Origin of the sequence: Mesorhizobium sp. M4B.F.Ca.ET.143.01.1.1 (assembly GCF_004792275.1) — a bacterium.
Classification (GTDB): Bacteria; Pseudomonadota; Alphaproteobacteria; order Rhizobiales; family Rhizobiaceae; genus Mesorhizobium; species Mesorhizobium abyssinicae.
In genome coordinates this window covers 56,198-166,728 of sequence record NZ_SRSR01000011.1, presented here as the reverse complement: position 1 = coordinate 166,728, position 110,531 = coordinate 56,198, and the positions used below count along the sequence as shown (strand labels likewise).

111 protein-coding genes, 1 tRNA gene and 1 riboswitch (2 of these 113 running past the window's edge) are annotated in these 110,531 nt (G+C 64.4%); of the genes, 56 read left to right on the top strand and 56 right to left on the bottom strand.

The features are described 5' to 3' along the window. Window positions 1–19: the 5' end (the start) of a GNAT family N-acetyltransferase gene (locus tag EN786_RS24860; RefSeq protein WP_127311637.1), read on the bottom strand. 470 nt of this gene lie to the left of the window's left edge; the window shows 19 of its 489 coding nt (coding positions 1–19); its start codon is at window positions 17–19; its stop codon lies beyond the left edge, outside the window. 4 nt (window positions 20–23) lie between these two features. Then, window positions 24–1,523 (bottom strand): Asp-tRNA(Asn)/Glu-tRNA(Gln) amidotransferase subunit GatB, encoded by a 1,500-nt coding sequence (gene gatB, locus EN786_RS24855; RefSeq protein WP_127311636.1) that lies wholly within the window; start codon window positions 1,521–1,523, stop codon window positions 24–26. Between the two features lie 282 nt (window positions 1,524–1,805). Here gatB and EN786_RS24845 point away from each other — a divergent pair, with 282 nt between their 5' ends. Continuing rightward, window positions 1,806–2,063 (top strand): YjhX family toxin, encoded by a 258-nt coding sequence (locus EN786_RS24845; protein WP_127311635.1) that lies wholly within the window; start codon window positions 1,806–1,808, stop codon window positions 2,061–2,063. Window positions 2,064–2,123: 60 nt separating this feature from the next. Here the strand turns inward: EN786_RS24845 and EN786_RS24840 are convergent, their stop codons facing one another. The 3 genes from EN786_RS24840 to EN786_RS24830 all read right to left on the bottom strand — a co-directional run bounded on the left by EN786_RS24840 (window position 2,124) and on the right by EN786_RS24830 (window position 4,457). After that, window positions 2,124–2,555, bottom strand: a complete 432-nt coding sequence (locus tag EN786_RS24840) for a CBS domain-containing protein (RefSeq protein ID WP_126054363.1) — start codon at window positions 2,553–2,555, stop codon at window positions 2,124–2,126. Window positions 2,556–2,702: 147 nt separating this feature from the next. Further along, entirely contained in the window at window positions 2,703–3,527 is an 825-nt protein-coding gene (locus tag EN786_RS24835; protein ID WP_135908951.1) for an SDR family NAD(P)-dependent oxidoreductase, read from the bottom strand. Between the two features lie 198 nt (window positions 3,528–3,725). Further along, the gene (locus tag EN786_RS24830; protein ID WP_135908949.1) at window positions 3,726–4,457 is read right to left on the bottom strand and encodes a rhomboid family intramembrane serine protease; all 732 of its coding nucleotides are present in this window, start codon (window positions 4,455–4,457) and stop codon (window positions 3,726–3,728) included. Window positions 4,458–4,696: 239 nt separating this feature from the next. On the opposite strand from EN786_RS24830, the gene EN786_RS24825 reads away from it, so the two are divergent. The 5 genes from EN786_RS24825 to EN786_RS24805 all read left to right on the top strand — a co-directional run bounded on the left by EN786_RS24825 (window position 4,697) and on the right by EN786_RS24805 (window position 9,041). Beyond that, entirely contained in the window at window positions 4,697–4,888 is a 192-nt protein-coding gene (locus tag EN786_RS24825) for a hypothetical protein (RefSeq protein ID WP_246688753.1), read from the top strand. A 62-nt stretch (window positions 4,889–4,950) separates the two neighbouring features. Continuing rightward, on the top strand, window positions 4,951–6,483 hold the full coding sequence (locus EN786_RS24820; protein WP_189524302.1) for a sugar ABC transporter ATP-binding protein: 1,533 nt from the start codon (window positions 4,951–4,953) through the stop codon (window positions 6,481–6,483). Next, complete coding sequence (locus EN786_RS24815; protein WP_127286329.1) at window positions 6,480–7,493, top strand: ABC transporter permease; 1,014 nt, start codon at window positions 6,480–6,482, stop codon at window positions 7,491–7,493. Before EN786_RS24820 ends, EN786_RS24815 begins: the two co-directional genes overlap by 4 nt. A gap of 166 nt (window positions 7,494–7,659) precedes the next feature. Then, a complete protein-coding gene (locus EN786_RS24810; protein WP_127286330.1) occupies window positions 7,660–8,742 on the top strand; it encodes a sialidase family protein in 1,083 nt (360 codons plus the stop codon). Between the two features lie 5 nt (window positions 8,743–8,747). Next, the gene (locus tag EN786_RS24805; RefSeq protein WP_127286331.1) at window positions 8,748–9,041 is read left to right on the top strand and encodes a MoaD/ThiS family protein; all 294 of its coding nucleotides are present in this window, start codon (window positions 8,748–8,750) and stop codon (window positions 9,039–9,041) included. Window positions 9,042–9,116: 75 nt separating this feature from the next. On the opposite strand, the gene EN786_RS24800 is transcribed toward EN786_RS24805, so the two are convergent. Beyond that, on the bottom strand, window positions 9,117–10,160 hold the full coding sequence (locus EN786_RS24800; RefSeq protein WP_127286332.1) for a substrate-binding domain-containing protein: 1,044 nt from the start codon (window positions 10,158–10,160) through the stop codon (window positions 9,117–9,119). 577 nt (window positions 10,161–10,737) lie between these two features. On the opposite strand from EN786_RS24800, the gene EN786_RS24795 reads away from it, so the two are divergent. The 4 genes from EN786_RS24795 to EN786_RS24780 all read left to right on the top strand — a co-directional run bounded on the left by EN786_RS24795 (window position 10,738) and on the right by EN786_RS24780 (window position 13,808). Continuing rightward, entirely contained in the window at window positions 10,738–11,376 is a 639-nt protein-coding gene (locus EN786_RS24795) for a PAS domain-containing protein (RefSeq protein ID WP_127286333.1), read from the top strand. Window positions 11,377–11,502: 126 nt separating this feature from the next. After that, entirely contained in the window at window positions 11,503–12,120 is a 618-nt protein-coding gene (locus EN786_RS24790; protein WP_127286334.1) for a PilZ domain-containing protein, read from the top strand. A 261-nt stretch (window positions 12,121–12,381) separates the two neighbouring features. Beyond that, the gene (locus EN786_RS24785) at window positions 12,382–12,987 is read left to right on the top strand and encodes a transglutaminase-like cysteine peptidase (protein WP_127286335.1); all 606 of its coding nucleotides are present in this window, start codon (window positions 12,382–12,384) and stop codon (window positions 12,985–12,987) included. 251 nt (window positions 12,988–13,238) lie between these two features. Continuing rightward, the gene (locus tag EN786_RS24780; RefSeq protein WP_189340690.1) at window positions 13,239–13,808 is read left to right on the top strand and encodes an ankyrin repeat domain-containing protein; all 570 of its coding nucleotides are present in this window, start codon (window positions 13,239–13,241) and stop codon (window positions 13,806–13,808) included. A 31-nt stretch (window positions 13,809–13,839) separates the two neighbouring features. Here EN786_RS24780 and EN786_RS24775 read toward each other — a convergent pair whose 3' ends face one another. After that, window positions 13,840–14,367, bottom strand: a complete 528-nt coding sequence (locus EN786_RS24775; RefSeq protein WP_127285828.1) for a gamma carbonic anhydrase family protein — start codon at window positions 14,365–14,367, stop codon at window positions 13,840–13,842. Between the two features lie 19 nt (window positions 14,368–14,386). Then, window positions 14,387–14,731 (bottom strand): hypothetical protein, encoded by a 345-nt coding sequence (locus tag EN786_RS24770; RefSeq protein ID WP_127285829.1) that lies wholly within the window; start codon window positions 14,729–14,731, stop codon window positions 14,387–14,389. 124 nt (window positions 14,732–14,855) lie between these two features. Between EN786_RS24770 and EN786_RS24765 the strand changes: the two genes are divergently transcribed. After that, window positions 14,856–15,587: a hypothetical protein gene (locus tag EN786_RS24765; RefSeq protein WP_127285830.1), complete on the top strand. Its 732-nt coding sequence runs from the start codon at window positions 14,856–14,858 to the stop codon at window positions 15,585–15,587. A gap of 70 nt (window positions 15,588–15,657) precedes the next feature. Here EN786_RS24765 and EN786_RS24760 read toward each other — a convergent pair whose 3' ends face one another. From EN786_RS24760 to EN786_RS24750, 3 genes are all read right to left on the bottom strand, one after another. Further along, window positions 15,658–15,861, bottom strand: a complete 204-nt coding sequence (locus EN786_RS24760; RefSeq protein ID WP_042644432.1) for a DUF3126 family protein — start codon at window positions 15,859–15,861, stop codon at window positions 15,658–15,660. Between the two features lie 144 nt (window positions 15,862–16,005). Then, entirely contained in the window at window positions 16,006–16,854 is an 849-nt protein-coding gene (gene cysE, locus EN786_RS24755; RefSeq protein ID WP_127285831.1) for a serine O-acetyltransferase, read from the bottom strand. A 195-nt stretch (window positions 16,855–17,049) separates the two neighbouring features. Continuing rightward, on the bottom strand, window positions 17,050–17,661 hold the full coding sequence (locus EN786_RS24750; RefSeq protein ID WP_127285832.1) for a VOC family protein: 612 nt from the start codon (window positions 17,659–17,661) through the stop codon (window positions 17,050–17,052). 165 nt (window positions 17,662–17,826) lie between these two features. On the opposite strand from EN786_RS24750, the gene EN786_RS24745 reads away from it, so the two are divergent. Then, window positions 17,827–18,432, top strand: a complete 606-nt coding sequence (locus EN786_RS24745; protein WP_127285833.1) for a hypothetical protein — start codon at window positions 17,827–17,829, stop codon at window positions 18,430–18,432. Here EN786_RS24745 and EN786_RS24740 read toward each other — a convergent pair. The 4 genes from EN786_RS24740 to EN786_RS24725 form a co-directional block, all read right to left on the bottom strand. Continuing rightward, complete coding sequence (locus EN786_RS24740) at window positions 18,429–18,929, bottom strand: GNAT family N-acetyltransferase (protein ID WP_127285834.1); 501 nt, start codon at window positions 18,927–18,929, stop codon at window positions 18,429–18,431. The two genes, EN786_RS24745 and EN786_RS24740, sit on opposite strands and share 4 nt — an antisense overlap. 19 nt (window positions 18,930–18,948) lie before the next feature. After that, window positions 18,949–19,716: an alpha/beta hydrolase gene (locus EN786_RS24735; RefSeq protein WP_127285835.1), complete on the bottom strand. Its 768-nt coding sequence runs from the start codon at window positions 19,714–19,716 to the stop codon at window positions 18,949–18,951. Window positions 19,717–19,735: 19 nt separating this feature from the next. Beyond that, window positions 19,736–20,299 (bottom strand): DUF192 domain-containing protein, encoded by a 564-nt coding sequence (locus tag EN786_RS24730; RefSeq protein WP_127285836.1) that lies wholly within the window; start codon window positions 20,297–20,299, stop codon window positions 19,736–19,738. A gap of 171 nt (window positions 20,300–20,470) precedes the next feature. After that, the gene (locus EN786_RS24725; RefSeq protein ID WP_127285837.1) at window positions 20,471–21,067 is read right to left on the bottom strand and encodes a cold-shock protein; all 597 of its coding nucleotides are present in this window, start codon (window positions 21,065–21,067) and stop codon (window positions 20,471–20,473) included. Window positions 21,068–21,366: 299 nt separating this feature from the next. On the opposite strand from EN786_RS24725, the gene gloA reads away from it, so the two are divergent. Beyond that, complete coding sequence (gene gloA / locus EN786_RS24720; protein WP_127285838.1) at window positions 21,367–21,807, top strand: lactoylglutathione lyase; 441 nt, start codon at window positions 21,367–21,369, stop codon at window positions 21,805–21,807. A gap of 119 nt (window positions 21,808–21,926) precedes the next feature. Next, window positions 21,927–22,217, top strand: coding sequence for a DUF2218 domain-containing protein (locus tag EN786_RS24715; protein ID WP_126054341.1), 291 nt, complete (start codon window positions 21,927–21,929; stop codon window positions 22,215–22,217). A gap of 9 nt (window positions 22,218–22,226) precedes the next feature. On the opposite strand, the gene EN786_RS24710 is transcribed toward EN786_RS24715, so the two are convergent. Further along, window positions 22,227–22,784 carry a DUF1697 domain-containing protein gene (locus EN786_RS24710; RefSeq protein ID WP_127285839.1) on the bottom strand — a complete coding sequence of 186 codons (558 nt, stop codon included), beginning with the start codon at window positions 22,782–22,784 and terminating at the stop codon, window positions 22,227–22,229. Beyond that, window positions 22,781–24,037, bottom strand: coding sequence for a threonine ammonia-lyase IlvA (gene ilvA / locus EN786_RS24705; RefSeq protein ID WP_127311193.1), 1,257 nt, complete (start codon window positions 24,035–24,037; stop codon window positions 22,781–22,783). The genes EN786_RS24710 and ilvA overlap by 4 nt, the downstream gene beginning before the upstream one ends. Before the next feature lie 139 nt (window positions 24,038–24,176). Between ilvA and EN786_RS24700 the strand changes: the two genes are divergently transcribed. From EN786_RS24700 to EN786_RS24690, 3 genes are all read left to right on the top strand, one after another. Then, window positions 24,177–25,580 (top strand): aminopeptidase P family N-terminal domain-containing protein, encoded by a 1,404-nt coding sequence (locus EN786_RS24700; RefSeq protein ID WP_127287245.1) that lies wholly within the window; start codon window positions 24,177–24,179, stop codon window positions 25,578–25,580. A 102-nt stretch (window positions 25,581–25,682) separates the two neighbouring features. Then, a complete protein-coding gene (locus tag EN786_RS24695; protein ID WP_127391525.1) occupies window positions 25,683–26,756 on the top strand; it encodes an alpha/beta hydrolase in 1,074 nt (357 codons plus the stop codon). A gap of 124 nt (window positions 26,757–26,880) precedes the next feature. Then, on the top strand, window positions 26,881–28,044 hold the full coding sequence (locus tag EN786_RS24690; protein ID WP_127286747.1) for an alpha/beta hydrolase: 1,164 nt from the start codon (window positions 26,881–26,883) through the stop codon (window positions 28,042–28,044). Window positions 28,045–28,066: 22 nt separating this feature from the next. Here the strand turns inward: EN786_RS24690 and ade are convergent, their stop codons facing one another. Next, entirely contained in the window at window positions 28,067–29,884 is a 1,818-nt protein-coding gene (ade, locus tag EN786_RS24685; protein ID WP_127286748.1) for an adenine deaminase, read from the bottom strand. 146 nt (window positions 29,885–30,030) lie between these two features. On the opposite strand from ade, the gene EN786_RS24680 reads away from it, so the two are divergent. The 3 genes from EN786_RS24680 (at window position 30,031) to EN786_RS24670 (ending at window position 31,887) form a co-directional block, all read left to right on the top strand. Further along, entirely contained in the window at window positions 30,031–30,882 is an 852-nt protein-coding gene (locus EN786_RS24680) for an alpha/beta hydrolase (RefSeq protein WP_127310123.1), read from the top strand. A gap of 53 nt (window positions 30,883–30,935) precedes the next feature. Beyond that, complete coding sequence (locus EN786_RS24675; RefSeq protein WP_127286749.1) at window positions 30,936–31,148, top strand: hypothetical protein; 213 nt, start codon at window positions 30,936–30,938, stop codon at window positions 31,146–31,148. Between the two features lie 91 nt (window positions 31,149–31,239). Further along, window positions 31,240–31,887 carry an outer membrane protein gene (locus EN786_RS24670; RefSeq protein ID WP_127286750.1) on the top strand — a complete coding sequence of 216 codons (648 nt, stop codon included), beginning with the start codon at window positions 31,240–31,242 and terminating at the stop codon, window positions 31,885–31,887. 275 nt (window positions 31,888–32,162) lie between these two features. On the opposite strand, the gene EN786_RS24665 is transcribed toward EN786_RS24670, so the two are convergent. The 4 genes from EN786_RS24665 to EN786_RS24650 all read right to left on the bottom strand — a co-directional run bounded on the left by EN786_RS24665 (window position 32,163) and on the right by EN786_RS24650 (window position 34,768). Continuing rightward, window positions 32,163–33,059 (bottom strand): ankyrin repeat domain-containing protein, encoded by an 897-nt coding sequence (locus EN786_RS24665; RefSeq protein WP_127310124.1) that lies wholly within the window; start codon window positions 33,057–33,059, stop codon window positions 32,163–32,165. A gap of 371 nt (window positions 33,060–33,430) precedes the next feature. Beyond that, window positions 33,431–33,516 (bottom strand) — tRNA-Leu (locus EN786_RS24660). 266 nt (window positions 33,517–33,782) lie between these two features. Then, window positions 33,783–33,983: a DUF1127 domain-containing protein gene (locus tag EN786_RS24655; RefSeq protein ID WP_127283885.1), complete on the bottom strand. Its 201-nt coding sequence runs from the start codon at window positions 33,981–33,983 to the stop codon at window positions 33,783–33,785. 206 nt (window positions 33,984–34,189) lie between these two features. Further along, window positions 34,190–34,768 (bottom strand): NUDIX domain-containing protein, encoded by a 579-nt coding sequence (locus EN786_RS24650; protein ID WP_127283884.1) that lies wholly within the window; start codon window positions 34,766–34,768, stop codon window positions 34,190–34,192. Between the two features lie 153 nt (window positions 34,769–34,921). On the opposite strand from EN786_RS24650, the gene EN786_RS24645 reads away from it, so the two are divergent. From EN786_RS24645 to EN786_RS24635, 3 genes are all read left to right on the top strand, one after another. Continuing rightward, complete coding sequence (locus EN786_RS24645) at window positions 34,922–36,025, top strand: NADH:flavin oxidoreductase/NADH oxidase (RefSeq protein WP_127310125.1); 1,104 nt, start codon at window positions 34,922–34,924, stop codon at window positions 36,023–36,025. Window positions 36,026–36,100: 75 nt separating this feature from the next. Then, window positions 36,101–36,379, top strand: a complete 279-nt coding sequence (locus EN786_RS24640; protein WP_127310126.1) for a DUF982 domain-containing protein — start codon at window positions 36,101–36,103, stop codon at window positions 36,377–36,379. Window positions 36,380–36,411: 32 nt separating this feature from the next. Further along, window positions 36,412–36,651, top strand: a complete 240-nt coding sequence (locus EN786_RS24635; RefSeq protein ID WP_127283881.1) for a DUF2188 domain-containing protein — start codon at window positions 36,412–36,414, stop codon at window positions 36,649–36,651. 161 nt (window positions 36,652–36,812) lie between these two features. Here the strand turns inward: EN786_RS24635 and EN786_RS24630 are convergent, their stop codons facing one another. Next, window positions 36,813–37,802: an alpha/beta hydrolase gene (locus tag EN786_RS24630; protein WP_127310127.1), complete on the bottom strand. Its 990-nt coding sequence runs from the start codon at window positions 37,800–37,802 to the stop codon at window positions 36,813–36,815. Window positions 37,803–37,939: 137 nt separating this feature from the next. Between EN786_RS24630 and EN786_RS24625 the strand changes: the two genes are divergently transcribed. The 5 genes from EN786_RS24625 to EN786_RS24605 all read left to right on the top strand — a co-directional run bounded on the left by EN786_RS24625 (window position 37,940) and on the right by EN786_RS24605 (window position 41,371). After that, window positions 37,940–38,683 carry a competence/damage-inducible protein A gene (locus EN786_RS24625; protein ID WP_135908944.1) on the top strand — a complete coding sequence of 248 codons (744 nt, stop codon included), beginning with the start codon at window positions 37,940–37,942 and terminating at the stop codon, window positions 38,681–38,683. Window positions 38,684–38,784: 101 nt separating this feature from the next. Then, window positions 38,785–39,618, top strand: coding sequence for a universal stress protein (locus EN786_RS24620; RefSeq protein ID WP_127310129.1), 834 nt, complete (start codon window positions 38,785–38,787; stop codon window positions 39,616–39,618). Window positions 39,619–39,762: 144 nt separating this feature from the next. Continuing rightward, complete coding sequence (gene gpt, locus EN786_RS24615) at window positions 39,763–40,263, top strand: xanthine phosphoribosyltransferase (protein ID WP_027145490.1); 501 nt, start codon at window positions 39,763–39,765, stop codon at window positions 40,261–40,263. A 203-nt stretch (window positions 40,264–40,466) separates the two neighbouring features. Further along, window positions 40,467–40,955, top strand: coding sequence for an NUDIX hydrolase (locus EN786_RS24610; protein WP_127310130.1), 489 nt, complete (start codon window positions 40,467–40,469; stop codon window positions 40,953–40,955). Between the two features lie 104 nt (window positions 40,956–41,059). Then, entirely contained in the window at window positions 41,060–41,371 is a 312-nt protein-coding gene (locus tag EN786_RS24605) for a PilZ domain-containing protein (RefSeq protein ID WP_127283876.1), read from the top strand. Between the two features lie 99 nt (window positions 41,372–41,470). Here EN786_RS24605 and EN786_RS24600 read toward each other — a convergent pair whose 3' ends face one another. From EN786_RS24600 to EN786_RS24590, 3 genes are all read right to left on the bottom strand, one after another. Beyond that, a complete protein-coding gene (locus tag EN786_RS24600; protein ID WP_135908942.1) occupies window positions 41,471–43,276 on the bottom strand; it encodes an ABC transporter ATP-binding protein in 1,806 nt (601 codons plus the stop codon). A 410-nt stretch (window positions 43,277–43,686) separates the two neighbouring features. Beyond that, window positions 43,687–45,363 carry an NAD+ synthase gene (locus EN786_RS24595; protein WP_127311503.1) on the bottom strand — a complete coding sequence of 559 codons (1,677 nt, stop codon included), beginning with the start codon at window positions 45,361–45,363 and terminating at the stop codon, window positions 43,687–43,689. Window positions 45,364–45,447: 84 nt separating this feature from the next. Beyond that, the gene (locus tag EN786_RS24590) at window positions 45,448–46,161 is read right to left on the bottom strand and encodes a DNA-3-methyladenine glycosylase I (RefSeq protein ID WP_127311504.1); all 714 of its coding nucleotides are present in this window, start codon (window positions 46,159–46,161) and stop codon (window positions 45,448–45,450) included. A 90-nt stretch (window positions 46,162–46,251) separates the two neighbouring features. Here EN786_RS24590 and EN786_RS24585 point away from each other — a divergent pair, with 90 nt between their 5' ends. Both EN786_RS24585 and EN786_RS24580 read left to right on the top strand, forming a co-directional pair. Next, a complete protein-coding gene (locus tag EN786_RS24585; protein ID WP_127283872.1) occupies window positions 46,252–46,812 on the top strand; it encodes a DUF1003 domain-containing protein in 561 nt (186 codons plus the stop codon). After that, window positions 46,812–47,423: a DedA family protein gene (locus tag EN786_RS24580; RefSeq protein ID WP_127311505.1), complete on the top strand. Its 612-nt coding sequence runs from the start codon at window positions 46,812–46,814 to the stop codon at window positions 47,421–47,423. Before EN786_RS24585 ends, EN786_RS24580 begins: the two co-directional genes overlap by 1 nt. 2 nt (window positions 47,424–47,425) lie before the next feature. On the opposite strand, the gene EN786_RS24575 is transcribed toward EN786_RS24580, so the two are convergent. The 3 genes from EN786_RS24575 to EN786_RS24565 form a co-directional block, all read right to left on the bottom strand. Further along, a complete protein-coding gene (locus tag EN786_RS24575; RefSeq protein ID WP_127283870.1) occupies window positions 47,426–48,025 on the bottom strand; it encodes a hemerythrin domain-containing protein in 600 nt (199 codons plus the stop codon). 40 nt (window positions 48,026–48,065) lie between these two features. Next, a complete protein-coding gene (locus tag EN786_RS24570) occupies window positions 48,066–48,425 on the bottom strand; it encodes a diacylglycerol kinase (protein WP_126054317.1) in 360 nt (119 codons plus the stop codon). A 111-nt stretch (window positions 48,426–48,536) separates the two neighbouring features. Next, window positions 48,537–48,965, bottom strand: coding sequence for a GFA family protein (locus EN786_RS24565; protein ID WP_127283869.1), 429 nt, complete (start codon window positions 48,963–48,965; stop codon window positions 48,537–48,539). 319 nt (window positions 48,966–49,284) lie between these two features. Between EN786_RS24565 and EN786_RS24560 the strand changes: the two genes are divergently transcribed. From EN786_RS24560 to EN786_RS24550, 3 genes are all read left to right on the top strand, one after another. Beyond that, on the top strand, window positions 49,285–50,355 hold the full coding sequence (locus tag EN786_RS24560) for a diguanylate cyclase (protein WP_127283868.1): 1,071 nt from the start codon (window positions 49,285–49,287) through the stop codon (window positions 50,353–50,355). A 102-nt stretch (window positions 50,356–50,457) separates the two neighbouring features. Then, a complete protein-coding gene (locus EN786_RS24555) occupies window positions 50,458–50,841 on the top strand; it encodes an MbcA/ParS/Xre antitoxin family protein (protein WP_189340687.1) in 384 nt (127 codons plus the stop codon). Next, window positions 50,801–51,568, top strand: a complete 768-nt coding sequence (locus EN786_RS24550) for an RES family NAD+ phosphorylase (RefSeq protein ID WP_127311865.1) — start codon at window positions 50,801–50,803, stop codon at window positions 51,566–51,568. Before EN786_RS24555 ends, EN786_RS24550 begins: the two co-directional genes overlap by 41 nt. Before the next feature lie 88 nt (window positions 51,569–51,656). Here the strand turns inward: EN786_RS24550 and EN786_RS24545 are convergent, their stop codons facing one another. The 4 genes from EN786_RS24545 to EN786_RS24530 form a co-directional block, all read right to left on the bottom strand. Beyond that, window positions 51,657–52,361: a hypothetical protein gene (locus tag EN786_RS24545; protein WP_135908940.1), complete on the bottom strand. Its 705-nt coding sequence runs from the start codon at window positions 52,359–52,361 to the stop codon at window positions 51,657–51,659. Window positions 52,362–52,533: 172 nt separating this feature from the next. Further along, a complete protein-coding gene (locus EN786_RS24540; RefSeq protein WP_127310392.1) occupies window positions 52,534–53,907 on the bottom strand; it encodes a 3-deoxy-7-phosphoheptulonate synthase class II in 1,374 nt (457 codons plus the stop codon). Between the two features lie 192 nt (window positions 53,908–54,099). Continuing rightward, window positions 54,100–57,597, bottom strand: a complete 3,498-nt coding sequence (gene mfd / locus EN786_RS24535; RefSeq protein WP_135908938.1) for a transcription-repair coupling factor — start codon at window positions 57,595–57,597, stop codon at window positions 54,100–54,102. Window positions 57,598–57,610: 13 nt separating this feature from the next. Then, on the bottom strand, window positions 57,611–57,898 hold the full coding sequence (locus EN786_RS24530; protein WP_127310397.1) for a succinate dehydrogenase assembly factor 2: 288 nt from the start codon (window positions 57,896–57,898) through the stop codon (window positions 57,611–57,613). A 92-nt stretch (window positions 57,899–57,990) separates the two neighbouring features. Between EN786_RS24530 and recG the strand changes: the two genes are divergently transcribed. Then, window positions 57,991–60,099, top strand: coding sequence for an ATP-dependent DNA helicase RecG (recG, locus tag EN786_RS24525; RefSeq protein WP_127310394.1), 2,109 nt, complete (start codon window positions 57,991–57,993; stop codon window positions 60,097–60,099). Here the strand turns inward: recG and EN786_RS24520 are convergent. From EN786_RS24520 to EN786_RS24500, 5 genes are all read right to left on the bottom strand, one after another. Then, window positions 60,051–60,806, bottom strand: a complete 756-nt coding sequence (locus EN786_RS24520) for a DUF502 domain-containing protein (RefSeq protein WP_127310395.1) — start codon at window positions 60,804–60,806, stop codon at window positions 60,051–60,053. The two genes, recG and EN786_RS24520, sit on opposite strands and share 49 nt — an antisense overlap. A gap of 93 nt (window positions 60,807–60,899) precedes the next feature. After that, window positions 60,900–62,723, bottom strand: coding sequence for a glutamine--fructose-6-phosphate transaminase (isomerizing) (gene glmS, locus EN786_RS24515; RefSeq protein ID WP_135908936.1), 1,824 nt, complete (start codon window positions 62,721–62,723; stop codon window positions 60,900–60,902). A gap of 188 nt (window positions 62,724–62,911) precedes the next feature. Next, the gene (gene glmU / locus EN786_RS24510; RefSeq protein WP_127283344.1) at window positions 62,912–64,270 is read right to left on the bottom strand and encodes a bifunctional UDP-N-acetylglucosamine diphosphorylase/glucosamine-1-phosphate N-acetyltransferase GlmU; all 1,359 of its coding nucleotides are present in this window, start codon (window positions 64,268–64,270) and stop codon (window positions 62,912–62,914) included. 152 nt (window positions 64,271–64,422) lie between these two features. Further along, window positions 64,423–64,914, bottom strand: coding sequence for a nuclear transport factor 2 family protein (locus tag EN786_RS24505; protein ID WP_245478293.1), 492 nt, complete (start codon window positions 64,912–64,914; stop codon window positions 64,423–64,425). Window positions 64,915–64,938: 24 nt separating this feature from the next. Next, window positions 64,939–65,685 carry a cytochrome c biogenesis CcdA family protein gene (locus EN786_RS24500; RefSeq protein ID WP_127283343.1) on the bottom strand — a complete coding sequence of 249 codons (747 nt, stop codon included), beginning with the start codon at window positions 65,683–65,685 and terminating at the stop codon, window positions 64,939–64,941. A gap of 175 nt (window positions 65,686–65,860) precedes the next feature. On the opposite strand from EN786_RS24500, the gene EN786_RS24495 reads away from it, so the two are divergent. From EN786_RS24495 to rpmG, 8 genes are all read left to right on the top strand, one after another. Continuing rightward, complete coding sequence (locus EN786_RS24495) at window positions 65,861–66,238, top strand: hypothetical protein (RefSeq protein WP_127283342.1); 378 nt, start codon at window positions 65,861–65,863, stop codon at window positions 66,236–66,238. Window positions 66,239–66,547: 309 nt separating this feature from the next. Then, window positions 66,548–69,154 (top strand): type I DNA topoisomerase, encoded by a 2,607-nt coding sequence (gene topA / locus EN786_RS24490; RefSeq protein ID WP_127283341.1) that lies wholly within the window; start codon window positions 66,548–66,550, stop codon window positions 69,152–69,154. A 3-nt stretch (window positions 69,155–69,157) separates the two neighbouring features. After that, window positions 69,158–71,458 (top strand): ribonuclease R, encoded by a 2,301-nt coding sequence (gene rnr / locus EN786_RS24485; protein ID WP_127283340.1) that lies wholly within the window; start codon window positions 69,158–69,160, stop codon window positions 71,456–71,458. After that, a complete protein-coding gene (locus EN786_RS24480) occupies window positions 71,458–71,910 on the top strand; it encodes a DUF983 domain-containing protein (RefSeq protein WP_128347116.1) in 453 nt (150 codons plus the stop codon). Before rnr ends, EN786_RS24480 begins: the two co-directional genes overlap by 1 nt. A 180-nt stretch (window positions 71,911–72,090) precedes the next feature. Next, window positions 72,091–72,822, top strand: a complete 732-nt coding sequence (locus tag EN786_RS24475) for an NUDIX hydrolase (protein WP_245511281.1) — start codon at window positions 72,091–72,093, stop codon at window positions 72,820–72,822. A 16-nt stretch (window positions 72,823–72,838) separates the two neighbouring features. Next, window positions 72,839–74,014, top strand: a complete 1,176-nt coding sequence (locus EN786_RS24470; protein ID WP_127311431.1) for an MFS transporter — start codon at window positions 72,839–72,841, stop codon at window positions 74,012–74,014. Between the two features lie 96 nt (window positions 74,015–74,110). Continuing rightward, a complete protein-coding gene (locus tag EN786_RS24465; RefSeq protein ID WP_127283336.1) occupies window positions 74,111–74,569 on the top strand; it encodes a hypothetical protein in 459 nt (152 codons plus the stop codon). A 187-nt stretch (window positions 74,570–74,756) separates the two neighbouring features. Then, window positions 74,757–74,924, top strand: a complete 168-nt coding sequence (gene rpmG / locus EN786_RS24460; protein ID WP_006201775.1) for a 50S ribosomal protein L33 — start codon at window positions 74,757–74,759, stop codon at window positions 74,922–74,924. 416 nt (window positions 74,925–75,340) lie between these two features. Here the strand turns inward: rpmG and EN786_RS24450 are convergent, their stop codons facing one another. Continuing rightward, window positions 75,341–76,714 (bottom strand): PleD family two-component system response regulator, encoded by a 1,374-nt coding sequence (locus EN786_RS24450; RefSeq protein ID WP_127283335.1) that lies wholly within the window; start codon window positions 76,712–76,714, stop codon window positions 75,341–75,343. A gap of 27 nt (window positions 76,715–76,741) precedes the next feature. Then, entirely contained in the window at window positions 76,742–77,113 is a 372-nt protein-coding gene (locus tag EN786_RS24445) for a response regulator (RefSeq protein WP_127283351.1), read from the bottom strand. A gap of 223 nt (window positions 77,114–77,336) precedes the next feature. On the opposite strand from EN786_RS24445, the gene EN786_RS24440 reads away from it, so the two are divergent. After that, window positions 77,337–77,636, top strand: coding sequence for a DUF3572 domain-containing protein (locus tag EN786_RS24440; RefSeq protein ID WP_127311430.1), 300 nt, complete (start codon window positions 77,337–77,339; stop codon window positions 77,634–77,636). Beyond that, entirely contained in the window at window positions 77,633–78,286 is a 654-nt protein-coding gene (locus EN786_RS24435; protein ID WP_127311429.1) for a hypothetical protein, read from the top strand. The genes EN786_RS24440 and EN786_RS24435 overlap by 4 nt, the downstream gene beginning before the upstream one ends. A gap of 146 nt (window positions 78,287–78,432) precedes the next feature. Here the strand turns inward: EN786_RS24435 and EN786_RS24430 are convergent, their stop codons facing one another. Both EN786_RS24430 and EN786_RS24425 read right to left on the bottom strand, forming a co-directional pair. Beyond that, complete coding sequence (locus EN786_RS24430) at window positions 78,433–79,974, bottom strand: hypothetical protein (RefSeq protein ID WP_135908934.1); 1,542 nt, start codon at window positions 79,972–79,974, stop codon at window positions 78,433–78,435. A gap of 94 nt (window positions 79,975–80,068) precedes the next feature. Next, window positions 80,069–80,644 (bottom strand): GNAT family N-acetyltransferase, encoded by a 576-nt coding sequence (locus EN786_RS24425; RefSeq protein ID WP_127311397.1) that lies wholly within the window; start codon window positions 80,642–80,644, stop codon window positions 80,069–80,071. 65 nt (window positions 80,645–80,709) lie between these two features. Here EN786_RS24425 and EN786_RS24420 point away from each other — a divergent pair, with 65 nt between their 5' ends. Beyond that, complete coding sequence (locus EN786_RS24420; protein WP_127311398.1) at window positions 80,710–82,038, top strand: DNA polymerase IV; 1,329 nt, start codon at window positions 80,710–80,712, stop codon at window positions 82,036–82,038. Between the two features lie 20 nt (window positions 82,039–82,058). Here the strand turns inward: EN786_RS24420 and EN786_RS24415 are convergent, their stop codons facing one another. Beyond that, window positions 82,059–82,562, bottom strand: coding sequence for a hypothetical protein (locus EN786_RS24415; RefSeq protein ID WP_127311399.1), 504 nt, complete (start codon window positions 82,560–82,562; stop codon window positions 82,059–82,061). Window positions 82,563–82,740: 178 nt separating this feature from the next. On the opposite strand from EN786_RS24415, the gene EN786_RS24410 reads away from it, so the two are divergent. Then, a complete protein-coding gene (locus EN786_RS24410) occupies window positions 82,741–83,622 on the top strand; it encodes a DMT family transporter (RefSeq protein WP_127311400.1) in 882 nt (293 codons plus the stop codon). Between the two features lie 26 nt (window positions 83,623–83,648). Here the strand turns inward: EN786_RS24410 and EN786_RS24405 are convergent, their stop codons facing one another. The 3 genes from EN786_RS24405 to EN786_RS24395 all read right to left on the bottom strand — a co-directional run bounded on the left by EN786_RS24405 (window position 83,649) and on the right by EN786_RS24395 (window position 90,330). Continuing rightward, on the bottom strand, window positions 83,649–84,659 hold the full coding sequence (locus tag EN786_RS24405) for a methyltransferase (protein ID WP_127311401.1): 1,011 nt from the start codon (window positions 84,657–84,659) through the stop codon (window positions 83,649–83,651). A 41-nt stretch (window positions 84,660–84,700) separates the two neighbouring features. Beyond that, window positions 84,701–88,225: a DNA polymerase III subunit alpha gene (dnaE, locus tag EN786_RS24400; RefSeq protein ID WP_135908931.1), complete on the bottom strand. Its 3,525-nt coding sequence runs from the start codon at window positions 88,223–88,225 to the stop codon at window positions 84,701–84,703. A gap of 92 nt (window positions 88,226–88,317) precedes the next feature. After that, the gene (locus tag EN786_RS24395; RefSeq protein ID WP_135908929.1) at window positions 88,318–90,330 is read right to left on the bottom strand and encodes an acetyl/propionyl/methylcrotonyl-CoA carboxylase subunit alpha; all 2,013 of its coding nucleotides are present in this window, start codon (window positions 90,328–90,330) and stop codon (window positions 88,318–88,320) included. A 261-nt stretch (window positions 90,331–90,591) separates the two neighbouring features. Between EN786_RS24395 and EN786_RS24390 the strand changes: the two genes are divergently transcribed. The 7 genes from EN786_RS24390 to EN786_RS24360 all read left to right on the top strand — a co-directional run bounded on the left by EN786_RS24390 (window position 90,592) and on the right by EN786_RS24360 (window position 95,778). Continuing rightward, window positions 90,592–91,719 (top strand): S-(hydroxymethyl)glutathione dehydrogenase/class III alcohol dehydrogenase, encoded by a 1,128-nt coding sequence (locus EN786_RS24390; protein ID WP_127391868.1) that lies wholly within the window; start codon window positions 90,592–90,594, stop codon window positions 91,717–91,719. Between the two features lie 63 nt (window positions 91,720–91,782). Beyond that, window positions 91,783–92,352, top strand: a complete 570-nt coding sequence (gene gfa / locus EN786_RS24385; RefSeq protein ID WP_127286468.1) for an S-(hydroxymethyl)glutathione synthase — start codon at window positions 91,783–91,785, stop codon at window positions 92,350–92,352. A gap of 64 nt (window positions 92,353–92,416) precedes the next feature. Further along, entirely contained in the window at window positions 92,417–92,884 is a 468-nt protein-coding gene (locus EN786_RS24380; RefSeq protein ID WP_127311422.1) for a YaiI/YqxD family protein, read from the top strand. 15 nt (window positions 92,885–92,899) lie between these two features. Further along, complete coding sequence (locus EN786_RS24375) at window positions 92,900–93,580, top strand: DUF1345 domain-containing protein (RefSeq protein ID WP_127311423.1); 681 nt, start codon at window positions 92,900–92,902, stop codon at window positions 93,578–93,580. A gap of 102 nt (window positions 93,581–93,682) precedes the next feature. After that, window positions 93,683–94,561 (top strand): cytochrome b/b6 domain-containing protein, encoded by an 879-nt coding sequence (locus tag EN786_RS24370; RefSeq protein ID WP_127311424.1) that lies wholly within the window; start codon window positions 93,683–93,685, stop codon window positions 94,559–94,561. Window position 94,562: 1 nt separating this feature from the next. Further along, window positions 94,563–95,354 (top strand): molybdopterin-binding protein, encoded by a 792-nt coding sequence (locus EN786_RS24365; protein ID WP_127311425.1) that lies wholly within the window; start codon window positions 94,563–94,565, stop codon window positions 95,352–95,354. Beyond that, on the top strand, window positions 95,341–95,778 hold the full coding sequence (locus tag EN786_RS24360; RefSeq protein ID WP_127311426.1) for a GNAT family N-acetyltransferase: 438 nt from the start codon (window positions 95,341–95,343) through the stop codon (window positions 95,776–95,778). The genes EN786_RS24365 and EN786_RS24360 overlap by 14 nt, the downstream gene beginning before the upstream one ends. Here EN786_RS24360 and EN786_RS24355 read toward each other — a convergent pair. After that, window positions 95,775–96,776 carry a hypothetical protein gene (locus EN786_RS24355; RefSeq protein WP_127311427.1) on the bottom strand — a complete coding sequence of 334 codons (1,002 nt, stop codon included), beginning with the start codon at window positions 96,774–96,776 and terminating at the stop codon, window positions 95,775–95,777. The two genes, EN786_RS24360 and EN786_RS24355, sit on opposite strands and share 4 nt — an antisense overlap. A gap of 186 nt (window positions 96,777–96,962) precedes the next feature. Then, a riboswitch (glycine riboswitch) is annotated at window positions 96,963–97,049 on the top strand. A gap of 149 nt (window positions 97,050–97,198) precedes the next feature. On the opposite strand from EN786_RS24355, the gene gcvT reads away from it, so the two are divergent. Genes gcvT through gcvP form a run of 3 tightly spaced genes read left to right on the top strand, consistent with a single transcriptional unit; the run spans window position 97,199 to window position 101,501 of the window. After that, the gene (gene gcvT / locus EN786_RS24350; RefSeq protein WP_127312120.1) at window positions 97,199–98,299 is read left to right on the top strand and encodes a glycine cleavage system aminomethyltransferase GcvT; all 1,101 of its coding nucleotides are present in this window, start codon (window positions 97,199–97,201) and stop codon (window positions 98,297–98,299) included. Window positions 98,300–98,305: 6 nt separating this feature from the next. After that, complete coding sequence (gene gcvH, locus EN786_RS24345; RefSeq protein WP_127287394.1) at window positions 98,306–98,674, top strand: glycine cleavage system protein GcvH; 369 nt, start codon at window positions 98,306–98,308, stop codon at window positions 98,672–98,674. Between the two features lie 16 nt (window positions 98,675–98,690). Further along, window positions 98,691–101,501, top strand: a complete 2,811-nt coding sequence (gene gcvP, locus EN786_RS24340) for an aminomethyl-transferring glycine dehydrogenase (RefSeq protein ID WP_135908927.1) — start codon at window positions 98,691–98,693, stop codon at window positions 101,499–101,501. Window positions 101,502–101,513: 12 nt separating this feature from the next. Here gcvP and EN786_RS24335 read toward each other — a convergent pair whose 3' ends face one another. From EN786_RS24335 to cpaB, 9 genes are all read right to left on the bottom strand, one after another. After that, the gene (locus tag EN786_RS24335) at window positions 101,514–102,683 is read right to left on the bottom strand and encodes a GGDEF domain-containing protein (RefSeq protein WP_127310891.1); all 1,170 of its coding nucleotides are present in this window, start codon (window positions 102,681–102,683) and stop codon (window positions 101,514–101,516) included. 337 nt (window positions 102,684–103,020) lie between these two features. Continuing rightward, window positions 103,021–103,494 (bottom strand): tetratricopeptide repeat protein, encoded by a 474-nt coding sequence (locus tag EN786_RS24330; RefSeq protein WP_127285766.1) that lies wholly within the window; start codon window positions 103,492–103,494, stop codon window positions 103,021–103,023. Between the two features lie 221 nt (window positions 103,495–103,715). After that, window positions 103,716–104,681: a type II secretion system F family protein gene (locus tag EN786_RS24325; protein WP_127310890.1), complete on the bottom strand. Its 966-nt coding sequence runs from the start codon at window positions 104,679–104,681 to the stop codon at window positions 103,716–103,718. A 1-nt stretch (window position 104,682) separates the two neighbouring features. Then, window positions 104,683–105,648: a type II secretion system F family protein gene (locus EN786_RS24320; protein ID WP_127285764.1), complete on the bottom strand. Its 966-nt coding sequence runs from the start codon at window positions 105,646–105,648 to the stop codon at window positions 104,683–104,685. A 3-nt stretch (window positions 105,649–105,651) separates the two neighbouring features. After that, a complete protein-coding gene (locus EN786_RS24315; protein WP_127285763.1) occupies window positions 105,652–107,073 on the bottom strand; it encodes a CpaF family protein in 1,422 nt (473 codons plus the stop codon). Then, the gene (locus EN786_RS24310; protein ID WP_127310889.1) at window positions 107,070–108,284 is read right to left on the bottom strand and encodes a response regulator; all 1,215 of its coding nucleotides are present in this window, start codon (window positions 108,282–108,284) and stop codon (window positions 107,070–107,072) included. Before EN786_RS24310 ends, EN786_RS24315 begins: the two co-directional genes overlap by 4 nt. A 26-nt stretch (window positions 108,285–108,310) precedes the next feature. Next, window positions 108,311–108,583, bottom strand: a complete 273-nt coding sequence (locus EN786_RS24305; protein ID WP_127285761.1) for a hypothetical protein — start codon at window positions 108,581–108,583, stop codon at window positions 108,311–108,313. A gap of 4 nt (window positions 108,584–108,587) precedes the next feature. Then, window positions 108,588–110,030 carry a type II and III secretion system protein family protein gene (locus tag EN786_RS24300; protein ID WP_127285760.1) on the bottom strand — a complete coding sequence of 481 codons (1,443 nt, stop codon included), beginning with the start codon at window positions 110,028–110,030 and terminating at the stop codon, window positions 108,588–108,590. 28 nt (window positions 110,031–110,058) lie between these two features. Beyond that, window positions 110,059–110,531, bottom strand: the 3' portion of a protein-coding gene (gene cpaB, locus EN786_RS24295) for a Flp pilus assembly protein CpaB (RefSeq protein WP_245478519.1). It continues 463 nt past the right edge of the window; only the last 473 of its 936 coding nucleotides appear in the window; the start codon falls outside the window, past its right edge; the stop codon is at window positions 110,059–110,061.

The window sequence follows — 110,531 nt, the reverse complement described above, 5'->3', positions numbered from 1 at the left end:
TGGCGGTACGGACGAACATCGCTTTATTCGATGCCGAGCTTGGCCTTGACCAGGTCGTTGACGGCCTGCGGATTGGCCTTGCCGCCGGTCGCCTTCATCACCTGGCCGACGAACCAGCCGGCCATGGTCGGCTTGGCGCGCGCCTGCTCGACCTTGTCCGGATTGGCGGCGATCACCTCATCCACCGCCTTCTCGATGGCGCCGGTGTCGGTGACCTGCTTCATGCCGCGGCTTTCGACGAGCGCGCGCGGATCGCCGCCCTCGTTCCAGACGATCTCGAACAGGTCCTTGGCGATCTTGCCGGAGATCGTGCCTTCCTTGATCAGGTCGAGGACGGCGCCGAGCTGCTCGGGCGAAACCGGAGCGTTTTCAATGTCTTTGCCGGCCTTGTTGAGGGCGCCGAGCAGATCGTTGATGACCCAGTTGGCGGCGAGTTTGCCGTCGCGCCCGGCAGCCACCTTCTCGAAATAGTCGGCGATCGGCTTTTCCGACACCAGGATCGAGGCGTCGTAGGTCGACAGGCCGAGCGCCGCGATCAGCCGCGCCTTCTTGTCGTCCGGCAGTTCCGGCAGGTCCTTGGCCAGCGCGTCGACATAGGCCTGGTCGAATTCAAGCGGCAGAAGATCCGGGTCGGGGAAATAGCGGTAGTCATGCGCCTCTTCCTTGGAGCGCATCGAACGCGTCTCGCCCTTGTTGGGGTCGAACAGCCGCGTTTCCTGGTCGATCTTGCCGCCATCCTCGAGGACGGCGATCTGCCGGCGCGCCTCGTATTCGATGGCCTGGCCGATGAAGCGGATCGAGTTGACGTTCTTGATCTCGCAGCGCGTGCCGAAGTCGCCGCCCGGTTTGCGCACCGAGACGTTGACGTCGGCGCGCAGCGAGCCTTCGTCCATGTTGCCGTCGCAGGTGCCGAGATAACGCACGATGGTGCGGAGCTTGGTCACATAGGCCTTGGCCTCGTCGGCCGAGCGCATGTCGGGCTTGGAGACGATCTCCATCAGCGCCACGCCGGAACGGTTGAGATCGACATAGGACATGGTCGGATGCTGGTCGTGCATCGACTTGCCGGCATCCTGCTCCAGGTGCAGCCGCTCAATGCCGACCTCGATGTCCTCGAACTCGCCCTGCCGGTCCGGGCCGACCGAGACGATGACCTTGCCCTCACCGACGATCGGCTGCTTGAACTGCGAAATCTGGTAGCCCTGCGGCAGGTCCGGATAGAAATAGTTCTTCCGGTCGAAGACCGACTTGTGATTGATCTCGGCCTTCAGGCCGAGGCCGGTGCGGATTGCCTGCTTGACGCATTCCTCATTGATGACGGGCAGCATGCCGGGCATCGCCGCGTCGACCAAGCTGACATTGGCATTGGGCGCCGCGCCGAAAGAGGTCGCCGCCCCGGAGAACAGCTTGGCCTCCGAGGTGACCTGCGCATGCACTTCGAGGCCGATGATGACTTCCCAGTCGCCGGTGGCGCCGGGGATCAGGCGTTTTGCGTCGGGCGTGCGGGTATCGATGATGCTCATGGTGGCCTGCGCTTCTGGCTCGCGAGAATTGCGATTTACGCGAATTTGGATGTTGGCCTTCGCTAGTGCAATCCGCTCCATGAGACAAGCGCAAAGCCCGCATGCTGGCCTTTTCGGCCGCCTTCGCTTATTGGACGTCCATCCAATGGAGAGTGGATGTCCACTTACGCTCAGTCCCGGTAAGGCCCTGACCTCGTAGCGAGGCAGGGCGACAAAACCTGAAACCCCGTGCCGCGAAATCCCGCGGCGGCGGCTTTCGTTGTTTTCCCGGGAATTCTCCAGATGGACATTTCGCGCATTGAACAGCGCGTCCTGCACCTGCTCGCGCAGGGTGGGCGCATCGAAATCGAAAAGAATGCCAGTAAGAAGATCGCTTCGGTCCAATGCCTGACCCGCGACGGCTGGCGCTACCCAGGCGTCGATCTCGAGCTGTTTCGAAAACTGAGACGGAAGAAGGCGGTGTCCTCGTCGGGTGGCGGCCCCTACCGCATCACCCGGCGCGGGCTCGAACTCGTCCGCGCCGAACTCGACAACAGATAGAGGCGTTCGCGCCTCAACTTCCGCCGACCGGCAGCGGCCGGCGGATCGTCTGTGCGATCGCTAGGCGGTGGCGATATAGGCCCTGATCTCCTCGGCCTCGCGCTCGACATCCTCGATGCGACGCTTGACGACGTCGCCGATCGACACGATGCCATAGAGCAGGCCGTCCTTTTCCACCGGCAGATGGCGGAAGCGGCCCTTGGTCATGATCTCCATCACCTCGTTGACGGTGTGGTTCTCGTTGCAGATCTTCACCTTCGGCGTCATCGCCGAACGCACCGCGATATCGAGCGCCGCAGCACCTTCCTTGGCCAGCACGCGCACGATATCGCGCTCGGAGAGGATGCCGACGATCTTGTGGTCGCCATTGGTGATGACCAGCGCGCCGATCCTGTGTTCGGTCAGGATGCGAATGGCCTCGCTCAGCTTTTCGTTCGGCCCGAGCGTCAACACGTCATGGCCCTTCTTCTCGAGAATTGCCTTAACAGTCATGGCGTCCTCCTCAGCTTTTGCTTGCCGGTTCCTGCCCTGACCGGCATTCACGTTCCGGTGAACATGGTGCGCCGTGATTGTTTGCATTTCAAGTGCGGCGCGGCCTGTCTGGCCTGCCGCGTCGCGGCGGTCCGACGGATCGCTATCTCAGTAGGATTTCTTCATCGGCCGAATGCTGATCTCCGTTACCTCGGCGGTCCACGGGAGCGTAAGTGAATCAATCACGATTGCGGCGACATCCTCCGGTTGGAGTAGCAGATCTGGCTCGAAAGCTCGTCCCTCGGTCACACATAAATCTTCGGTTCTGGTCGTCGCCGTGCGGCCCGGAAATACGCTGAGAACGCGCACATCGTCCCCATTGACCTCCTGCCTGAGGGTGTCGGCAATGGATTTGAGCGCATGTTGGGTAGCCGCGAAATGGCCTCGTCCTGCTGCGCAAGTCAGCCCCGCGCTTGAGTTGATGAAGACAATTTGACCTCTGGGTCGCCTAAGGAGAGGCAGCGCTTTCTGTGTAAGGACCAGAGGCCCACGCACATTGGCGGCATATTGCAAGTCGATCTGCTTCGCAGCGGCCTCTTCCAATTTTCCGTGACTTATGATTCCAGCGCAGTGAACCAGTATGTCAAGGCGGCCGAATGCCCGATCAATACAACGACACAATTGTTTGATCGCTGTTTCATCAGTTAGATCGCATATCCTGATATTGACTTGTTGCCCAAACGGCCTGCAGAGATCGGCTGTGCAATTTAGTCGACTTTCGTCTCGACCCACTAGACATAAACGCGCCCCAGCCATTGCCAGGGCCAAGGAAATGCATCTGCCAATCCCGCCGCTTGCTCCGGCGACCAGGGCGCACTGCTGATAGAGTTTCTTGCTGAACAAAGGGCTCGCAGGATCCTTGGCCTGCGTATCGGGGCCAACATCGCCTGCGATGGCGGCCTCGGCTTTCCCGAGATTGTTGGATTTGGACATCGTCCTAGCTTCCTTTCCACAATGTATGCGTGTGGCGGAGCGCGATGCAAGATGACGAAAAGGTGTAAAGTGGTGGTAAGCCAACGTTCCAAAGCATTAGAATGATGGAGAGATTCCAATAAATAGGCTTCGAAGGGATGCAATCGGAGCAAGAATGGCGCTCGGAAACCTCACGTCTTGGCCCGCAGCAGGGATCGCTCAGGGCGTCCGGTCGCGGCGGTCGAAAACGCGCACCCCGAAAAAGCCGGCGACGAAGCCGCCAATATGGGCCTCCCAGGCGATCTGGCCGTCGATGCCGGGAGCAAAGCCGACAAGTCCGGTGACGAGGTTGATGACCATCCAGACGCCAAGAAAAGTCATGACGCCGCGCGAGCGCAGCACCGCGCCGATCGGCAGCGGCGCTCCGGCGAAGGCCGCATGGCCGGACGAGCGATCGACACGGAAGCCGTAGCGCGCGGCCGCTCCCATCATGCCCGAGATCGCCCCCGACGCGCCGACCAGCGGCGTCTGCTCGAGCGGATGCAAGGCAAAGAACAACGCAACCGCCGCAAGCCCGGTCGCCCCGAAGAACAGCGCGAAGCGAAGCGCGCCGTAGCGGTTCGCCAACGGCGAGCCGAAAGCGGCCAGCCACACCATGTTGATCACGAGATGCGCGAGCCCGCCATGCAGGAAGGCATAGGTGAAGGGGCTGGTGAAAGCATAGACATCGAGATCGTAGCGGCCGGAATAGCGCACCGGGATGAACGCTGCCCGCACCAGCAGGGCGAAATCCTGATCGTCGGTGAGCGTGTAAACGCGGATCAGGTGGACGACGACGCAGATGCCGATCACCGCCAGCACCACCGGCGGCAGATTGAATATCGGTTCGCGGCGCGGCTCGGGCGCGTCATCCGTCTGTTCGATTTCCGAAGGGCTAACCGGTTCGCTCATTCACAACGGTCCAGGGATTCGATTGGCGAGCTTTAGAGCAAGGTCGCCAAGGTTGAAACACTTCTGTTCCCCCCACGGCACCCGGCGCAGCCTCGCTTTCAATTGCTACGAAACCGAAAGGAAACGAAGCGGAAATGCTCTGGCGTTCGCGAAACTCGCAACGCGTGTTCTCGGAAGCAACAAGACCCCTTCCTAGAATGCGGCCGATTTTCAAAGGGGCCACCTATCAGAATGCCGGCATGCGCGTGTTCGACATATCCGACCCCTACAGGCCGATGGAAACCGGCGCGCTGGTCCCGGCGGCGCCTGCCGGCATGGTCGACAAGCGCCCGAACCAGCCGCAGGTGATCCAGTCGACCGACGTTCGTCGACGCCAACGGCATCGTCTATTCGCCAGACCACAATGCCGGACCAGCGATCTTGGAATATGAGGGGTGACAAGCGTCACCCGCCGCCCCACCCAACGCAGCCCACCAGCCGAAGCCAACGCACCTTGCCACAAGCCGCCTCCGCCATCGCCGTCTCCGTTGCCGGCATCGAGAAATCCTTCGGCCCGACGCGTGCGCTCGCCGGCGCCGACCTTGCCGTCGCCTCCGGCGAGATCGTGGCGCTGATGGGCGCCAACGGCGCCGGCAAATCGACCTTGGTGAAGATCCTGTCGGGTTCGCACACGCCGGATGCGGGCACGATCACGCTAGGCGGCAAGGCGATCACCTTCGCCTCGCCCAGCGCCGCCAAAGCCGCCGGCATTGCGACGGTGCATCAAGCGACAGACCAGGCGGGGGCTGCCGGGTTGACCGTCGCCGAGAATCTGGCGCTCGACGAGCTCTGCAGCCCGGGCGGGCGTTTTCTGGTCTCGAACAGGTCGATCCGCAAGCGCGCGCGGGAGATCGCGGCGCTGATCGATCTCGACCTGCCGCTCGACCGCGACTTCGTCGATTTGCGCCCAGCCGATCGGCAGTTGATCGCCATCGCCCGCGCCGTCGCGGCGAGCGCCTCCTTGCTGATCCTCGACGAGCCGACATCGAGCCTGTCGGCCACCGAAGCCGAGCGGCTGTTCGCCGTCATCAAGCGGTTGCGCGACAGCGGCATGGCGATCCTCTACATTTCACACCGGCTCGGCGACCTCGCTGCGATCGCCGATCGCGCCGTCGTCATGCGCGGTGGCCGCATCGTCGGCGCTTTTGCCAGGCCGATCGACTTCCCGGCGGCGGTTGCCGCTATGATCGGCCGGCCGCTGGAGGCCGGCACCCATCGTGGCGAGGCGTCGACCGCACCCGTGGTCCTGTCAGTCAAGGGCGCCAGGCTGGTCGCGGGCGCCGCACCTTTCGACCTCGAACTCCGCTCAGGCGAGGTCGTCGCCATCACCGGCACGCTTGGCTCCGGCAAGAGCCGGCTGCTGCGCGCCCTTTTCGGCCTTGAAACCCTTGCCGAAGGCACTTTCGGGCTTGATGGGAAACCCTGGCTTTCGAGCGGGCCAAGACAGTCGATCGAGAACGGCGTGTTCATGGTCGCTGAGGATCGCTGGCAATCCTCGCTGCTGCCTCCGGAAGTTCCCGGCGCCTCCATCGCCGGCACCATCGCCCTGCCGCATCTGAAACGCTGGTTTCCGGGAGGGCTGCTCAGGACCAAGCGCGAGCGCAAGGTCGCCGCCGAGGCGATCGCACGGCTCGGCATCAAGGCGCGCGGTCCGGAAGACACGCTCGACGAGCTTTCCGGCGGCAACCAGCAGAAGGTCGTGCTCGCCCGCTGGCAGGCGGCGCCTTGTCGGCTGCTCCTGCTCGACGAGCCGTTCCAGGGCGTCGATGTCGGCGCTCGCGCCGACCTGATCGCCGCCATCCGCGGCAGCCAGAGCGGCTCGGCCACGCTGATCGCGACCAGCGACACCGAGGAAGCGCTGGAAGTCGCCGACCGCATCCTCGTCATGCGCAACCATTCCCTTCATGCGGCCGAAGACGGCCATGGCCCGCTCAGCGACCGGATCGACAGGGTCGAGGGCGAGGAGACCGCCGGAGACCCGAGATGACCGAATTGACGACAACGCAAGCCGCCCCGCGTCCCTCGCTTCTGCGCGAGATCCGCCGATACGCGCTCTTCGCGCTGCTTGCCCTGATGGTCATCGGCTTCTGGTATGTGCAGCCCGCCTTCATCCGCTCGGCCAATCTGTTCTCCATCCTGCAGGCGGTTTCGGTGGTCGCGATCCTCGGCGTCGGCGTGTCGATCACCATGGCGGCGGATGGCTTCGATCTCTCGGTCGGCAGCGTCGCCGCCTCCTCGGTGATGGCGGCAAGCTATGCCATGGTCGTGTGGCAGATGGAGGCCGCCGAAACGATGGCGCTTGTCCTGCTGATGGGCGCTCTGATCGGCCTCGCCAACGGGCTGCTGATCATCCGCGTCGGCGTGCCGGATCTTCTCGCGACGCTGGCGACCATGTTCCTGCTGGCCGGCCTGCAGCTGATCCCGACCGGCGGCCGCTCGATCACCGCCGGCATGGTGCTTCCCGACGGCTCGACGGTGCCCGGCGCCTACGATCCTGCCTTCCTGATCCTCGGACGCTCGCGGCTCCTCGACCTCGTTCCGCTGTCCGTCGTGGCGATGGCGCTCGTCGCCCTCGTCGCCTGGTTCCTGATGGAGCGCACGCGCTGGGGGCGCGTCTTCTATGCCATCGGCGGCAACGAGACGGCCGCGCACCTCTCCGGCGCGCCGACCAAGGCGTACCGCCTCTCCGCCTATGTCATTTCGGGCACGCTGGCATCGCTCGGCGGCCTGATCGTTGCCTCGCGCGTCGGCCGCGGCGACGTCTCGGCCGGCAACTCGCTGCTGCTAGACGCCGTCGCGGCCTCGCTGATCGGCTATGCCGTGCTCGACAAGCGCCGCCCGCATGTGATCGGCACGGTCGTCGGCGCGATCTTCGTCGGCGTGCTCTTGAACGGCCTCACCATGCTGAACGCGCCCTACTACACGCAGGATTTCGTCAAGGGCGTCGTGCTGGTCGGCGCGCTGGCGGCGACCTTCGGCCTCGGAAAGAAGCGCTGAGAGCAATTCCAGGAAAAGTGTGTTTGCGGTTTTCGTCCGTAATTGCGGCGGCATATCTTCTCAGCTTGGCCTCGACGGGTTTAGACTGCAAAAAATTCTCTGATCCTGTCGGCTAGGCCCGCGCTCCGCCGTCCTTGATGGTAGCTATGCGAACGGGAGGAGAAAAATGCCGGAAAAAGTCCTGGTCCTGATCGGCACGAAAAAAGGCGCCTTCATCGCCGAGAGCGACGGCAAGCGCGGGTCTTGGAAGCTGCGCGGTCCGTTCTGCGAACACTGGCCGATGAACCATGTCGTCGGCGACCCTAATACCGGCGCGATCTACGGCGCCGGCGGCAATGAGTGGTTCGGGCCGGCGGTCTGGAAGTCGGACGACCTTGGCGAGACCTGGACGCATTCCAGCGAGGGCTTGGCCTATGAAGCCGGCGAGGAACCGATCAAGGCGGTGTGGAGCCTCGCAAGGCGCAACGGCAGCCTCTATGCCGGCGTGCAGCCGGCCGGCCTGTTTCGCTCCGATGACGACGGCGTCACCTGGAGCCACATCGAGGGCCTGCAGCGTCACCCGAGCCGCAAGGACTGGAACCCGGGCGGCGCCGGCCTCATCCTCCATTCCATCGTCACGCACCCAAAAGACGAGGAGCAGATCTGGGTAGGCATCTCGTCCGCAGGCGTGTTCTACACCTGGGACGGTGGCAAGACGTGGGAGCCGCGCAACCGCGGCACCCGCGCCGACTTCCTGCCCGAAGGACAAAACTATCCAGAGTTCGGCCAGTGCGTGCACTGCCTGGTGATGGCGCCCGGCAAGCCCGATCGGCTCTACCAGCAGAACCATTGCGGCATGTACCGCTCCGACGACGGCGGCAAGAGCTGGCAGAGCATCGAGAAGGGCCTTCCCTCGACGTTCGGATTTCCCGCGGCCACGCATCCGCGCGACGCCGACACGCTGTTCCTTCTGCCGCTCAACGGCGACAGTGCCGGCCGCTACGTGCCGGACGCGAAGGCGGCGGTCTGGAAGACCGAGGATGCGGGCGCCACCTGGTTGGACGAGCGCAAGGGCCTGCCACAGGAGAACTGCTATGCGGGCGTGTTGCGGCAGGCTATGGCGACCGACAGCCTCGAGCCGGCCGGCGTCTATTTCGGCACCAGCGGCGGCTCGCTTTTCGCCAGTGCCGATGAAGGCGAAACCTGGTCGGAGATCGCTCAGCATCTGCCCGCGATCCTGTCCGTCGAGGCGATGGTGGTGAGCGAGTAACGCAAATGTCGAACGCCACCGCCCGCAATGTGCCCCTGGTCGTCGCGCGGCTCCCGGGCGTGCTCATCGACCTGTTTCCTGGCGCGCCGCGCCGGGTCGAACTGCCGGCCTCCACCGTGAAGGAAATGATTGACGGGCTGGACGCGCGCTGGCCCGGCATGCGCGACCGTATCTGCGATTCCCGCCCCGCGATCCGCCGCCACATGAACGTCTTTCTCGATGGTGAAAGGGCAACCCTGGAAACCAGGTTAGCGCCCGGCACCGAGGTTTTTGTCCTGACGGCCATCAGCGGCGGCTAGACGCACAGGGTTGCCCAAGCCTTCGGGCAATTTCTCCTCTCCCGCGCGGCAAGCGAGGGAGAGGAGAAGCGAAGATCAGTTGGTTGGAATCCAGCTGGCGGCGGCCGCGTCGCTCTGGCCGAAGGCGGGAAGCTTGGCATCGAGATCCTCGACCGTCTTGATGCCGTTCTTGCGCAGTTCCTCCTGCGTCAGCAGCACCGGCTTGACGACGATGCTGTGTCCCGGATCCTCGCCGGCGACCAGCTTGGCCGCGGCCCGCACCGAAACCGCGCCGACGACAGCCGGATTGGTGGCGGCGGTGGCGACCCACGGGCTTCCTTCCGCGGTGATCTCCGTGATGTCGGCTGTAGACACGTCGGCCGAGTAGATCTTCACCTTGCCGGAGATGCCGAGTTCGTCGGTGGCGAGTTTCACGCCGCGCGCGAACTCGTCATAGGGAGCGAAGACGACGCTGATATCGGGATTGGCCTGGAAGGCCGCCTTGGTCTGATCGGCGGTCGACACCGCGGTCGTGTCGTTGACCGTTCCCCAGCGCGCCTTCTCGACGATGCCGGGATTGGCCTTCTTGGTCTTGTCCCAGATCTCGTTGCGGCGGTCGAGCGGCGCGAAGCCGGCGACATAGACGTATCCCGCCAGGAACGACGTGCCGTTGTCCTTGAGCGCCTGGCCGAGCGCCGCCTTGGCAAGCTCGTGATCGGACTGTTCGACCTGCGGGATTTTGGGATTGTCGAGATTGACGTCGAAGGCGACGACCTTGATGCCGGCATCGAGCGCCTTTTGCGCAACGTCCTTCAGCGCCTCGGGCTGGCCGTGGTCGATGATGATGGCCTGCACGCCGAGATTGATCGCCTGCTCGATCTGATCGCGCTGCGCGGCGGCGTCCTGCCGGCCGGAAAAGATCTGCAGGTCGATGTCGAGCGCTTTCGCCTGTTTCGTCGCGCCGGCCTGATAGGCCTGGAAGAAATCACCAGCGGAGATGAAGGTGACGAGCGCCACCTTTACGCCGCCCTTGTCGAAGGGCACCGGAGCACCGGCGATCCCCGCAGCGGACGCCGCACCGACTGGCACGGCGCAAGCGAGCAGGCCGGCGGCGAATAGTCCTAGAATGGAAGTCTTCATGAGAAATTCCCCGTGAATACGCCGACAAGGCACGTCTCCGGACTGCGGGATCGCCGCCGTCGCGCCTCGATGTGCGAATTCGCGAAAGGTACAGCGGCGGCGGAGCCGCCCGGAACGCAGATTTTTCTCTTTCCAAGCGTGCGATTGGCAAATGTTGCTGTTGCCAGTCACGGTGTCCGGGGATCGCGCTACGAGCCTGCGCTCGAGGCGTCTGGCTGTTGCGGCCGCTGGAGAGCTTCCCGCCCGCTCGTGCCGCGAATCGCTGCATGCGCGAATCAAAAAGAAGCCGTCCAAGGTCCCCCCTTGAACGGCCGGTCGAGCCCCCTGCTCCCCTGAAACTCTTAACTGAAGTGCTGCCGATCGTCGCGAAACGACCGCTTCTGGAGTGGTTTTGATGTGCCACAGGCAGGGTTCGGCGGCAACGTAAACCACTTGTTAACCTTAACGTCCCCGACCCGTGAACAAGTGTTAACGATGCTGGCACGCATCCTGCTCCGCAACGCATGTAGTCATCGGAGGGCGCCCTGTCTGTTCGCCGATGGGACATGAAAAGACAGATTGCGCGAAAGAGCACACAATGAACCAGAACGGATCGATCACGCTGTTCCAATATTGGAACCAGCTGCGTGATGGGCGCCCCGCCCCGAAGCGTTCGGAAGTGGAGCCCGCCGACATCAAGTCGCTTTTGGCCGACACATTCATCCTGGAAAGGGATACGCGCGGCGAAGCCGTGTTCCGGCTGGCCGGGACGAGGCTTTGCGCCGGCTATGGCCGCGAGCTCAAGGGGTTTTCCTTCCCCTCGCTGTGGCGCGAGAAGGACCAACGGCTCGTCTCGCGGCTGGTCCACGGCGTCTTCGAGCAGAAGTCCGTGGTCCTGATCACCTATGAGGGCTTTAGCCGCAACGGCCGTTCCAACAAGTTCGAGCTGCTTGCGCTGCCGCTCGACGGGGGCGTCGAGAATCCGCGCTGCCTTGGCGTCATCAGCGCCGCCGAAAGACCATTCTGGCTCGGCGCCGATCCGATCACCGACGCGCTGATCGACTCGATCCGCGTCGTCGATCCGGACAAGGAGCCGATGTTCCTGAAGAACCGGCCGGCGATCAACGTTCCCTCGCTTGTTCCGTCCGAATTCGACCCGCCAGAAACGTTTTCTGCGCTCGGCCGCGCACGTCGCATCCGTCATCTGGTCGTGTTCGAGGGCGGGCGCGGCGAATAGCCGAATCCGTCTCCGGATCGAGCGCAAAGGGCTCGGCTTTTCCCCTTTGTTAACCTGCTTTGCTGTAGTTTTGCGGGTGAAATTCCTCGCATCGACGCGCGGAATGCCAACGGGGTGTAGGCAGTCATGAGGTCAACGGCGGTCGACTACGCGCCGTCCCGCGCCGAAAGGCGTAACTTTCAGCGCGTCCGGGTCAAGATCTATGGGCGCTTCATGCTGGAGGACCGCACCGAGCACCCGTGCCAGGTGATCGACATGTCGCCGGGCAATGTGGCGCTGCGGACCGAGCGGGTCGGCATGCCTGGCGAGAAGGTCATCGCCTATATCGACCACATCGGCCGCGTCGAGGGCATCGTGACCCGCACCTCGCAGGACGGTTTCGCCATGACCGTCATCGCCTCGGATCGCAAGAAGGACAAGCTCGCCGCGCAGCTGACCTGGCTTGCCAACAAGCACGAGCTCGACCTACCGGAAGACCGCCGCCACGAACGCGTCGCGCCGCGCAACCCGATGAGCGTGCTTCAGCTCACCGACGGGCGCCAGTACCAGTGCCGCATCATCGACCTGTCGCTCTCGGGCGCGGCGGTCGAGATCGACGTCAAGCCGGCGATCGGCGTGCAGATCATGCTGGGCACGATGCGCGGCCAGGTGGTGCGTCATTTCGAGGATGGCGTCGCCGTCGAATTCGCCGTCATCCAGCGGCCGGAAACACTGGATTCCGAATTCAACACGCCGCGCGCCTGACGAACGGCACGCGACCAACAACCGAACCGGCCCGTAGCGGCCGGTTTTTGTTTTTCACCCGTCCCCGCACCCGCCGGCGCCCGTTAACGAACATCGACCATTCGGCGCAATGCCGCCCTTAACAAGGCCGCCAGAATTTTAGATCAAGCTAATTCAAATTTTATGCTTATTCTATTGGGGTTTTACTCAATGTCTACTTCGGGTTTTTGCGTCAAATAAATCCGACTGTGGGATGGTCTCCTCGAACGGGGAGACTAAGCAATGAAAAAGACGAGGGGCAAGCTATTGCTCATGGCAATAGCGATGCAGCTTTCCGCTTGGGGAACGGCATATGCGGGACCGGCCTTCATGCACACGGGCGGCCGCACCACGCAGCCGGTCGGCCATTATGAATTCTGCCAGAAGCTGCCGCAGGAATGCAACGAACGCACGCCGAAGCAGGCGCCGATCGAACTGACGCGCAAGCTGTGGGCAGCGATCGTCAACATCAACAATTCGGTCAACACCAGGATCACGCCGCGCACCGACATGGAAATGTGGGGCAAGGAAGAGGTCTGGTCCTACCCCGACAGCGGTTTTGGCGACTGCGAGGACTATGCGCTGGAAAAGCGCCGCGAGCTGATGGACATCGGCGTGCCTGCCGGCGCCCTGCTGATGACGGTGGCGCGCCAGCCGAATGGCGACGGCCACGCGGTGCTCACCGTGCGCACCAGTCTCGGCGAGTTCATCCTCGACAATCTGCAGCCCAAGGTGATGGCCTGGACCGACACCCCCTACACCTACCTCAAGCGCCAATCGACGGAGAATTCGGGCGTTTGGGTGACGATCAATGACGGCCGCGAGGACGCGGTCGCCAGCGTCCGCTAAGGCGCCAATGCATGCCGTCCCGTGGGGGAATTTGGGGCGACGGCATGCATGAACAAGTTAAGCGCGTCGCCCTCATGCGACGTGCTTAGGGAGAAAACCCGGTCGAGTCCCCACCCTCCCCGTCCCCAACGACCGGGTTTTAGGAGCCGGCCCTGTCCCCGGGCCGGCTCCGCCATTTCTTGGGGTGTGCACGCTACCTTTGCCTCGCCGTCGGTTGAGGGCAATATGGCCGATCATCGCGGATCGGTGCTGTGCTGGAAATTCCCGAAGACCGTTGCGAACGCGCCAGGCTGTTCAAGGCCATAGACGACGCCTTCAAGGCCGGCGATTTCGACGGGCTCGGCATTGCCCTGGGCGGCGCGCCGCGCTGGTTCGACGAGCGCATGCCGTTCGAGCTCGGCCTTGGCCATCCGCTGGAGTATGCGATCTACTGGAGTCCCCTCGCCTTCATCTCGGCTTTGATCGAAGCGGGCTCGAATCCGAACTACGGCGACCATGCCGGATTTCCCTCGATCATCGCGGCGCTGTCCACCGAGCGGACCGACAAGCATGACATCATCCGCGCCCTGATCGAGCACGGCGCTGACCCCGACATGCGTGGCGTTAACGACTGGACGCCGCTGCATTATGCGGTGGCGATGCGCGATGCCGAAGCGATCCGCCTGCTTCTGGCGGCAGGCGCGGACCCGGCGCTTAGGACCCGCATCGACGACTATACGACGGCGCTGGAGGAAGCCGAGGAAGCCGGCTTCGAGGCTGGCGCTGTGCTGCTGCGCGAGGCGCTGGGCAAGCCTGGCTCGAATCCTGGCCGGAAACGTTGAGAGATGCCAATGGCCGCCGCCGGTCGCGGCCTCAGACCTTCCTCAGCCCGGCCTTGAAGCGCTTGCCGTTGGCGACGTAGTGCGCGGCCGAGCCGCGCAGCCTGGCGACTGCGGCGTCATCGAGTTCCCTCACGACCCGCGCGGGCGAGCCGACGATCAGCGAATTGTCGGGAAACGCCTTGCCCTCGGTGACTAGCGCGCCAGCGCCGACCAGCGAGTTCTTGCCGATCCTTGCTCCGTTGAGCACGATGGCGCCCATGCCGATCAGGCTGTTGTCGCCGATTGTGCAGCCATGCAGCAGCGCGCGGTGACCGATCGTGCAGCCCTCGCCGATGGTCAGCGGAAAGCCTGGATCGGTGTGCATCACCGTATGCTCCTGCACGTTGGTCCCGGCGCCGATGGTGATCGGCTCGTTGTCGCCGCGGATGACGACGCCGAACCAGAAGCCGGCATCGCGGCCGATGTTGATGTCGCCGATCAGCGTCGCGTCCGGCGCGATCCAGTTGCTGTCGGCATCCACAAAGCTGGGCGCTTTTCCGTCGATCGCATAGGTCGGCATTGTCCGTCTCCGAATCGTCTCACGCTGGAAAGTGAGCCGACCCTAGGAGACCGGTCGCCCAGGATGCAATGGCGAGCAGGACAACGCCCTGCGCCAGCGCCCAGGCAATCGCCGTGCACCCGCACGACATCAGCGCCAGCGTGGTGATGCGGCCCTGCCTGCGGGCATCCAAAGCGTCATTGGCGAGCATGAACGGCCCCGCGCATGCCGTCGCGGCCAGCGATCGCAGTATGTGCGAAGGCGACACATAGGGCTCGACGAAGGCAAGCCTGCGGCCGCTGGCCAGTTCCATCGCCGATCCCATCAGGCCGCCGGCGGTGAGGCCGACGGCGAAAGCAAAGAGCACGAGTTCCACAGCACCCATCTTTACCTTCCGTTTACCATGACGTCGCACAGTCGCATCCGACAGGCGCGCTGCAAGAGCCATGCCGCGCAATGTGTGCCGCCCGGGGACATCCAGCGGATCGGCGACCGTAACGGGGATAGCGATGAAGCAGGCGGCAACCGCGAGTGGCCCGGAATTCGAGGTTGTCGATTCCACGCTGATGAAGCGGGTGTTCTATGCCTTCGCGGCGCTGGCGCTGCTTTCGGTGGCGATCAGCCTCGGCGGCAAATGGTTGGGGCGCTCGATCGCCATGGCCGGCTACACCGACGACACGACCATCCACGAGGTGGTGATCGGCAACAATGTCATTGCCGTCCCGGCCAATTTCATCCGCTTCGAGCAGGCGCGGCGCGACGGCATCGCCTCGCGCCTCGACCTCTATATGCGCTACCCCGAGATGGACGGCTACAGCACAGCCGCCCGCGACGACTTCAACCATACGGGCGCGCGCAAGAACGTCGTCTTCCTCTCCTTCGAGCAGCAGATGATGTCGCGCGACATGAGCGGCCGCTTCGCCCCGATCTACAGCGCGCTGATCGTCCAGCCCGGCACGCCGGGACCCGGCGGCACGACGCTTTATGGCTTCACCGAGAAATCAGGCTATCTCAACGAGGTGCTCGCGGTGGCCGGCCGTCCGGGCAAGGACCCGTTCGTTGCCCGCTGCCTGAGCGGACCGAGCGCGGAGGAATCGCTGGCGCCTTGCGAGCGCGACCTCCAGGTCGGCGATGGCCTCAGCCTCACCTATCGCTTTCCCAGGGAATTTCTCGGCAACTGGCAGGCGCTGGACGCGGCGATCGCGGCGGCGGCCGCGCATGTCCTGAAGACAGGACGATAGGGCAAGTGACCACTACAAGATAAGAAGCGTTGACCGGGCTGCGCTGACGCAGGCCCGGCCAGCAGAGGGCTCAGCCCAGGTCGATGTCCAGAATCGCCATCGAGAAATTGTAGTCGCCATCGTCCTCGTCCTTGAAGACGATGCCGAGGAATTCGTCGCCGACATAGACTTCGGCCGAATCTTCCTTGCGCGGGCGTGCCTTCACCTGGAGCTTGGGATTCTGGAAGACGCGCTTGAAATAGGCGTCCAGCTTTCTGATTTCGTCCGGCTTCAACAGTCTTCTCCGATCGTCGGGCTTGCTGGGTTGAACGCGCTTCTGGCACGTCGACAATGGCGATGTAAAGGCAAGCCGGCGGCAGAACCGAAAGCGCCTCCGCATCTGCGGCCGGTTTCAGCCGCGCGGGCGGGCGCCCCGGCCTCAGATATCGAAGCTGACGACGTGGTCCATCGTTTGCGAGGGCAGGAGCTGGTCCATCTGCCTGGAAGGCTGGTCGCAACCGGTCTCGCCGACGACACGCGCCGGCACGCCGGCGACCGTCTTGTTGTGCGGCACTGGTGACAGCACGACCGATCCGGCCGCGATCTTCGAGCAATGGCCGACTTCGATGTTGCCGAGGATCTTGGCGCCGGCGCCGATCAGCACACCGCGGCGGATCTTCGGATGGCGATCGCCACCGGCCTTGCCGGTGCCGCCGAGCGTCACGCCATGCAAGATCGAGACATCGTCCTCGATCACCGCCGTCTCACCGACGACAAGGCCGGTGGCGTGGTCGACGAAAATGCCCTTGCCGATGCGGGCGGCGGGATTGATGTCGGTCTGGAACACCGAGGAGGAGCGGCTCTGCAGGTAGAGCGCGAAATCCCGCCGGCCCTGGTTCCACAGCCAGTGCGCCAGCCTGTGCGTCTGGATGGCGTGGAAGCCCTTGAAGTAGAGCACCGGCATGATGAAGCGGTCGCAGGCCGGATCGCGGTCGTAATAGGCCTGGATGTCGACGCGCACCGTGGCGCTCCAATCGGGATTGTCGGCCAGCATGGCGTTGAAGGTCTGACGGATCAGGTCGGAACCGACATCCTGATGGTCGAGGCGCTCGGCGAGGCGGTGGATCACCGCTTCCTCCAGGCTTTCCTGGTTGAGGATGGTCGCATAGAGGAACGCCGCGAGCAGCGGGTCGCGGTTGACCGCTTCCATCGCCTCGTCGCGGATCGAGCGCCAGATCGGATCGACCGGCTGCACAATGCTGGGGCGGGCAATCGTAATGCTGTTCATCGACGGTCTCCGGCCTGCCGGCTCCTTACCGGCCGCACATATAGGCCAGATCATAGCACGGGGGAACTCAATTTTCCTTAGTGCTTTGTCAAATGGATTTGGTTCATCGGAAATCAAGCGGCCATGGAAAACGAACCCTTGCGGCCTGCACGCACTGGCCGCACCGGGTTCCCCCGTGACCTCAATGCCGCCCGCTTAGGTCGGCAGCGGCTTGCCGGCCTGCTCCGCCACCATGTATTCGGCATACCAGTCCGGCCAGTTCTCGTCCCGCTTTCCGCCGGTCCGCTTCTCGTGCTCGCCATGTGCCGTCGCCGCACGCCGCAGCGCGGCGGCAAGCTCCGGGGAAGAGCTGAATGTCGTATCGTGAGCGTCGACGCGCCCGGGCAAACGCTGGGTGATTTCCTGCAGCAGCCAGCCATTGCCGTCCGGGTCGCTGAACGAGGCGAACGAGGAATAGCTGCGTCCCTCCGGATGCCTGCCGCTGAGCGATGGCTGCCCGGGGCCCGCGCGATGATACACTTCGCTCGCCTCGACCCCTCGCGCTACAAGTTCGGCGCGCGCGGCCTCGATATCGGACACGATGAGATAAAGCACCTTTGCCGAGCCGGGCGCCGCCGATGTGATGCCGGTGCCGAAGTGGATCGAGCACGGCGAACCCGGAGGCGTGAACTGCACGACGCGAAACGCGTGGCCGACCGCGAAGTCGGCGTCGAGCCTCCAGCCCAGCCCGCCATAGAAAAGCTTGGCCCGATCGACATCCGAAACAGGAATAGCGACGGCCTCAAGCTTCATGTCGATGGTGGTCATGCCAACCTCCCTGGGTTTGAGTGCCTCGAGAAGGCAGCTTCCCGCCGCGATGCGTTTTGGTCAATCCGGTGACGGTGGGGTTTGCAGGCGAATTGCCCGATGCCATACAGGCTCGACTTGCGTCGCCCCGGCTCCCGGCGTCAAATGTCGGAAGGGTGAAGCAGCATGGAAAACGAAGCCTTGATCGACGAAGCGTTGAGAAACGAGCTCTCATCGCACTATCTGGCACCGGATCGCCACTACCACAGCCTTGCCCATATCGAGGCGATGCTGGCGCTGGCTGGCGAGTACGAAGCCCTGCTCCACGATCCCGTAGCGGTGCACGCAGCGATCTGGTTCCACGACGCCATCTATGACAGCCGGGCCAAGGACAACGAGGCGAAGAGTGCCGCTCTTGCAGAGCAAAAACTTGCCGGCCGCACCGACGCCGCGCGCCTCGGCCGCATCGCCGCGATGATCCTCGCCACCGCGACGCACGAATTGCCAAGCTCGCGCGATGCGGACTTCAGCCGCGACACAGCGCTCTTGCTCGACATGGACCTGGCAATCCTTGGCGCGGCGCCCGGTACTTTCGACACCTATGAGCAGGCGGTACGGCGGGAGTATCAATGGGTCGAGGAGCCGATGTGGCGCGCCGGCCGCGGCGCGGTGCTGAAGAGTTTCCTCGCACGCCCGCATATCTTCCACACCGATGAATTCCGGCAACGGTTCGAGCCCCAGGCCAGGCAAAACCTGGCGCGATCGTTGCAAGCGCTCGGAGGTGTTAGCTAATCCGGGAAGGTCTCTATGCGCTGCGCGTACGGCCTGAAGCCTGCGCGTCTGTAGACAGGCTGCGCATTGGGATGGTCATAGGTGTCGGTGTGCAGCCAAAGCCGTTCGGGCCGATATGACCAGATCGCGCGAAGCGACCGGTCGAGCAGGAACGGCCCGAGCCCGCGGCCCTGGAAGGCGGGCACGAGCCCGAAATGGGTGAGTTCGACGACGGACTGGCCAACGCTGTTGAACTCGCACAGGCCTGCCGCCTCGCTGTCGACGCGCAGGACATGGACATGCGTCGCCGGACTGGCGAGCAGCCGTTCGAGGTCCGCCGCTTTCATGCGCAGCCGCTGATCCCACTGCACGGCTTCGCCGACGGCGCGGTAGAGGCTGAAATAGCTGGCGATATCGAGCGCTTCGCGCTCCACCGTCGCGCCGGCTGTCGGAGCGGAAAAAGCCGCGCCGGACGGCGGCTCGGTCATCTCCATATAGGTGACGAGAAGGTCGACCATGGTCCTGACAGATGCGGTATCAGAGCGGGTTTTCGGCGTAAAACTCCAGCACGCGCTGCTTGAAGCTCTTGTCGCCGACTGCCAGCATGTGGTCGCGGCCCTCGATGTGGAACGCCCGGGCGTTCGGCATCAGCGCCGCCAGTTCGTCCGGTGAGCCGCCGATGTCGTCCTTGGTGCCGACAGCGACCAAGGTCGGCTGCGCGATCCGCGCCATATGGTCTTCGCCAAGCAACTCCCGCGAGGTGGCAATGCAGGCGGCAAGCGCCCGGCGATCGCTGCGCGTCTGGTCGGCGAAGGCGCGAAACGAGCGGCCGCGCGGATGCGTCGTCGTTGCCGGGTCCTCGGCAAGCAGCGCCTCGGCGATCGGATCCCAGTCGCCGACGCCGTCGACCATGCCGATGCCGAGGCCGCCGAACACCAGCGTCGCCACCTTGTCCGGATCGGAAAGCGCCAGGAACGCCGAGATGCGCGCGCCCATAGAATAGCCCATCACATGGGCGCGTTCGATGCCGAGGTGGTCGAGCAGGGCGGCGCCGTCGGAAGCCATTTTTGCCGGCGTGTAGTCGGCCTCGTTGTAACTTTTCGACGACGAGCCGTGGCCGCGATTGTCGAAGGCAATCGCCCGGTAGCCGGCAGCGTTGAGCGTCTTGAACCAGCCTGGCGACACCCAGTTGACATAGTGGCTGGAGGCAAAGCCGTGGATCATCAGCACCGGATCGCCGTGGCCCGATGCCGGCTGGCGATCGAGATAGGCGAGGTCGAAACCGTCATGCGAAAAATACTGCATCGGCAAAGGTCCGGATTGTTCAGTTGGGATCGACGCTCGGCGCATCGCCCTTGTCAGGCGCCGGCTTGGCCGGCCCCGACGCCGTGCCGATGGCCGGATGGCGCAACAGGTCGCCGTCCGCGATACCGTCCTTGGCGGCCGTGCCTGCCTTGAGCTCGAGCACGAAGCGCACCGGTTCGCCGGGCGAGATGATCGCCTCGGACTGCGGCTCGCCTTTCAAGATTGCCCGAATCCTCCCGTCCTGGCCGACGAAGATCAGGTCGAGCGGCATCGGCGTGTTCTTCATCCAGAAAGTCAGGTCCCTGGACTCCTCGAACACGAACAGCATGCCGTGATCGTCGGCCATCTGCTGGCGGAACATCAGGCCCGCCTCGCGCTCGTCGGGCGTGTCGGCGATCTCGATCGAAAAGGAACGCTCGCCCGATTTCGTCACCGCCACCAGCGGCGTCGGGTCGACCGGCAGGATCATGGCCTGGCCGTCCGCCGAAGTCGGCCGCTGCGAATAGAAATAGGCGCCCGCCGCGACGACGATAGCCATCGCGATGCAGATCGCGCCTGCCGTCAGCCAGTTCCTGTGAAGCATGTAAAATCCTGAGCCGGGACGTCGTCCCAAGGTGTGTTGAGATTCAGGTCAGGCCGAGTCCGGAATGGTGGTTTCCGAGAGCCGGAGCGGAGCGTACTTCAGTTACGTCAGCGCCGGAAGCACGGGAAGCCGCCATTTGCAGGCACGGCATCACCTGAATATCAACACAGCTTAGTGCGAGACCGGCAAGGTGCCCATATCGGGATGAATTTCGGCAGCCATAAGGCCTTTGTCGCCGCGGCCGAAGCGAACCAGCACGACCTGGCCGGGCCTGAGCTCGGTAATGCCGTAGCGGCGCAACGTCTCCATGTGGACGAAAATGTCCTCGGTGCCCTCGCCCCGGGTAAGGAAGCCGAATCCCTTGGTGCGGTTGAACCACTTCACCAGCGCCCGCTCGAGCCCGCTCTCCGGCGTCACGGTGACGTGGGTGCGCTGTTCCTGCATCTCGGCCGGATGGACCGCCGTGCTGGCGTCCATGGAAAGAACGCGGAACGCCTGCAGGCCGCGATCGCCCTGCTTGACCAGGCAAACGACGCGCGCGCCTTCCAGCGCGGTCTGGAACCCGTCCTTTCGAAGGCACGTCACATGGAGGAGAATATCACCGGAGACACCATCGTCCGGAAGAATGAAGCCGTAGCCCTTGGCTACGTCGAACCATTTGATTGCGCCGGCGATTTCGACAAGGTCGGCGCCTTCGCCGCCGCTGTCACGCTTCAAGGCGCCCTCAAGGCTTCCGTCCCGCCCCGTAAAAGAGGCCTTTTCCCCCATAAGAATGCCCCCTTTTTTCAACACAACCGCAACTGATTCTTGACATCAGATTAACACTGCGGCTTCCGGTCTGTGCAAGACCTGACGTGCCTTTTTTCACTGTTGAGCAGTGGAATACCTCATTTGTTGTTTGCCGGCATGTCCGCAGCCGGGTGACGATGTCCTAAAATCGGACGCTGCCGCCGCTCCGGCTCTGCTTGACCATCGGATTGCCCTCTTGCCCCGGCGCTCCGGCGATTGCCCTTTGGCCGGGTGGCCCCTATGTTCCGCCGCGACGCAACGCCCCGGAGAAAGATCCCATGCGCTATCTGCACACCATGGTCCGCATCGCCGACATCGATGCCTCGCTCGACTTCTACTGCAACAAGCTCGGTCTGAAGGAAGTGCGCCGCTACGAGAACGAGCAGGGGCGCTACACGCTGATCTTCCTCGCCGCCTCCGAAGACGAACAGAGCGGCGTCACGGAAAAGGCGCCGCTGGTCGAATTGACCTACAATTGGGACCCCGAAGACTACAAGGGCGGCCGCAATTTCGGGCATCTCGCCTACGAGGTCGACGACATCTACGCCACCTGCCAAAATCTGATGGACAAGGGCGTCACCATCAACCGGCCGCCACGGGACGGCAACATGGCCTTCATCCGCTCGCCGGACGGCATTTCGATCGAGCTGCTGCAGAAGGGTCCGGCCAAGGCCAAGGCCGAGCCCTGGGCCTCGATGGCGAACACCGGCAGCTGGTAGGCCGGCAACGCCGATGTGATCGGTCGCCTATGGCGTTTTGCGAGACGGCGCCTATCTATGCAGTCATGGCGCCAGCCTCGCGAGGCTGGCGTTTTTCTTGACCCATCGGAGAACCATCCATGCCGACCAGCCGCGCCGATGTCGCCACCGAACATGCCAGCCGCTACCTGCAGCAGCTCTGCAAGCACTGGGCGCACAAATTTCCGGTCGAGTTCGACCCGCACCACGGCGCCATCGATTTGACGTCGCTGGGACGCACGGTCATGGAGGCCGATGCCAAGGCGCTTCACATCGCCGTGGCAGCCGACGACGCCACCTCGCTTGAGCGGCTGGAAACGGTCGTCGCCGACCACATCAAGCGCTTTGCCTTCCGCGAGGAGCTGACCTTCGACTGGCAGAAGGCCGCCTGAGCCGAGGCATCAGGCACTCGCCTTGGTCGCCATCTCCAGCAGCGCCAGCACCGAGCGCCAGTTGCGCGCGGTGCCCGGCACTTTCAAGGTGCGTGGAACGAGATTGGCGAACACCGATTTGCCAAGCCCCTCCGGCGCGTGCAGGTAAAGCACGTCGCGTTTGACTTCGAAGCTTTCCGGGCCGGTGCATTTTTCCGCGAGCCGGGCGATCTCCTCCGCAGTGGGTTCGCGCTCCAGCGCATAGGCATGCAGCTTGGTCGGCTCGCCGGCAACCTCCGGATAGGGGTTTTCCTCCACCAGCCGCTCGAGCCAGCCGGCATCGCGCACCATGATGCGCGAATGGAACCCCCAATTCTTCTCGAAGGCGGCTTCCAATTTGTCGGTCAAGCTGGCCGCACCGCCCTTCCCTGAACGGAACACGACATTGCCGCTCTGCACGTAGCTGGCCACATCGGAAAAGCCGAGGTCCTCGAAGAAGCTCCGCAACTCCGCCATCCTGACGATGCGGTTGCCGCCGACATTGATGCCGGAAAACAGCGCGACGAAAACCGTCCCTTTTCCGCTCATATGATGAACCCGGCCAGCGTCTCGTTGTCGGTGATGTCCTGGTACTGCACGCCCTCGGCGTCGAAATTCGCTTTCAGCAGGTCGAAATTGCGCCGGTCCTTGGTTTCGATGCCGATCAGCACCGAGCCGAAATTGCGAGCCGATTTCTTCAGATATTCGAAGCGGGCGATGTCGTCGTCCGGCCCCAGCATTTCGAGGAAATCGCGCAGCGCTCCCGGCCGCTGCGGAAAGCGGATAATGAAGTATTTCTTCAGCCCCTCGAAGCGCAGCGCCCGCTCCTTGACGTCGGGCAGCCGCTCGAAATCGAAATTGCCGCCCGAAACCACGGCGACGATGGTCTTGCCCCTGATCTCCTTGCGGGAAAAATCCTTGAGCGCATCGATCGCCAGGGCGCCTGCCGGCTCGAGCACCACGCCTTCGACGTTGAGCATCTCGATCATCGTCGCACAGAGCCGGTTCTCCGGGATCAGCCGCACCGCGTCGGTGGCAAATTCCCTAAGATGCCGCAGCGGCTCGCGGCCGATCTCGGCGACCGCGGCGCCGTCGACGAAATTGTCGACTTTGGAGAGCTTGATCCGTTTGCCCGAGGACAGGCTCTCGCTGAGGCTCGGCGCGCCTGCCGGCTCGCAGAAGACGAAACGCGCCTCGCGATGCTGGTCGGCGAAGTAATGGGTGACGCCCGCCGCGAGCCCGCCGCCGCCGACCGGCAGCATGACGATGTCGGGCATGCGCGCGCCAGGCATCTGGTCGGCGATCTCAAAGGCGACCGTCGCCTGCCCCTCGATGATGTCCCTGTGGTCGAAGGGCGGCACCATATGCGCGCCGGCGCTCTCCGCGAATTCGAACGCGGCGCGATAGCAGTCGTCGAAGAAATCGCCGACCAGCCTGATCTCGACGAAGTCGCCGCCGAACAGCCGCGTCTTGTCGATCTTCTGCTGCGGCGTCGTCACCGGCATGAACACGACGCCCTTTTTGCCGAAATGGCGGCAGACAAAGGCAAACCCCTGCGCATGGTTGCCGGCGGAAGCGCAGACGAACAGCTCAGCCGCATTGCCGGCGGCCAGCGCCTTGCGAAAGAAGTTGAAGGCGCCGCGGATCTTGTAGGAGCGCACCGGCGTCAGATCCTCGCGCTTCAGCAACACCCGGGCGCCCGTCTTCCTCGACAGATAGTCGTTTTCCTGAAGCGGCGTCTCCGGGAAGATCTGGCGGATGGCGGCGGCGGCCGTGCCAACGCGAGAAGAAAAACTGTTCATGGCAAATCGTCCCGAAGCGTGCTGGGCGGTTAATGTTAGCCTATTGCACATCCGGCCCCGCAAGGCCATTGTCCGCCTGCCATCAGCCTCGCCGCGGGGCATTCCCGGTATCGTTGCAAGCACTTGGAGGCGTTTGTTCATGCCTGTTGCGTCGGTCGCCCTGAAAACCGTGTCGCTGCCGGAATTCGGCGAGCCGACCCTGATGCCGCTCATTCCTCGCGCCACCTACGAGGCGCGCATCGAAGCCTTGCTGGCGCGCGGCGCGAAGGCCGGCCTCGATGGCTTCGTCGTCTATGGCGACCGCGAGCATGCCGCCAATGTCGCCTACCTTTGCGGCTACGACCCCCGCTTCGAGGAAACGCTGCTGGTCATCGTTCCCGGCAGGCAAGCAAAACTGCTGGTCGGCAATGAGGGCTGGGGCTATGCCGAGCTCTGCGACGGACCCTATGAGCGCATCCTCTACCAGACCTTTTCGCTGCCGGCGCAGCCGCGCGATCGTTCCGATACGCTGCCTGACATCCTTGCGGCCAGCGGGCTAAAGCCCGGACACCGGATCGGCGCCATCGGCTGGAAGCCGTTCGGCGCCGGCGATGCCGGCTTTGGGCGCACGACGCTCGACCTGCCCTCCTTCATCGCCGACACGCTGCGCGCGCTGGCCGGCGACAGGGGCGCGGTCGAGAACGCGGCCGATCTCCTGATCAACCCGGCTGACGGCTTGCGGGCGATCAACGAGGCCGATCAACTCGCAGCCTTCGAATTCGCCGCGACCTTTTCCTCGCAAGGCCTGCGCAACGTACTCCAGGGCATCGAACCCGGCATGACGGAGCTGCAGGCGGCGCGGCTGATGGGCATCAACGGCCTGCCGCAATGCTGCCACCCGATGCTGTCGGCCGGCAAGCGCGCGCCCTACGGGCTGCCGAGCCCCCGCCTCGACATCATCCAGCGCGGCCATCCGATCACAATGGCCTATGGCATCCAGGGTTCGCTCAACGCCCGCGCCGGCTTTCTGGTCGAGAGCGCCGCCGAGCTGCCATCGGGGATAAGCGATTATATCGAAAAGCTGGTCGCGCCGTATTTTTCCGCTGCCGTCGACTGGTACGAGACCATAGGCATCGGTGTCGCCGGCGGCGCGCTGTGGAAAGCGGTGCATCAGCGTATCGGCGACCCGTTCTTCGGCGTCTCGCTCAATCCCGGCCATCTCATCCATATCGACGAATGGATGCACTCGCCGGTGTCTTCCGGCTCCACGATCGAACTCAAGTCCGGCATGGCGCTGCAGGTCGACATCATCCCGGCAACCGGCAGCGCTTATTTCACCACCAATATCGAGGATGGCATCGCGCTTGCCGACGAGCCGCTGCGCGAGGAAATCGCCGCCCGCTATCCGGAAGCCTGGCGCCGCATCGAGGCGCGCCGCGCCTTCATGGGCGATGTGGTCGGCATCCGGCTGAAGCCTGAAGTGCTGCCCTTCTCCAACATCCCGGCCTTCCTTCCGCCGTTCTGGCTTTCGCGCAACACTGCGATGGCCGTCGCCGGGCGCTGACGAGATTTTAGCTGGACGCGACTTACTTCCGCCGCACTTCGCCTGCTGGGGAGATGTCGCGGAGGGTGGACGGCCCTTTTTGGGCTCGAATGGAATTTTGACGTGCGTTTGAAGACGATTTGCATTCTTGCGCTTGCCCTGCTGGTGGCAGGCTGTGGCGGCCGCAAAACCGAGGAACTGCTCGGCAGCGCCGTGATGTCTACGCCGGTGACGGAAATCGCCGGCAACCATTCGATCTTTATCGCCACGACGCGCAAGCGCTCCGACGACCCCAACAAGGTCTTCGACGGCGAGCGCTCGGCGACGCTGAACTACGCCCGCGTCAACGTCACGGTTCCGGGCATCCACCAGCCCGGGCAGATCGAGCGGCGCTCACGCGGCAAGTCGGACGACCCGGCGAAATATTTCATGGCCTCCGAGGTCGTCGGCTACGACACGCAGCCGAAATTCTCCAGTGCGCTCAGCGCCGACATCGCCGCGCGCGGCGGCCGCGTCATGCTCTTCGTCCATGGCTACAACACCGGCTTCGACGACGCCGTCTATCGGCTGACGCAGATTGCGCATGACTCCGGCTATCCGGGCACGCCGGTGCTGTTTTCCTGGGCGTCCGGCGCCAAGACCACCGACTATGTCTACGACAAGGAAAGCGCCAGCGCGGCTCGCGACCAGCTGGAGGTGACGCTGCGCATGCTTGCCCAGACGGGCGCGCGGCGCATCGACATCGTCGCCCATTCGATGGGAACCTGGGTGACCATGGAGGCGCTGCGCCAGCTCGCCATCACCGGCGACCGCGATCTCGGCGGCAGGCTCGGCGACGTGGTTCTGGCCTCGCCCGATATCGACGTCGACGTGTTCAAGAGCCAGATGCGCCGCTACGGCAAGCCGGACAAGCCTTTCATCCTGCTTCTGTCCGACGACGACCGGGCGCTGCGGCTTTCCGGCCTGATCGCCGGCTCGCGGCCGCGCGTCGGCGACTACAAGGACGCGGCCGACCTCGCCACCTATGGCGTCAGCGTCGTCGACCTCTCCAGCGTCAAGGGATCGGACAGGTTCAACCACACCAAATTCGCCGACAATCCCGAACTGGTGAAGATGATCGGCCAGCGGCTGCGCGAGGATGACGGCTTCGCCAGCGACCAGACGGTGACCGACCGCATCAGCCAGCTCGGGCAGTAGCTTAATGGTTCCGCCCGGCCGGCGCGGTTGCCGGCCGCGCCCACTTTGAACTGGACCGGACCGGCCGCGGGCTTTATCGGATTGGTCTGAGGCGTTATGATTTTCGCCCCTTGAGGGATCCCGGGTGATCGTGCGTTCGAAGACTGTCATAGTCCTTGCCTTCGCGCTCGCCGCCGCGGGATGCGCCGGCCGGAACACGCATGACCTGCTCAACAAGACGACGGTGACGGTGCCGGCCTCCGACATCGCCGCGACGCACGAGATCTTTGTCGCCACCACCCGCCAGCAGGCGACGAAGGACAAGCGGCAGGTGTTCGACGGAGACCGCTCGCTGACCACCAGCTACGCCCGCGTCGACGTCACCGTTCCCAAGGTGCATCAGGTCGGCGCCATCGAACGCGCCAAGGGTTCGGCCGACAGCAACCCGGCCAAGCAGTTCACCGCCACAGAGGTCGTCCACTATGGGGACCAGCAGCAATTCGCCAAGGCCGTCGGCTCCAACATCGCCATAAGCGGCGACCGCGCTTTGGTCTTCGTGCACGGCTTCAACAACGGCTTCGACGATGGCGTCTTCCGGCTGACCCAGATCGCGCACGACACGAAATACCCAGGCACGCCGGTGCTGTTCTCCTGGGCATCGAGCGGCAAGACGACCGGCTATATCTACGACAAGGACAGCTCCACAGCCGCGCGTGACGACCTCGAGGCGACGCTGCGGATGCTGGCCAAGACCCACGTCAAGAGCATCGACATCATCGCCCATTCGATGGGAACCTGGCTGACGATGGAAGCGCTGCGCCAGCTCGCCATCACCGGCGACCGCGATCTCGGCGGCAAGATCGGCTATGTCATCCTGGCCTCGCCGGACATCGATGTCGACGTCTTCAAGAAGCAGATGATCCGCTACGGCAAGCCGGACAAGCCTTTCGCGATCCTGCTCTCGGGGGACGACCGGGCGCTGAAGCTGTCTTCCCTGATTTCCGGCGACAAGCCTCGAGTCGGCGACTACGGCAATGCTGCCGACCTTGCCAGCTATGGCGTGGTCGTGGCGGACCTGACCAACACCAAGGGCGGCGACCGCCTGAACCATGCCAAGTTCGCGGATAATCCGATGCTGGTGCAATTGCTCGGCGACCGGCTGCGCACACCAGCCGCCCTGCGCTCGACCGAACCTGACTCGGCCGAGTTCGACAATATCGGCCAAGGCATTGGAAAGGCCGTCGGCTCGGTCGCCGAAGTGGTCATCACCACGCCTTTCAAGGTGCTGACCATCGCCACCGGCGGCTGATCGATGGGCCCGCTACACGGTTTCAGATAAAAAGATCGACCTTCTGGAACGTCGTCACGTCGATCAGTCCGACATCGGAAATCCTGAGCTCGGGAATGACCACCAGCGCCAGCAGCGAGTGCTGCATGTACGCGTTGTTCAGCGAGCAACCGACCTTGCGCATGGCTTCCGTCAGTTGCTCGGCCTTGGCTGCGACTGTCTCGGCGCGCTCGTCCGACATCAGCCCTGCGATCGGCATCTCGACCAGCGCCAGTTCCTTGCCCTTGGAGAACAGGACCACACCACCGCCGACCTCACCCAGCCGGTTGACGGCCAGCGCCATGTCCTGCTTGTTGGTGCCGACGACGATGATGTGATGCGCGTCATGCGCCACGCTGGACGCCATCGCGCAGTCCGCCATGTAGCCGAAGCCGGAGACGAAGGCATTGGTGACGCCGCCGGTGCCCCTGTGCCGCTCGACCAGCGCGATCTGGCAGACGTCGTTGCGCCGGTCCATGCCGACAAGCCCGTCCTCGACCGGCAGGTCGGCCTCCAGCGCCCGCGTCGGCGCCTGGTTCTCGATCACGCCGATGACGCGCACCCGCACCTCGTTAGCCCCCTTCGGCGCCGCCACATCGAAATCCTTCGCCTTGAGCTTCTTGCCGAGCTTGACCGTGTTCTTGGCCGTCTTCGGATAGTCATAGGCCGGGATGTCGATGTCGAGCTTGCCGCCCTTGGCCAGCCTGACGCCGCGAGCATAGACCTCGTCGATGGTCATCGCCGCCAGATCCGAGACAATCAGCAGGTCGGCAAGCCGTCCCGGCGCGATCGAGCCGATCTCGCGCTCCAGCCGGAAATGCTGGGCGGTGTTCAGCGTCGCCATCTGGATCGCCGTCACCGGCTTCAGGCCCTGGCTGATCGCGTGCCGCACCACCCGGTCCATATGGCCCTCATGCACCAGCGTGCCGGAATGGCTGTCGTCGGTGCACAGGATGAAGTTGCGCGGGTCGAGCCCGCTCTCCGTCACCGCCTTGATCTGCGAAGCGACGTCGTACCAGGCCGAGCCGAGCCTCAGCATCGCCTTCATGCCCTGGCGCACCCGCGCGATCGCATCTTCGGCGCGCGTGCCCTCGTGGTCGTCCTGCGGACCGCCGGCGACATAGCCGTGGAACGGCAGGCCGAGGTCGCGCGAGGCATAGTGCCCGCCGACCGTCTTGCCGGCTCTGACCGTGGCGGCGATCTCGCCCGACATCACCGGGTCGTTGGCGGCGACGCCCGGGAAATTCATCACTTCGCCGAGCCCGATGATGTTTTCCCAGCTCATCGCCTCGGCGATATCGGCGACCGTCAGCTCGGCCCCGGCATGTTCCAGCCCCGGCGCCGACGGCACGCAGGATGGCATCTGCACATGCACGTTGATCGGCATGGCGACCGCCTCGTCATGCATCAGCCGCACGCCGGCCAGGCCCAGCACATTGGCGATCTCGTGCGGGTCGATGAACATCGAGGTGGTGCCATGTGGGATCACCGCGCGGCAGAACTCGGTCACCGTCACCATGCCGCTCTCGACATGCATGTGCCCGTCGCAAAGGCCGGGCACCAGATAGCGCCCGCCTGCATCGACGACCTTGGTGCCCTGCCCGATGGCGTGGCCCGCATTCGGCCCGCAATAGGCGAAGCGCCCGCCGGCAATCGCAATGTCGGTGCCGGCGATGATCTCACCCGAATGGACGTTCACCCAGCGGCCGTTGCGGATGACGAGGTCGGCCGGCTTGCGGCCCATCGCGACATCGACCAGGTGCGTCGCCATCTCGGTCCACGCACGGGGTTTTGCGGGCCTGGCGGCCTTCGTTTTCGGCATTGGCGATTCCCTGGCTGTGGCCAGTCTCGCAAATGTCGGCGGGTGCCGCCAGAGCCGTCGGCCGGCATCCGGTCGGCAGGCCGCGCTTGTTGACTAACCAGGTTAAAAGGCGATGCTGACCGCGGACCGAACCGTAAGAGGGAAACATGACCCGTCTCTGGAAAGCGATCGCAGTCGTCGTCTTGTTGATAGCGTCAACCGCTCTTGCCGCAGCCGAGGAACGTTGGCAGACATTGCCGGAGCCGGTGGCCATGCCCAAACCCGAGCAGAGCGGCTATGCGCCGGTCAACGGCATCCAGATGTACTACGCCGTTTTCGGCGGTGGTGACCCGGTTCTGCTCATCCATGGCGGCCTCGGCCACGCCGACATCTGGGCGAGCCAGGTGGCGACGCTTTCCAAAACGCACAAGGTCATTGTCGCCGACAGCCGCGGCCATGGCCGCTCCACCCGCACGGAGCAGCCCTATGGCTACGACCTGATGGCGTCGGACTATCTGGCGCTGCTCGACTACCTGAAGATCGACAAGACCGCGCTTGTCGGCTGGAGCGATGGCGGCATTATCGGTATCGACATCGCGCTGCATCATCCAGAACGGCTGACAAGGCTCTTTGCGCAGGCCGCCAATGTCACCACCGAAGGCGTCGATCCGGGCGTGATGACCAACAAGACCTTTGCGGCCTACATCGAGCGCTCTGGCCGCGACTACAAGAAGATGTCGAAGACACCGGACCAGTATGACGCCTTCGTGGCGCAGATCAGCCATATGTGGGAAAGCGAGCCGGCGTGGACCAAGGAACAACTCGGCAAGATTACCACGCCGACGGCGATCGTCGCCGGCGACCATGACGAGGCGATCAAACGCGAGCACACCGAATACATGGCCTCGGTCATTCCTGGTGCGAAGCTGATCATCTTGCCCAAGGCCAGCCATTTCGCCATGCTGCAGGCGCCGGACGAATACAGCAAGGCGGCGCTGGATTTCATCGACGCCAAATAGCCAGGAAGCTGGAATGCTCGTCGGTCGCTGACGATCATTCGGATTGGCGGAAAATGGCAGAGACGGTCAGGTTCGCAATCTTCGCAGTGTCGGCCGGCCTTGCCGGACTGGCATTCTTTACCTTGCATTCGTTCTGGACATGGGGCGTGCCGATCCTGATCTTCATCGCCGGCTCCGTGCTGTCCGAGTTCGCCATCAACGGTCTGGCACCGCCTCTCGAGAAGCAGCGCGACCTGGAGGATCGGGTGCGCAACCCGCCCGCGTAAACCGTTGTTGAATGAAGCCAATTCCGTTTTGCGGCGAATAAGGCTAGGTTGTACCAGGGAGTCTTTCGAAACCGCCATTTCGGAGAGCTCGATGCGTCGATTGACGCTCGTCAGTGCCGGTTTACTTGCGCTGCTGTCCGGGTCGGCCCAGGCGGCGGACGTGGGCGCCGATCTGCCAATGACGGCCCCGGGCTTCGACTGGACCGGCTATTATGCCGGCCTGCAGGCCGGCTATGGCTGGGGCCGCGCCGACATGGGCTCGAGCGGCGGCGCGCCGTTTTCCGCCTCGCCCGACCTCGATGGCGGTTTCATCGGCGGCCACGTCGCCGGCCTCTGGCAATTCGACCAGGCGGTGCTCGGCGCCGTAGCCGATCTCAACTATTCCTCGGTCGACGGCGCGGCGGACCTCGGCCTCGGAGATTCCGCCGGCGCCGAGCTGAAATGGTTCGGCTCCGTCGATGCCAAGGCCGGCTATGCCATGGACCGCGTGCTGGTCTACGGCATCGGCGGAATCGCCTTCGCCGGCATCGAAGCGTCACGCAATGGCGTTGCCGACACGCGCACGGAAGTCGGCTGGACGCTCGGCGCCGGCGTCGACTATGCCCTGACGGATAAATTCGTGGTTGGCGCCCAATACCGCTACTTCGATTTCCGTTCGGAGCACTTCGACATCCCGGACGACCGCGATCAGGACGTCAAGCTCCACACGCTGGGGGTGAACCTGAGCTATAAATTCTGACCGCAAGATAGTCCGCCAGGACGCGAAGGCGGCCTCCCCGTTGCTCAGGGATTTCGATTTCGACAGAAATGGGGTGGCCGGCGCCCGCAGGGGGCGGGGAATGGGTGGGGCCTGGAAGACGCCGGCCTGCGCGGATCAAGTCCGCCGCCAGATAAACTTAGCGACGCGAGCGAAAAGCGTAATTCCGTGATCGCACCAGGGCAATCCGGAGCGCCTTTTTCGATCCCGAACTGACCGAGAGGCCGGGCCGGGATCGTGCTGGAGGCACGACGGGCTCAGGGTAGCGGGATTGGCTTGTCACTGAGTGTGCGCAAGTAGGCGATCAGGTTGACCCGTTCAGTCTCGTCCGGAACACCAGGCATCTCCATGTAAACGCCTGGGGTAGTGACCATGGGCTCAAGCAGATATTTGTTCAGGTCCTCGTACGTCCACACACCTTCCCAGGCCAGCAAGGTGTCGGAATAACGCATTTTCGTCATGGAGGCCTTGTCGCGGCCGACGACGCTCCACAAGTTCGGCCCCGTCTTGGTCCCTCCCTGTGGCTCGACATTGTGGCAACCGGCACACAGGTGGGTGAAGGAGGTTCGGCCTTTCTCAATATCGGCAGTGGCCAACTTCATCGAGATCGGGGATGGCGTTGGCAAGACGACGCCGTGCGCCATGAGATAGTCAGCGATTTCACGCAGCCCTTTGAATCTTGCCAGATGGATCGGTGTCTTGCCGTCCTTTGTCTTCGCATTCACGTCAGCGCCGGCCTCGACCAGTGCCTTCACGCAATCGAGGCAACCGAGATTGACCGCGATGTGGATCGCGTTTTCGCGGCTGCGCTTCGAATTTGGATTTGCGCCTCCGTCCAGCAACAGTTTGATCAAGTCGATCCTGCGTTTAGCCAAAGCCGGCATCAGGGCAGGACCCAACAGCGGTGTCGGGGCGGCGTTGACGTCGGCACCGCGATCCATGAGCAGTTTGGCCGCCGCGAAATGCCCACCCTTGACCGCAAGATAGAGTGGTGTCGCCTTCCCATCACTCTCATCGACGCCGGCACCTGCGTCGAGCGCCGCCGTGATCCCCGCCACGTCGCCCTTCGTGGCGGCGTCGTGGATAGCGGCGGCATGCGTTACAATCGGTATGTGCAAAAGCACCAATGGAAGCAAAAGCAAAACGTGGCGCATTCGCTACCCCCTTGTGACAAACCGGAGGACTGGGCACGCTTTGAGCAGGGCAGAGTTTAGTGCGAATGCCTAATCGCGACAAGGTTACTTAAGCGACTTCTAACGGACGAAACCGGGACTTTCGCGAGTGACGAGAGAGGGCTCGCAACTGGAAGCTGATTTTCGAGAGGCGTTAGAGCAATCCCAAAAAGTGCCTGGAGGTCTTCCGTCCGGAATTGCTCAGTTCCAAGGTCATCTCGGACAAAAAGAGGCCGGCGCCTGTTGGGCGGGGGGCTTTGGGGTAAGACGCCGGCCTGGGCGGATCAAATCCGCCGCCAGATGAACTTAGCGACATGGCCGCAGAGCGTAATTCCGTGATCGCACCAGTGCGCTGGTGCGGACGACGGGAATCGAACCCGTACGATCAGAGATCGAGGGATTTTAAGTCCCTTGCGTCTACCAGTTCCGCCACGTCCGCGCGCCGCGATTACAAGCACTTAAGGCGAGACCGGTCTAGTCCTGTGGGTGGATTTGGCACCGTTTGGCACCAAATATCCCTATTGCTGTTCCGCGCCCGCTCTCATCGCAACTTCGATCGCCGCTGCCGCGCCTTCGTCCGGCTTCTTGAAGAGGTGGCGTAGACCGAAAGCGTGACCACGGGTGATGCATGCTCTGGCCGGCGGCTAGTTGCAACAACGTCGAGGCCACGCGCGATTAAGGCGGAAGCATGGGTTTAAGCCCACCCTAATGGCTGGACTGCCAGCGCATGGTCTCGATGTCGTCACGGGAAATCCCGATGTCACTGAGAATGTCGTCCGGCGACTCGCTCAGTTCGTCCGTTGCCTTCAACTGCGCCTTCTGATCGGCTCGGCGACCGAGCCAATCGACAAGGGGACCAACTACGACAAGAGGAAGGGTTACAAGCATAGGAAGGTTGACAAGCATCGGAGTGCTCCCTTCACCGCTGCAGAAAAACTACGCCGTGCAAGCTAGGCCAATGCGTGAATGCGTCTGTGACAAAATTCACAGAGCGCCGGCCATGTTGGCCAGGCTTTTTCCATGGCGCTCTTCTGAAGTACGCTTTCCTTAGTCAACCGCCCTCGTGCGGAGGCGAAGGATGCAGACACCGGAACTTGGCGCTGGCAGGCGCCTCAGGCCGGTATCGGATACAGTTTCAGGTGCTGGATCAGGATGATCGTCTTGGCATCGACGATGCTACCGTCGGCGATGCCGGCGAGCGCCTCGTCGAGCGTCATCTCCAGGACCTCGATGTCCTCGCCCTCTTCCGGCGCGCCGCCGCCGGCCGAGATGCGGTCGGCCGGCGAGTAGCGCGCGACGAAGAACCAGAGCCGCTCGGTCACGCTGCCTGGGCTCATATAGGGCGCGAACAGCCTCTGGACGTCCTTCAGCCGGTAGCCGAGTTCTTCCTCCGCCTCCTTGCGGATGCAGGTTTCCGGGTCGTTCTCGTCGAGCAGGCCGGCGCAGGCCTCGATCAGCGGCTCATGGTGGCCGGTGGCGTAGGCCGGATAGCGGAACTGCCGCACGAGCAGCACGGTCGAGCGCGATGGATCGAAAGGCAGGATCACCGCGCCGTCGCCGCGATCGTAGGTCTGGCGGATCTGCGTCTCCCACTGCCCGTCGCGGCGGCGGTAGTCGAAGACCGTCTTCTTCAGGACCGCCCAATCGTCGGAAAGCACCTCTTCCGAGCGGATGCGAATGCGATCTTCCATGATGAACTCCTTGTGCCGGCGCCATGGCGTAGCCGCGAACCGGCGTTCATGCAATCCGGGCGGCGATTGGGCCAGACCAAGGTTTCGCCGCCTCGTGTCTGGTGCGTACCGGTGCCCTCGCCTAAATAAGCATCCCCTGCCGGAGTTCTTTTCATGACCTCATCGCTTTTCCAGCCGATCACGCTTGGCGGCCTCACCTTGCCCAACCGCATCGCCGTGGCGCCGATGTGCCAGTATTCGGCTGAGGACGGATCCGCCAGCGACTGGCATCTCTATCATTGGATGAACCTTGCCATGTCCGGCGCCGGCATGGTCACCGTCGAGATGACCGACGTCGAGCGGCGCGGACGCATCTCGCATGGCTGCCTCGGCCTCTATTCCGACGACAACGAGGCCGCTGCCCGGCGCACGCTGGACGCGGCAAGGCGCGTCGCCGCGCCCGGCACGAAATTCGGCACCCAGCTTGCCCATGCCGGCCGCAAGGCTTCGTGCCAGCGGCCGTGGGAGGGCGGCGGGCCGCTCAAGCCCGACCAGGATCCCTGGCCGATCGTGTCAGCCTCGGCCATCGCCTACGACACAGGCTGGCAGGTGCCGCACGCCCTGGAGGAAGACGAGATCCTGCGCATCATCGAGCGTTTCGCCGATGCGGCGAGGCGCGCCGAACGCTCCGGTTTCGACTTCATCGAACTGCACGCGGCGCACGGCTACCTGATCTTCCAGTTCCTGTCGCCGCTATCCAACCGGCGCACCGATCGCTGGGGCGGTTCGCTTGAGAACCGCATGCGTTTCGTCATCGAGATCGCCAGGGCGGTGCGGAAAGCCGTCCCCAGGCTGATGCTCGGCGCGCGCCTGTCGGTCAAGGAATGGGTCGAAGGCGGTTTCGATGTCGAGGATGCCATCGAGGTGACCAAGGCGCTGAAGGCCGAGGGCATCGCCTATCTCTGCTGCTCGAGCGGCGGCAATTCCCCCTTGCAGCAGCTGCCGTCTGGGCCTGGCTACCAGGTGCATCTGGCGGAAGCGGTGCGAAAAGGCGCCGGCATCCCGACGCGAGCCGTTGGGCTGATCGACGACCCGAAGCAGGCCGAGGCGATCGTTGCCGACGGCCAGGCCGATATGGTGGCGCTGGCGCGCGCCTTCCTCGCCGATCCGCGCTGGGGATGGCGCGCCGCGGCGACCTTCGGCCAGGAGATCCATCCCGCGCCGCAGCTTGCCCGCTCGGTGACGACGATGCGGCACTGGATGAAGGCGGCGAGCTGACCACCTCGCTGAGACGTTTGGGCGCAGCCCGGACGACACGATTGCAACCAATTTGGCTGCTTTGCGTTTGCGGCCATGATGGACAGCAAACCCTTTGAAAAGCCGGTGGTGGTCGAACTCGGCCATGTCGGCAAATATCGCCAGATCCGCAGCACCAGGGAGGCAGCGGAGTGCCTGATGACGGTTTGGCCGCTCAATCGCGGCCCCCGCCATCGTGATGCAGTCGACACTTGCCTGAAAGTGCTGGAGGGTTATCGTTCAACCGCGGATGCGCGCCGGGCCTTGATCGAAGCGGCCAAGGAATCGGAAGTGCTGGTGCCCGACGACCGCTTGCCCGACGATCGGCTGCATTGAGCAAAAAGGGGCCTTTTCAACCGGAGGACTTCATGGCGAAGCTGACTTACAAGATCGTCGAGCACGATGGCGGCTGGGCCTACAAGGTCGGCTCGACCTTCTCGGAGACGTTCCCCACCCACCAGGACGCGCTGCGCGCCGCCGAGATCGCTTCGGCCGAGCAGCAGATCGCCGGCACCACGGACGGCATCCAGTACGAGGACGCCGAAGGCAAGTGGCACGATGAACTGGCCGATGGCAGGGACCGGCCGCAAACCGAAGTTTCCGATTAGCATCTATTCCTGGGGCGGCTCTTGCCGCAGCGGCCGCGGATGCCCGCGAGGGCATCCTAGCCAGCCACTAGGAAAGCGCGCGGTCCGCTACTTGCCGCAATACTGATCGTTGACGTTCTGCCCGGCATTGGCATCGGGTCCCGGCTAGCCCGCTTCGGCGTTCAGTCGATGGCTGAGAGGCTCTTCGTGGCAAAGGCGCGCGCGGCAATGCGCTTGATGAAGGCGGTGACGCGCTCCGGATCGATGAATTGCGGCATGTGGCCCAAACCGTCGACGGCCTCGAAATCGAGCCCTTTGAGCCTGTCCCGCATCGGTTCGCCATGTATAGCCATGCCAATGACGCGGTCGGCGGTGCCGAACAGAATGCCGGCAGGCATGGCGATCTCGCCATAGCGCTGCTCGATGCGGCCGAGATCCTGTTCCACCGCAACGATGTCGGTCGAGGTTGCATGGAAATGGGCGGGCCGCAACCCAAGCCAGCCGCCTCCTCCGGTCATATAGTCACCGGGAACGGCCTGCGGCGCGAAGATGAACCTCATTGTCGGCTCCGCGTATTTCAAACTCAACGGTATCGCCACCGTATTCGCCATGATCCGGCGCAGCAGTCGCGAAGGAACGTAGAGCAAGTCGAATTTCTGGCGCGCCCTGGTTTCCAGATGCGTCAGGGGTGCCAGCAAGGCGATGCCAGAAATCGTCCCGGGGTGCTCCACCGCCAGCGTCAGCGCGATCGCGCCGCCCAGCGAATGACCAACGACCAGCGGCTTTTCCAGCCCGAGCCTGTCGATGAAGCGCCGCACGATTTCGGCCTGCTCGGGCAGTCGCCCCGTGGCGTCGCCAGCCCGCACCGAATAGCCGGAGCCCGAACGGTCGAGCGCGATCAGGCGATAGCCCGGGCCGAAGCGGCCGAACAGCGTGTGGCGGAAATGGTGAAGTTGGGCGCCGAGCCCGTGCAGGAAGACGATCGGCCTGCCCTCGCCTTCCTCGACATAATGGATACGGTTGCCGTCGATCTCGACGAATTTTCCGCGCGCCGGTACCAGCCTCTCGGCCTTGGCGCCGATCCACCATGTCGCCAGCACAAGGCCGACGACTACGGCAACAGCGAGCAGGAGCAGGCCACCGAGCAGCCAGGACAAGATCGACAGCAGCATTTTTCCTCTCACTGGCAACGCAGGCAGCTTACCTGCCGCAGATGTCGCCGCAAGGCGCCGCCGTGGCATAGTGCTGGCGCATTGCCGCCGCTCCGTCGCCGCGCTATCTCAGGCGACCCTGTTTGCCGGAGCCTGTCATGCCTGAAATCGTCACCGCCGCCATGCTCGTCATCGGCGACGAGATCCTGTCGGGTCGGACCAAGGACAGGAACATCGGCCACCTCGCCGACATCATGACGGCCATCGGCATCGACCTCAAGGAAGTCCGCGTCGTTCCCGACGAGGAGAACGAGATCGTCGCCGCGGTCAATGCCGTGCGCGCCCGCTACACCTATGTCTTCACCACCGGCGGCATCGGCCCGACGCATGACGACATCACCGCCGATTCGATCGCCAAGGCATTCGGCGTGCCGTGCGAGTATGACACCAAGGCCTATGCGATGCTGGAGGCGAGCTACGCCGCGCGCGGCATCGAATACACCGAGGCGAGGAAGCGCATGGCGCGCATGCCGCGCGGCGCCGACCACATCGACAATCCGGTGTCGATCGCGCCCGGCTTTCGCATCGGCAACGTCCATGTCATGGCCGGCGTGCCGGCGATCTTCCAGGCCATGCTCGACAATGTCGTGCCGACGCTGAAGGCGGGCACCAAAATGCTGTCGGCGACCGTCCATTGCCCGTTCGGCGAAGGCATCATCGGCGGCCCACTGGCCGACATCCAGAAGGCGCATCCCGACACCATCATCGGCTCCTATCCGAAATATGGCGACGGCAAGTTCTGGACCGAACTCGTCGTGCGCGCCCGCGACGAGGCAGCGCTGGAGGCCGCGCGCAAGGATGTCGAAGCCATGGTCGCCGGCTTCGCCGCTGCTGCCGGCTGATCTGGCGATTTCGGTTCCCCGGTCGGCCCGGAACCAAGCATGGCACTGTGACGTTTCCTTGGACGCGCGCCGCATTGCGCCGACACGTTGAGGGACCCAGCATGCGCTTCAAGACCATCGTCGCCATTTTGCAGAACGAGCAGGACGCCGAGCGCGTGCTCGCTTGCGCCATCCCGCTTGCCGACCGCTTCCAGAGCCATCTCGTCGGCATCCATGCCGAAGCGCTGCCCGTTCCCTACACCTCGGCCACCGGCTTTCCGGACACCGAATTCCTGCAGGTGTCGGCCGAGATGAACCGCGAGCGCGCCGACAAGCTGGAGGCCCTATTCCTGAGGCGTATCGAGGAGTCCGGCCTGTCCTTCGAGTGGCGCAGCCTCGAGAGCTTTTCCGGCGACAGCGCGCTGACCGGCATTTCCACCGTCCGCGCCGCCGACCTGATCATCGCCGCGCAGCGCGACACCGGCGGCGACCCGGGCGCCGACGTCGACACGCTCGTCTATGATGCCGGCCGGCCGGTGCTCGTGGTGCCGCATGAAGGGCCACTCCTTACAACTTTCAAGCGCGTGCTCCTGGCCTGGAACGGCAGCAAGGAAGCGGCACGCGCCGCCTTCGACGCCCTGCCCTTCATCAGCGAGGCCGAGAAGACGGACATATTGATCATCGATCCGCCTGAGTCGCTGGACGAGACCCCGGAAGCCGCCGGCGCCGAGATCGCCGCGGCGCTTTCCAGGCACGGCGCCACCGTCAGCGTGTCGGTGCAGCAGTCGAACGGCGCTTCCGTCGACGACCTCATCCAGACCCGCATCGCCGAGACCGGCGCCGATCTGCTCGTGCTCGGCGCCTACAGCCATTCCTGGCTGCGCCAGCTCTTGTTCGGCGGCGTGACGCGCACGGTGCTGCGCACCGCGCCGGTGGCAGCTTTCCTGTCGCGATAATCCCGATAAGCAAAGCGCGCGGGCTTAAGTCCACAGGCATGGCTTGTTGCGAGCTTGCCAAAGCCGGCATTTTCCCGCTAATTCCGCCTGCATTCCCTTGGATATCGTCACGCGCCTGGTCGCGTGCTGCGGAGTGCGTGAAAAATGTCCCTTCCCGAAAAAGCTTTCCCGGTCTCCTGGGACCAGTTCCACCGCGACGCCCGCGCGCTTGCCTGGCGGCTTGCCGGCGCCAGCAAGGGGCAGTGGAAGGCGATCGTCTGCATCACCCGCGGCGGCCTTGTGCCCGCCGCCATCATCTCGCGCGAGCTCGGCATCCGGGTGATCGAGACGGTCTGCGTCGCCTCCTATCACGACTACACCAGCCAGGGGCAGTTGCAGGTGCTGAAGGAGATCACGCCGGCGCTGCTCGCCGATGATGGTGCCGGCGTGCTGATCATCGACGACCTGACCGACACCGGCAAGACTGCGGGCATCGTGCGCGCCATGATGCCCAAGGCGCATTTCGCCACCGTCTACGCCAAGCCGAAGGGGCGGCCGCTGGTCGACACCTTCGTCACCGAGGTCAGCCAGGACACCTGGATCTATTTCCCCTGGGATATGGGCTTCACCTACCAGAAGCCGATCGCGGACGATCACGCCGGTTGATCGGTCATTTTTTCCACTGAAACGGTTCACGACGCATTTTTTTGCTGCGCATGAAATGCGCGCCGCAAGGCCATTTCACGCAATCGACTTTTCTTGGTGGAATTCAACAAGTTCCTGTGAAGTTTTTTACTTTTGTCGCGTATGATCAGAGGTAAGATTCGTGAGGCAACGAACGAGTTCGAGGGCTGGGGCTAGCTTCTCCGATGCTGACAAGGCCAACGACGCACAACCATCTGGCCGAAAGAGTCCGGCGACTCTTCGGCAGCGCGCCTTGCCGCCTGCAGGTTGCCGCCCTGCCCTGGCGCGAGGCCGAAAATGGTGTCGAGATCATGCTGATCACCAGCCGCGACACCGGCCGCTGGGTGCTGCCCAAGGGCTGGCCGGAGGCCAAGGAGCCACTTAGCGAGGCGGCCGCGCGCGAGGCCGGCGAGGAAGCCGGATTGCGCGGCACCGTCTCCCATCTCGAAGCCGGCCGGTATTTCTACGCCAAGGTGCTGGCTTCCGGTGAGGAAGTGCCTTGCGAGGTGCTGGTCTACCCGTTGCGGGTCGACCACATCGCCGACCGCTGGAAGGAAAAGCGCGCGCGCACCCGCAAATGGGTGAGCTCCGCCGAAGCCGTGCGCATGGTCAACGAACCGGACCTCTGCCAGATCATCGCCTATTTCTGCGCCGACCCGCACAAATTCGCGTGAGTTGTCCACCAAACGCCATTGCCGGCGGGCAAGGCTTTGGCGTGGGCATTGCCGTACGCAAGGATGGCCCCTAGATTCGATTCGGCTGCCTTGGCGTTTTGGTGATGACGAATACCGCAAGACCCCTCGAGGACAATTCCGACGATCTTCGGCGTAAGCACCGACAGCGTGTGCTCAAGGGCGGCTCGATCATCACCGGCATCCAGAATTCCGAGATCAGCTGCACCTTGCGCAACCAGAATGACGGCGGCGCCGAGCTGAAGGTCGCGCCGGACGCCCACGTTCCCGATCGCTTCCTGCTCTACGTGCCGGTCGACGGCGTCGCCTATCGGTCTGAGGTCCGCTGGCGCCGCAACGACCGCGTCGGCGTCCAATTCAGCGGCACCGAGCCGAAGCCGAAGCTGCACTACGGCTGATCGCCGTCGCCCAGGCCAGGTCTCGCCGGACCGGGTCGTTCCTCTCCGTATCGAAATAAAGGGCACCCCGGACCGGGACGGCACGGAATGCCCTTCGCCTCAGATCACCAGGCCCTTGGTCAGTTCGAGCGCCTGGCGCTCGAACAGGCGGCGGTAGATGCCGCCGTTCAACCGGATCAGCTGGTCGTGCGAGCCCTCCTCGATGATGCGGCCGCGATCGAACACCAGCAGCCGGTCGAGCGCCCTGACCGTCGACAGCCGGTGCGCGATGACCAGCGTCGTGCGGCCGACCATCAGCCGCTCCATCGCCTGCTGGATCAGCACTTCCGATTCCGAATCGAGGCTGGACGTCGCCTCGTCGAGGATCAGGATGCGTGCATCGGCGAGGAAGGCGCGCGCTATCGCCACCCGCTGCCGCTCGCCGCCCGACAGCTTCACGCCACGCTCGCCCACCAGCGTGCCATAGCCTTTCGGCAGGTCGCAGATGAAGTCATGCGCGCTCGCCAGCCGCGCCGCATGCTCGATCTCGGCCTGCGTGGCGCTGGGCCGGGCATAGGCGATGTTCTCGGCAAGCGACCGATGGAACAGGATCGGCTCTTGCTGGACGATGGCGATCTGCGCGCGCAGCGATGCCTGCGCCACCTCGGAAATATCCTGGCCGTCGATCAGGATCCTGCCGGCGTTCACGTCGTAGAGGCGCTGGATCAGCTTGACGAAGGTCGTCTTGCCCGAACCGGAATGGCCGACCAGTCCGACGCGCTCGCCGGAGGCGATCTCGACCGAGAAATCGCGATAGAGCGGCAGCCGGTGGTTACCATAGTGGAAGGTGACCCTGTCGAACCTGATGCGCCCATCGTTGATGCGGATCGGCCCGGCCGCCGGCCGGTCCTCGATGCCGAGCGGTTCGGCCTGGAAGTCGACCAGTTCCTCCATGTCGTTAATCGAGCGCTGCAGATTGCGGATATGCGTGCCGATGTCGCGCAGATAGCCTTGCAGCACGAAGAACGAAGTCAGCACGAAGGCAACGTCGCCGGCGCTGGCCTGCCCCCAGGCCCACAGCATCAGCGCCAGACCGATGACGGCGGTCCTCAGCAGCAGAAGCATCGTGCCCTGGGTGGTGCCGTTGATGGTGCCGCGCACCCAGGTGCGGCCCGTGCGGGCGCGCCATTTGGCGACGACCCTTGCAAGCCGCGCCTCCTCGCGCGTCTCGGCGCCGAAGCCCTTGACCACGGCATTGCAGCTCACCGCATCGGCCAGCGAGCCGCCAAGGCGCGTGTCCCAGGTGTTGGCGAGCCGGGCGGCCGGCGCGACATAGCCAAGCGACAGCGTCGCCGTCACCGTGATGAACAGCACCGAGCCGACGGCGACCACCGCGCCCATAAGCGGCCAGAACCAGCCGAGCAGCAGCGTCGAGCCGACGAGCATGACGACCGACGGCAAGAGCGCGATCAGGATCGTGTCGTTGAGCAGGTCGAGCGCCCACATGCCGCGCGTGATCTTGCGCACGGTCGAACCGGCGAAGCTGTTGGCATGCCAGTCGGTGGAAAAGCGCTGGACGCGATGGAAGGCGTCGGCCGCGATATCGGCCATCATCTTCAGCGTCAGCTCGACGATGGCCATGAAGGCGGCGTTGCGCAGCACGACGCCGGCCAGCGCCAGGGCAACCAGCATCCAGAAGGCCGAAATCGCCGCGTTCCAGGCGACGGCATCGGCTGCACTGCCATTGGCGACGGCGTCGACCAGCCGGCCGGAATAGAGCGGCGTCAGCACGTCGGCCAGCGTCGACAGCAGGAAGGCGCCCATGATTAGCGAAAGCCGCCACGGCTGGCGCCGCCAATGGCCGAGCGTGAAGCCGAGCACGCTGCGGAAGGCGTCGGCGCGCAGGTCGATTCGAAAACGAGCCATGATGTCATCCGGGCGCAAATGTGCCCGGTCCCGGTAAGATGGAATTGAGAAAAACCGCGTCGGCGCCAATCTGGCGCCCGGAATACGGAGGTTCAGCATAGTGGCGGCTCGCCCATATCGGGCGGCGACCGGCAGCGGCAAATGCCTTTCCTCGATCGAAGCTTTGTCGCGAAGGCAAGCCTTCGCGAGGCGACGATCAGGACCTAGGCTTCGCGGCCTCGCATAACGATTTCCAATCGTGGCATTCGGTTCCTCCTGGTGGAGAATCGCGGAGACGTTCTTATAGAGACGCTCTTGCGCATCGCCAAGACAGTCCGCGGGCGAATGCGCATCTGGTCCAAGCAGTGAGACGATTTTGCAACAACGGCCGGTTGTACCGTGGCTGTTCAGGCTGGGCAGGAAAGAAGCGTTTACCGCCCGTCCCTGAACCGGTTGGTGATCGGGTAGCGGCGGTCGCGGCCGAAATTCTTTCGGGTGATCTTCACGCCCGGCGCGGCTTGCCGGCGCTTGTATTCGGCGATGTAGAGCAGGTGCTCGACCCGCGCCACCGTCGCCCGGTCATGGCCGCGCGCGACGATATCGTCGACGCCCATCTCGTTCTCGACCAGGCACTCCAGAATGTCGTCGAGCACCGGATAGGGCGGCAGCGAGTCCTGGTCGGTCTGGTTCTCGCGCAGCTCCGCCGACGGCGCCTTGTCGATGATGTTTTTCGGGATCACCTCGCCGGAAGGGCCGAGCGCGCCCGGCGGCACATGGCTGTTGCGCCAGCGCGACAGCGCGTAGACCTGCATCTTGTAGAGGTCCTTGATCGGGTTGAAGCCGCCATTCATGTCGCCGTAAAGCGTGGCGTAGCCGACCGACATCTCGCTCTTGTTGCCGGTGGTGACGACCATCGAACCGAACTTGTTGGAGATCGCCATCAGGATGGTGCCGCGCGCGCGGCTCTGCAGGTTCTCCTCTGTGATGCCTTCCTTGGTGCCTTCGAACATCTGCGTCAGCGTGTGCAGAAAACCTTCGACCGGCTCGAAGATCGGCACGATGTCATAGCGGCAGCCGAGCGCGCGGGCGCAGTCCTCGGCATCCTTAAGCGAATCCTTCGAGGTATAGCGATACGGCATCATCACGGCGCGCAGCCGCTCCTCGCCCAACGCATCGACGGCTAGCGCGGCGCAGATCGCCGAATCGATGCCGCCGGAAAGGCCGAGCACGACGTTCTTGAAGCCGTTCTTGTTGACGTAGTCGCGCAAGCCCAGCATGCAGGCCCGGTAGTCGGCCTCCTCCCGCTCCGGGATCTTCGACATCGGCCCTTCGGAGCAGGCCCAGCCATCCTGCGTGCGCTTCCAGGTGGTGACGTCGACCGCCTCCTCGAACTGGCTCATCTGGAAGGCAAGCGTCTTGTCAGCGCCTATGGCAAAGGAAGCGCCGTCGAAGATCAGTTCGTCCTGGCCGCCGAGCTGGTTGGCGTAGATCATCGGCAGGCCGCATTCGATGATTTGGCGGATGACGACCTGGTGGCGGATGTCGATCTTGGCGCGGTAATAGGGCGAGCCGTTCGGCACCAGCAGGATCTCGGCGCCGCTTTCGGCCAGCGTCTCGCAGACGGCGACCTCGCCCCAGATGTCCTCGCAGATCGGAATACCGATGCGCACGCCGCGGAAATTGACCGGTCCCTGCAATTCCGGCCCGGCCTGGAAGACGCGTTTCTCGTCGAATTCGCCGTAGTTCGGCAGATCGAGCTTGTAGCGCTCGGCGAGGATCTTGCCGCCATCGGCGACGATGATCGAATTGTGCGTGCCGCTCTTGCGCTTCAGGGGCGTGCCGATGATGACGCCGGGACCACCATCGGCAGTGTCCTTGGCGAAATCTTCCGCGGCCTTCTCACAAGCCTTCAGGAAAGCCGGCTTCAGCACCAGATCCTCCGGCGGATAGCCGGCGAGGAAGAGCTCGGTGTAGAGCACGATGTCGGCGCCCTGTCGGGCGGCGTCCGCGCGCGCCTCGCGCGCCTTGGCGAGATTGCCGGCGACGTCGCCGACAGTCGGATTGAGCTGGGCGATGGCGATGCGCAGGATGTCGGGCTTCTTGGTCATGCCTGCGGGTTTAGCGCGGCAAATTTCGCCCGGCAATGGCGTTCGCTTGGGCCACTATGCCCAGCGGGCCAATGTCGCGAAATCCTATTCGCCCATATATTCTCGCAGGGCTTCCGGCGAGTGGTTCTCGCCGATCGACATCGAAAGTATTCGGGAAATGTGCCGGCGCGGCAGGCCGGTTTCAGTCGACCATTGATTGATCTGCGCCTGGATCTTGTCGAGGTCCCGCTTCGAGGTCGGGTTCTCGGCGATGTCGATACCGGCATCGCGCAGCGCCGCCGCCATGTCGGTCGAGACGATGAAGGTGTCCCACTCCAGCCAGCGCAGGAAATACTGGCCGGTGTTGCCGCCAAGCCGGCTGCCATGCTTGCCAAGCCAGGCGGTCAGCCCGACCTGGTCGTCGGCCGGCCAGGCGGCGAGGAATTTGCCGAAGCCGCCATGCTCCTTCGCCACGCGCTCGACGAAGGCGGCATTGTCGCGGACGGACCTGATCTTCTGCGGATTGCGCACGATGCGCTTGTCGGAGGCCAGTTCGTGCCAGAAATCGTCGGGCTGGAACAACAGCCGCTTCGGCTCGAAGCTGAGGAAGGCCTCCTCGAAACCCGGCCACTTCTGCTCGATGACGCGCCAGACGAAACCGGCTGCGAAAATGCGCTCGGCCATGGTCGACAGGATGCGGTCATCCCCGATCTTCGCCACGGCCTTGTTGTCGGGCATCGGCCCGAGCAGCGATTGAAGCGCTGCTTCCCCGCCCTTGCGCTTCGCCGCGCGGGCGCGGATTTTCTGGAAATCGGCCATGGGTATCCTCGCGGGTTCGCGTCAATGTAACACTTCCCGTTCGGGCCGGCAGCCTCTACCTCTATGCAAGCTTTCATGACGGAGGGCGACATGAACAAGACAATCGATGACCTGGCCAACCGCTGGCTCAAACGCCGGCTGGATGGCCTCGGCCAGATCGAGAGCCGGGTGCTGCAAAGCGCGCTCGATCGCACCACCATCTCGAAGGACACAAACAAGGCCGTCGCCTTTCACCAGACATTCGGCGACCGCGTCGCTGACACCATCGCCCGCATCGGCGGTTCATGGTCGTTCATCCTGACCTTCGTCGCCTTCCTGATCCTGTGGACCTGCGGCAATGTCTGGCTGCTGTCGCGCGCCGCCTTCGACCCCTACCCCTTCATCTTCCTCAACCTCGTGCTGTCGATGATCGCAGCACTGCAGGCGCCGGTGATCATGATGTCGCAGAACCGCCAGACCGAGCGCGACCGCATCGACGCCGCCCACGACTATGAGGTCAACCTCAAGGCCGAGATCGAGATCATGGCGCTGCACGAGAAGCTGGACGAACTGCGCCACAGCGAGCTGATAGGCATGCGCGACGAGATCGTGCGGCTGGCCGAGCAGGTCAGACGCATCGACGAAAAGCTGTCGGCGCGACAAAGCCCCTGATGACCGAGGCCATCCATCACTTCATCGAGCAGTACGGGCTGGTCGCGGTCTTCCTGGGCTGCGTCGCCGAAGGCGAAAGCGCTGCCATCCTCGCCGGCTTCTTTGCCCATCAGCATGTCTTCGTGGCCTGGCAGGCTTTCCTGGCTGCGGCCATCGGCGCCTTCGCCGGTGACACCTTCTTCTTCATCCTCGGCCGCAGCTTCGCCGATCATCCCTATGTGCTCAGGCTGAAGGCGCGGCCAGGCTTCAGCCATGCCTTCCGTCTCGTCTCCTCCCATCCCAACATCTTCGTGCTTTCGAACCGCTACATCTACGGCATGCGCCTGGTCGGCGGCGTCGCCGCCGGCTTCGCCAGCATCACAGTGACGCGCTTCGTCCTCCTCAATGCCATCTCGTCGCTGGTCTGGGCGGCGCTGTTTTGCACGGTCGGCTACGTCTTCGGACTGGGCGCCGAACGCATCGTCGGCCAGGCGCTGGCGCGTCACGAACGGCTGCTGACCGCGCTGGCGATCGGCCTTGCCGTCGCCATCCTCGCCTGGTTCCTGGCCCATAGCGTCGCCAAGAAGGAGCGCGCCAACGACGCAAGGGATGGTCAGAGCGAGGCCAAATAGGCTCAGTCGATGTCGGTCTCGGCGTCGAGCGCGCTGTCGCCACGGTCGAGGATCAGCGGGATGATCAAATCCTCTTCGTCGGCCAGATGCCTTGTGAGCATGGCGATCAGCCGGCTGTTCTCATCGGCATAGGCATCGGCGGCAAAGCGCTGTCTGTCCTCGCTCTCCTGCAGCGTTCGGATGAAGGCATTCGCCGCCTCGGCATTGCGCTCCAGCCCCTCGTGGATGGTGTGATGATCGGCATCGAGGATCTCGAAGCCGCGCTTCAACCGGGGCTCGGCCTTGGCGAAAGCCGGAAAGTACTGATAGTCCTCGACGTTGTGGTGGCCGTCGAGATTGCCGAGGAAATGGTTCAGCCGCGGCGCGAACCAGCGCGCGAAGTCAGGCGCTGTCAGCCTGCCCTCGCGATAAATGCCAATGCCGTCGGTGAGCAAGCCGCCGAGCTCGCGGAACATGTCGTGCCGCCCAAGCCACATATTGGCGAGGCCATGAATATTGCCGTGGCCCTGCCAGGTCTCGCGCGGATATTTTTGTGTCAGCCAGCGCAGATCGTCCGGCAGGCCGGCTCGCTCGAGCAACAGAAAATCAGCGGCGTCCGACATGACAGTCTCCTTTGGTAACCGTCATGTAGGAAGCGCTATACTAGATCGGTAGTCCCGTGATGCGCTCGATAATGGCGATGCCCCAGACGCCGGCTACGATCACCACCGAGATCAGCACCGCCAGCGAACCGCAATCCTTGGCGAGCTGGATGTCGACATTGAACTCGCGGCTGAAGGCGTCGCAGGCAGCCTCGATGCCGGTGTTGAGCACTTCGACCATGATCAGCAGCAGCACCGCGCCGAGCAGCAGCGCGTAGCCGCGCCACGACACCGAGATGAACCAGCCCGCCGGCAGGGCAAGGGTGAGCAGCATCAGCTCCTGCTGGAAGGCTTTTTCGTGGGCAGCCAGCTTGCGGAACGCCCGCACCGAGTTGAAGAAAGCATCGATCAGCCGCTGCATGCCCAAATCCCCTTTCCGAGTGACCGGCAGGGGATATAGCAACGGCTGGATCAATGGAATAAGGCAGTGCCGCCAAAAATCACGCGCTCTGCCGCTTTGCTCGCTTGCCGGTCATTCGGCGGCCTCACCGGCGACCTTGACCGAGGGCGACGATTTCTCGAACTGCGGCAGCCCGTCGTCGATCGAATAATAGTCGCCCTTGTCGCCAACGAAGATATGGCTTTCCCCGGCAAGTCCGGACGGCCTGTCGAAGGCGCCGGCCATGATCGAAATCTGGTCCAGCTCGTTGTGCTTCCAGAACAGCAGCGAGCCGCAGATGCGGCAAAATCCGCGTCTGGCGACATCGGACGCGCCATACCAGCTGAGCACCTCGGCTCCCTCTATGTCGACATCGGCATCCTTGGCCGATGTCGCCGCGACGAAATGGCCGTTCTGCCTGCGGCATTGCGAGCAGTGGCAGTAGACGACACCGCGCAGGGCTCCCCTCGTCCTGAAGCGCACCGCTCCGCACAGGCATGCTCCGCTGTGTTTTTCGTCCATCCCGGTCTCCTTCGAATTCCTCTCGCGCTGGTGGCAGGATTCCAGTTTTGCGCCCGCCGGGCACCGGCAAATGCGACACCGGCGGGACGTGTTTCGCCCTGCACCTGCATAAGGGGCTATTACATCCTGAGGTAGAGAAAACCGTGCTGAAATCCGTCCTATTAAGGAAACTTTAGCGCGCTCGCATCTATGGTCGTTACGAGTGAAGGTCGTGAGCGGGGACGCGATACTTCTCGTGTCTGGCATTTCCGGTCGCACTCCCCTCATGGCGACACCGGCACGCGCAGGTCTGCGGTGGTTCTTGAGGAGTGAACAGAACATGCAGCCGGCTTTCGTTCCAAATGACAGGAACACCGACATTGCGAGCACCGTCGTGGCGACGATGCGCCAGCTCGGCGTGCTCGGCCTGCCGCGCAACTACGAGATCTTCTACGAGGCGCTGAGCGGCAGCAATCACGAACTCAGCCTGGCCGTCGTCTCGCTCAGCAACCGGCCGACCCAGGAGGATCTCGACCGCATCGGCCGTACCTTCTTTGCCCAGCATCATGGCCCCGGCATCGTCGAGCACGCGCGCGACGTCATCGCCAAGGAGCTCGAGGACATTGCCTCGCTCTTGCGCAGCGAGCGATCCCACATCGAAAAATACGGCCGCATCCTCGACGAGACGTCGAGCGGGCTCGGCAACCGCAGCATGCTGTCGCAGGACCTGCTGCAGAAGATCGTCACCGCCATGTCGGCGGCCACCAACTCGACGATCGACCATGGCAGGCAAGTGGCGAGCACGCTCAGCGAAAAGACCGCCGAGCTCGAGAGCGTCAAGTCGAAGCTCGAGGAGTACAAGCGGCTCGCCGACACCGATCCCTTGACGCAGGTCTGGAACCGCCGCGCCTTCGACAAGGAAATCACCAGGATCTACAATTCCAACAAGGGCATCCTGTTCAATGCCCTGATCCTCGCCGACATCGACCGTTTCAAGGACATCAACGACCGCTTCGGCCATCCGGTCGGCGACAGGATCATCCAGATCATCGCCGAGATCTTCCAGACCAGCATTCGCGGCGACATGTTCGTTGCCCGCACCGGCGGCGAGGAATTTGCCCTCATCGTCGAGGGCGCCAGCGAGGATACTACCTTCGAGATCGCCGAGCGCATCAGGACGCTTATCGAGCAGACGCCGTTCACCAGCAGCCAGACCGGCACCAATTACGGCACGGTGACCGTGTCGATGGGCATTTGCATGGCGTCCGAGGCCGAAAGCCCCGAGGACCTCTACACCAAGGCCGACCGGGCGCTTTATCGTTCGAAGGTCGGCGGCCGCAACCGCGTGACCAGGCATTCGGCGATGGCTGCCCGCGCCGGCAAGAGCTGGCTGCTCTACAAGAAGGACTGAGTTTTCGTGCCGATCATCGGCCTGCCCGCGAAAAATGTTTCGCGGCAATCCCTTTCCATGTGAATTTTTGTAGCCTATATTTTCCATGGAAAGGAGCACGCCATGCCATCCGTGCAACCTCATATCGCCAGCGGCACGGCCGAAAACGCCGTCGTCACCAAGGCCACGTTGCGCGCCGCCGAACTGCTCGACGTTACAGCAAGGGTGCTGGCGTCGGTCATCGGTGTCTCCGAAGCCACGGTTTCGCGCATGCGCAAGCAGGATTTCCTGCTCGAGCGCGGCACCAAGCCGTTCGAGCTGGCCGTCCTGTTCGTCCGGCTGTTTCGTTCTCTCGACGCCATCGTCGGCGGCGACGAGGGCATCGCCCGGGCCTGGCTGAAGAACGCCAACACGGCTTTCGACGGCGCCCCGATCGAGAAAATCCAGACGATATCAGGACTTGTCGATGTCATCGCCTATCTGGACTCCCGACGCGCTCTCGTCTGAATCCATCCGGCTCGAAGGCAAATACTGGCGCATGGTCGAGGCGCAGCACCGCGTCTCGACGCTGAAGGTCGTCGACACGCTGGACGAGCAGGCCCTGCTGGAAGAGCTGATCGAGGAGACCAAGCCGCAGATCCCGCTCGAATGCCGGCACCTCCATTATCTGCTGGCGACGCCCTTTCGCTACGGCTCGGTCTATCCGCATGGCTCGCGCTTTCGCCGCGCCGGCCGGACCAGGGGCGTCTACTATGCGGCGGAGACCATGTTCACGGCTGTCGCCGAGATGGCGTTCTACCGCTTGCTGTTCTTCGCCGAATCCCCTGACACGCCCTGGCCGCGCGACGCCGCCGACTACACCGCATTCGCCGCCGCCATCAAATGCGCCGCCGCCATCGACCTGATGAGGCCGCCGCTCGATCGCGACGCGGCCGCATGGACGCATCCGACCGACTACGCCGCTTGCCAGGCCATCGCCGATGTCGCGCGCGAAGCCGGGCTGGAGGCGATCCGCTACCGCTCGGCGCGCGACCCGAAAGGCGCCAACATCGCGCTGTTGACGTGCAAGGGTTTTGCAAAAGCAAAGCCGCTGGAGCCGCAGACCTGGCGCATCCGCCTCGGCGCCTTCGGCGTGCAGGCGATCTGCGAGTTTCCGGAGAAGCGGATCGAATTCTCCAGGGCGGCCTTCACCGATCCGCGGCTTGCCGGGCTGCGCTGGGAACGTGGGCGCTAGAGCATGATCCCGAAAACTGGGAACCGGTTTTCGGAAAAGATAATGCTCCAACAAAGAGTTGGACGATCCAACGAAACGCCCTCCTGATCTAAGCCAATATGTTCACGGCCCGCGCCGCGACCAGTGCGATTGTCAGCAGCGAGATCAACGCCTCCGCCATCATCAAGAGCTTGGCGCGCTGGGTAAGCGGCAAGGTGTCGGTCGGCGAGAATGCCGTCGCGTTGGTGAATGCCAGGAAGGCATAGTCGACGAAGCCGGGCAGCCAGCCGCGGATCTCGCGGTCGGGCAGCGTCATCTGCGGGAACAGGAAATCGGCCTGCGCGCGCTTGACCAGTCCGCAGGTCGGCGGCCCGCCGCGGTCCGTGCTCCAGAACCACAGCGAGAAGACGATGACGTTGGTGACCCAGATGTTGAGCGCATCGACAAGCAGCGTGCTGCCGGCGCCGGCATGGCCTTCGAGCAGCGCCCTGACCAGGAAGACCAGCGCCCCGCAGTTCATGACGCTGATGACGCCGGTGAGGACCAGCGCGATGCGGCGGATGTAAAGGCGAAACCGGCCGATCGCGTACCAATGCTCGCGGTCGACGGCCTTCTGTGTCGCCATTTGCGTCCACGCCGTCGCGACCGACAGGGGCACCAGCAGCACCGCCTCGATCGCAGGCGCCAGCCAGCGCGGGCCGAACGACAGGTCGTTTATGACTAGAAGCTGCAGGCAGATGATGACGAGGACCGCCGCGCGTGCCGACCAGAAATCAAGCGCGCGGTGGTGGATGACGGCATGCTCGTGACGCATGATGAATGCAGGAACCAGTTGCGGTGGACGATGCAGTTCCACCCAATCTTGGTCTTGCAGTGGTCGTGCCAGAACACATTTTCGTAAGTCTGACGTTACCGGGCTCGGCCCCGAACGAAAAAGGCGCCGGATTTCTCCGGCGCCCTTGACTGGATCCAAACCAGCAAGCGGTTCAGCCGTTGGCGGCCTGCTTGTGCTGGACCGTATGGCTCTTCTTGAGCAGGTCCGAGACCAGGAAAGCGAGCTCGATCGCCTGGTCGGCGTTGAGGCGGGGATCGCAATGCGTGTGGTAGCGGTCCTGCAGGTCTTCCGCGGTGATGGCGCGGGCACCGCCGGTGCATTCGGTGACGTTCTTGCCGGTCATCTCGACATGGATGCCGCCGGGATGCGTGCCTTCGGCCCGGTGCACTTCGAAGAAGGTCTGCACCTCCTTCAGGATGCGATCGAACGGCCGCGTCTTGTAGCCGGCGGCCTCGATCGTGTTGCCATGCATCGGGTCCGACGACCACACCACGCTGCGGCCTTCCTTCTGCACTGCCCGCACCAGCTTCGGCAGATGCTCGGCCACCTTGTCGGAACCGAAGCGCGCGATCAGCGTCAGCCGTCCCGGCTCGTTTTCCGGATTGAGCAGGTCGATCAGTTCCAGCAAACCGTCCGGCGTCAGCGACGGGCCGCATTTCAGGCCGAGCGGGTTCTTGATGCCACGGCAATATTCGACATGGGCATGGTCGGGCTGGCGCGTGCGGTCGCCGATCCAGATCATGTGGCCCGACGTCGCATACCAGTCGCCCGAGGTCGAATCGACGCGCGTCAGCGCTTCCTCGTAGCCCAGCAGCAGCGCCTCGTGGCTGGTGTAGAAATCGGTCTCGCGCAACGCGAAGTTGGTCTCCGAGGTGATGCCGACCGCCTTCATGAAGTCCATCGTCTCGGTGATGCGGTTGGCGAGCGACTCGTATTTTTCGCCCTGCGGGCTGTCGGACACGAAGCCGAGCATCCAGCGATGCACATTCTCCAGGCTGGCATAGCCGCCCTGGGCAAAGGCGCGCAGCAGGTTGAGCGTCGCCGCCGACTGGCGGTAGGCCATTTCTTGCCGGGCGGGGTCTGGGATGCGCGACCTGGCGTCGAACTCGATGCCGTTGATGATGTCGCCGCGATAGCTGGGCAGCGTTACGCCGGCCTTGGTCTCGTTGTCGGACGAGCGCGGCTTGGCGAACTGGCCGGCGACGCGGCCAACCTTCACCACCGGCTGCGCGCCGGCGAAGGTCAGAACGACGGACATCTGCAGGAAGACGCGGAAGAAGTCGCGGATGTTGTCCGCGCCATGCTCGGCGAAGCTTTCTGCGCAATCGCCACCCTGGAGCAGAAAGGCGTCGCCGGCGGCGACGGCCGCCAACTGCTTCTTCAGCTTGCGCGCCTCACCGGCAAAAACCAGCGGCGGAAAGGTGGCGAGCTGGGCTTCCGTGTTCTTCAGCGCGGCAAGGTCCGGATAGGCAGGAACCTGCTTGATCGGCTTTTCTCTCCACGAATTCGGCGACCATTTCGTCATCGTTGCACCCAAACGCCCTTCAGCGGCAATTCCGGAAAACTGTGATCTCCGTGCGGAATTGCGTCAAACAAACAGATGAACGGGCACCCTCGCCCGCCATTCCCGCCCCCTATATGGGGTGGCGGCTGCATACACGAAGCCGAATTCCTATTCTAGACCGGAATTTCAGCACTGGCGAATGCGCCGGACGGGCTATGCTGCCTTGTCGACCAGCCGCGCCAGCTGCGTCATCACCACGGCCGAGCCGGCCAGCCGCTTTTCGGCGTTCGGCCAGTCGCGGATGAAGACGACGCTGTGGTCTGGCCGGATCTTGGCCAGCGAACCCTGCTCGCCGATGAACTTGACCAGCCCGACCGGGTTGGGGAATTCGCGCTTGCGGAAATGGATGACGACGCCCTTGGGACCGGCATCGAGCTTTTCGACATTGGCCCTGCGGCAGAGCGCCTTGATGAACACGATCTTCAACAGATGCGTCACCTCTTCCGGCAGCGGCCCGAAACGGTCGATCAGCTCGGCGCCGAAGGCGTCGATCTCCTCGGTGTTCTCGAGGTCGCCGAGGCGGCGGTAGAGCGCCAGCCTGAGCTGCAGGTCCGGCACATAGCTTTCCGGGATCATCACCGCCGTGCCGACGGCGATCTGCGGCGACCAGCCGCCGTCCTGCACCTCGCCGGAATCCTTCACTTCGGCCACCGCCTCCTCCAGCATCTGCTGGTAGAGCTCGAAGCCGACCTCCTTGATGTGGCCGGACTGCTCTTCGCCCAGCAGATTGCCGGCGCCGCGGATATCGAGGTCGTGGCTGGCGAGCTGGAAGCCGGCGCCGAGCGTGTCGAGCGACTGCAGCACCTTCAGCCGCCGCTCGGCGGTGTCGGTCAGCTTGCGGTTGGCCGGCAGCGTGAACAGCGCATAGGCGCGCACCTTGGAGCGACCGACGCGGCCGCGCAGCTGGTAGAGCTGCGACAGGCCGAACATGTCGGCGCGATGGATGATCAGCGTGTTGGCGGTCGGAATGTCGAGACCGGACTCCACGATGGTCGTCGACAGAAGCACGTCGTACTGGCCGTCGTAGAAGGCGTTCATGATGTCGTCGAGCTCGCCCGGCGGCATCTGGCCGTGCGCCACCGCGACTTTCAGCTCCGGCACCGATTGCTTCAGGAAATCATGGATCTCGGCGAGATCGCTGATGCGCGGCACGACATAGAAGGAGTGGCCGCCGCGATAGCGCTCGCGCAGCAGCGTCTCGCGGATGACCAGCGGATCGAAGGGCGAGATGAAGGTGCGCACCGCCATGCGGTCGACCGGCGGCGTCGCGATCAGCGACAGTTCGCGCACGCCGGTAAGGGCGAGCTGCAGCGTGCGCGGGATCGGCGTCGCCGACAGCGTCAGCACATGCACGTCGCTCTTCAGGTCTTTCAGCCGCTCCTTGTGCTTGACGCCGAAATGCTGCTCCTCGTCGATGATCAGCAGGCCGAGATTCTTGAACGAGATCGCCGACCCCAGCAGCGCATGCGTGCCGACGACGATGTCGACCGTGCCCTCGGCGATGCCCTTCTTGGTTTCGGCCAGTTCCTTGGAGCCGACCAGCCGGGAAGCCTGCGCGACGCGGATCGGCAGGCCGGAGAAGCGCTGCGAGAAGGTCTTGAAGTGCTGGCGCGACAGCAAGGTAGTCGGCACCACCACGGCGACCTGAAAACCTTCCATGGCGGCAATGAAGGCGGCGCGCAGCGCCACTTCGGTCTTGCCGAAGCCGACATCGCCGCAGACCAGCCGGTCCATCGGCTTGCCGGCGCCGAGATCGTCCATGACGGAATCGATCGCGCCCTGCTGGTCGTCGGTCTCCTCATAGGGGAAGCGCGCGGAGAATTCGCCATAGAGGCCTTCGGCGGGGATCATGGCGGGCGCCGAGCGCATCTGCCGCTCTGCCGCGATACGGATCAACTGCCCGGCCATGTCGAGCAGGCGGCGCTTCAGCCGCGCCTTGCGCGACTGCCAGGCGCCGCCGCCGAGCTTGTCCAGCGTCGCCTCGGCCGAATCCGAGCCGTAGCGCGACAGAAGCTCGATGTTCTCGACCGGCAGGAACAGCCGGTCGTCGCCGGCGTAGTGGATTTCCAGGCAGTCATGCGGGGCACCGACCGCCTCGATGGTGCGCAGGCCCATGAAGCGGCCGATGCCGTGGTCGGTATGGACGACAATATCGCCAGACGACAGCGACGAGGCTTCGGCAATAAAGTCTGATGCGCGCTTCTTGCGCTTGGAGCGCCGGATCAGCCGGTCGCCGAGGATGTCCTGCTCGGCAACGACCACCAGTCTCTCGGTCTCGAAGCCGGATTCGAGCGGCAGCACGGCAAGGCCCGCCTGCCCCGGCTCGAGCTTTTCCGCCTCGGCAAGCGTCGCCACCGGCTTCAAATTGCCAAGATGATGCTCGGCCAGGATCTGGCCGAGCCGGTCGAGCGAGCCTTCGGTCCAGCCGGCGACGACGACGCGGCGGCGCGCGGCGCGCTCGTCGGCGATGTGCTTCACCACGACATCGAAGACGTTGATGTTGGGATCGGCGCGTTCCTCGGCGAAGCTGCGGCCATGCCGCGCGCCGGCATGGAAGACCTTTTTGCCCCCCACATCGGGCGCATCGAAGACGGTGAAGTCGATGTCTTCGCGCGGGCCGAGAGACGCCTTGAGATTCTCCGGCGAGAGATAAAGCAGGTCCGGCGCCACCGGCTTGTAGGGCACCGCGTCCTTCAGCGCGCCGTCGGCCTGCTTGCGGCGCGCTTCGTAGTGGTCGAGGATCAGCGTGTGGCGTTCGGCCAGCGCCTCATGCGCCAGATGGTCGAAGACCACGGGCACGTCGGGCAGATAGTCGAACACCGTCTCCAGCCGCTCGTAGAAGAACGGCAGCCAGTGCTCCATGCCGGCAAAGCGCCGCCCTTCGCTGACCGCGGCATAGAGCCCGTCGTCGCGCGACGGCGCGCCGAACGCCTCGATATAGGCGCGGCGGAAGCGGCTGATCGTCTCCGGGGTTAGCGCCACTTCGCTCATCGCCTGCAGCGCCATCGACGTGCGCTGGCCGGTGGTGCGCTGCGTGGCGGCGTCGAAGACGCGGATCGATTCCAGCGTGTCGCCGAAGAAATCGAGCCTGAGCGCCTCACTCCAGCCGGGTGCGTAAAGATCGAGGATGCCGCCGCGCACCGCGAACTCGCCGACGCCACGCACCGTCGGCACCCGCTCGAAGCCGGAGGTTTCCAGCCGCGACACCAGCGCATTCATGTCGATCTGGTTGCCGGGCCTGGCGTGGAACGTCTGCGCTTCGATCAGATCGGCGGGCGGAATGCGCTGCAGCAGCGCATTGGCGGTGGTGAGGATGACGGCGCGGTGCGGCTTCCTGGCCAGTGCGATCATGGCGGCGAGCGCGTCGAGCCGGCGCGCGGCCGCGTCCGAGCCGGGCGAAACGCGGTCGTAGGGAAGGCAGTCCCAGGCCGGCAGTTCCAGCACCGGTAGGCCCGGCGCGGCAAAAGCCAGCGCCTCGGTGATCGCCGGCAAGCGCTGGCCGTCGCGCGCCACGAACAGCACTGGCTTGTCGGGCGCGATCTCGTGCGCAGTCTGCACCAGCGCGAAGGCTTCGTAGCCGTCGGCGACGCCGTCGACGATGAACTGGCCGGCGCGGCCCTTCGGCAGGCCGATTGTGGGGATCAGGCTCATGAAATCACGTCGTTCAAAATGTCATGGTGTGGCGCGACGCCAGGATCTTTCGCAGCACCGCGCAATCGATATCGGGCGGAACCGGGCGTTCACCGGTGATCAAAGGCAGGAATTCGGCGTCGGGAATGTCGAGGAGCCTCTCATATTGGTCGATTTCCTCGCCGGTCAAGGCGCCGATCTCGGCATCGGCGAAGGAGCCGAGGATAAGGTCCATCTCGCGCATGCCACGATGCCAGGAGCGGAACAGGAGCTTGCGGCGGCGGGCATCCAGCCCCTCGCTTGATCTTCTCGTTCCGGTCATGGCGCCGCGTCCCTGTCTGAAGCGGCGCATATAGCGTGGATAGAGCGCGGTGTCAGCCTTGCGCAATGGCCGTCGCGACATAAGCTGACATCATGCGTCCCTCCCTCCTCGATCCGCTGTTCGTCCCGATCACCTCGCTTGCCGGCGTCGGGCCGAAGGTTGGCCTGCTGATCGAGAAGGTGGTGGTTGCCGATCTCGGCGACCGCGCCGCGCGTGCCGGCGACCTGTTGTTCGTGCTGCCCCACACCGTGATCGATCGCCGCAACCGGCCGGGCATCGCGCTCGCCGCCGAAGGCGCGATCGTCACGCTCGAGGTCCGCATCGACCGTCACCAGCCGCCGCCGCGCGGCAACAGATCGGTGCCGTACCGTGTCTTCGCCCATGACGACACCGGCGAGATCGCGCTGACCTTCTTCCATGCTCACGCTTCCTATCTCGAAAAATCGATGCCGGTGGGCGAGCACGTCGTCATCTCGGGCCGCATGGAGTGGTTCAACGGCCGCCCGACCATGGTCCACCCCGACCATATCGCGCTCGCCAGCGAGGCGGAAAACCTGCCGCTGGTCGAGCCGGTCTATCCGCTCACCGCCGGCCTCTCGGGCAAGGTGCTGCGCCGCGCCATCGGCCAGGCGCTCGGCCGCCTGCCGGAACTGCCGGAATGGCAGGACGACGCCTTCATGCGCCGCCAGACCTTTCCCGCCTTCGCCGACGCGCTCACCCGCATCCATTATCCGGCGGACCCGATCGATGTCGCCATAGAGGGGGCGGCGTGGCGGCGCCTCGCCTATGACGAACTGCTCGCCGGCCAGGTCTCGCTCGCTTTGGTGCGGGCAAGAATCCGCCGCCTGTCCGGCCGGCCGCTGACCGGCGACGGCAGCATCGTCGAAAAGCTGCGCTCGGCACTCCCCTACTCGCTCACCCCGTCGCAGGAATTTGCGCTCGCCGAAATCCTTGCCGACCTCGCCGACCCCGAGCGCATGCTGCGCCTGCTGCAAGGCGATGTCGGCTCGGGCAAGACGGTCGTAGCACTGCTTGCCATGGCGCGCGCCGTCGAGGCGGGTGGCCAGGCGGCGTTGATGGCGCCGACCGAAATCCTGGCGCGTCAGCATCTGGCGACCATCGCGCCGCTGGCGGAAAAGGCCGGCCTGCGCACCGGCATTCTCACCGGCCGTGAGAAGGGTCGCGAACGCACCGAGACATTGGCGGGGCTGGCCAGTGGCGAGATCGACATCGTCGTCGGCACGCATGCCCTGTTCCAGGAATCGGTGGCGTTCGACGATCTCGTCCTGGCCGTCGTCGACGAGCAGCACCGCTTCGGTGTCCACCAGCGACTGGCAATTACCGCCAAGGGCGATGCGCCCGACATGCTGGTGATGACGGCGACGCCGATCCCGCGCACGCTGGTGCTCACCGCCTTCGGCGACATGGACGTCTCGAAGCTGACCGAAAAGCCAGCCGGCCGCCAGCCGATCCGCACGGTCACCTTGCCGCTGGAGCGGCTGGACGAGCTGGTCGGGCGCATGCGCGACGCGGTCGGCGATGGCCAGAAGATCTACTGGATCTGCCCGCTGGTCGAGGAATCCGAAGAGATCAAGCTGATGTCGGCGGAGGATCGCTTTGCCTCCCTGAAGCCGCTGTTCGGCGACCGCATCGGGCTGGTTCACGGCCGCATGAAGGGCGCCGAGAAGGACGAGGCGATGCGCGCCTTCAAGCAGGGCGAGACGCGCATCCTGATCGCAACCACCGTCATCGAGGTCGGCGTCGACGTGCCGGACGCCACGATCATGGTCATCGAGCATGCCGAGCGCTTCGGCCTGGCCCAGTTGCACCAGTTGCGCGGCCGGGTCGGGCGTGGCGACAAGCCCTCCTCCTGCGTGCTGCTCTACAAGGATCCGCTCGGCGAGACGGCGAAACGCCGCCTGTCGGTGATGCGCGAGACCGAGGATGGCTTCCGCATCGCCGAGGAGGATCTCAAGCTGCGCGGCGAAGGCGAATTGCTGGGCACCCGCCAGTCCGGCACCCCCGGTTTCCGGGTGGCGCGCCTCGAGGCTCATGCCGACCTGCTGGAAGCCGCGCGCGACGATGCCCGCCTCATCCTGTCGCGCGATCCGGAACTGCAGTCCGAGCGCGGCGAGGCGCTGCGTCTGCTGCTTTACCTGTTCGGCCGCGACGAGGCGGTGCGTTTGTTGCGCGCTGGTTGAGTGGCCCCAAGCGCCGGATTGGCCAGCGAGCCTTCGATTTGCTCGCCGTTCAAGGTCACGAGCTTGGTCTTGACCTCGGGCGCCACCAAGCCGGCCGAAACGATCAGCTTGGCGCCGTCTTCGATCGTCATGTCGAGAAGCACGATCTCGGATTTCCGCACATACATCAGGAAACCGGTGGTCGGATTCGGCGTGCACGGCATGAACACGGCGATCAGCGGGTCGCCTTCATGATTGAGCTTCTGGTTGATCTCGGTTTCCTTCTCGCTGGCGATGAAGACCAGAGACCAGACGCCCTTGCGCGGATATTCGACCAGCCCCACCTGGCGGAACATGTCGCCCTTGTTCGACAGCACCGTCTCGAAGATCTGCTTCAGCGAGCGATAGATGCCGCGCACCAGCGGCATGCGGCCAAGCAGCCTCTCGCCAAAATTGACGATGGCGCGACCGACGATGTTGGCGGTCATGAAGCCGATCAGCGTGATCAGCACAAGCGCGACGATGAGACCGAAGCCGGGCACCGGAAACGGCAGGTAGGTGTCCGGGCTGTAGCGCAGCGGGATATAGGGCTTCACCCAGGAATCGACCCAGCCGATGAAGGACCAGGCGATATAGGCGGTGATGGCCAGCGGCGCGCAAACGATGAAGCCCGTCAGGAAATAGTTCCTGAGCCGGGTCATGCCTGAGGTCTTCGGGGCGTCGGACATGGATCACCGCAGCGCAGGTTGCGCCGCAACATTAGTGAACCACAACGCGGTTTGGAACTGCGAAGTTTTTAAACAGCGTTCGTTGGCGAACGCCTATTCCACGGTCACCGATTTCGCCAGATTGCGCGGCTGGTCGACGTCGGTGCCCATGAACACCGCGGTGAAATAGGCGAGCATCTGGATCGGCAGCGCGTAGATGATCGGCGAGATGATTTCCGGCACGTCGGGCAGCACGATCGTCTCCATCGTCTTGATGCTCGCCTGCGCCGCGCCCTTGCTGTCGGTGATCAGGATGATCTTGCCGCCGCGCGCCGCCACCTCCTGCATGTTGGAAACCGTCTTTTCGAAGATGCGGTCGTGCGGCGCGATGACGATTACCGGCATGTTCTCGTCGATCAGCGCGATCGGCCCGTGCTTCAGTTCGCCGGCGGCATAGCCCTCGGCATGGATATAGGAGATTTCCTTGAGCTTGAGCGCGCCTTCCATGGCGAGCGGGAAATTGGTGTCGCGGCCAAGATAAAGCACATCCGAATAGCGGGAGAGCTCACGCGAGATGCGTTCGATCTGGCCGTCTAGCTTGAGCACCTGGTTGGCGAAGCGGGGTGCCTCGGAGAGCTCGCGCACCAGCGCCTTCTCCTCGTTGCGCGAGATCGTGCCGCGCGCCACGCCCGCCCGCACCGCGAGCGAAGCCAGCACCGACAGCTGGCAGGTGAAGGCCTTGGTCGAGGCGACGCCTATCTCCGGCCCGGCCAGCGTCGGCAGCACCACATCGGACTCGCGCGCCATGGTCGATTCGCGCACGTTGACGACGGCGCCGATCTTCATGCCGGCCTTGCGGCAGTAGCGCAGCGAGGCCAGCGTGTCGGCGGTTTCGCCCGATTGCGAGATGAAGAAGGCCGCGTCGTTCGACGACAACGGCATCTCGCGATAGCGGAATTCCGAGGCGACATCGATGTCGACCGGCAGCCGTGCATAGCGTTCGAACCAGTATTTGCTGATCAGCCCGGCGAGATAGGCGGTGCCGCAGGCCGAGATCGCCAGCCGGCCGATCTTGGCGAAATCGAAGGGCAGTTCCAGCGGCTTCGAGACGCCGGAGACGAAATCCACATAATGCGCCAGCGTGTGCGAGATCACCTCCGGCTGCTCATGGATTTCCTTTTCCATGAAATGGCGCCGGTTGCCCTTGTCGACCATGAAGCCGGTCGACAGCGACTGCTGGCGCTTGCGGTCGACCTTGTTGCCGTCCATGTCGAAAATCGCGACCTCGTTGCGGCGCACCACCGCCCAGTCGCCGTCCTCCAGATAGGTGATCGAGTTGGTGAAGGGCGCCAGCGCGATGGCGTCGGAGCCGAGGAACATCTCGCCGTCGCCATGGCCGACGGCCAGCGGCGGACCGTTGCGGGCGCCGACGATGAGGTCCTCGTCGCCCTTGAACATGATCGCCAGCGCGAAGGCGCCCTCCAGCCGCTTCAGCGCCTTGTGCGCTGCCACGACCGGCTTCAGCCCCTTGGCGAGTTCCCGCGCCACCAGATGCGCGACGACCTCGGTGTCGGTCTGCGAGGAAAAGTTGTAGCCGTCGCGGGTCAGCTCGTCGCGCAATTCGGCGAAATTCTCGATGATGCCGTTGTGGACGATGGCGACGCCGTCGGAAAAATGCGGGTGCGCGTTGGTCTCGTTCGGCACGCCATGGGTGGCCCAGCGCGTGTGGCCGATGCCGATCGTGCCGTCGAGCGGCTCTTCCTTCAGCCGGCGCTCGAGATTGATCAGCTTGCCTTCGGCGCGGCGACGGCCGAGCTCGCCATTCTCGATGGTGGCGACGCCGGCCGAGTCATAGCCGCGATATTCGAGCCGCTTCAGCGCGTCGACGATGAGCGGCGCCACCTGCTGTTGGCCGACAATTCCGACGATGCCGCACATGGCCGTTACCCCCGATTCCCCATGGAAAACCAGCGTTATCTAGGGATTGCCGGCCTGCCGTGAAAGTCACTTTGCGTTTCGTTCCGTGTCACCGGAACGGTCATTTTTACGCATGCACCATGACAGACCGCTCTTGCAATCCGATTACTGCAATCGTTCGCCTTTTCAGGCCACCGGTTTGACGGAATTCACTTTTTCCTCGCCGCCGCGGCCGAAGCAAAACGCTCGCGTATTTCCTTGCCCTTGCCCGGAATCGTCTTCTGGCGGGCGCGGCCGAAGGCCAGCGCATCGTCGGGCACGCTTTCGGTGAGGACGCTGCCGGAGGCGATGTAGCTGCCCTTGCCTATCGTGATTGGCGCCACCAGCGAGGAATTCGAGCCGACAAAGGCGCCCTCGCCGATGTCGGTGAAGAATTTCGAGTAGCCGTCATAATTGCAGGTGATGGTGCCGGCGCCGATATTGGCGGCAGCACCCACGCGCGCATCGCCGATATAGGTCAGGTGGTTGACCTTGGCGCCCTCCTCGACGGTCGCCTGCTTGACCTCGCAGAAATTGCCGACCTTGGCCTTTTTCCTGAGATCTGTCCCCGGCCGCAGCCGCGCGAACGGTCCCACCTCGCAGTTCTCCGCGATTGTGGCGCCCGTCATATGGCTGAAGGCATGGATCGTGGCGCCGGTGGAAATCTTGACGCCCAGGCCGAACCAGACATTGGGCTCAACCACCGTATCGGCGCCGATTTCGGTGTCGTGCGAGAAATAAACCGTTTCGGGCGCGATCAGCGTGACCCCTGAGAGCATCGCCTCGCGCCGCCGGCGCGCCTGCCAGATGCCTTCCGCCTCGGCAAGCTCGGCCCGGTTGTTGATGCCGAGCGCGCTCTCGAAGCTGGCTTCCGTCGCCACCACATCGAGGCCGCGAGCACCGGCGATCTCGACGATGTCGGTCAGGTAGAACTCGCTCTTGGCATTGGCATTGCCGACCTCGTCGAGCAGATCCAGCGCGCTCCTGCCGGCGACGGCCATCATGCCGGCATTGCAGAAACCGATCTTCTTCTCCTCGTCGGAGCAATCCTTCTCCTCGCGGATGGCGACCAGCCGGCCGCCCTTCTCGATCAGCCGGCCATAGCCGGTCGGATTGGGCGGACGGAAGCCGACGACGACGACCGCGGCACCTTCCGCCAGCTTCTGCCGCGCGACGGCAAGCGCTTCCGGTTCGATCAGCGGCGTGTCGCCGAACATGACGAGAATATCGTCGTAACCCTTTGATATAGCAGCACGCGCGGCCAGCACGGCATGCGCGGTGCCGAGACGCTTCTCCTGCACGAAAGTCTCGGCGTTCGGCGCGAATTTCTGCGCTGCCTTGCGCATTTCGTCCGCGCCATGGCCGATCACCAGCGCCAGGTCGCCGCTGCCGGCGGCTTCCGCCGCCTTCGCCACATGGGCGACCATCGGCAGCCCGGCGATCGGATGCAGCACCTTGGGCAGCGCGCTCTTCATGCGTGTGCCCTCGCCGGCGGCAAGGATGACGGACAGGCAGGATCTCTGGCTCATGAAAGGGCAACCATATGAACAGGGTCGGGAATCAAGGCATATCTAGCATCAGCGCCCATGCTGCACCAATGCGGTTAAATTCCGGTGAGACGGCGGATCTGCCTACTCCTGATCAGCGCATCTCAAGGCGCGATCCAGCAGGCAATATGCCGCTACAACAGACCGTACTGCCTGAATTCCGCCTGCTCATCGCCGGCGATCCAACCAAACACTTTCAGGCGGCCGTCGCGTCTTTCTACGAGATAGTTGACCTCGAAATCGATGGTCAGACGGTCCTTGTTCTTGCGTTCGTATTCGCCCGACCATTGCACCTTGGCAACGCAATGGTCCTGGTCGATGGGCGTCACCGAGACATCGGCACAAATCATCTTCTTGCTGCCGATCGCCCGATAGGCCTCGAAGCCCTTTTTCATGACGTCCTTCAACTCCGCGCCATTTTCGCCAACGACGACCCCTGCTGGCGTCACGGAGACAAAGCCGGTCGAGTAGATGTCCGCGACGTCGTCCAGATCGACGGTGCCCGCGATCGCGTCGTTGTAGACCCTCTCATACGTCTTGAAGAACTTTTGCAGATCCGCCTTGGATACCATTCTCGCCTCACCGTCGCGCTTGCGCACGAGCCTGCAACGCGGGCTTTCAGGCATCGTTCCGGTTGCGGAGGATGGGAGCTACCCCAGCCGCCCCAGGCCCGGGAAATTTTCCAGCAGCCAGTAGGACGCGCTCTGCACGCCGCCGGTCAGGAAAAACACGCCGGCGACGACCAGCAGTGCGCCGATCGCCTGTTCGACGCGACCGAGATGGACACGGAATCTGGCGAGGAAGCGCATGAAGGCGCCGGAAAACAGGGCGGCGATCAGGAACGGGATGCCGAGACCGAGCGAATAGGCGGCGAGCAGCAACGCACCTTCGCCCACCGTCTCGCGGCCGCCCGCCAACGTCAGGATCGGACCCAGAACCGGTCCGATGCAAGGCGTCCAGCCGAAAGCGAAGGCCAGTCCCATAATGTAGGCGGCGACCAGGCTGGCCGGCTTGCCCTGCGACTGGAAGCGCGCCTCGCGCGACAGCAGCGGAATGCGCAATATGCCGAGGAAGTTGAGCCCCATCAGGATGATCAGTGCGCCCGCCACCATCGCCAGCGGTTCCTGCCACAGCCGCAGCAGCCGGCCGATCGTCGAAGCGCCGGCGCCGAGCGCCACAAACACGGTGGAGAAACCGAGCACGAAGGCGATGGAGGATGCAATCAGCGCGCCACGCGCGCCGGCCCTGGCAGTGGCGCCGGCATCGCCGCGAAAGTCATCGACCGAAACGCCGGCCATGTAGCAGAGATAGGGCGGCACCAGCGGCAGCACGCAAGGCGACAGGAACGAGATCGCCCCCGCTCCGACCGCGCTGACATAGCCGATATCCAATGCCATTCCTGGTGCTCCAGAACGTTATGGCGCTGATATAGCGAGACAAAGGCGCGTCTGCCAATCACCAATGCGTGGCAAGTCGCCGCTACAAAATTGGAAGAAACGGCAGCTTCGACACGTTGAGAAGAAAGAGCCCGCGATCGCCGCGTGCTTGTTTCACGACCCCAGGGAGGTACTCATGAAGTCGATCATTGCTGGATTAGCCGCGCTTTTGCTCGGTGCCACGGCATCCCAGGCCGCCGAGGCGTGGAAGGAAGCCGAGGTCGGCGGCACGAAAATCTACACCGACGCCATGGGCATGACGCTCTACACCTACGACAAGGACGAGAAGGGCAAATCGAACTGCTACGACAAATGCGCCACCAACTGGCCGCCCCTGAAGGCCGAGGCCGGCGCCAAGGCAGACGATGAATGGACGATTGTCGACCGCACCGACGGCACCAAGATGTGGGCCTATGACGGCAAGCCGGTCTACACCTTCATCAAGGACAAGAAGGCCGGCGACGCGACGGGCGACGGCGCCTCCGGCGTCTGGCACATCGTCAAGGCCGACTGAGTTTTCCGCCCCGAAACATCGGCTGGCCGCCGGACAAGGTCTGGATCACCCGGCGGCCAGTTTCCGCCATTGCCGCGCCTAGCGACTCGCTCGAATCGACCGGTCGTTCCAGTGGCTCGATGCTCGAACGGCCCTCCCCGAAATTATGTGGTCCTCTCCATACACTCTAAGAGTGTATTGCCGCGGACGTCTCCGCATTTTGGCCGCCTGCCCTTGACCGATTGCAAAAGCACGGCCATGTGAGCGACGAAAAAGAACGCGTCGCGCCGCTGGAATTCTTCCGCTGGCCCATAGCTGATATGAGACCTCATGGACGTCGTCGTCGTCGAATCGCCGGCCAAGGCAAAGACAATCAACAAATATCTCGGCAAGAACTATAAGGTCCTGGCCTCGTTCGGCCACGTCCGCGATCTGCCGGCCAAGGACGGCTCGGTGCGCCCCGACGAGGACTTCGCCATGTCCTGGTCGGTCGACACCGCCTCGGGCAAGCGGCTTGCCGACATCGCCAAGGCGGTCAAGGACGCCGACGGCCTGATCCTCGCCACCGACCCGGACCGCGAGGGCGAGGCGATTTCCTGGCATGTGCTGGAAGTGCTGAAGCAGAAGCGCGCGCTGAAGGACAAGCCGGTCAGCCGCGTCGTCTTCAACGCCATCACCAAGTCTTCGGTGCTGGATGCGATGGCCAATCCGCGCCAGATCGACGCGCCGCTGGTCGATGCCTATCTCGCCCGCCGCGCCCTCGACTATCTGGTCGGCTTCACGCTGTCGCCGGTGCTGTGGCGCAAGCTGCCCGGCGCCCGTTCCGCCGGCCGCGTCCAGTCGGTGGCGCTGCGCCTGGTCTGCGACCGTGAATCCGAGATCGAGCGCTTCATCCGCGAGGAATACTGGCAGATCGCCGCCATCCTCGGCACGCCGCGCAACGAGAATTTTGAGGCGCGGCTGACCGCGTTCGAGCGCAAGAAACTGCAAAAACTCGACATCGCCAACAAGGCGCAGGCCGACGACATCAAGGCGATGCTCGAAGGCGCCACCTTCAAAGCGCTGTCGGTCGAGGCCAAGCCAACCAAGCGCAACCCGGGCCCGCCCTTCACCACCTCGACGCTGCAGCAGGCCGCCTCGTCGGGCCTCGGCTTTTCGGCCACCCGCACGATGCAGGTGGCGCAGCGGCTCTACGAAGGCATGGACATTGGCGGCGAGACCGCCGGCCTGATCACCTATATGCGAACCGACGGCGTGCAGATGGCGCCCGAGGCGATCGACGCCGCCCGCGATGCCATCGTCAGCGAATTCGGCGCAAAATACCTGCCGGAGAAGCCGCGCTTCTATACGACCAAGGCCAAGAACGCCCAGGAAGCGCATGAGGCGATCCGCCCGACCGATTTCAAGCGCACGCCGGCTTCGGTCCGCCAATATCTCGATGCCGACCAGGCCCGCCTCTACGAGCTGATCTGGAAGCGCGCCATCGCCAGCCAGATGCAGCCTGCCGAGATCGAGCGCACCACGGTCGAGATCGAGGCGGTCAACGGCGCCCGCACCGCCGAGCTTCGCGCCGTCGGCTCGGTCGTGCGCTTCGACGGCTTCATCGCCGCCTATACCGACCAGAAGGACGAGGACGCGGAGGACGAGGAAAGCCGCCGCCTGCCCGAGATCCGCGCCGGCGAGCAGCTTGCCCGCCAGGCGATCAATGCCACCCAGCACACCACCGAGCCGCCGCCGCGCTATTCCGAGGCGTCGCTGATCAAGAAGCTGGAAGAGCTGGGCATCGGCCGCCCGTCGACCTACACGGCGATCCTGAAGACGCTGGAAGACCGCGACTACGTCACCATCGACCGCCGCAAGCTGGTGCCGCAGGCCAAGGGCCGCTTGCTGTCGGCCTTCCTCGAGAGCTTCTTCGAGCGCTATGTCGAATATGATTTCACTGCCTCGCTGGAAGAAAAGCTCGACGAGATTTCCGACGGCAAGCTCGCCTGGAAGGACGTGCTGCGCGACTTCTGGAGGGATTTTTCCGGCGCGGTCGACGACATCAAGGAACTGCGCGTCACCGACGTGCTCGATGCGCTCAACGACGAGCTGGCGCCGCTGGTGTTCCCGGCGCGTGAGGACGGTTCGAACCCGCGCATCTGCCCGAAATGCGGCACCGGCAACCTGTCGCTGAAGCTCGGCAAATTCGGCGCCTTCGTCGGCTGCTCGAACTATCCCGAATGCTCCTTCACTCGCCAGCTCGGCGATGCCGCCAATCCCAATGGCGAGAACGGCAATGGCGAGGACGGCACCAGGCTGATCGGCAAGGATCCCTACACGGCGGAAGAGATCACGCTACGCAGCGGCCGTTTCGGCCCGTATATCCAGCGCGGAGAAGGCAAGGAGGCCAAGCGCTCCAGCCTGCCCAAGGGCTGGGCCGCCGAGCAGATCGACCATGAGAAGGCGTTGGCGCTGCTGGCGCTGCCGCGCGACGTCGGCAAGCACCCGGAATCCGGCAAGATGATCTCGGCCGGCCTCGGCCGCTACGGCCCCTTCGTGCTGCATGACGGCACCTACGCCAATCTCGACAGCATCGAGGACGTGTTCTCGATCGGCCTCAATCGCGCCGTCTCGGTGATTGCGGAGAAGCAGTTGAAGGGCAAGGGCGGCCGCAACGGCGCAACGCCCGCGGCGCTCAAGGATCTTGGCGACCACCCCGACGGCGGCGGCAAGATCGTCGTGCGCGACGGCAAATACGGGCCCTACGTCAACTATGGCAAGGTCAATGCGACGCTGCCCAAGGGCAAGGATCCGCAATCGGTGACGGTCGAGGACGCCCTGGCGCTGATTGCCGAGAAGGAAGCCAAGGGCGGTGGCGGCAAGAAGCCGTTCCGCAAGGCGGCAGCGGCCGGCAAGCCGGCCGCCAAGAAATCCCCGGCCAAGAAAAAGGGATAGGGCGTGGCGCGCAGGATCTCCGGACGAAGCCACGGCGATCCGCGCACCGCCGACACGAGGGCCAAGGTCCGGGACGATTACCGCCCGTCGCGCGAAGAAATCCTGCGCTACATCGCCGAAAATCCGGACCGTTCCGGCAAGCGCGAGATCGCCAAGGCGTTCGCGCTGCGCGGCGATGACCGTATCTGGCTGAAGGATCTGTTGCGCGACCTGCAGGACGAGGGCCTGCTGACCAGGGAACGCAAGCGGCTGACCCGCGCCGGCGCCCTGCCTCATGTCGCCGTGCTCGACATTTTCGGCCGCGACGGCGACGGCGTGCTCCTGGCGCATCCGAGCGAATACAGCGGCGCCGGCTCGCCGCCGGTCGTCTCCATCCGCATTTCGCGTGGAAGCAATGGCCCGGCGCCCGGCATCGGCGACCGCGTGCTCGCCAAGACCTTCCCGACCGACGATCCGGCTGGCCCCGCCTATACCGGCCGGGTGATGAAGATCTTCGAGAAGCGCAGCGACGCCGTGCTCGGCGTCTTTCGCGTCCTCAAGGACGGCACCTTGCGCATCGAACCGGTGGAGCGGCGCCAGCCCGAACTGATCGTCGACAAGGAGTTCCAGAACGGCGCCAGGAACGGCGACCTGGTCGAGGTCGAGCCCGCGCGGGCGTCCCGCTACGGGTTGCCGCGCGCCAAGGTCCTGGCGGTGCTGGGCTCGCTGACCAGCGAGAAGGCGGTCTCGATGATCGCCATCCACGCGCATGACATCCCGCACATCTTCCCGGCCGACGTCATCGCCGAGGCCGACGCGGTGAAGCCTGCGGCGCTTGCCGGCCGCGAGGACTGGCGCGACCTGCCGCTGATCACCATCGACCCGGCCGACGCCAAGGACCATGACGACGCGGTCTTCGCGACGCCCGATACCGACGAGAAGAACCCCAGCGGGGTGCTGGTCACCGTGGCGATCGCCGACGTCGCGGCTTACGTCCGCTACGGCACCGCGCTCGACCGCGAGGCCCTGAAGCGTGGCAATTCGGTCTATTTCCCGGATCGCGTGGTGCCGATGCTGCCGGAGCGCATCTCCAACGACCTCTGCTCGCTGCGCGAGGGCCAGGACCGGCCGGCGCTTGCCGTGCGCATGACGTTCGCGGCCGATGGCCGCAAGCTGCGCCATTCCTTCCATCGCGTCATGATGAAGTCGGCGGCCAAGCTCGCCTACCCGCAGGCGCAGGCGGCGATTGATGGTATGCCCGACGACAAGACCGGGCCGATCCTCGATACGGTGCTGAAGCCGCTATGGGATGCCTATGCGGTGCTGAAGCGCGGCCGTGACGGCCGCCAGCCGCTGGAACTCGACCTGCCCGAGCGCAAGATCCTGCTCAAGGAGGACGGCACCGTCGACCGCGTCGTCGTGCCGGAACGCCTCGATGCCCACAAGCTGATCGAGGAGTTCATGATCCAGGCCAACGTCGCGGCCGCCGAAACGCTGGAGGCGAAGCGCCAGGCACTGGTCTACCGCATCCATGACGCGCCCTCGCTCGCCAAGCAGGAATCGCTGCGCGAATTCCTGGCAACGCTCAGTCTGTCGCTGGCGCGCGGCGCGCAGATGCGGCCCGCACAGTTCAACGGCATCCTCGAGCGCGTGCGCGGCGCCGACAATGAGGCGCTGGTCAATGAGGTGGTGCTGCGTTCGCAGAGCCAGGCCGAATACTCGCCGAAGAACATCGGCCATTTCGGCCTCAACCTGAAACGCTACGCGCATTTCACCTCGCCGATCCGCCGCTATGCCGACCTCATCGTGCATCGCGGGCTGATCGCCGCGCTCGGTCTTGGCCCGGGCGGCCTGACGCAGCAGGAAGCCGATCGGCTGGAAGAGGTGTCGGCGCTGATCTCCGCCACCGAGCGCCGCGCCATGGCGGCCGAGCGCGACACGGTCGACCGGCTGGTCGCCGCCCATCTCGCCGAGCATATCGACGACCGTTTCGACGCGCGCATCTCCGGCGTCACCAAGGCGGGACTATTTGTCCAATTGCCGCAGTACGGCGCGGATGGTTTCATCCCCGTGTCAAGCCTTGAAGGCGATTACTATATATACGACGAAACCGCCCGATCGCTTTTCGGAGAACGCACCGGCAAGGGCTACCAGCTTGCCGACCGCGTCGAGGTCCGATTGGTCGAGGTCGCGCCCATGGCCGGCGCGATGCGTTTCGAAATGCTGACCGATCCGAAGCCGCTGCCCGGCTCCAAACGGTCGTTTCACAAGGCCAAGGGCCGCGCCCGCGCGTCGCAATCGCGCCCACGCGGCAGGAGACGGTGATGGCAAGGCAATTGCAGATGGAAGACCAGGTTTTCGGCGGCGAGCATCATTCGGGCCGCGTCGCCCGCCCGCTGTGGACGGCGATGAAGCGCGGCCTGCTCGGTCGCTGCCCGCATTGCGGCGAAGGCAAGCTGTTCCGCGCCTATGTCAAGACCGTCGACAAATGCGAGCATTGCGGCGAGGAACTCTACCATCACCGCGCCGACGACCTGCCCGCCTATCTGGTGGTGGTCATCGTCGGCCATATCGTGCTTGGCGCGTTCATGGGGGTCGAGGCGACCTCCACGCTCTCCACCTGGCAGCACATCCTCATCTGGGTGCCGCTGACCATCCTTCTGGCGGTGGTGCTGCTGCAGCCGGTCAAGGGCGCCGTCATCGGCCTGCAATGGGCGCTCTATATGCACGGCTTCGGCGGCGAAGAGGACGTCATCGAGCATCACCCCGAGGCCTGACGTCGCGGCTGGCGCAATCGGCGATGTCCGAACGCCACTTTCGCATGCGGCAAGTTTCCGCTAAAGCGCCTCGCAAATGAACGGGTTCACGCGACGCGCTTCAGATCTTTGCTTTCATGCATGTCATCGTCCCCCAGACCGCCACGGCGTCTGGGCGACATGCATCAGCTTGGGGACCGAATGAACAAGGCGAACGTCGACAAGCTTGAGCCAAGCGCTGCCGCGCCCGCCGGCAAGCGGTTGCGCCCGCGCGATGCCGCGACGCTGATTCTGCTCGACCGCAAGGGCAGCGAGGTGCTGGTGCTGATGGGCCGGCGCCATGCTGGGCACGCCTTCATGCCCGGCAAATTCGTCTTTCCGGGCGGCCGCACCGATCCGGCCGACGGCCGCATCGCCGTTGCCACGGACCTCCACCCCGAGGAAGAAGCCAACCTGACCGCGGGCCTCGGCCGCACCAGCCAGGCGCGCGCACGCGCCATCGCGCTGTCGGCCATCCGCGAGACCTATGAGGAAGCCGGCCTGCTTATCGGCCGCAAGGGCGCCTTCACCACTGCCAGGCGCGACTGGCAGGGCTTTGCCGAGCATGGCGTCGTGCCCTCGCTGGAAGTGCTGCGCTTCATCGCCCGCGCGATCACGCCGCCGAACCGGGTGCGCCGCTTCGATACCCGCTTCTTCAGCGCCTGGCGCAGCGACGTCGCCATCGAATTGCCGGATGGCGGCCCGACCAACGAGTTGGAGGAACTGGTCTGGCTGCCGCTCGCCAAGGCCCGCGAGGCCGATATACCAGACATCACCCGGATGATCCTCGACGAGCTGGAAAAGCGGCTCGCCGACGATCCGCTGCTGCGCCCCGGCGGCGCGGTGCCGCTCTACCGGCGTGTCCGCAACCACTTCACCCGCGAAATCCTCTAGGCTATTCAGGCATCCCATGACGGTCGATACCCAAGAACAGGGCGACGAGCGCGTACACTGGCTGCCGATGATCGCTGCGATCTCCTCGATCAGCGTCGTCGGCATCGCCATCGGCCTCGGCATGCCGCTGCTCAGCGTCATCCTGGAGACGCGCGGCCATTCGGCTTCGATGATCGGCCTCAACACCGCCATCGCCGGCCTTGCCTCGATCGCCGGCGCGCCGCTTGCAACGCCGCTGGCCATGCGGTTCGGCGTCGCCTGGACGATGCTGATGATGATCGCGGCTGGCGCTCTTGCCTTCGTCGGCTTCCACTTCGCGCCGGATTTCTGGATGTGGTTTCCGCTCCGCGTCGTGCTGCACATCGCGCTGACGGTGCTGTTCATCCTGTCGGAATTCTGGATAAGCACCTCGGCGCCGCCGCACCGGCGGGGCCTGGTGCTCGGCATCTATGCCACGGTGTTGTCGCTCGGCTTCGCCGCCGGACCATGGCTGTTCGCCCATCTCGGCAGCACCGGCTTCCTGCCCTTCGGTGTCACCATCGGCCTGGTGACGCTGGCCGCCATCCCGGTGCTGGCGGCGCGCAACGAAAGCCCGACGATCGTCGCCGACAGCGAGACCAGCCATTTCCTGCGCTACATCTGGCTGGTGCCGACCGCCACCTTCGCGGTGCTGGTGTTCGGCGCGGTCGAGACCGGCGGCTTTGCGCTGTTCCCGGTCTACGGCAGCCGCATCGGCTATTCCGAGGCGGACGCCGCCCTGCTGCTCACCATGATCGGCCTTGGCAACGTGCTGCTGCAGATTCCGATCGGCATGATCAGCGACCGCGTGTCGGACCGCCGTCATCTGCTCCTGGCCTGCGCCACCGTCGGGCTTGCCGGCACGATCTTCATGCCGCATTTCGCTGGAGACTGGCACCTGATGGCGGCGCTGCTGTTCGTCTGGGGCGGCGTCGTCGCGGCGCTCTACACGATCGGCCTTGCCCATCTCGGCTCGCAATTGTCTGGCCACGAGCTCGCCTCCGCCAACGCCGCCTTCGTGCTCTGCTACGGCGTCGGCATGGTGCTCGGCCCACAGGCGATCGGCATCGGCATGGATGTCTTCGGCCCCTCCGGCTTCGGCTGGTCGCTTGCCCTGTTCTTCGCCGCCTATATAGCGCTGGTCGGCGTCAGGCTGGTCCGCAAGGTCCTGTAGGCCGGCAGGCAGAACGTGCGTCTGCCCACGCTGCTGACATCACCGTGTCAGGAGCACCCCTGCTATACCCACGCTCCACATGCAGGGAGATATCAGATGATCGACAGTGGCTTCGAAACCAAATCCGTGCGGATGCAGTTGCTGCTGCTTGTCAGCTTCCAGGCGCCGGCAGCCGACGTCGATCGCATCATGGACGCCGTGGTCGCCATCACGCCGCTCGGCATGGGCAATTACGACAGCAACGCCTTCCAGTCGGCCGATGGCGTCGAGCGCTACCGGCCGCTCGAGGGTGCCGCCGCCGGCGCCGAGACGCTGCTGCGGCAGCGGCCTGGTACGGTCGAGGTGTCGTTCGAATTGCCCGACGACCAGGGCCTCGCCGCTCAAGTCGTCGAGGCGATCTACCAGGCGCACAGCTATGAGGAGCCGGTGATCCGCATCCAGCCGCTGCTTGCCAGCCGCGCCAAGGGCCTTGACGACCGCGCCAACCCCAACCGCTGGTGGAACACGGCCGGAGACTGGAAGAAGGCCGCCTCCCCAGTCAGGGAGGACGCCTGACCGCCTACCTTGCCGCCGCTGGCCGGCTCCACCATTGCCGGCAGCAGCCGCATCGGGCGTCGCCGAAACCCGCTTGGGGTTGACTTTCCGGACGCGTTCTTTATGTGTCGCGCCAAGTTTCCCGCGTCCGGGTGTTTTCCCCGTGCTCCAGCGGCCAAAACTCCACGAACATTAACGGACGAACATCATGGCCAAAGCCGCAAACATCAAGATCAAGCTTCTGTCGACCGCCGACACCGGTTTCTTCTACGTGACCAGCAAGAACAGCCGCACCAAGACGGACAAGCTGTCGTTCCGCAAGTACGATCCGGTCGCCAAGAAGCACGTCGAGTTCAAGGAAACCAAGATCAAGTAATCCGGTTTCCTCCGAAAATGCCGAAACGCCGCCCTTTGGGCGGCGTTTTTGTTTTGGCCGGCGATTCGACCTGACCCGATAGCAGGAGCTTCCGCCGATTGGCGCGAAGTCCTGACGTTCATTTTTTTGGAAAAAGGGGGCCGGTCGGCGTTTGGCAGCGGTACGAGGAGGCCACTATGTGCCAGCGCCGGCCGGCCGACCCCACGGACCCAGGAGATGCGGCGGACCTGAGCATCATGGGGTATTTAACGGAACGATCCGGCGGTCTACCCTCGTGCCGGCCTCGTTTTGTCTATGCTGTACATTTGCGCAAGAGCTTATGAAAATCAACAGTTTCTTAACCAAGCCACCCGAATCGCTTGGATTAAGGTAAATTGCTAACCCTGTCGGATTGACCGGTTAATTGGCGCCCGAGCCTACGCCGCCTTGGCGACCACGCGGTTGCGCCCGCCGCTCTTGGCCTCGTAGAGAGCGAGATCGGCGCGCTTCATCAGGGCGGCCACCGTATCGGCCCCCTTGAGCAGCGACGACACGCCGACGCTGACGGTGACCTCGATCGCCTTGCCCTCATGGCCGATCGCAAACGGCAACTGGGCGATTTCGGCGCGGATGCGTTCCGCGACCTTTTCCGCCACCGCGCCCTCCGTGTCGGGCATCACCACCACGAACTCCTCGCCGCCGAAACGGCAGGCGAGATCGATGCCGCGCACGTTCTTGCGCAACCGCCGCGCGAACTCGCGCAGCACGTCGTCGCCGCCGTCATGGCCATGCGCATCGTTGATGGATTTGAAGCGGTCGAGGTCGGTGATCATCACCGACAGCGGACGCCGCCGCGCCACCGCGCGGTCGAACAGCGTCTGCAGATGGCTGTCGAGGTAGCGGCGGTTGTGCAGCCCGGTCAGCCCGTCGGTCACCGCCATCTCGATGGTCTGGGTGACGCTGGCGCGCAGCTGGTCGTTGTAGCGCTTGCGGCGCACCTGGGTGCGCAGCCTCGCGGTCAGTTCCTGCTGGTCGACCGGCCGCGTCAGATAGTCGTTGATGCCGAGTTCGAGACCGCGGATGATGCGCCCCTCCTCGCCTGCGTCCGCCAAAAGGATGATCGGCAGGAAGCGGGTGCGGTCGAGCGACCGCAGTTGCGAACACAGTCGCAGCGGATCGAAGTCGGCGAAAGCGGTCGAGATCAGCACGCATTCGTAGGCCGTCTCGGCAGCCTGGAAGAAGCCGGCATTGGGATCGGTGGCGACGTCGAGCTCGGCGCTGCTTCGCAGCATCTTCTTGATGCGCTCGAACGACGATTTGCGCTCGTCGATCAACAGCACCTTCGGCTTCGCATCCTCGGCGGCGAAGTTGCGGCTCAACAGCTCCTCGATGCCGATGTTGCGCGTGGTCGAGGCGCGCAGCCGCAATTCGTCGGTCAGCGACTTCAGCCGGACAAGGCTCTTGACGCGCGTCATCAGCTGCAGGTCGTTGACCGGCTTGGTCAGGAAATCGTCGGCGCCGGCCTCCAGGCCGCGCACCCGGTCGGAGACCTGATCGAGCGCGGTGATCATGACGACCGGGATATGCGATGTCGCCGGGTCGCTCTTCAGCCGCCGGCAGACCTCGAAGCCGTCCATGTCGGGCATCATCACGTCGAGCAGCACGACATCGACCTTGCCGTTCTCGCAGGTCTCGATGGCGTCCGGTCCGTTGGAGGCGGTCAGCACCTCGAAATACTCGGCCAGCAGCCTGACCTCGAGCAGCCTGACATTGGCAGGGATGTCGTCGACGACGAGGATCCGCGCGGTCATCTCACAAGGCTCCGGTCTGGCTGGGCATCAGGCATCGCCCAGATAGGATTTGATGGTTTCGATGAAACGCGGCACCGAGATCGGCTTCGAGATATAGGCCTCGCAGCCACCCTGGCGAATGCGCTCCTCGTCGCCCTTCATGGCGAATGCGGTCACCGCGATGACCGGAATCGAATGGAGGTCGTCATCCTCCTTCAGCCACTTGGTCACCTCCAGCCCGGACACTTCGGGCAGTTGGATGTCCATCAGGATCAGGTCCGGCCGGTGCTTGCGCGCCAGGTCCAGCGCCTCGAGGCCGTTGCGCGTGCGAACCGTGTCGTAGCCGCTGGCTTCGATGAGGTCGCGAAAGAGCTTCATGTTGAGCTCGTTGTCCTCGACGATCATGACCTTCTTAGGCATCGATTTCCCGTCCCGACGGTCCTCGACGCCGAAGACCACCGTCATGCGTCCTTGCCGGATCGCACCCAACCCTCATCCACGCTACGCCAATATGATTGACGAAACGCAAACCGGTGGCCCCAAAAAACTGGCCGGATCCCGTCTCGGGGAGGGCAATGGCTTGCCGCAAGTCGCGCTTGCCGTTACTGCGGAGAGACTCAAATTCCACGCACAAAAGGTAGTCATGACAAACGCGGCGTCAATGCGCGAGGAAGCGGAAGCCCTTGCCATCAGGGCTCTCGGCTTCGTCGCCGCCGATCCTGAGCTCCTGCCGCGCTTCCTGGCGATCACCGGCATCGAGGCGCAGTCGATCAGGCGGGCGGCGGGCGAGCCAGGCTTCTTGGCCGGCGTGCTGCAGTTCATCCTCGCCCATGAGCCGACGCTGCTGCGCTTCGCCGAGGAGACCGGCACGCCGCCGGCCGCCGTCGGCAAGGCCTTGCGGGTGCTGCCGCTCGGCAACGACGATCACGAGCGCTCGGTATGAGCGACGATCCCGAGACGGCGCGGCAGATCGAAGAGCTTGCCGCGGACGACCGGCCGCTTCTGGTGCTCGACGTCGACGACGTCGTGCTGGAGTTCATCCGGCCGTTCCCGCATTTTCTGCAATCGCGCGGCTTCGCCCTGACGCTGGCCTCCTTCCGCCTCACCGGCAACATTGCCGAGACGGCAAGCGGCCGGTTGATCGAGCAGGCTGAGGTGACGGCGCTTCTCGGCGAGTTCTTCGACGCCCAGGCCGAATGGCAAAGCGTCACCGATGGTGCATCGCAAGCGCTGTCGACATTCGGCGGCCGTGCCGAGATCGTGCTTTTGACGGCCATGCCGCACAAGCACCGCGCGGCGCGCCGCGCCCACCTCGACGCGCTTGGGCTGAACTATCCGCTGCTGACGACGGAGATGGCGAAAGGACCGGCCGTCGCCAAACTGCGCGGCGCCAACGGTCGGCCGGTCGCCTTCGTCGACGACCAGCCGTACAACCTTCTGTCGGTGCGCCACTCGGTGGCAGACGCGCATCTCTTCCACCTGATGGCCGACAACTCGCTGCGCGCCTTCCTGCCGCCAACGCCCGAAGGCATCGTCGCGGTCGAGGATTGGCACGAGGCGGCGCCGAAGATCGTCAGCGCGCTCGGGCTCTAGAGCAAATTCCAGGAAAAGTGTGTAACGGTTTTCCGTCCGGAATTGCGTAGAAACAGATAGTTAGAGCGGTTCGGCGATTCCATGAAACGCTAAACCGCTCTAGAACCCGGGGGCGGAACACCGCTCCGCCCTTCCCCGAAAATGCGTCAGGGCTGCAGCTTCGCGCCCGCCCCGCTATTGCCCTCGCCGGGAACGACATCCTGATCGGTGCCGTCATCCTGATCGGTGCTATCGTCCTCAACGGCATCCGCCGGCTTCAGCATGGCACCATTGACCGTCACCGAACCATCGGGCTTGGCGTTGATCGCCCATTCGATGCGTCCGTCCGGCAGCGTCTTGCCGAACCCTTTGACCGCAAGCACCATCGGAAAATACTGCGCGGCTTCCGGGTCGGTCTTGGCCGCGGTCTGCAAGGCTTCGACGATCTTGTCGTAGCCGGCGATATCGACCGTCACGCTCGCATCGGGCTTCTCGCCGGGGAAGGTCATCTCGCCTTCCAGCGCGATCTCGATGTCCTTGTTCTTCAGCGTGCTGTGGCCGATGACGGCCTTGGGCGTCTTGGCCAGGAAATCGGCGGAGATCTGGTCGCCAAAATCTTCCGGCAGCGGCGGATTCTTATTGAGATCAAGTGTTTCGATCGCCTTCTTCGCCATGCTGTCGAGATCGATGTTGGCGCCGCCGAAGTTCAGGTCGATGTCGGTGGGCAGCAACGCCACGCTCCAGCCGGGCAGCATCTGCTGCGGAATCTTCAGGCCAGAGGCCTTGATCGCGTAGTTGATCTTGCCGCTCTGGGAGACGCCGTCCATTCCGAAGGCCGTGCTCAATTGCGTCGCCCCGAACGTGCCGATCGGGCTCTCGACCGCGAAGTCCTTGAACCCATAGGTTCCATCGAGCCTTTCCCATACCGGCAGCGCGGCAAGCAGCAGCGACTTGAGCTGCGCCTGGTTCGCCTTCAGCGCCGCTTCGTCCTCATTGGCCACGGCAAAGGCCAGCAGGTCGAGCAGCGGCTTGCTTCGCACGCCCTTGCCGTTCGCGGTCACCGACAGCTCCGGCGACTTTATCGTCACCGGAAATTTCATTCCGCTCTCGGGATCGTCGAAATTGACCGCCTCGGTAAAGCTCGACATCTTCTGCGTCATCGTGACGTCAACGCCGCCATTGGCGGCCTTGGTCGCGGCGAAGTTCGCTGTGCCGGCGCCGAAGCTGGCGTCAACATGCTGCTTGGCGTCCTTGGACGTCATCGTCATGCTGGCTATGGTGCTGACGCCGCTGGTGAAGGCTGCGAGCGCGGGGTCATAGACGCCGCTGCCCTTGCCGTCCTTGACGGTGAACTGGGTGCTTTGCAGCCCTTCCGGCCCGTTGAACTCGAAGGACGCGCTCTGCGAGAAATCCATCGAGACGTCCCAGGATCCATCGCTGCGCGGCTTCACCTTCAAGGCATAAGGCGCGACGTCGAACTTCAGCAGCTTCTGGTCCGGCAGGGCCTCGACCAGCGCCTTGAAATCAATGGCGATCCGGTAGGCGTCGCCTTCGACGGAGACCTTCAGCACGCCGGTGTCGAGCGCCTTCTTGCCGACGTAGCGGGACAGGTCCTCGGAAAGCTGCTTGGCGCCTTGGCCATCGACCGTCTGGGCGAAAGCCGGCGCGCCGAGCGCGAGAAGGAAAACTAGGGGCAGGACACGCTTCACGTCGATTCTCCGTTCGGGCTCGGAAGACAAAATCGCTTCGCGCTGCTGGTAGGCAAATACCATCACAGCCGCAAGACAAAGGCTAGTCGCCTTCCTAAAGCACCAGCCGCATCAGCGGCCGGCCGGGCTTGCGCTCGACAAGCCGCTCGAAGCCCGCCTTCTCGAACACCCGCGACGAGCCGACGAACAGGCCGATCGAACGCGAATCGCGCGACAGGTCGATCGGGCAGGCCTCGACCAGCCGCGCGCCGCTCCGGCGGGCAAAGTCGATGCCGCCTTCGACGAGGCAATGGCTGATGCCCCTGCCCCGCGCCTTGACGCGGATGAAGAAGCACGAGATCGCCCAGACTCCCGCGTCGGCGGCATCGGCCGGATCGACCGGCGCCGACCCCCTGCCCTGGTTGTTCCATTCGGGCACGTCGGCGCGCGGCCCGATCTGCATCCAGCCGACCGCCTTGCCATCCTCGAAAGCCAGTAAACCCGGCGGCGGCCCGGCTTCGATGCGCGCCCTGATATGATCCTTGTTGCGCTGCTTGTCGTTGGCCCGTCGTACCGCCGGCGCCAAACGGAAATGCGTGCACCAGCAGCCGTAACAGGCGCCCTGCTTGCCGAAAAGATCCTCGAAATCCGCCCAGAGCTCGGGCGCCAGCGGCGCGATGGTCGTGCTCATGCGTTCTCCCCAGGCCAGCCTTGTTGCTTGCCCTGCGCTGTCGTACCATTGCGTTTGTTCTCTTTATGTTCGCAGCAATGGCGGCTCCTGTCAACAATCCCGAACACGGTTTTTGCCGTGACTGCCTGGCCTTGCAACGCGGCGATGCACGTCGCTGCGAGCGCTGCGGCAGCCCCAGGCTTGCTCGCCATGCCGAACTCTACCGGCTGCATCTTGCCCATATCGACTGCGACGCCTTCTACGCCGCCATCGAAAAGCGCGACAATCCGGCGCTGAAGGACCGCCCGGTGATCGTCGGCGGCGGCCGGCGCGGCGTCGTCTCCACCGCTTGCTACATCGCCCGCATCCACGGCGTGCGCTCGGCGATGCCGATGTTCAAGGCGCTGGAAGCCTGTCCTGAGGCGGTGGTCATTCCTCCCGACATGGAGAAATATGTCCGGGTCGGGCGTGAAGTCCGCGCGTTGATGCAGGCATTGACGCCGCTGGTCGAGCCGCTCTCCATCGACGAGGCCTTCCTCGATCTTGCCGGCACCGAGCGCCTGCACGGCATGCCCCCTGCCCTCGTCCTGGCGCGTTTCGCGCTGTCCGTGGAAAAGGAGCTCGGCATCACCGTCTCGGCCGGTCTTTCCTACTGCAAGTTCCTCGCCAAGGTGGCGTCCGACTTCCGTAAGCCGCGCGGCCTTTCGGTGATCGGCGAGGCCGAGGCGATGGGCTTCCTGGCCGAACAGCCGGTGACGATGATCTGGGGCGTCGGCAAGGCCTTCGCCGCCACGCTGGAACGCGACGGCATCCGCAGCATCGGCCAGCTTCAACGCACGGAGCGGGCCGAGCTGATGCGCCGCTATGGCGTGATGGGCGACCGGCTCTACCGGCTCTCGCGCGGCGAGGACGACCGCCGGGTCGACCCGGATGGCGACGCCAAGAGCGTGTCGGCCGAGACCACCTTCGACACCGACATCGGCGCCATGGCCGAACTGGTACCGGTGCTGCGGGCGCTGTCGGAAAAGGTCTCGGCGCGGCTGAAGAAGTCGGGCATTGCCGGGCGCACCGTGGTGCTGAAGCTGAAGACACAGGACTTCAAGCTCCGCACTCGCAACCGCCAGCTTGGCGATCCCACGCGCCTGGCCGACCGGATCTTTCAGACCGGCCTCGACCTCTTGCGTCGGGAAGCCGACGGGACGAAGTTCCGGCTGCTCGGCATCGGCGTCAGCGATCTGTCCGATGACGGGAAGGCCGACCCGCCCGACCTGGTCGACATCCAGTCGCGCAAGCGCGCGCTGGCCGAGGGCGCCATCGATTCATTGCGCGACAAGTTCGGCAAGAAGGCCGTGGAAACCGGCTACACGTTCGGCAGGGGCCGCGGCGCCAATCCGCCGGAGCCGATCGAGGAGTGATCGAATCCGGCTTCCGCCACTCACGTGCGTTTGAGATCGATCCGGCTTGTCACCACCGTCTTGCCGGTTTTCGGATCGGCGTCTGTCACAGTGAGCCGCATGCCGTCCCCGCCGGTCTTCTCGACGGTTAGCCGCGCCGTCCGGTCGCCATTCACCTCTTTGGCCCATCGGATTGCGAGGCTGAGCGCATTGCCCGACCGCTTGCCATTCAACTGCGCCGGCCCGGTACGGGAGCCGACATAAACGCCGGTATAGCCCTTGCCGTTGGATTTCAAATCCGCGCTGATCGCCCGCGTCACCAGCACGAGACCTCGGCAATTGCCGTCGAGCGACAGCGAAGTCGACGTCGCGCCGGAATTGAAGGTGCAGGAGACGTTCACCGTCGGCGCATTGGTCGTCACCTTGACGGTGCCGTTGCCGGCGAAACTGCCCTGGAACGAGCGCAGGAAATCGGCATCGTCGGCATGCGCGGGGCTCACGGCGGTCAGGCCGCCGGCGAGCAGAAGCAGCAGCATTGATTTCATCGAAGGTCTCCCCCGGTAGAATCGGAAATGCCTAAGCGCGGATACAGGGACTCGAACGCCTGCGGCGACCCCAGGTTCCGCCTTCAACGTGACTGTTTTTTAACGCCGCATCGGCTGGCCCAGTCGAATGCGCCGACTAGCGGTTGCCCTCGAAGGTCCGGCTTGCGACATAGCGCGCATGGCACCCGCTCCCTCGATCCCCAAGGCCGCGTTCTGGATGGCGCTGTCGATTGCCTCGTTCCTGGCGATGTCGGTCGCCGGCCGCGCCACGACGGCGGAGCTCAACGTTTTCCAGGTGCTGGAGCTGCGCTCGGTCATCGGCTTCCTCATCCTGCTGCCGCTGGTGATGATGAGCGGCGGCTTCGCGGCGATGCGCACCGGGCGTCCGCTCGCCCATCTTGCCCGCAACATCGTCCACTATTCCGGTCAGGCCGCCTGGCTCTACGCGCTCACCCTGATCCCGCTGGCGGTGCTGATCTCGATCGAGTTCACGACACCGATCTGGACCGCCATCCTCGCCGTCAGCTTCCTTGGCGAAAAGCTTTCGCGGCCAAGACTGGCGGCGATCGTGCTCGGGCTGATCGGCGTGGTCATCATCGTACGGCCGGGGCTAGGCTCCATGAATCTGGGGGAGCTTATCGTACTGGGCGCAGCGGTTTGCTTCGGTACCTCCGTGGTGTTGGTCAAGTCGCTGACCCGCACCGACAGCGTCGTCAGCATCATTTTCTGGATGCTCATCATCCAGTCCGTGCTCGGCCTGGCTCCGGCGCTCTACGAATGGCGCAACCCGCCGCTCGAGCTCTGGCCGTGGATCGTGGTGATCGCCTTCACCGGCATGTCGTCGCATTTCTGCATGGCCCGCGCTCTTACCCATGCCGACGCCACACTCATCTCGCCTATGGATTTCCTGCGCGTGCCGCTGTCGGCGTTGATCGGATGGCTGCTCTACCACGAGCAGATCGATGTTTTCACCGCCGGCGGCGCACTGCTGATCCTGACGGGCAACCTGCTCAACCTGCAGCGCAAGGCACCGCAGCCGGCCGAGATCGCCGCTTCATAGCGGCGCTGCGCGCCACCTCCGCGACATCAGACCGGCCTCGCCTCGATAACGCTGATGCGTGGCCCCGCTTCGATGATATCGGCGACCTCGAAGCCGCCCTTTGCCAGCAGCGACCGAAACTCTTCGGCCGTGCGCTCCTCGCCGCCGGGCGCGACCAGCATGTTGAGGTCGGCGAATTTGGCCGTCGCCCCTTCATTGGGCGGCGCGAGCACGGCCTCGAACACCAGCAGCTTCCCGTCCGCGCGCATGGCCTTGCGGCAATTTTTCAGGATCGAGATGTTGGTCTCGTCGTCCCAGTCATGCAGGATCCATTTGAGCAGCAGCGCGTCCGCCGCTGAGGGCAGCGCCGCGAGGAAATCACCACCTACGATGTCGCAACGTTCGGCCACGCCTTTCTCGGCCATCACCCGGCCGGCCGCAGCCACCACATGCGGCTGGTCGAACAGAATGCCGCGGCTGCGGGGATTGGCGGCGAGGATTTCGGCGAGCAGCGCACCTTGCCCGCCGCCGACATCCATGATGACCGGGAAGCGCGAGAAATCATAGGCCGCAAGGATCGCCGCCGCGACGCCGCGCGAGTTCGCCGCCATCGCAAGATCGAAAATGCCGGATTCCTCGGGGTGTTCGGCCCGGTATTCCCAGACGCCCTTGCCATGCGCGTGGCGGAACGCATTCCTGCCGCACTGGATGCTGTAGAGCAAATCGCTCCACGCCTGCCGATAGTAAGGCCGACCGACAAACGCCGCCCAGGGCGCTGCTGAATGCTCGGCGTCGGAGCGCAAGGCGCCGCCGAGCGGCGTCAGCGAGAACTGCCCGTCTTCCGCCTCGTGAAATATGCCGGCCGCCGCGAGCGCGCGCAGCAAGCGGTAGAGCGCGCGCGGATGGGTGCCGGTCAGGCTCGCGAGATCGACGGCCGAGCGCTTGCCATCCTTGATGTGGTCGGCGATGCCGAGCATCGCCGCGACCGAGATCGCTTGCGACACCCGGTACTCATTGACCATGCGTATCACTTCGAAAGCGGCTGTTCGCGGGTCCATGCCTCCCCCCATCCGCAGGCTTGGAGATGGTACCGCTTCTCCTAGATAAGTTCCACTTCCACCACGCCCTGCACCGCGCGCATGGCGGACGCGATTTGCGGCGAGACGCGGTAACGACCCAAATCGATCTCGATCTCGCCCTGCGCTTCTCCCTTGAGAAGGATGATGCTGACCTGGCTGTCGCCGCGCTGCTTGAGCTGGGCCTGAATGATCGACGATGGCCTATCGTCCCTGACAAAGATGCGTAGGGCCTTCTGGATGCGGCTGGCCTCATCCTCCAGCGACTGCACCGTCTGGATGCGCAGATTGATGCCCTCCGGCCTGTCTTCGGCCGAAACCGTGATCACCACCGAGCGGCCAGGCTCCAGCATGTCGCGAAATTGCGCCAGGCCTTCGGAGAACAGCACCGCCTCGTATTGCCCCGTCGTGTCGGAAAATTGCACCACGCCCATCTTGTTGCCGGTGCGCGTCTTTCGCTCCTGCTTGGTGGTGACCGTGCCGGCGAGTCGCCCGGCGGCGGCACCTCGCTTGACGGCGGCCGAGAACTCCGCCCAGTTCTGCACCCGCATCTTCTGCAGCGCCGCTTTGTACTCGTCCAGCGGGTGCGCCGAGAGATAGAAGCCGACCACCTGGAATTCGCGGTGCAGCCGGTCGGCCGCCAGCCACGGTTCGGTCGCCGGCAAATTGAGCGCCTGCGACTGGGCGCCGAGCGAGGCGCCGAATATGTCGGCCTGGCCGGAGACGGCATTCTGCTGCGCCAGAGAGGCCAGCCCCATCATCCGCTCGACGCCGGCCATCATGGCGGCGCGGTCATGGCCGAAGCAGTCCAGCGCGCCGGCCATGATCAGGCTTTCGAAGACGCGCTTGCCGACGATCTTCGGATCGACCCTTTCGCAGAAGTCGGCCAGGCTCTTGAATGGTTTTTCGCCGCGCATGGCGACGATGTGCTCGACCGCCGCGTCGCCGACGCCTTTGAGCGCGGCCAGCGAATAGAAAATCTTGTTCTGGCCGACCTCGAAGGGGCGGAAGCTCGACATCACCGACGGCGCCACCACCTCGATGCCGAGCCGCAGCGCATCCTGGCGGAAATCGGCGAGCTTGTCGGTGTTGCCCATGTCGAGCGTCATCGATGCCGCGAGGAATTCGACCTGATAGTGCGCCTTGAGGTAGGCGGTCTGATAGGACACGACCGCGTAAGCCGCGGCGTGCGACTTGTTGAAGCCGTAGTCGGCGAACTTCGCCAGAAGGTCGAAAATGAAATCGGCCTGCGGCTTGCCGACGCCGCGCTCGACCGCGCCCGTGACGAAGCGCTCGCGCTGCTTGTCCATCTCGGCGCGGATCTTCTTGCCCATGGCGCGGCGCAGAAGGTCGGCTTCGCCGAGCGAATAGCCGGAAAGCTCCTGCGCGATCTGCATCACCTGTTCCTGGTAGACGATGACGCCCTGCGTCTCCTTCACCAGATGGTCGATCTTGGGATGGATCGAGGCCATCTCCTCCTCGCCATGCTTGCGGGCGTTGTAGGTCGGGATGTTCTCCATCGGGCCGGGGCGGTAGAGCGCCACCAGCGCGATGATGTCCTCGATGCAGTCCGGCCGCATGCCGATCAGCGCCTTGCGCATGCCGGCGCTTTCCACCTGGAACACGCCGACCACCTCGCCGCGCGACAGCATGGCGTAGGTATCGGGATCGTCGAGCGGGATCGTTGCGAGATCGATGTCGATGCCGCGACGGCGGATCAGCTTCACCGCCGTTTCCAGCACGGTCAGCGTCTTCAGGCCGAGGAAGTCGAACTTCACCAGCCCGGCCTGCTCGACATATTTCATGTTGAACTGGGTGACCGGCATGTCCGAGCGCGGATCGCGGTACATCGGCACCAGTTCCGACAAAGGCCGGTCGCCGATGACGATGCCGGCGGCATGCGTCGAGGCATGGCGATAAAGGCCTTCGAGCTTCTGCGCCGTATCGAGAAGCGTCTGGACGATCGGCTCCTTCTCCGCCTCCTCGGCGAAGCGCGGCTCGTTGGCGATGGCGTCCGCCAGCTTGACCGGATTAGCCGGATTCTGCGGCACCATCTTGGAGAGCTTGTCGACCTGGCCATAAGGCATCTGCAGCACGCGGCCGACGTCGCGCAGCACCGCGCGCGCCTGCAGCGTACCGAAGGTGATGATCTGCCCGACCTGGTCGCGGCCGTATTTCTGCTGGACGTAGCGGATCACCTCCTCGCGCCGGTCCTGGCAGAAGTCGATGTCGAAGTCAGGCATCGAGACGCGATCGGGATTGAGGAAGCGCTCGAACAGCAGCGAGAAGCGCAGCGGGTCGATATCGGTGATGGTCGTCGAATAGGCGACCAGCGAACCGGCGCCCGAACCGCGTCCCGGCCCGACCGGAATGCCTTGCGACTTCGCCCATTTGATGAAGTCGGCAACGATCAGGAAGTAGCCCGGGAATTTCATCTTCTCGATGATGCCGAGCTCGAAATCGAGCCGCTCGCGATATTGCTCGACCGTATAGCCCGGCGTCGGACCGTGCGCGGCCAGCCGCGCCTCCAGCCCCTCGCGCGCCTGGCGGGCGAGCTCGGCCGCCTCCGCCTTCTCCGCCGCATCCTTGTCGGCGATATCGCCGCCGGTGAAGCGCGGCAGGATCGGGCTGCGGTTCTTCGGATAGTAGGAACAGCGCAGCGCGATCTCGACCGTGTTGTCGATTGCTTCCGGCAGGTCGCAGAACAGCTTCGCCATCTCCGCCTGGCTGCGCAGGAAATTGTCCGGCGAGAGCCGCCGGCGATTGTCGGCGGCGACCACCGAACCCTCGGCGATGGCGACCAGCGCGTCATGCGCCTCATAGTCGTCGCGCCTGGAAAAGAACGCCTCGTTGGTGGCGACTAGTGGCAGATCGTGGCTGTAGGCAAGGTCGACCGTCGATTTCTCGATCATGCGGTCGTAGCCCTGGACCCGCTCCAGCTCGACGTAGAGCCGATCGCCGAACATCGCCTTCAGCGTCAGCAGCCGCTGCTCGGCGAGGTCGCGGCGGTCCTCCTTCAAGGCGCGGCCGATCGGACCGCGCGGACCGCCGGTCAGGCAGATCAAGCCGTCGGATTGTCCCTCGAGCATCGCGCTGGTCAGGTGCACCGGCTCGCCGGGCGGCGTTTCCAGATAGACCCGGCTGATCAGCCTGACCAGATTGGCGTAGCCGGCCTCGGTGGCGGCGATCAGCACGACGGCGTGCATCTCCGGGCCCTGGCGGCGGCGGTCGCGCTGGCCATCGCCCGCCTCGCCGGAAAAGGCGAGATCGATCTGGCAGCCGAGGATCGGCTGGATGCCGTCCTTCACCGCCTTCTGCGCGAATTCCAGCGCCCCGAACAGATTGTTGGTGTCGGTGACGGCGATCGCCGGGCACTCGTCCTTGACGGCATGGCCGACGATGGCGCCGAGCTGCAAGGCGCCTTCGAGCAGCGAATAGGCAGAGTGCACGCGCAGATGGATGAACGGCCGCGCCGGCGTTTCCGGACGCGCTTCCTTTACCGCTGCTTCGCGCAGCAACGGGTCGCGTGGAAGTCGTTCATCCGCCATGGGGCTCGCGTCGCTCGAAAGGACTCAACAATCAGTGCAGATGTATTGTCCGGGAGCGCGGGATGCGAGTCCAGCGTTCTCCTGTGCACAGGTCAGGCGAATTCCATGATCACCGCGTTGACGGCGAGGCTGTCGCCCGGCTTGGCGTTGAGCCTGGACACGATGAGGTCGCGTTCGGCGCGCAGCACGTTCTCCATCTTCATCGCCTCGACCACGGCCAGCGTCTCGCCGGCCTTGACTTCCTGTCCCTCGGCGACGGCGATCGATACGACGAGGCCCGGCATCGGGCAAAGCAGCATCTTCGACGTATCCGGCGGCAGCTTTTCCGGCATCAGCCTTTCGAGCTCGGCGGTGCGCGGCAGCATGGCCTGGGCCGTCACCGACATGCCTTTCCAGGCGATGCGCAAGCCGTTCAGCGCCGGGCGCACCTGTGCCGCGACCGTGTTGCTCCCGACCGTGCCGCGCCAGATGAGATCGCCCGGCCGCCAGTCGGACGCCACCGTCAGCGGCTTGCCGCCATCGATCGACAGATCGACTTCCATGGGGATCGAGACCATGCCTTCGAGAACAACGGCCGAAAGGTAGTCGGCGCCGATCCTGACCACCCAGTCCCGCTTGAGGATGCCCGAATGCGGCGCCAGCCGACCGCTCAGCCGGTCGAGCCGGTCGCGGCGCAGCAGCTCCATCGCCGTTGCGACCGCCGCCAACACCGCCTTTTCTTCGCCGTCCGGCGCGATCGGCGCGAATCCGTGCGGATATTCCTCGGCGATGAAGCCGGTCGACAGCCGCCCCTCGCGCCAGCGCGGATGCTGCATCAGCGCCGCCAGGAACGGAATGTTGTGCTCGATGCCATCGACGACGAAACTGTCGAGCGCCTCCGACATGGCGTCGATCGCCTCGAGCCTGGTCGGCGCCCAGGTGCAAAGCTTGGCCATCATCGGATCGTAGAACATCGAAATCTCGGAGCCTTCGGTGACCCCGGTATCGTTGCGGATGACGATATCGCCCAACGTCCCCTCCTTCGGCGGCCGGTAGCGCGTCAGCCGGCCGATCGAGGGCAGGAAATTGCGGTACGGATCCTCGGCATAGAGGCGGCTTTCCACCGCCCAGCCGTTCAGTTTCACGTCGCTCTGCTTGATGGCGAGCTTCTCGCCGGCGGCGACACGGATCATCTGCTCGACCAGATCGATGCCGGTGATGAGCTCGGTCACCGGGTGCTCGACCTGCAAACGCGTATTCATTTCAAGGAAATAGAAGTTCTTTTCGCTGTCGACGATGAATTCCACCGTGCCGGCGCTCTGGTAGTCGACGGCCCTGGCAAGCGCCACCGCCTGCTCGCCCATCGCCTTTCGGGTCGTGGCGTCGAGGAATGGCGACGGCGCCTCCTCGACCACCTTCTGGTTGCGCCGCTGGATCGAGCATTCGCGCTCGCCGAGATAGAGCGCAGTGCCATGCGCGTCGGCCAATACCTGGATCTCGATATGGCGCGGATCGACCACGAACTTCTCGATGAAGACTCGGTCGTCGCCGAACGAGCTTTTCGCTTCCGAGCGCGCCCGATCGAAGCCGTCGCGCACTTCCGCCTCGCCCCAGGCGATGCGCATGCCCTTGCCGCCGCCGCCGGCCGAGGCCTTGATCATCACCGGATAGCCGATCTCGCCGGCTATTCTTTCGGCATGGTCGGCGTTCTCGATGACGCCCAGCCAGCCGGGCACTGTCGACACTTTCGCCTCGTTGGCGAATTTCTTCGATTCGATCTTGTCGCCCATCGCCCTGATCGCCTTGGGCTTCGGGCCGATGAAGACGATGCCTTCCTTCTCCAGCGCCTCGCAGAAGGCGGCGCGTTCGGAAAGAAAGCCATAGCCGGGATGCACGGCCTCCGCTCCGGTCTGCTTGCAGGCGGCAAGGATCTTGTCGGCGAGCAGATAGCTTTGCGCCGCGGGCGAAGGCCCGATATGCACGGCTTCGTCAGCCATCTCGACATGCACGGCGTCGCGATCGGCGTCCGAATAGACCGCGACGGTGGCAATCCCCATCTTGCGCGCCGTCTTGATCACACGGCAGGCGATCTCGCCGCGATTGGCGATCAGGATCTTCTTGAACATTCGGGCGTCGTTCCTCCGGCGAGAAACCAGTTCTATGGACAATCCCGCCATGGCTCAAGTGGCCGGGCGACGAGCATCCGCCCTGCCCGGATTGCGAATACCGCGCCGAAAAACGTCGCAAGGAAGTTGGCCGCCGTCGCCGAACTCTGTAGAGTGGCGCGTGGCTCATTGCGGAGGGCTGGCGGGCATTTCGCTTCGCCGGGCAGGCTCAACAAGCCGGCCACATCAGAGATTGTCTATTGCCTTGGGAGGAACTGCCTCATGAAAACGCGCGCCGCTGTTGCTGTCGCCGCCGGAAAGCCGCTGGAGATCATGGAGGTCGACCTCGAAGGGCCGCGCGACGGCGAGGTGCTGGTCGAGATCAAGGCGACCGGCATCTGCCACACCGACGAGTTCACGCTGTCGGGCGCCGATCCGGAAGGCCTGTTTCCGGCGATCCTCGGCCATGAAGGCGCCGGCATCGTCGTCGACGTCGGCAGGGGCGTGACCTCGGTCAAGAAGGGCGACCACGTCATCCCGCTCTACACGCCCGAATGCCGCCAATGCCCGTCCTGCCTCTCGCGCAAGACCAACCTCTGCACCGCGATCCGCGCCACGCAGGGGCAAGGCCTGATGCCGGACGGCTCGTCACGCTTCTCGATCGGCAAGGACAAGCTGTTCCACTATATGGGCTGCTCGACTTTCTCCAACTTCACCGTGCTGCCCGAGATCGCGCTGGCCAAGGTCAATCCCGACGCTCCGTTCGACAAGATCTGCTACATCGGCTGCGGCGTCACCACCGGCATCGGCGCGGTGATCAACACCGCCAAGGTCGAGCAAGGCGCCACCGCCGTGGTCTTCGGCCTCGGCGGCATCGGCCTCAACGTCATCCAGGGCCTGAAGCTTGCGGGCGCCGACATGATCATCGGCGTCGATTTGAACAACGACAAGAAGCCGTGGGGCGAGCGGTTCGGCATGACGCATTTCGTCAATCCGAAGGAGATCGACGGCGACATCGTGCCTTATCTGGTCAACATGACCAAGCGCGGCGCCGACCAGATCGGCGGCGCCGACTACACCTTCGACTGCACCGGCAGCACCAAGGTGATGCGCCAGGCGCTCGAGGCCTCGCATCGTGGCTGGGGCAAATCGGTCATCATCGGCGTCGCCGGCGCCGGCCAGGAGATTTCGACACGTCCGTTCCAGCTGGTCACCGGCCGCACCTGGATGGGCACCGCCTTCGGCGGCGCGCGCGGCCGCACCGACGTGCCGCGGATCGTCGACTGGTACATGGAGGGCAAGATCCAGATCGATCCGATGATCACCCATACGCTGAAGCTGGAGGACATCAACAAGGGCTTCGACCTCATGCATGAGGGCAAGTCGATCCGCAGTGTCGTGGTTTACTGAGGAAGCCGCACGCCGCCGGCCTACCGGCCAGCGACCTCTGTGGTGAAACATGGGAGGAATGGAATGCCGGAAAAACTGCATCCTAGAATCGACAATGGCCTGCCCAAGGAAAGCGCGAGCTTCTCCGGCGGCACGCTGGTCTGCGCCTGCACCAGCAAGCCGGTGAAGGTGAAGGTCAAGGGCCAGATCGCCCACAACCACGCCTGCGGCTGCACCAAATGCTGGAAGCCCGAGGGCGCGATCTTCTCCGTCGTGGCCGTTGCCGGCACCGGCGACGTCACCGTCGTGGAGAATGGCGACAAGCTGAAAGTGGTCGATCCGAGCGCGCTGATCCAGCGCCATGCCTGCACCGGCTGCGGCGTCCACATGCACGGACCGGTCGAGCGCGACCATCCGTTCAAGGGCCTGAGCTTCATCCATCCCGAGCGTTTCGAGGAGGACGGCTGGTCGCCTCCGGGCTTCACCGCCTTCGTCTCCTCGATCATCGAATCCGGTGTCGATCCGAAACGCATGGACGGTATCCGCGCCCAGCTGAAGTCGATCGGGCTCGAACCCTATGACTGCCTCAACCCCGGCCTGATGGACTACATCGCCACCTGGACGGCCAAGAAGTCCGGCGCCTTGCCGGCCTGACAAGTTCGAGAATTTCTGCCATGGGGCCGGTCAAAACCGGCCCCATGTTCGTTTTGGAGGGACGATGCCCGCACCCATCATCTACGTCGATGCCGACGCCTGCCCGGTCAAGGCGGAGGTCGAGAAGGTGGCGGAGCGCCACGGCGTCATGGTCACCTATGTCTCCAATGGCGGCCTGCGCCCATCGCGCGATCCGATGATCCGCAACGTCGTTGTATCCAAGAGCGCCGATGCCGCCGACGATTGGATCGTGGAGAATGCACTGTCCAACGACATCGTGGTGACGGCCGACATCCCGCTTGCCGCGCGCACCGTGGCGCTCGGCGCGCATGTGTTGGGCCCGACCGGCCGTCCCTTCACGCCTGAAACCATCGGCATGGCGGTGGCGATGCGCGACCTCAAGCAGCATCTGCGCGAGACTGGTGAAAGCAAAGGCTACAATGCCGGGTTCTCGCCGCAGGACCGCTCGCGCTTTCTTGGCGAACTCGACCGCATCTTGCGGCGGGCGCTGAAATCCGCCACACCGGACTGATCTGGAGGCCGGGCCATGGGTGACGACGACACATCCGTCAAAACGCCGATGCATCCGCATATCCAGTTCGCTTTGTCGGCGGCCATTGGCATTGTCGCTTTGTTGCTGGCCTCGCTGCTGCGCGTGCCGCTCGCCTATTCGATCGGCGCGAATGTCTTTTTTGCCACCTACATCATTCTCGTCCTCGCCTTGATGCCGAGGCTTACCGGCCGCTATCTCAGCAAGAACGCGCGCGCTACCGATCTCCCGGTACTTGGTATCTTTGCGGTTACCCTTTTCATCGTCGGCGTCGCCACCGTTTCGCTGTTCCATCTGATCAACCAGAAGGAGGCCGCGCATCCATTCGAGCTCAGCTTCGCCATCCTGTCGATTCCGCTCGGCTGGTTCACGATCCACGCCATGGCCTCGCTCCACTACGCGCATGTCTACTGGATGAACGGCGAAGAGATCGACGTCGCCACCAAGAAGAAGGTTCCGGTCGGTGGTCTGGATTTCCCCGGCGACAAGCGTCCCGAGGGCTGGGATTTCCTCTATTTTGCGACCGTCATCGGCATGACCGCGCAGACCGCCGACACCGCCATCACCACCTCGCACATGCGCCAGGTGGTGCTCATCCATTCGATCCTGTCGTTCTTCTTCAACACGGTGATCGTCGCGGCGGCGGTGAATCTCGCCGTCAGCCTGAGCAGTCCTTGACCGCTTGCCCGTAATAAATCCGTGATCGGATGAAACATCGCTTCGGCTGGCGACGTATTGAGAGGAGAACGAAGAGCTACAATGCCGGGAGAACGAAAGACGATGGAAACCGTTGCCAGGAGCGAGCCCGCCGCCGATGCGCAAGCCGCATCGAAGGACGCGACGCTGATCTACCGCCAGTCCCGCGGGACGCGACTGACCCACTGGCTCTGGGCGATCGCGCTGTTCTTCATGCTGCTTTCCGGCCTGCAGATATTCAACGCCCGCCCCCAGCTTTATATCGGCAAGGAATCCGGCTTCGGCTACAACAACACCATCTTCGCCATCGGCGCCGAAAACACGGACCAGGGTCCGCGCGGCTACACCGAAATCTTCGGCAAACGCTTCGACACGACCGGCGTGCTCGGCTGGTCAGGACCGCCCGGACAGGAGTCGCCCCGCGCTTTCCCGTCCTGGGCGACGATCCCCTCCTACTATGATCTCGGCACCGCCCGCGTCGTTCATTTCTTCTTCGCCTGGGTGCTCTCCGCCACCTTGCTCGTCTGGCTGGTCGCCGGCCTGATCAACGGCCATGTCAGGCGCGATCTCGCCCCGCGCCTCGACGATCTCCGGCGATTGCCGCGGGACATCGTCGACCACGCGAAGCTGAAGTTCCATCACACGCGCGAATACAACACGCTGCAGAAAATGGCTTATGGCGGCGTGCTGTTCGTGCTCTTGCCGCTAATGATCATCACCGGCCTCGCCATGTCGCCGAGCATGAATTCGGTGCTGCCCTGGCTCAATGATGTGCTTGGCGGCCGGCAGACGGCGCGCACCATCCACTTCACCGTCATGGTGCTGCTCGTCGGCTTCTTCATCATCCACATGCTGATGATCCTCGCCGCCGGCCCGATCAACGAATTGCGCTCGATCATCACCGGCTGGTACCGCACCGACCCGCCGGCGCATGACGACAGCTCGTCCGAGAGGAGCGCCTGATATGGCCAAGTTTCAAATCAACCGCAGGAAATTCCTCACCTCCGCCAGTCTCGGCCTGTCCGGCATCGCGCTGTCGGGCTGCGATGCCTTCGACAGCGGGCTCGGCATCGGCGGCGGTCTGCGCAGCTTCCTCGAGAATGCCAATGGCCTGACATACCGGGCCCAGCGCCTGCTCGCCGGCAGAGACGCGCTGGCGCAGGAGTTCACCGAGGCCGATATCCGCCAGCCGCAGCGGCCGAACGGCGTCACCGCGCCCGACGACGACACCTACAAGGGCCTGCTTGCCAACAACTTCGCCGACTGGCGTCTCGAGGTCTCCGGCCTCGTCGAGAAACCGCTGTCGCTCACCCGCGAGCAGCTTCAGAACATGCCGAGCCGCACCCAGATCACCCGCCACGACTGCGTCGAGGGCTGGAGCTGCATCGCCAAATGGACCGGCACGCCGCTGTCCCTGGTTCTCGACCAGGCGGTGGTGAAACCCCAGGCCCGGTATGTGATGTTCCACTGCCTCGACACGATCGACCGCAGCCTCTCCGGCGACGTCAAATATTACGGCACCATCGACCTGATCGATGCCCGCCACCCGCAGACGATCCTCGCCTACGGCGTCAACGGCAAGCCGCTGCCGGTCGAAAACGGCGCGCCGCTGCGCGTACGCGTCGAGCGCCAGCTTGGCTACAAGATGCCGAAGTATCTCTACAAGATCGAACTGGTCGACAGCTTCACCGCGATCGGCGGCGGTCGCGGCGGCTATTGGGAAGACAATGGCTACGACTGGTATGGCGGCATTTGATTTTCCTCGCCTGCGGGCCGAGCACGATCTTGCGCCGACCGAGCTCAACGCCATTGAGGAACGTCTCGACGGCGACAACCGGCGTCTGACAGGCCGCGACGATGATCGCGGCCTAGTCTTTCTGCTGCGGGACACAGCCGGACGCCCGATTGGCATCGCCGCAGGCCACTCCTGGGCGGGGATCGCCGAACTAAAGCTGATGTGGGTCGACGAGGCCTGTCGAGGTCTTGGCCATGGCAGTAAGCTGCTCGATGCCTTCGTAGCCGAGGCTTCCGCGAGAGGAGTTCGACGCATCTGGGTCGCAACGCACGACTTTCAGGCACCGGGTCTCTACGAGAGGGCGGGCTTCGAGCGTATGGGCGAATTCGCCGGGTGGCCCGAAGGCCATTCCAACATCATTCTCTGCAGGACGGTCGCCGCCTAGGCGACCTTATCCAGCAGCGGCTTCAGTGCCGGATGGATTTCCGGCGAGGCGTGCTTGATCAGCGTCAGCAGCGCGCGCTCGTTCTCGCTGAGCGGCCGGTTCGGGCCGATCCGCTCCGCCAGCCACTTCGCTTCGCCGGCGTCGACCGTCTCGGCGCGGCGGGCCATTGCCTCGACGGCCCGGTTCCTGGCTTCCCAATCGGCCTCGATATCGTCGGGCGAGCGGTAGGCCTCCATGATGCCGGCAAGCCCGCCGGAAACCATGCGGCCGAAGAAGCCGCCGATGCCCGGCTCGCCCGCATCGAGGAAGTTCTCCTGGCGCAGCGCCACATCCCGCGTCGGCGCTTCGTAGCCGGCCGAGCACATGACGAAGTTGGCGATCGCCTTCACGAACAGTTCGTTCCAGGACGGATCGTTGCTGGCCGCCGCCGTGCTCTCGTTGATCCTGAACAGCACGTCTGCCTCGGCGCGGGTTATCGCGATATTGCCGTCGCCGCCGTAGGCGTAGAGGATGCGGCGCAACAGGTCGACTTCGGCCTTGGCCACCAATCCCGGAACCAGTTGGCCGCCCAGCATCAGCGGCCCCTTGCCGTCGACCACCGCATGCGAGACCTGCTCCAGCGCATAGGCGGAAAGCCGGCTGGGCGAAGATTTGGCTTTCTCCAGCACATGCACCAGGAGCTCGAGCTCGGTCAGGCTGTCGACCATGCCGTCGCGCGAGATCGTCCGAATCAGCCAGTCGGCATTGTCCTCGGAGATATAGCCCGTCGGCTTTTCCTGGTGGACGATGTAATCGGTGACCGCCTCGACGAAGAACGCCGGCCATTCCTGGCATTTGTCGCGCGCCGTCTGGTCGAGCGCGAACAGCGCCTCGGCCTCGCCACGGCTTACCACGCCGTCGCCAAATACTTCGCGGCGCAGCATCACCACGTCTTCGGCCGTGATTCGGTTCTTGGAGGTCAGCCCCGCCACCGGAGCGCTCATGATCAGTTCGCCCATTTTTGTCCCCGTCGCCGCCGGCCGTAGCCGGACCCAAAGGTCGTTTCGACCCAACATACCAGCAGTGTCTTGAAAAAGCGGCAAACCGCGTGGTTAGCGAAGACTTGTCAGCAAGATGTCGCAGGCAGGTGACAAGGTGTCGTTGACGGGCTATGGATGAGGAGTCGAGGGCTCAACCCTGAGTCCTACCTGTTTGCGGGAGAGAGCAGCGAGAGCTGCCGCCGAAGGGGAAATCGCCCGAAATCTCTCAGGCAAAAGAACCGTAGACGGGAAAGACACTCTGGAAAGTCGGGGCTCGTGCCCCGCGCCGAAGGTGTAAGCGCTGCCGACAGAGTTACGGGGCGCGAGTCTCTCAGGCTTCAGACAGAGGGGCACGGACTGGTCGCCATCAGCGGCCGATTGCGTGCGACTCTGGAGATGACATGACGGGCGACGAAACCAAACACCTACCCCTCGAAGATCTGCATACAGCTGCTGGCGCGCGCTTTGGTGCGTTCGCCGGCTGGTCGATGCCGCTCACCTATCCTGCCGGGGTGATGAAGGAGCACCTTCACACCCGCGAGCATGCTGGCCTGTTCGACATTTCGCACATGAAGCTGTTCCTGGTCAGCGGCCTGGGCGCGATTGCCCTGCTCAACCGCGCCTGCCCGCTCGATGCCGGCGCGCTTGAGATTTCCCAGTCGAAATACACCTTCTTCCTCAACGAGGCCGCCGGCATCATCGACGACCTCATCATCACCAGGCTTGGCGACGACCGCTTCATGGTCGTCGCCAATGCCGGCAACGCAGCCGTCGACGAGAAGCATCTGCGGGCGCTGGCCGGGGATTTCGAGGCCAAGGTGGATGCGCTCGACCGCGTCTTCCTCGCCATCCAGGGTCCCGAGGCCTGGGCCGCCCTCGCCCGCGCCGGCATCGAGACCGGCTCGCTGCTGTTCATGCACGGCATCGAGCCGCGCCAAAACTGGTTCATGAGCCGTTCCGGCTACACCGGCGAGGACGGCTTCGAGATCGGTCTGCCGGAAGCGGATGCGCGGGATCTGGTCGCGACATTGCTCAAGGACGAGCGCGTCGCGTGGATCGGCCTTGCCGCTCGCGACAGTCTGCGGCTGGAAGCGGGGCTCTGCCTGCACGGCCAGGACATCACCGAGGAATTCGACCCGGCCAGCGCCGGCCTGATGTGGGCCATCCCCAAGGACATCCGCGCGACCGGCACCTTCATCGGCGCCGATGCGCTGCGCGCCATCCTGGAGCGCGGCTTGGCGCAGAAACGTGTCGGGCTGAAGCCGGAGGGCCGCCAGCCGGTGCGCGCGGGTGCTGCCCTGTTCGACGCCGACGGCAATCCGGCCGGCCATGTCACATCGGGCGGTTTCGGCCCTTCGGCTGGTCATCCGGTTGCCATGGGCTATGTCAACACCGCGCTCGCCACGTCCGGAACAAACCTGTTCGCCGATGTGCGCGGGACGAAAATCCCGATCGATATCAACCCCTTGCCCTTCACACCTCATCGCTACCGCAAAGGATAAGTCCCGATGGCAAAAACCTATTTCACCGAAGACCATGAATGGCTGCGTGTCGAAGGCGGCGTCGCCACGGTCGGCATAACCGACTATGCACAAGAGCAGCTCGGCGATCTCGTCTTCGTCGAATTGCCGGAAACCGGCCGCAAACTGACCAAGGGCGACACCGCCGTCGTGGTCGAATCCGTCAAGGCGGCATCCGACGTCTACGCGCCGGTCGACGGCGAGATCACCGAGGCCAACAGCTCGCTCTCGTCGGACCCCTCGCTGGTCAATTCGGCCGCCACCGGCGACGGCTGGCTGTGGAAGATGAGGCTTTCCAACGAAAGCCAGCTCGAAGGCCTGCTGGATGAGGCCGCCTACAAAGCCCATATCGGCTGAAAGCAGGACAGTTACGATGACCGCAGCACCATATCCCTTCTCGGCTCGCCATATCGGCCCCGGCCTCAACGATGTCCGCGCCATGCTGGCCGTGATCGGCGTTCCGTCGGTCGAGACGCTGATCAGCCAGGCCGTGCCGAGATCGATCCGCCTCGACTTGCCGCTGACCCTGCCCGCGCCGGCCAGCGAAGCCGAGGCGCTGGCCGAATTGTCGGCGACGATGGCGAAGAACAAGGTGCTGAAGAGCTTCATCGGCACCGGCTATCACGGCGTCCACGTGCCGCCGGTCATCCAGCGCAACCTGTTCGAGAACCCGGCCTGGTACACCGCCTACACGCCCTACCAGGCCGAGATCAGCCAGGGCCGGTTGGAAATGCTTTTCAACTTCCAGACCCTGGTGACCGAGTTGACCGGTCTGCCGGTGGCGTCGGCCTCGCTGCTCGACGAGGCGACAGCGGTCGCCGAAGCCGTCGGCATTGCGCTGCGCCATCATCGCGACAAGCGCACCAAGGTGGCGCTCGCCGGCACGCCGCACCCGCAGACGCTGGACGTCGTGCGCACCCGCGCCGAGCCGCTCGGCACCGAGGTCGACGGCGAGACGATCGACGACAACACCGCCGCTCTTCTCGTTTCCTGGCCCGACACGTTCGGCGTCTATGGCGACCACAAGGCGGCGATCGAGAAAGCCCGCGCCACCGGCGCGCTGGTCATCTTGATCGCCGATCCGCTCGGCCTGACGCTGACCGACACGCCAGCCAAGCTCGGCGCCGACATCGCCGTTGGCCCGATGCAGCGCTTCGGCGTGCCGATGGGTTTTGGCGGCCCGCATGCCGCCTATTGCGCCGTTTCCGACAAGTTGACCCGGCTGATGCCTGGCCGCCTCGTCGGCCAGTCGACCGACAGCAAGGGGCGTCCCGGTTACCGGCTGGCGCTGCAGACGCGCGAGCAGCACATCCGCCGCGACAAGGCGACCTCCAACATCTGCACCGCCCAGGCGCTGCTCGCCAACATGGCGACCGCCTATGCGATCTGGCATGGTCCCGCCGGCCTGCAGGCGATCGCCGAGCGCATCCATGGTCTCGCCAGCCGCCTTGCCGCCGGCCTGACCGCATCGGGCGTTTCCGTGCTCGGCGCCAGCCGCTTCGACACGGTGACGGCCGAAGTGAAGGGCAAGGCGAAATCGATCGCCGCCGCCGCCGAGAAGATCGGCCGGCTGCTGCGCGTCATCGACGCCGACCATGTCGGCGTCGCCTTCGACGAAACCTCGACCGAGGCCGACCTCGAGGCGATCGCCGCGCTGTTCGGCGCCAAGGCCGCCGCGGCGGCCGATCGCACCGTGCCGGGAAAACCGCGCGGCAAGGAGTTTTTGACCCAGCCGGTTTTCCACGAGAACCACTCCGAGACCGACATGATGCGCTTCCTGCGCCGGCTGGCCGACAAAGACCTTGCGCTCGACCGCGCCATGATCCCGCTGGGATCCTGCACCATGAAGCTCAACGCTGCGGCCGAAATGATGCCGGTCAGTTGGCCGAGTGTCGCCAACCTGCATCCGTTCGCGCCTGCCAGCCATTCGGCGGGCTATCGCGCCATGGTCGGCGAACTGGAGGGCTGGCTGTCGGAGATCACCGGCTTCGACGCGGTCAGCCTGCAGCCCAATGCCGGCAGCCAGGGCGAATATGCCGGGCTGCTCGCCATCCGCGCCTATCACCGCTCGCGCGGCGAAAGCCATCGCACCGTATGCCTGATCCCCTCCTCCGCGCATGGCACCAATCCGGCAAGCGCGGCTATGGCGGGAATGAGCGTCGTCGTCGTGCGCTGCCTGGAGGACGGCAATATCGACATGGACGATATGAGGGCCAAGGCCAACGAGCATTCCAAAAATCTCGCGGCGCTGATGTTCACCTATCCCTCGACGCATGGCGTTTACGAGGAAGGCGCGCGCCACCTCTGCGCCCTCATCCACGAGCATGGCGGCCAGGTCTATTTCGATGGCGCCAACCTCAACGCCCTGGTCGCCCTTGCCCGTCCCGCCGACATCGGCGCCGACGTCTGCCATATGAACCTGCACAAGACCTTCTGCATCCCGCATGGCGGAGGCGGCCCCGGCGTCGGCCCGATCGGCGTCAAGGCCCACCTGAAACCCTATTTGCCGGGTCATGTCACTGAAGGCTCTGCGCATGCGGTGTCGGCAGCACCCTTCGGCAGCGCGTCCATCCTGCCGATCACCTGGATGTACATCCGCATGATGGGCGCTTCCGGCCTGAAGCAGGCTACCGAGACCGCCATCATCTCGGCCAACTATGTGGCGACACGGCTCGCGCCGCACTTCCCGCTCCTCTACAAGGGCAGGCACGATCGCATCGCGCACGAGTGCATCCTCGACACCCGCGTGCTCAAGGAGAGCGCCGGCATCAGCGTCGATGACATCGCCAAGCGCCTGATCGACTACGGCTTCCACGCGCCGACCATGTCGTTCCCGGTCGCCGGCACGCTGATGGTGGAGCCGACCGAGTCCGAGCCCAAGCGCGAGCTCGACCGCTTCTGCGAGGCGATGATTGCCATCGCCGGCGAGGCGGCCAAGGTGGCGAAGGGCGAGTGGCCGCTCAACGACAACCCGCTGGTCAACGCGCCGCACACCGCGGCGGAGGCGCTGGCCGGCGAGTGGTCGCATCCCTATTCGCGGCTGGAGGCGGCCTATCCCGCCGGCGACGCCGACACGTCGGCCAAATACTGGCCGCCGGTGTCGCGCATCGACAATGTCGCCGGCGACCGCAACCTCGTCTGCTCCTGCCCGCCGCTGTCGGAATATCTGGGCGCCGCCGAGTAGCCTGGCCGGCAATCAGGCGGAACGCAGGGCCGGCCCGCCGGCCTTGCTCTCCTTGTCCAGGACGAGCACGCGGTTCCGTCCGGCGTGCTTGGCGGCATAGAGCGCCCTGTCGGCCTCGGCCAGCACCTCGTCCAGGCTGCTGCCGCCGGCCGCGCCAAAGCCGATGCCGCCACTGACGGTGCTTCGCAACGGACCGCGCGGCGTCGGCACGACCTCGGCGCCGAAGGCGACGCCGATCTTGCTGGCAAGATCGTAAGCTTTCTCTTCCGTCATGCGCGAGATGACCAGCGCGAACTCCTCGCCGCCCAGGCGGAAGGCATCGACGCCGTTCCTGCCATACTTCCTGATGATCGCGGCGAAGCGGCACAAGACCTTGTCGCCGACCGGATGGCCGAACAAGTCGTTCGTCCTCTTGAAATGGTCAAGGTCGAACATGACGACCGCCATGAACGGACCGAAGGCGCGCTCGCCGTAGAACGAGTTCAGCGCCCGCCGGTTCATCAGCCCTGTCAGCGGATCGGTCAGCGTCTCGGCCTTCAATTCGATCTGCGCCTGCAGGTGATGCAGCGAAAGCGTCAGCGCGCCGAGACCGGTCATGCAGGCGACCGCCACGACGGTATTCAGCCGCTCCGCCCAGTTATCGGGCGCCACGCCGAGCACCCATTGTCCATGGATCGCCAGCATCGCGCCGCATAGCGCGAAGGACACCGCACAGGTACCGCTGAGAAAGGAGACGACCAGCAGGATCCGACGATCGTGACCGCCCTTGGTCCAGAACATCACCCCGATCACGGCGAGCAGCGCCGTGACGGTCGCATAGGTGACGATGAAGCCGACACCGTCAAAGCCGAGATAGGTCACGAGCGCGCAGACGGCCATGGCCGTCACCGTCGGCACAACGACGCTGCCCTGGTTGCCGACACCCAGATATTGCATGGCCGACAGGCAGATGATGAGGAAGCCGAGGCTGAGCAGCGCCAGCACCGCCTGGCAGAGCCAGGGGTTGGGCTCTTTGGTGTACTGCCAGAACAGCACGACATGCACAACGAGCACGAGGATGCCGCACGCCACCGTCAGCACGAAGCGCGCCCGCGGAGCGGTGAACCAGATCGCCAGCATGGTTATGCTTAGGCACGTGCCCGACAGCGCCGCCGCGAGCAGGAGCGAACTAAAATCCAACATTCTTGAGCGCAGCCTCTTGGGAGTCGTCGGTTGCACCCCCATTCTAGGTTAACGGCGGCCCGCCGACACCGTTTTCCGCTAACCTTTCAGCCCTACTTTCAGACAAGGTTTACAAAGCGTCCACTACTTGGCAGGGCAGATACGAAGACTAGGACGTTATGGTTTAGATTGGAACAGTTCTGTTGCGACCGCGTGTCGATTCCTCCAAAGGAGGACGCACGCCGATGTTGTGCTGCGGGCAAGCCAGCGGACGAGGCGGGCCGTCCGCCAGCGCGAAACCAACCGGCGAATAGCCGGTCAATCGAGCGGGACGACCCAGTCCAGCCTGGTAAGGCCTCTAGCTCTTGTTCAGCAGTGCCAGATTGGCGTCGACGACGGTCTGGTCGGCCATGTGGGCCTTGGCCTCGAGCAGCAGGACCCTGGCCTTCTTCTTGTTGCCGCGCAGCAGCTGCGAATAGCCCATATTGTTGACGATCTGCGGCTTGCGCCCGGCGACCTTCAGGAGCTGGTCGTAGGCGCGGTCGGCGAAGTCGAAACGGCCCAGCTCGTCATAGGAAGCGGCGAGCCCCATCCACGCCTCGGCATTGTCGGCCTTGAGCTCGACCGCCTTGCGGAAATGCTTTTCGGCAAGGCCGTAATTCGCTTCGCGGAACTGCGCCTTGCCTTCCGCCAGGTCCGACGCGCTGACGTCCTTGGACGTCGGCTGGATCGCGGTCGTCTTGGTCGTGTCGACGGCGTTGTTGGTCGTGCAACCGGTGATCATCAAGACGGCTGCCAGTGCGGCCGCTGCCGTGGGAAGTCTGTGACGCATGCCCCTGCCCCATCGCCCGATTTGCCGGGTCGTTCTTCAGGAAGCACTCTACAAGAGGGCGATTAACCTTCGGTGCCGAAACGCGCCTAAGAATTGGTTTCGAACAAAGGTCCAATTCGACCCAAGGTCTGTCGGATTCAGGTCAGGCCGAGCCGGAGTCGAAGACGGTCGCGAAGCGGCCAAACCAGGCGGATTCCGAGAACCGGCGCGGAGCGTAAACCTTAGTGCGCTGTCATTTTGACGATGATCGGAATGATGGCGATCATCAGCACCACGGGCAGGATGCACACCGTCACCGGCACCGACATCTTGGCCGGCAAGGCATGCGCCTTTTCCTCCGCGAGCGACATGCGCTTGTGGCGCATTTCGTCGGAGAAGACGCGCAGCGCGCCCGACAGGCTGGTGCCCAGTTCCTTCGACTGCTGCAGCAGCGTTGCGAAGGAGCGCACCTCGTCGAGGCTCAAGCGATCGGCGAGCGCCTTCAGCGCGTCGTCGAGGCTGCGGCCAGCCCTCAGCTCCAGCGAAACCAGCTGCAGGTTCTGGCTCAGCGCCGGATAGGTCTTGGCGAGTTCCTTGGAGACGCGCTCGATGCCGGCCTCCATGCTCATGCCGGCATCGGAGCAGACGATCATCAGGTCCATGAAGTCGGGAAAGCCATTGCGGTATTCGCGCATCTTCTCGCGCACCTTCTGGCTCAGCACCAGGCCGGGCAGGAAGTAGCCGGCGGCGCCCGAAAGGATGACGAAGCTCCAGCGGCTGGTCATGGTCGAATCGGCGCTGGCCATCCAGTGGTTGACCAGGAAGGCGCCGAGAGCGAGACCGATGAAGGCCGCGAAGCGGATCAGGAAGAAGGCGCCGATCGCGCGCGGTTCCATGTAGCCGGCCTGGATGAGCTTCATGCGCAGCCGCGCGACATTTTCCGGGTCGCTCTTGGCGTAGAATTCCTGCGCCCGCTTCACCGCCTTCTCGCGCACCGCGTTGGAATTCTTGCGCGGCGCCGGTTCGGCCTGCTCGACGGGTTTGCTCGCCTCCTCGACCTTCAGCCGGCGCTTGACCTCGTTGCGGTCGCCCTTGGCAACGACCAGCGGCCAGGCCACCGCGCTGCCGCCGAGCAGGAGCAGCAGCACTGCCACCGGCATCAGCGAGGTCGGCGCGAGCGAGGCGAGGAATTCGATCACGCGCTGCATGTCAGAACCGGAAGTTCGACATCTTGAACATGATGGCGTTGCCCAGCATCAGCCAGGTTATCGAGCCGCCCAGCAGGTACCAGGTCTTCGCTTCGCCCCACACCTCGCGATAGAACCGCGGCATCAGCACCATGATGGCGGCGAACAGCAGCGCCGGCACCGCCGTCAGGATGTAGGCCGACATGCGGCCCTCGGTCGAAATCGCGCGCACCTTGCGGCGCAGCTTGCCGCGCTCGCGGATCGTCGACGACAGCCCGTCCAGGATTTCGCGCAGATTGCCGCCCGAGCTGGTCTGGATCGAGACCGCGGTGACGAACAGCGGCAGGTCTTCGTGGCCGACGCGATCGAACAGCGAATTCAGCGCCGACACCAGGTCCGAGCCATAGGTCACCTCGTCGGCGATGACGCCGAACTCGGTACCGATCGGGTCCGGCATCTCGCGCGCCACCATGGCGATGGCCACCGGCACCGGATGGCCGGCCTTGAGGCCGCGCGTGATCAGTTCCAGCGCCTCCGGCAACTGCATGCCGAACCGCTTCAGCCGGCGGCCGCGCTGGAAACGCATCGCCATGACCGGCAGCACCGGCAGCAGCACGACAAACAGGAGAAGGCCCATCAGCAGCGGCAGTCCGTACCAGACGGCCACGCAGCCCAGCACCAGCGCCACGCCGGAGGTGATGGTCAGAAACTTGGACAAGGGCATCGTCATGCCGGACTGGGTGCGCAACGCGCGGAACCGGTCGAGCGAGAACGCCGAGGCGCCGGCCTCCAGGCCACGTTCCTTGCGCAGCTGGATCAGCACCTGTTCCTGGCTGATCTTGTTCTCCTGCAGCTTCATGCGCCGGTTGATGGCCGTGCGCTTGTCGCTGCGGCCGGCATAAAGCAGGTAGCACGCCTCGGCGATCATGATGCCGGTGAGCGCGGCCGCGGCATAGACGACGTAGATCGCGCTAAAACCCTCGAACACCGTTCACTCCTGCGGACGGCCGGGTTCGAAATACTTGCCCGGGAATTCGATGCCCATGGCGCGCAGGTCCTCGAGGAAACGCGGGCGGATGCCGGTCGCCTCGTAGTGGCCGAGGATCTTGCCGTCGGCCTCCATGCCGGTGCGCACGAAGCGGAAGATCTCCTGCATCTGGATGACGTCGCCTTCCATGCCGGTCACCTCGGCGACGCTGGTCACCTTGCGCTTGCCGTCCGACAGGCGGGTCAACTGCACGATGATGTCGATGGCGCTGGCGATCTGGCTGCGGATCGACTGCACGGTCATCGGCATGCCGGTCATGCCGAGCATCTGCTCAAGGCGCGAAATGGCGTCGCGCGGCGTGTTGGCGTGGATGGTCGCCATTGAGCCTTCATGGCCGGTGTTCATCGCTTGCAGCATGTCGAAGGCTTCCTCGCCGCGGCACTCGCCGAGGATGACGCGGTCGGGACGCATGCGCAGCGCGTTCTTGACCAGGTCGCGCTGTTTCAATTCACCGTGGCCTTCGATGTTGGCCGGGCGCGTCTCCATGCGCGCCACATGCGGCTGCTGCAGCTGCAGTTCGGCCGCGTCCTCGATGGTGATCAACCGCTCGTCCTCGGGGATGAAGGCCGACAGCGCGTTCAGCATCGTCGTCTTGCCGGTGCCTGTGCCGCCCGAGATGATCGTGGTCTTGCGCGCATGCACGGCCGCCGCCAGCACCTCGGCCATGTTCTGGGTGATGGCGCCGAACTCGACCAGCTTGTGCAGGCCGAGCTTGTTCTTGGAGAATTTGCGGATCGACACCAGCGGCCCGTCGACGCCGACCGGCCGGATGGCTGCGTTGAAGCGCGAGCCGTCGAGCATGCGCGCGTCCACCATCGGCGCCGATTCATCGACGCGGCGGCCGACAGCGGCGACGATTTTGTTTATGATTCGAAGCAGATGCGCCTCGTCCTTGAACGGGATGTGCACCTGCTGCAGCTTGCCGCGCCTTTCGACGAAGCAGTTCTGGTGGCCGTTGATCAGGATGTCGTTGATCTCCGGGTCCTTGAGCAGCGGCTCCAGCGGGCCGAGGCCGACCATCTCGTCAACGATGTCGTCGACCAGCGCGTCGAGTTCGGCGGTGTTGATCGCCATTCGCTCCTGGCGGGTCTTTTCCGAGACGAATTCATGCACCTGCCGGCGCATCTCGTCCTTCGGCAGGCGCTCCAGCGCGACGAGGTTGATCTCCTCCAGCAGCATGCGGTGGATGCGCACGCGCGCGTCGAGAACCTTGTTGGTGTTCTTGCCGGGCGCTGCTTCGGCCTTGGGCGCCACGGGCTTGCGGGTCGTCGGGATGACGACGGCATGGTGCGCGACCGGAGCGGCCTCGGCCGGGCGCTGGGGACGCAGGTCGCGGTTCTGCAGGGTTGAAAAGCGGCTGGTCATCCGGCCTTCCTCTTCAAGAGACCCTTGCCGATGCCGAACAGCGACTTCGACTTGACCGTCGTCGTCACCGCTTCCTCGGGCAGGATGATCTTCTTGAGATCGTTGACGACATTGGCGTTCGGATCGATGTCGTGCAGCGGCACGCCACGGTCCACGGCTTCGCGCACCAGCCGGTAGTTGTTCGCGATGCCGCCGACGAAATGCTCGCCGAGGATGTCCTGGACGTCGGCCTGCTTGATGCCGTTGTCGAACATCTTCTGCTCGAAGCGGTTGACGATGACGTTCGGCTTCACTTCCCTGCCGGCGGTCTCGTAGATCGCCTGGATCAGGCGCTGCGTGTGGCGCAGGCACGGCACCGTCATCTCGGCCACGATGTAGAGCTTGTTGGAACCGAGCAGCACCGTCTCGGTCCACGGGAACCAGGTGCGCGGCATGTCGATGACGACATTGTCGAAATAGGCCGAGACGAGATCGAGCATGCGCACCACGACGTCGGTCTTGAAGGAGCGCATTTCCGATGGGCGCGTCGGTGCGGCCAGCACGCACAGCCCGCTTGCATGCTTGGACAGCATCACATCCAGCAGCTGCCGGTCGAGCCGCTCAGGCTGGTTCTCGATTTCGGTGATGTCGAAGCGCGGCTCGAGGTCGAGATATTCGGCGCAGGCGCCCTGCTGGAAGTTGAGGTCGACGACGCAGGTCGAGGCGCCGCGCGTCACCGAATGATGCAGCTGGAAGGCGGTCTGCAGCGCCAGCGTCGTGGTGCCGACGCCACCGGCGGCGGGCATGAAGGTGTAGATCTGCGACTCGGTGTTTTCCTCGCGCCCCGGCCCTTGCAGCGCCCGCACCACGGAACGCACCAGATCGGCGGTGGTGATCGGCTTGACCAGGAAGTCGGCGACCTGGAGCTGGACCAGGATGCGCACCGCCGCGGCGTTGAATTCCTGCGTGACCACGACGACCGGCACGCGGCCCTCCAGCCGGCGCATGACGCGCTGCAGCGACTCGATCTCCTCCAGCTTGGCCGCGTCCATGTCCACGATCAGCGCGCCGAAATCCGCCTCCTGGACCTCGCCGCGCAGCTCGGTGACGTTCTTCTCGACCGTCAGAAGCTCGATGACGTCCGAGGCGGCGAACGCCGTGCGGGTGTCCTGCAGGAACGTCCTGTCGGTGGATACGAGCAGGATCTTCTTGCTCTTGATGCCGCTTGCCATGTCGTCAGCCCGTCAGGTCAAAGAAATCAGTTGGTTGTCGTGCTCGTCTGCGCCGTCTTCTCGCCTGCCGCCTGGTCGGCGTCGCCGCTGCCGGTCGCGCTGCTGCGCTGCGCCGGCACCAGCAGCCTGGTGTTCTGGACGCCGTATTTCCACGGATCGACCATCTGCATGACGGTATTGGCCGCCTGCGCGTTGCCGGCGGCGGGCGACACGCCCTCGGTGCGCACATAGTCGTCGCTGGTGCAGCCGCAGAGGCCGGCGAGCAACAGGGCTAGCATCAGTCGCGGAACCGGACGCATGGCTTCAATCCTTCGGCAGATCGAGGAAATGCCCGGCCGTCGGCGCGGCAGGCTGGGTGACGCGGCCATCGGCCATCGCCACGGCGCGGTTTGGATCGGAAACCTTCACTTCCTCGGTGTTGTTGAGGAAATAATCCGAATTGCTGGCCGGCTGCGTGCCGTCGGTCGGCTCGACCATCTTCTTCGACGGATCGACCGGCTTGACCAGATAGGGCGTGACGATGATCACCAGGTCGGTCTCGCGCCGCTGATAGGCCTTGGACGAGAACAGCGAACCCAGCACCGGCAGCTTGCCGAGACCTGGAAGGCGCGACGTGGTGATGTCGTTCTGCGACTGCAGCAGGCCGGCGATCATGAAGCTCTGGCCGTTCTTGAGGTCGATCGAGGTCTTGGCCCGGCGCACGATAAAGCCCGGCACCGAGATCTCGCCGATATTGTAGGAGGCCGACGCATCGATCGACGACACTTCCGGCGCGATGTCGAGGCTGACCAGCCCGTCCTTCAGCACGGTCGGGGTGAAATCGAGGCTGACGCCGTATTTCTTGTAGCTGACGCTGATCTTGCCATTTTCTTCCGAGACCGGGATCGGAAATTCGCCGCCGGCGAGGAAGCTTGCCGTCTGGCCCGAGCGGGCGATCAGGTTCGGCTCGGCCAGCCGCCGGGCGAGGCCCCGCTCCTCCAGCGCCTTGATGGCGATGTCGATCGAGACGCCGTTGGACAGCAGCCGGCCGATGATCTCGCCGGTTCCCGCCGCCGGGATCGTTCCCGGATCGATCGTCACGTCGCGGCCGCCGAGGCCGTAGGCGAAATTGGCGCTGTATTTGGCGCCGAGATCAATTCCGGCCTGGCGGTTGATCTCGACGAAGCGGACGTTGAGCTGGACCTGCTGCGAGGACGAGATGTTGACCGAGTTGATCACTTCCTCGTTGCCGGAAAAACGGCTGGCGATCTTGTTCGCCTTCTCGGCGGCGACCGCATCGTCCGCCTCGCCCGACAGCACCACGCGGCCGTTGGCCGAGCCGACATTGATCTTGGCGTCCGGCACGCTGGCGCGGATGGTGTTCGCCAGCTGCTCGGTGTCGAGCGTCACCTCGATGTCGATCGTGCCGACCAGCTGCTTGCTCTCGTTGAACAGCGCGATGCCGGTGGTGCCGAGGTTGTTGCCGAGCACATAGAAGGACTTGTCGGTCAATGGGTTGACGTTGGCGATCTCCGGATCGCCGATGACGATCTGGTAGAAGGCCGCGCTCGTCATGATCGTCCGCGGCTTGCCCTTGGCAACCTTGATCGAGGCGTTCTTGGTCGCCGAGACATAGACGACGTCATTGCCGGCTCGCGCCGGCCCGCCGAACGCGAGCACTCCAGCCCCGGCCAGCGCAACCGCCACGACGAGCGCGCCTGCGAGGCGCAGCCCCTGCGTCAAGCTATGTGTGTTCAGCCCAAACATTATCCCTGTCCCCGCCGGTCCCCACCGGCTATTGCTGCTGCTGCTGGTCCGGCGAAGGCACCTTGTACTCTTCGGCCTGCGTGCCGCGCGTCACGATGATCGTCTTGAACTTCGGCTTCTCAGGCTCCGTCGCCACCGCGTTGAACAGCGAGCCGGCCGCCGCCCCCGCGGTTGCCGCCACCGAACCGCCGAAGGACGAGATCGTGGTGAGACCGTCCGTGCCGGCGCTGCTGTCGCTGGCCGAGCGGAGCGACAGCGACAGCGTGCCGACGGTGCGGGCCAGCGCCACCTGCTTCGCGCCGTCGGTCGTCACCTCCAGGGTCACGGAATTGGCAACCTGCGGCTCGGTCTGGCGCTCGTCGGCGCCCTGGCCGACCGACAGAACCTTGGCATCGGCGACCACGATCTCGGACGTGATCGTCGAGCCGGATGCGCCCTGCGCGTTCTTGGCCACTTCCTGGATATCGCCGGCGTCGCGGGTCAGCACGACATCGACGCGGT

Excerpts from the sequence above, each read along its gene's own strand:
- gatB (WP_127311636.1), bottom strand. The coding sequence starts at position 1,523 with ATGAGCATCATCGATACCCGCACGCCCGACGCAAAACGCCTGATCCCC.
- EN786_RS24845 (WP_127311635.1), top strand. The coding sequence starts at position 1,806 with ATGGACATTTCGCGCATTGAACAGCGCGTCCTGCACCTGCTCGCGCAG.
- EN786_RS24840 (WP_126054363.1), bottom strand. The coding sequence starts at position 2,555 with ATGACTGTTAAGGCAATTCTCGAGAAGAAGGGCCATGACGTGTTGACG.
- EN786_RS24835 (WP_135908951.1), bottom strand. The coding sequence starts at position 3,527 with ATGTCCAAATCCAACAATCTCGGGAAAGCCGAGGCCGCCATCGCAGGC.
- EN786_RS24830 (WP_135908949.1), bottom strand. The coding sequence starts at position 4,457 with ATGAGCGAACCGGTTAGCCCTTCGGAAATCGAACAGACGGATGACGCG.
- EN786_RS24825 (WP_246688753.1), top strand. The coding sequence starts at position 4,697 with ATGCGCGTGTTCGACATATCCGACCCCTACAGGCCGATGGAAACCGGC.
- EN786_RS24815 (WP_127286329.1), top strand. The coding sequence starts at position 6,480 with ATGACCGAATTGACGACAACGCAAGCCGCCCCGCGTCCCTCGCTTCTG.
- EN786_RS24810 (WP_127286330.1), top strand. The coding sequence starts at position 7,660 with ATGCCGGAAAAAGTCCTGGTCCTGATCGGCACGAAAAAAGGCGCCTTC.
- EN786_RS24805 (WP_127286331.1), top strand. The coding sequence starts at position 8,748 with ATGTCGAACGCCACCGCCCGCAATGTGCCCCTGGTCGTCGCGCGGCTC.
- EN786_RS24800 (WP_127286332.1), bottom strand. The coding sequence starts at position 10,160 with ATGAAGACTTCCATTCTAGGACTATTCGCCGCCGGCCTGCTCGCTTGC.
- EN786_RS24795 (WP_127286333.1), top strand. The coding sequence starts at position 10,738 with ATGAACCAGAACGGATCGATCACGCTGTTCCAATATTGGAACCAGCTG.
- EN786_RS24790 (WP_127286334.1), top strand. The coding sequence starts at position 11,503 with ATGAGGTCAACGGCGGTCGACTACGCGCCGTCCCGCGCCGAAAGGCGT.
- EN786_RS24785 (WP_127286335.1), top strand. The coding sequence starts at position 12,382 with ATGAAAAAGACGAGGGGCAAGCTATTGCTCATGGCAATAGCGATGCAG.
- EN786_RS24775 (WP_127285828.1), bottom strand. The coding sequence starts at position 14,367 with ATGCCGACCTATGCGATCGACGGAAAAGCGCCCAGCTTTGTGGATGCC.
- EN786_RS24770 (WP_127285829.1), bottom strand. The coding sequence starts at position 14,731 with ATGGGTGCTGTGGAACTCGTGCTCTTTGCTTTCGCCGTCGGCCTCACC.
- EN786_RS24765 (WP_127285830.1), top strand. The coding sequence starts at position 14,856 with ATGAAGCAGGCGGCAACCGCGAGTGGCCCGGAATTCGAGGTTGTCGAT.
- cysE (WP_127285831.1), bottom strand. The coding sequence starts at position 16,854 with ATGAACAGCATTACGATTGCCCGCCCCAGCATTGTGCAGCCGGTCGAT.
- EN786_RS24750 (WP_127285832.1), bottom strand. The coding sequence starts at position 17,661 with ATGACCACCATCGACATGAAGCTTGAGGCCGTCGCTATTCCTGTTTCG.
- EN786_RS24745 (WP_127285833.1), top strand. The coding sequence starts at position 17,827 with ATGGAAAACGAAGCCTTGATCGACGAAGCGTTGAGAAACGAGCTCTCA.
- EN786_RS24740 (WP_127285834.1), bottom strand. The coding sequence starts at position 18,929 with ATGGTCGACCTTCTCGTCACCTATATGGAGATGACCGAGCCGCCGTCC.
- EN786_RS24735 (WP_127285835.1), bottom strand. The coding sequence starts at position 19,716 with ATGCAGTATTTTTCGCATGACGGTTTCGACCTCGCCTATCTCGATCGC.
- EN786_RS24730 (WP_127285836.1), bottom strand. The coding sequence starts at position 20,299 with ATGCTTCACAGGAACTGGCTGACGGCAGGCGCGATCTGCATCGCGATG.
- EN786_RS24725 (WP_127285837.1), bottom strand. The coding sequence starts at position 21,067 with ATGGGGGAAAAGGCCTCTTTTACGGGGCGGGACGGAAGCCTTGAGGGC.
- gloA (WP_127285838.1), top strand. The coding sequence starts at position 21,367 with ATGCGCTATCTGCACACCATGGTCCGCATCGCCGACATCGATGCCTCG.
- EN786_RS24715 (WP_126054341.1), top strand. The coding sequence starts at position 21,927 with ATGCCGACCAGCCGCGCCGATGTCGCCACCGAACATGCCAGCCGCTAC.
- EN786_RS24710 (WP_127285839.1), bottom strand. The coding sequence starts at position 22,784 with ATGAGCGGAAAAGGGACGGTTTTCGTCGCGCTGTTTTCCGGCATCAAT.
- ilvA (WP_127311193.1), bottom strand. The coding sequence starts at position 24,037 with ATGAACAGTTTTTCTTCTCGCGTTGGCACGGCCGCCGCCGCCATCCGC.
- EN786_RS24700 (WP_127287245.1), top strand. The coding sequence starts at position 24,177 with ATGCCTGTTGCGTCGGTCGCCCTGAAAACCGTGTCGCTGCCGGAATTC.
- ade (WP_127286748.1), bottom strand. The coding sequence starts at position 29,884 with ATGCCGAAAACGAAGGCCGCCAGGCCCGCAAAACCCCGTGCGTGGACC.
- EN786_RS24680 (WP_127310123.1), top strand. The coding sequence starts at position 30,031 with ATGACCCGTCTCTGGAAAGCGATCGCAGTCGTCGTCTTGTTGATAGCG.
- EN786_RS24675 (WP_127286749.1), top strand. The coding sequence starts at position 30,936 with ATGGCAGAGACGGTCAGGTTCGCAATCTTCGCAGTGTCGGCCGGCCTT.
- EN786_RS24670 (WP_127286750.1), top strand. The coding sequence starts at position 31,240 with ATGCGTCGATTGACGCTCGTCAGTGCCGGTTTACTTGCGCTGCTGTCC.
- EN786_RS24665 (WP_127310124.1), bottom strand. The coding sequence starts at position 33,059 with ATGCGCCACGTTTTGCTTTTGCTTCCATTGGTGCTTTTGCACATACCG.
- EN786_RS24655 (WP_127283885.1), bottom strand. The coding sequence starts at position 33,983 with ATGCTTGTCAACCTTCCTATGCTTGTAACCCTTCCTCTTGTCGTAGTT.
- EN786_RS24650 (WP_127283884.1), bottom strand. The coding sequence starts at position 34,768 with ATGGAAGATCGCATTCGCATCCGCTCGGAAGAGGTGCTTTCCGACGAT.
- EN786_RS24645 (WP_127310125.1), top strand. The coding sequence starts at position 34,922 with ATGACCTCATCGCTTTTCCAGCCGATCACGCTTGGCGGCCTCACCTTG.
- EN786_RS24640 (WP_127310126.1), top strand. The coding sequence starts at position 36,101 with ATGATGGACAGCAAACCCTTTGAAAAGCCGGTGGTGGTCGAACTCGGC.
- EN786_RS24635 (WP_127283881.1), top strand. The coding sequence starts at position 36,412 with ATGGCGAAGCTGACTTACAAGATCGTCGAGCACGATGGCGGCTGGGCC.
- EN786_RS24630 (WP_127310127.1), bottom strand. The coding sequence starts at position 37,802 with ATGCTGCTGTCGATCTTGTCCTGGCTGCTCGGTGGCCTGCTCCTGCTC.
- EN786_RS24625 (WP_135908944.1), top strand. The coding sequence starts at position 37,940 with ATGCCTGAAATCGTCACCGCCGCCATGCTCGTCATCGGCGACGAGATC.
- EN786_RS24620 (WP_127310129.1), top strand. The coding sequence starts at position 38,785 with ATGCGCTTCAAGACCATCGTCGCCATTTTGCAGAACGAGCAGGACGCC.
- gpt (WP_027145490.1), top strand. The coding sequence starts at position 39,763 with ATGTCCCTTCCCGAAAAAGCTTTCCCGGTCTCCTGGGACCAGTTCCAC.
- EN786_RS24610 (WP_127310130.1), top strand. The coding sequence starts at position 40,467 with ATGCTGACAAGGCCAACGACGCACAACCATCTGGCCGAAAGAGTCCGG.
- EN786_RS24605 (WP_127283876.1), top strand. The coding sequence starts at position 41,060 with ATGACGAATACCGCAAGACCCCTCGAGGACAATTCCGACGATCTTCGG.
- EN786_RS24600 (WP_135908942.1), bottom strand. The coding sequence starts at position 43,276 with ATGGCTCGTTTTCGAATCGACCTGCGCGCCGACGCCTTCCGCAGCGTG.
- EN786_RS24595 (WP_127311503.1), bottom strand. The coding sequence starts at position 45,363 with ATGACCAAGAAGCCCGACATCCTGCGCATCGCCATCGCCCAGCTCAAT.
- EN786_RS24590 (WP_127311504.1), bottom strand. The coding sequence starts at position 46,161 with ATGGCCGATTTCCAGAAAATCCGCGCCCGCGCGGCGAAGCGCAAGGGC.
- EN786_RS24585 (WP_127283872.1), top strand. The coding sequence starts at position 46,252 with ATGAACAAGACAATCGATGACCTGGCCAACCGCTGGCTCAAACGCCGG.
- EN786_RS24580 (WP_127311505.1), top strand. The coding sequence starts at position 46,812 with ATGACCGAGGCCATCCATCACTTCATCGAGCAGTACGGGCTGGTCGCG.
- EN786_RS24575 (WP_127283870.1), bottom strand. The coding sequence starts at position 48,025 with ATGTCGGACGCCGCTGATTTTCTGTTGCTCGAGCGAGCCGGCCTGCCG.
- EN786_RS24570 (WP_126054317.1), bottom strand. The coding sequence starts at position 48,425 with ATGCAGCGGCTGATCGATGCTTTCTTCAACTCGGTGCGGGCGTTCCGC.
- EN786_RS24565 (WP_127283869.1), bottom strand. The coding sequence starts at position 48,965 with ATGGACGAAAAACACAGCGGAGCATGCCTGTGCGGAGCGGTGCGCTTC.
- EN786_RS24560 (WP_127283868.1), top strand. The coding sequence starts at position 49,285 with ATGCAGCCGGCTTTCGTTCCAAATGACAGGAACACCGACATTGCGAGC.
- EN786_RS24555 (WP_189340687.1), top strand. The coding sequence starts at position 50,458 with ATGCCATCCGTGCAACCTCATATCGCCAGCGGCACGGCCGAAAACGCC.
- EN786_RS24550 (WP_127311865.1), top strand. The coding sequence starts at position 50,801 with ATGTCATCGCCTATCTGGACTCCCGACGCGCTCTCGTCTGAATCCATC.
- EN786_RS24545 (WP_135908940.1), bottom strand. The coding sequence starts at position 52,361 with ATGCGTCACGAGCATGCCGTCATCCACCACCGCGCGCTTGATTTCTGG.
- EN786_RS24540 (WP_127310392.1), bottom strand. The coding sequence starts at position 53,907 with ATGACGAAATGGTCGCCGAATTCGTGGAGAGAAAAGCCGATCAAGCAG.
- mfd (WP_135908938.1), bottom strand. The coding sequence starts at position 57,597 with ATGAGCCTGATCCCCACAATCGGCCTGCCGAAGGGCCGCGCCGGCCAG.
- EN786_RS24530 (WP_127310397.1), bottom strand. The coding sequence starts at position 57,898 with ATGACCGGAACGAGAAGATCAAGCGAGGGGCTGGATGCCCGCCGCCGC.
- recG (WP_127310394.1), top strand. The coding sequence starts at position 57,991 with ATGCGTCCCTCCCTCCTCGATCCGCTGTTCGTCCCGATCACCTCGCTT.
- EN786_RS24520 (WP_127310395.1), bottom strand. The coding sequence starts at position 60,806 with ATGTCCGACGCCCCGAAGACCTCAGGCATGACCCGGCTCAGGAACTAT.
- glmS (WP_135908936.1), bottom strand. The coding sequence starts at position 62,723 with ATGTGCGGCATCGTCGGAATTGTCGGCCAACAGCAGGTGGCGCCGCTC.
- glmU (WP_127283344.1), bottom strand. The coding sequence starts at position 64,270 with ATGAGCCAGAGATCCTGCCTGTCCGTCATCCTTGCCGCCGGCGAGGGC.
- EN786_RS24505 (WP_245478293.1), bottom strand. The coding sequence starts at position 64,914 with ATGCCTGAAAGCCCGCGTTGCAGGCTCGTGCGCAAGCGCGACGGTGAG.
- EN786_RS24500 (WP_127283343.1), bottom strand. The coding sequence starts at position 65,685 with ATGGCATTGGATATCGGCTATGTCAGCGCGGTCGGAGCGGGGGCGATC.
- EN786_RS24495 (WP_127283342.1), top strand. The coding sequence starts at position 65,861 with ATGAAGTCGATCATTGCTGGATTAGCCGCGCTTTTGCTCGGTGCCACG.
- topA (WP_127283341.1), top strand. The coding sequence starts at position 66,548 with ATGGACGTCGTCGTCGTCGAATCGCCGGCCAAGGCAAAGACAATCAAC.
- EN786_RS24480 (WP_128347116.1), top strand. The coding sequence starts at position 71,458 with ATGGCAAGGCAATTGCAGATGGAAGACCAGGTTTTCGGCGGCGAGCAT.
- EN786_RS24475 (WP_245511281.1), top strand. The coding sequence starts at position 72,091 with ATGAACAAGGCGAACGTCGACAAGCTTGAGCCAAGCGCTGCCGCGCCC.
- EN786_RS24470 (WP_127311431.1), top strand. The coding sequence starts at position 72,839 with ATGACGGTCGATACCCAAGAACAGGGCGACGAGCGCGTACACTGGCTG.
- EN786_RS24465 (WP_127283336.1), top strand. The coding sequence starts at position 74,111 with ATGATCGACAGTGGCTTCGAAACCAAATCCGTGCGGATGCAGTTGCTG.
- rpmG (WP_006201775.1), top strand. The coding sequence starts at position 74,757 with ATGGCCAAAGCCGCAAACATCAAGATCAAGCTTCTGTCGACCGCCGAC.
- EN786_RS24450 (WP_127283335.1), bottom strand. The coding sequence starts at position 76,714 with ATGACCGCGCGGATCCTCGTCGTCGACGACATCCCTGCCAATGTCAGG.
- EN786_RS24445 (WP_127283351.1), bottom strand. The coding sequence starts at position 77,113 with ATGCCTAAGAAGGTCATGATCGTCGAGGACAACGAGCTCAACATGAAG.
- EN786_RS24440 (WP_127311430.1), top strand. The coding sequence starts at position 77,337 with ATGACAAACGCGGCGTCAATGCGCGAGGAAGCGGAAGCCCTTGCCATC.
- EN786_RS24435 (WP_127311429.1), top strand. The coding sequence starts at position 77,633 with ATGAGCGACGATCCCGAGACGGCGCGGCAGATCGAAGAGCTTGCCGCG.
- EN786_RS24425 (WP_127311397.1), bottom strand. The coding sequence starts at position 80,644 with ATGAGCACGACCATCGCGCCGCTGGCGCCCGAGCTCTGGGCGGATTTC.
- EN786_RS24420 (WP_127311398.1), top strand. The coding sequence starts at position 80,710 with ATGTTCGCAGCAATGGCGGCTCCTGTCAACAATCCCGAACACGGTTTT.
- EN786_RS24415 (WP_127311399.1), bottom strand. The coding sequence starts at position 82,562 with ATGAAATCAATGCTGCTGCTTCTGCTCGCCGGCGGCCTGACCGCCGTG.
- EN786_RS24410 (WP_127311400.1), top strand. The coding sequence starts at position 82,741 with ATGGCACCCGCTCCCTCGATCCCCAAGGCCGCGTTCTGGATGGCGCTG.
- EN786_RS24405 (WP_127311401.1), bottom strand. The coding sequence starts at position 84,659 with ATGGACCCGCGAACAGCCGCTTTCGAAGTGATACGCATGGTCAATGAG.
- dnaE (WP_135908931.1), bottom strand. The coding sequence starts at position 88,225 with ATGGCGGATGAACGACTTCCACGCGACCCGTTGCTGCGCGAAGCAGCG.
- EN786_RS24395 (WP_135908929.1), bottom strand. The coding sequence starts at position 90,330 with ATGTTCAAGAAGATCCTGATCGCCAATCGCGGCGAGATCGCCTGCCGT.
- EN786_RS24390 (WP_127391868.1), top strand. The coding sequence starts at position 90,592 with ATGAAAACGCGCGCCGCTGTTGCTGTCGCCGCCGGAAAGCCGCTGGAG.
- gfa (WP_127286468.1), top strand. The coding sequence starts at position 91,783 with ATGCCGGAAAAACTGCATCCTAGAATCGACAATGGCCTGCCCAAGGAA.
- EN786_RS24380 (WP_127311422.1), top strand. The coding sequence starts at position 92,417 with ATGCCCGCACCCATCATCTACGTCGATGCCGACGCCTGCCCGGTCAAG.
- EN786_RS24375 (WP_127311423.1), top strand. The coding sequence starts at position 92,900 with ATGGGTGACGACGACACATCCGTCAAAACGCCGATGCATCCGCATATC.
- EN786_RS24370 (WP_127311424.1), top strand. The coding sequence starts at position 93,683 with ATGGAAACCGTTGCCAGGAGCGAGCCCGCCGCCGATGCGCAAGCCGCA.
- EN786_RS24365 (WP_127311425.1), top strand. The coding sequence starts at position 94,563 with ATGGCCAAGTTTCAAATCAACCGCAGGAAATTCCTCACCTCCGCCAGT.
- EN786_RS24360 (WP_127311426.1), top strand. The coding sequence starts at position 95,341 with ATGGCGGCATTTGATTTTCCTCGCCTGCGGGCCGAGCACGATCTTGCG.
- EN786_RS24355 (WP_127311427.1), bottom strand. The coding sequence starts at position 96,776 with ATGGGCGAACTGATCATGAGCGCTCCGGTGGCGGGGCTGACCTCCAAG.
- gcvT (WP_127312120.1), top strand. The coding sequence starts at position 97,199 with ATGACGGGCGACGAAACCAAACACCTACCCCTCGAAGATCTGCATACA.
- gcvH (WP_127287394.1), top strand. The coding sequence starts at position 98,306 with ATGGCAAAAACCTATTTCACCGAAGACCATGAATGGCTGCGTGTCGAA.
- gcvP (WP_135908927.1), top strand. The coding sequence starts at position 98,691 with ATGACCGCAGCACCATATCCCTTCTCGGCTCGCCATATCGGCCCCGGC.
- EN786_RS24335 (WP_127310891.1), bottom strand. The coding sequence starts at position 102,683 with ATGTTGGATTTTAGTTCGCTCCTGCTCGCGGCGGCGCTGTCGGGCACG.
- EN786_RS24330 (WP_127285766.1), bottom strand. The coding sequence starts at position 103,494 with ATGCGTCACAGACTTCCCACGGCAGCGGCCGCACTGGCAGCCGTCTTG.
- EN786_RS24325 (WP_127310890.1), bottom strand. The coding sequence starts at position 104,681 with ATGCAGCGCGTGATCGAATTCCTCGCCTCGCTCGCGCCGACCTCGCTG.
- EN786_RS24315 (WP_127285763.1), bottom strand. The coding sequence starts at position 107,073 with ATGACCAGCCGCTTTTCAACCCTGCAGAACCGCGACCTGCGTCCCCAG.
- EN786_RS24310 (WP_127310889.1), bottom strand. The coding sequence starts at position 108,284 with ATGGCAAGCGGCATCAAGAGCAAGAAGATCCTGCTCGTATCCACCGAC.
- EN786_RS24305 (WP_127285761.1), bottom strand. The coding sequence starts at position 108,583 with ATGCGTCCGGTTCCGCGACTGATGCTAGCCCTGTTGCTCGCCGGCCTC.
- EN786_RS24300 (WP_127285760.1), bottom strand. The coding sequence starts at position 110,030 with ATGTTTGGGCTGAACACACATAGCTTGACGCAGGGGCTGCGCCTCGCA.